Raw genomic sequence first — 115,343 nt, forward strand, 5'->3', positions numbered from 1 at the left:
GGAAACTGTCACCCCACCGACAAACACAGGCTTGAGCCTGGCGACCGGTGTCACGGCGCCGGTGCGGCCTACCTGAAAGTCGACCCCTTCGAGCAGAGTCATCTCTTCCTGGGCCGGAAACTTATAAGCGATGGCCCAGCGCGGTGCACGGGAGACAAATCCCAGTGTCTGCTGCGCTTCTATGCTGTTGACCTTGAATACCACACCATCGATTTCATAGGCCAAAGCACTGCGGCGCGCCATAATATCCCGGTAGTAGTCATCCACTTCGCTGAGGTCCTTGGCAAGGCGGATCTCACTGCTGACCGGCAATCCCCAGGTTTTAAGCTGCTGCAACTGCCCAAGATGGGTGTCCGCCAGCGGGAAGGATTCCGGCTCAACCACGCCCAATGCATAAGCGTAAAACGCCAGTGCCCGAGAGGCAGTGATCTTGGAGTCCAGCTGCCGCAAACTGCCGGCAGCGGCATTACGCGGATTGACAAACAGCTTGTCTCCCTTGACCCGGTTACGCTCGTTGAGCGCCTCGAAGGCCGCCTTGGGCATGAATACTTCACCGCGCACTTCCAACAGCGGCGGATAATCATCGCCCCTGAGTTTCAGCGGCACCGCCCGAATGGTACGAACGTTTTCGGTAATATCTTCACCGACCGCACCATCGCCACGGGTGGCAGCACGCTCCAGCACGCCATCGCGATAGAGGATACTGACCGCCAGCCCATCGAGCTTGGGCTCGCAGCAATAGCTGAACTCGCCTACTCTGTCAGTCACCCGTTTATGGAAGGCGGCAAAGTCTTCTTCACTGAAGGCGTTGTCCAGACTGAGCATAGGTTTAAGGTGAGTCACCTGTTCAAACTTGGCCAGCGCCAACCCACCGACTCTGAGGCTTGGCGAGTCGCTGCGTTGCAGCTCAGGGTGCTCGGCCTCCAGCATTCTGAGCCGCTGCATCAGGCGGTCATATTCGGCATCGGGAATGCTGGGGTTGTCATCCACATAGTAGCGAATGTTGTGCTCGTTAATGGTGCTTATCAGCTGATCAATTTCGTTTTCAATGGCTTGCATAAAAATTCCGCACAAAACAAAGGCCGCAGAGGCGGCCTTGGATAGAGAGACTCACACTGGCTCCCTGATGAATATCAGCCCTGAGCCCGAATACGGCCCAGGTAGGCTTGTTTGGTGTCCTGATGCCATGGCTGACGCTGGCCATCCAGCAGCTCGGCACCTAGGTCATCCGCCAATTGATGGGCGGAGTTGAGCATGATGGAAAAGTTCATCAGCGGATCGCCATGACAAGGCAAGGTCATAAACAGAACTATCCCTTGAGTGCTGAACTGCTCCATGTTGTCCGGGTCAAACACCCCGGGCTTAACCATGTTGGCCAGGGAAAACAGCACCCGACCTGTGCCGGCGTTGTCTTCATGGCGATGGAAAATGTTCATGTCACCAAACTTGAAGTTCAGCGCCAACAGGCAAGGCAGCAGCTCAGCGCCGCTGAGGCTCTCGCCCTCTTTGGCAACCACATGCAGTACCAAAACATCTGTGGGTTCAGGCAACTCATCGTGGCGCGACTCTTCCTTGGCCTGCTCGCGGGTCTGTTGTTCAGTGGCAAGTTGTGGCTCTGGCTGGCAGTTTTCCTGATGTTCGGCTTCGACTGTGGAATGGGCGTTGCCTGTCTGTGCATCGGCCCCCAGCCCCAACTCCATCTGCATTTCGGCCGTATCTTGGTCATCATCGAGATGCAACACAGGCTCCTGCCGTTGTGGTTTGCTGTTTACTCTGGGCTCAGGTTTGGCCCCGGATAGGGAAAACGCCTGTTCACTTTCGCTCTCATCTGCTTGAGGTGACTGAAAACCGGGTTTACGCAACTTACTGCTCTTAAGCTTGGGCGGCTTCTCATCCGGTGAGACTTTACGTACCCTCACCTCTCCAATTCCATCGGCATCGAAACCTTCACTGTCACGCCGAGCCTGGTCCTTATAGAAACCTGTCAGCGGATTTTCTTTAAGCGACTTGGGCTGTTGTTTGCGGATAGACCAGAAACCGTGAACCAGCACGGCAATAATGGCAATCGCGCCCAACACAGACAATACCAGTTGCAAATCTTCCATTGGTTACCTGTTTTCCTATGGTTATCCGGCGTCGGCCATAGCCACCGCTTCTTCAATATCGACTGCGACTATGCGAGAGACACCCGGCTCATGCATAGTGACACCTATCAGTTGATCAGCCATCTCCATGGTGAGTTTATTGTGGCTGATATAGATAAACTGTACGCTGTCCGACATCTCCTGCAAAAGACGGCAGAATCTGTCGACATTGGCGTCATCCAAAGGTGCATCGACCTCATCCAGCATACAAAAAGGCGCCGGGTTGAGTCTGAAAATCGCAAACACCAATGATAAAGCCGTCAGCGCCTTTTCTCCACCCGAAAGTAGATGAATTGTGCTGTTCTTCTTGCCCGGTGGCCGGGCCATGATGGTCACTCCGGTATCGAGTAAATCATCATCTGTCAGCGCCAGATAGGCACTGCCGCCACCAAATACCTTGGGAAACAACTCTCCCAGTCCGGCATTGACCTGCTCAAAAGTCGACTTAAAGCGACTGCGGGTCTCCTTGTCTATCTTACGGATAGCCTCTTCAAGACTGGCCAGCGCCTTGTTGAGATCTTCATCCTGGGCATCGAGATAAGCCTTACGCTCTTTTTGCTGCTCATACTCTTCAATGGCCGCCAGGTTAATGGCGCCGAGGCGACTTATCTTGCGCCTAACCGATTCCAGCTGGTCCTGCCAGGGCGCTATTTTTGCTTCATCCGGCAGGTTCGCCGCCACTTCATGCAGCTTGATCTGCTGCTCACTGAGCTGCGCCAATTGGCTGTTGGCCTGACCTTTCAATCCCTCGCGACGTAACTTTAACGTGCTGATTGTCTGAGTCAAGTGCTCCAGTTGTCCAAGCTGTTGTTTTTGCTTTAAAGCTGTACTATCCAACTGCTGTTGCCGCTCGGCAAGTTTGGCCCGGGTATGCTCAAGCTCCGCCTGCATCCCGTGCTGCTGCGCCAGCAATCCTTCCAGGCGTTGCTCAAGCGGTTGCAGCTCGGCGCTATCTGCATCCTGCTGCGGTTTATCCAGCAATTCCCTGCGCTTGTGCTCGGCCTGCTGCAACTGCTCGGTCAACTGTTTACGCCGCTGCGCTGCCAACGCCAAGGCGGTTTTCTGCTCCGCCAGAGTCCCGTTCAAGGTTTTTAACTGGCGCTCGAGTTCGCTCAAGCTGACTTTAAGGCTGTTTTTTTGCTGATTGGCCTCGTTGTGGCGCTCACTCAGCAATCGCTCCTGCCGCTGGCGCTCATAAAGAGTATCATCGGCAGCAAACTGACTCTCAATCAGCGTCTCCAGCTCAAACTGCTCCTGCTCGAGGCGCTCTTTCAGCTCAGCGATTTCCGCTTCTGTCTGCTGCCTTTGTTTGAACTCACGCGCCGCCTGCTCGGTGGCCGCCTCATAAGCCATCACCGCGCGGGTCAACGCCAGTTGCTGTTGCTGCAGCGCCTCGGACTTGAGCTGCTGAGCCCGCCTTAATTCGTTGAATCTATCCTGAGCCGCGGTGGTTTGCTGCTGCGCCTGCCGGTTTTCGCTTACAAGCTTATCGAGATCGGCCTGAATGTCGCCCTGCTCGGCGGTCAGCTTCACCAGTGACTGGCCATCCTCGGCGAGCGTCAGCTTTACATCATGTGCAAAAAGGTTGCCATCGCGGCAGAGGATCAGCTCACCCTCTGCCAGCCCCTGCTCGAGCATGTTGGATGCCTGCTGCGCCGACTGGGCCCAACGCACTCTGTTAAGCCAGGGACTTAAGTTGACGCCAGCGCTGACCGGCCCCCAACTCTGGCGATAAGTCTGAGCAAAACCTTGGCCATCAAATGGTTTGGAGTCAGGATAGACAGCGGCGCGCATCAAGGGGCCAAGCCAGGCCTCAACCACTTGCTCCCAACCGGCCTCAACCTGAATGTCCTGCCAAAGCTGAGTCAAGGCAGTTTGTGTTGCTTGCGTTGCTTGAGCGGCGCCTTCGAGCCACTGACTTATCAGCTCCAGGCGACCAGTTAGACCCGAGCGGCGCTGCACCAACTGCTGCTCGGCTTGTTTTGCCTGCTCCCACGCCTCCTGGGCCTTGGTCAACTCTGCGCCATGCCGTTCGACATCGGCTTTAGCTGCCGCCAATTGTGACTCACACAAGCTGACCTGCTGCTGAAGCTCAGCCGGGTTTGCCCTGTTATCGGCCTCAGGTTGCGGCAATCTTGCACTGAGCTTCTCAAGCTGCTCCGTGCGCTGGGCATGTTGCTGCTTAAGATGCTGCTCCCGGGTGGCGGCCAGCTCCTGTTGATGCTTGATATCTCTGACCGCAGTCGCCGCCTGTTGCAACTCGCCGGCAAGGCTTTCACTTTGTGAGAGTGCCGCTTCATACTGCTGACTCAGTTCAAACTGCTGCTCTTCCAGCTCTTCCTGGCGCGGCAAATGTTGCTGCAAACTGTCATCCAGGGTTTGCTCCTGTTGTTTGGCCTGAGCCAACTGTTCATTCAATGTGGCGATTTGCTGTTGCAGCGCACCCAATTCAGATGCCTGCTGTTTATCCCGCTCTTTGAGATACTTGAGCTGCTGCTCGATACGGGCAATTTCAGTGTTGTTGTGATAAAAATCGGCAACCTGGCGCTGCTCCTTTTCACTGAGTTCATCCTGAGCCAGCTTTTGCTGAGTCAGGCTCAACTCCAACTCTTGCTTCTGCGCCTGCTGCTGGGCCAGCTCAGTCTCCAGCCTTTCTATCTCGCTGTTTTGCGCCTCGGCCTGCTCATTGAGCTCCAAGAAACGCATCACCAAGAGTTCGGCATGCAAGCGCCGCTCACTTTGCTTGTATTCCCGATAACGTTTGGCGGCCTGGGCCTGAATCGTCAACTTATCCAGCTGTTTACCAAGCTCAGAGCGAATATCCCCCAGGCGCTCAAGGTTTTCACGGGTATGGCGAATCCGGTTTTCCGTGTCCTTACGCCGCTCTTTGTAACGGGAGATACCTGCGGCCTCTTCAATAAAGACCCTGAGTTCCTGCGGTTTACATTCTATCAAGCGGGAGATGGTGCCCTGGCCTATGATGGCGTAGCTGCGTGGTCCAAGGCCGGTGCCCATAAAGATATCCGTAATATCCTTGCGGCGGCATTTTTGACCGTTGAGAAAATAAAGGGCTTCGCCATCGCGGGAGACCTGGCGCTTAACGGAAATTTCACCGTAGTTGGCATACTGGCCGCCGATACGCCCAAGGGCGTTGTCGAATACCAGCTCAACGCCGGCGACAGAAACAGGCTTACGGGCACTGGAGCCGTTAAAGATAACATCGGCCATGGAGTCACCGCGCAGGTGTTTGGCCGAGCTTTCACCCAGCACCCAGCGCACGGCATCAATCACATTGGATTTACCACAGCCATTGGGGCCGATTATGGCCGTCAGCGGATTGAGAAAAGGGATTTTGGTAGCATCGACAAATGACTTGAAGCCAGCGAGTTTTATCTGTTTGAGTCTCATATTTGCCGTTGGATGTCAGTGCCGATTGTTTTTGTTTTGCGGGCCAATCCTGAAAGAAATTCAATAGCCTGATTGAAACGCCGCCGTCCTGGCCCAAGAAGCTGTATAAGCGCTGTCACTTTAGCAAAGCGGGCCGCATTTTGTAACGTTTTTTATTCCCTTGGCTGCGTTTTTCCCTTGTTTTCGTGGCCTTGGTTGCTCAAAATCGGCCTAAGTATTCTTTGTATTGAGAGTAAGTGGTACATGTCCGCATCTTCAAGACCCGCCAAGAGCGGCGTCAACTATTTTCTCCAAGGCTTTAGCCTGATCAAACAACCGGGCTTGCGCAGCTTTGTGTTTATTCCGCTGATGATCAACCTGCTGTTGTTTGCCGGGGTCATCTATTTTGCCATAGGCCAACTGGGGAATGTGTTTGCCTGGCTCGAAGGGCAACTGCCGGACTATCTCAGCTGGCTTAATGTGATCCTCTGGCCACTGGCGATTATCACCCTGCTGGTGCTGCTGTCGTTTATCTTCAGCTCTGTGATGAACTGGCTGGCAGCGCCATTTAACGGCCTGCTGGCCGAAAAGGTAGAGCAACTGTTGACCGGCAAGCCGCTCAATACCGGCGGCACCTTGGATTTAATCAAGGATCTGCCGCGGATCCTCGGCCGCGAATGGCAAAAGCTGGTGTATTACCTGCCGCGGGCCATACTGATCCTGCTGCTGTTTTTTATCCCGGTGATTGGTCAAACCGTTTTCCCTGTGGTCTGGTTTATCTTCAGTGCCTGGATGATGAGCATCCAATACTGTGACTACCCTTTCGATAACCACAAGGTGGCATTCAAAGAGATGAAGTTTGCCCTGAAAAATACCAAGGGCAGCAGTATGAGCTTCGGCGCCGCCGTCACCCTATTTTCCATGATCCCTATAGTCAACTTTATCGTGATGCCGGTTGCCATTTGCGGTGCTACCTCCATGTGGGTCGATAAGTATCGCGAAGCCTATCGCAATCCGGCCATAGCGCCAGATTAAGCGCCGTAAGGCCGATTGAGATACAAAAATGCCTGCAGTTGCAGGCATTTTTTGTTGCAGCGGAAAGCCCTGCCTTAACAGGCACGCAGAATTAAACTGCCGATGGAGTAACCCGCGCCGAAGGAGCTCAACAGGCCCAACTCCCCCGGTTTGAAGTCCTGGTGATATTTATGGAAAGCGATTACCGAACCGGCCGATGCGGTATTGGCGTATTGATCCAGCACCACGGGCGCCTTCAAAGGCTCAGGCGTTTCACCCAGGAGCTTTTTCACCACAAACTGGTTCATATTGATATTGGCCTGATGCAGCCAAAGGCGCTTGAACTGCTCCGGCGTGATACCAACTTCTTCGAGCTGTGCATCCAAATGCTGGTATATCATGGGCAACAGCTCCTTAAAGACCTTGCGCCCCTGTTGATGAAACAGCTTATCGGCCTCGCCGGAAGTAGCCGGATCACAACGGTTAAGGAAACCAAAGTTACTGCGGATATTGTTCGAATAATGGGTAAAGCAGCGGCTCGACAGAATCTCAAAGGCTTGCTGGGCGCGGCAAGTCGCAGCCGGCTCCAATACCAAGGCTGTAGCCACATCGCCAAAAATAAAGTGGCTATCGCGGTCACGATAATTGACCTGAGCCGAACATATCTCAGGATTGATGACCAACACACGTCTGGCGCTACCACTACGAATGGCATTGGCCGCTGTCACCAGCGCAAAAGTCGCCGAAGAACAGGCAACCTGCATATCAAAGCCATAACCCCGGGTACCGAGGGTTTGCTGAATTTCAATCGCCATCGCCGGATAAGCACGCTGAGTATAGGCACAGGCGACTATCACCAAATCAATGTCATCCGCCTTGAGGCCAGCGTTATCAAGGGCTTGCTTGGCCGCATACAAGCCCATTTCTGCCTGCAGTGACAGGCTGTCGCTGGCACGCTCTGGGATTAAGGGCATCATGACTTCAGGATCCAAAATTCCCTCTTTGACCATCACAAATCTGTGTTTAATGCCTGAAGCCTTCTCAATAAACTCACTCGATGAATAATTCAGCGCCGCCACATGGCCAAGATCTATCTGGGCGCTGTTCTCGGTATTGAACAGGTCAACATACTGATTGAAGCTGTCCACCAGTTCTTGATTGGTTATTCCTTCCGGAGGGGTAAACAGCCCGGTACCGGAAATGACAATCGCATCCTTCATAAACTACCTTCTTATTGTTTTGTGACCGGATCCGCCTGCAGCATCGTCTCAGTCGGACTCATGCGTGGCTTACTCAAGTCAATGACAACTGTTGCTGAGATCTTATCCTGGATGGCTTGCCTGTTGGCATCCCAAAAAATCTGCAAGAAACCCAGCAGTCCAGTGGCAAAGCCTGCGCCGTATCCCCCGTAACGGCCAAAGGCGTCCCATAGGGAAAGCTTACCACCTCCTAGGGCGATCACCCGCACCCGCATGATTTTTTTGCCCAAAGTCTGACCATCGAACCAGGCAGTGAACAAGGTAAAATAGAATGCCGCCCAGCCAAATCCAAGCCCGAGATCATTGAGCATCCCCTTGGCCCAAGCGAGCAAACTGTATTGTGCCTCTTCCTCCTGCTCGTCCTCTTCTGCTTCCAGTCTTGAATCATCCTCGGTAGGTGCCGGCTTGGCTTGTGCATCGGTCTTTGCATTGGCTTGTACGTTGGTTTGTGCATTGAGCGTCGCTACAGACTCGGTTTTCATTGAAGCCAACTGCGGCAGCAAGTCTGCATTTATCGCCGCAATATCGGCTGCAGCAAGCGGCAGGTCATCCAATGCACCTTGCAGCATGGTCTCGACCTGGGTGCGTGACAGCCCTGCCTCAGCCGCGGCATTGACCAGCAAACCCGCTTCATGTTGAGCGCAGGCCTTGTACTCACACAAACTTAAACGCAGTAGCTGCGGCGTCAAGGTCAGCAGTGTCTGCCCCTGAATTTCATTATCGCGACGCTCTTGCAGGCCGTTGACTTTTATCATCTGCGGCACCGCAGACCAAAGCAAAACCACCGCCATAAACAGGTACAAAAGCCCCTTGGCCCAAGTGGAGATCCTGTTGGCGTGATTGTGTATATAGTAAGCCAGCAGGCACACCAAAAGCACAAACAGCGGGCCGGCCTGTTCGGCCAGTACTGCTATCAACAAACCGTCTATCGTGATAGCCAGTGCCCTTTTCCAAGGTTTTGCCAAGGGGGTGTAGAGCAGCTCCGGCGCCACACTGAATGCGGCCGGCGTCACTATGTTGCGGGGATCTTTGCCCGGATACCGCTTAAAGCCGTCCAGTTCCCCGGCTCTATTCATCTTTGCCTCCTCGGCATTACCCGTGTGATCCAAGGCTATTCTCCTATTTGAAATAGAATGTTATTTTTTGGTTAACGTGGATTTGGCATTGAGATTAACATAAAGCGAAACAGGCTTACTCCGAAGTTACGAATAACAGAGATTCATGTAATAACTAAAAAGAATAAAGAAGAACAAAGATTCACTTCTCTTTGATCTCATGAGGATTATGCTTTAGGGATGCAATCAAAGGAGGCCAGCAAGCCATGAGCAAAATTTTCGAAGACAATTCCTACACAATTGGTAACACTCCACTGGTTCGTCTTAACCGCGTCAGCAACGGCAAGGTGCTGGCCAAGGTAGAAGCCCGCAACCCAAGCTTCAGTGTCAAATGCCGTATTGGTGCCAATATGATTTGGGACGCCGAGAAAAAAGGCCTGTTGACCAAAGACACAGAGCTGATTGAACCCACCTCGGGAAATACGGGTATTGCGCTGGCCTATGTTGCCGCGGCCAGAGGTTACAAGTTGACTCTGACCATGCCCAACACCATGAGTCTCGAACGCCGCAAGCTGCTCAAGGCTCTGGGCGCCAATCTGGTACTGACTGATGGTGCCAAGGGTATGAAAGGAGCCATCGAAAAGGCCGAGGAAATTCGTCAATCGGCGCCGGAAAAATATCTACTGCTGCAGCAGTTTGACAACCCGGCCAACCCTGAGATCCACGAAAAAACCACAGGCCCTGAGATCTGGAACGATACCGATGGTCAAATCGATGTATTTGTTGCCGGTGTTGGTACCGGCGGCACCATCACAGGGGTGAGCCGTTATATCAAGAATACCCAAGGCAAGGCAATCACTGCTGTGGCCGTTGAACCAGCCGACTCACCTGTAATCAGCCAGACTCTGGCGGGCCAACCTGTGCAGCCAGGTCCGCACAAGATCCAGGGTATAGGCGCCGGCTTTATTCCGGGCAACCTGGATCTGGAACTGATTGACAAGGTCGAACTGGTCACCAATGACGAAGCGATAGAGATGGCTCACAGGCTGATGAAAGAAGAAGGCATTTTAGTGGGTATCTCCTCCGGTGCCGCCGTCGTTGCCGCCAACCGCATCGCCGCTCTACCTGAATTTGCAGACAAGAATATTGTAGTGATCCTACCATCGGCCGCTGAGCGTTATCTGTCCTCAGCCCTGTTTGTCGGCCAATTCAGCGATCAGGAAAACGTGCAGTAAATAAGCATAAACCGCAACTTGAAAGCCCTGTCTAATGACGAGGGCTTTTTTATGCCAACGTCTCGTCCTGAAATCAAAAGGGGTAATAACCACATATTTGCCCTCTTGATCAAAGTTTTATGCAACTGGCCTGTACTTGGCTTGTGCTTTGCGCCATAAAGACTCTTTTTGAACCTTTCCCACGGCTAAGACAATGCCCTTTTTTAGTGAACCCGCCAAACTCAGTGCCTTCGAGGCCAAATTTGAAGCACAAAAAATCGCCTTCGCTCCAGTCAGTTTTCAGGTGACCCGCTGCCTGCTGCAGTTCGACATCCTCAAACATATAGATGCCGCCGGCGATGAAGGCATTAGCCTTGAGATACTCAAAGAAAAAACCGGGCTAACTGCATATGCCCTGGGCGTTTTGCTTGATATGGCACTTTCCATGGGGCTGCTTTGGCACAAGGGAGACAATTACATCCTCGACAAGACAGGCTGGTTTCTGCTGCATGATGATATGGCCGCCACCAATCTCAATTTTATCCACGACATTTGCTACCAAGGCCTGTTTCATCTGCAACAGGCGCTGGAGCAAGGCTCTCCCGAGGGACTGAAAGTATTCGGCGATTGGCCCACTATTTATCCAGCCCTGAGCCAGTTACCGACAGAGGCCAAACACAGCTGGTTCGCCTTCGACCACTATTATTCAGATCATGCCTTTGACAGCCTGATGCCGCGCATATTTGCCAAAGGGCCGACTCATTTGGTGGATATCGGCGGCAATACCGGCAAATGGGCCTTGAAATGTGCCGGCTACAACACCCAGTGCCGGGTAACCATAATGGATCTTGCTCCCCAGCTTAAGCTGGCCGCCGAGGCAGCAAAAGCCGCGGGTTTGAACGAGCGGATATCCGGTCTGGCGTGCGATCTGCTGGCCCCTGACGGCCCCTTTGTGACCGACGGCGATCTTTATTGGATGAGCCAATTCCTCGACTGTTTCAGCGAGGCACAAATCCTGGCCATCCTACAGGCTTGTGCCAAAGCCATGCCGGAGACAGCCGAGCTCTGCATTCTGGAAACCTTTTGGGACAGGCAGCCCAATGCCGCCTCCGCCTACTGTGTCAATGCCACCTCGCTCTACTTCACCGCCATGGCCAATGGCAACAGTCGTATGTATCACTCCAAGGTACTGCTGAAACTACTGCAACAGGCGGGTTTCTATGTCGATGAAGATATCGATGACATAGGGCTTGGGCATACTCTGCTGCGCTGCAAGCTTAAATAAATTTGAATCAATGAATAACTTAATTTCAATTTTATTAATCAAAGACCGATTTTAGACTAGGACCATCAAATTGGAATCTAGAGGTCACAGTATGAAACTCGTTGCCACTACCACTGAAGAACTCAGCACTCGCGAGTCCAAGTTTAGTAAAGCCGCTTTCAAGCGACTGCCAAGCCCTCTGGCCGGATTGGCGCTGGCTATCGCCAGCCTGGGTTGGGCCTGGGAAAGCGTATCAGCAGAATTTCCCGGCCTGGTATTGGGCGCGGCGGTTGCCGGCATATTACTGTCTCTGCTGACAGTCAAATTCATTCTGCATCCTGAATTACTGAATGAAGAACTGCGCCACCCTGTAGTCGGCAGTGTGCTGCCCACCTTTGCCATGGCACTGATGGTGATCTCCAAAGCCGTAGGGATCCATCTTCCTTTGTGTGGCTTCCTGATCTGGTTGACGGCTATCGCCATTCACTGCTGTTTACTGGCGGCCTTTGTACTGCATAGAGCAATGGACTTCAACCTGGAGCATATGGTGCCCAGTTGGTTCGTGCCCCCTATCGGCATGGTGGTGGCAGCCGTGACCTTTCCCGGCGCCGAAGCCGGCGAAGTAGGCGCCCAAATCGCTCACATCATTCTGATGTTCGGCTTGGTGAGTTACTTGGTGATGCTGCCTGTGATGCTCTATCGCTTGATCTTCTGTAATCCGGTCGCGGATGCAGCCAAGCCGACCATAGCGATTCTGGCAGCACCGGCCAGCCTGTCTCTGGCCGGCTATTTGACCCTGACTCCCGAGCCTGAGCTTTGGTTGGTCGCCCTGCTGCTGAGTCTGGCCCTGCTGATGACCCTGGTCATCTATCTGGCCTTCCTGCACTTACTGCGACTGCCATTCAGCCCAGGGTTTGCTGCCTACACCTTCCCCATGGTGATAGGAGCCACTGCTCTACTGAAAACAGCCGCCTGGTGCAACAGCCACCCCATGCTGCAATCGCTGCATCGGCCACTGGCGCTACTTGGAAATATTGAGCTTGTGATAGCCAGTGCTATCGTTGGCTTCGTCGCTATCAGTTACCTCAGACACTACCGCCCCTGGTCATCTGTATGATAAAACCGAGTTACATTAACACCAAAAGCGTGATACATGTCACGCTTTTGGCAAATTAACAGATCTTCAACGGCCAACAAATATTCACTCAAGTATCTAGACAAATAAAAATATCTCTTAAACAAAAAAACAAAAGAACACAAAAATAACAAAGAAAAAACAAAAAACAATCAAAAAACAATCAAAAAACAAACCCACAAAAAACAACAATAAAACACAACACGACATTGCCATCCAATTAAAAAAATAAACACCGTACGTTATATCTTTGTTGCCAACATAATTTTAATTGTTATTAATTCAAACAATTTATATCTGTTTCATCTATGTTGCACTTTTTATTTCTGCAAGGTTATATTCCTGATACATCCGTAAACATTTATTACTTAATTCGGGTGTGACAATAAAAAATCATACATAAGTATCAGGGAGATATAATGCAAGTTAATTCTAAATTAGCCAAAGCGGTGCGCTTTGCGTTAATTGGTGGTGTTGCAACTGCAGCCTATTCCGCACCAGCATTGTCGGCAGAACAAGAACAACAAACGGCAAATTCAGCCGTTGAGCGAATCTCTATCACAGGCTCACGTATCATTCGTGAAGGTGCCGTAGCGCCAACGCCAGTGACTGTAATCTCAGGTGAAGAACTCCTGTCTACCGGTGTGACCAACATAGGTGAAGCCCTCAACCAGTTGCCTGCTCTAGGTAACACTTATTCCCTTGCCAACTCTGGCCGTTACATTGGCACTGCCGGTGCCAACCTGTTGGATCTGCGTACCATGGGTACCGACAGAACCTTGGTGTTGGTAAACGGCAAACGTCATGTTGCCAGCTCAGCGGGAAGCTCTTCGGTTGACGTAAACACGATTCCAAGTGTCTGGGTCGAAAAAGTAGAAGTCATTACCGGCGGAGCATCGGCCATTTATGGTGCAGATGCGGTCACTGGGGTAGTTAACTTTATTCTGAAAAAAGATATTGTCGGCTTGGATATCTCAGCAATTAAAGGTCGGGCTGATGACAGTAACTTTGGTAAAGACAGAATTTCGCTTTCTTACGGCACAGATATTAATGATGGTCGCGGTAATATCGCCTTCGCTGCGGAATACAGCGCTCAGGATAGACTCAGAGCTTTCGATCGTGATCAGACCAGAACCTCATTTACCAGTCTGAAAAATACCGATAGACCCAAGGATGCTAACGGTAATTACATTGACTCCAACAATCCGTCTGATCCGGACAAGTATTTCCTGCCAAACGGCGGGCATTACAGGATCAGCAACGCCGGTACCTTCTTTTTGGATGGCTGGAAAACCTTCAATCCAGACGGGACCATAGGTGATGTCTACATAGGCCCAAAAGTCGACGGTAACTACTGTGTCGACTGCGACTTTACCAACTTGAGACAGTTTGAAGATCTGCAGCCCGAGTTCAAACGCTATAACCTCAACCTGAAAAGTAATTATCAGTTGAATGACGATATGAACCTCTACTTTGAGGCAAAATATGTCAACAGCCAGGCCAGTAATTATAGCCAACCTGCCTTCTTCTTTGGCAATAAGCTTAACTCAGTGAAGATTGACAACCCTTATCTGGATCCCAACCTGGTTGCTCTGATGAAGAACAACAAGGATACCGACGGTAACCCTCAACCACTGGATTCAATCGTCATCAACCGTTTCATGGCTGACCTGGGCCAACGCATAGAAGACGACACCCGTGAAACCCAGCGCTATGTGTTGGGCCTTGAAGGCGTCTTGGCCGACGATTGGGACTATGATCTGTACGCCACCTATGGTCAGACAGATCTGGAGCGGGTGAACAAAAACAACCTGATCTATGCCAACTACCAAAATGCCCTCGATGCCGTCATGCTCGACGGTAACATAGTTTGTCGCAGCGAAACCGCCCGCGCTGAAGGTTGTGTACCGGTCAACATTTTTGGTGCCGGTAATCCAAGCCAGGAAGCCATTGACTATATCAATACCACTTCTGTTGGCAATGCAGTGATTAAGCAAACTGTTTTGGGTGGCACCATCACCAATTCCGGGCTATTTGAATTACCAGCGGGCTATGTAGGCCTGTCTACCGGGGTTGAGTACCGCAAAGAAGAAAGTGAGACTAAAGAGCCTAAAAATGCCGGAGGGACATTCTTCAATGCCTTGGGCGAAGACAAAGGTGATTTCGATGTTAAGGAAGTATTTGCCGAGGTATCAATACCTCTGCTGGCCGACTTACCGCTGATCCGCCAGTTGGATATGGATCTGGCGGTCCGGTTCGCCGATTACAGCACCATAGGCAATGCGACCACCTGGAAAGCCGGTCTAAGCTGGGAAATCAACGATGAGCTGAGAATGCGCAGTACCTATGCAGAAGCCATTAGAGCTCCGAATATCAGCGAACTGTTCGGTGCACCGAGCCAAACATACTTCAGTGTTAAAGACAGTTGCCGTATCGATAACCTCAATACATTGGCTGATTCAGCCACCCGCCGTAAGAACTGTGCTGCAATGGGTGTACCTGCCGATTTCAATGATGAGTACGATGCCAAAAGGATAGAAGGCAAGAGCAGTGGTAACCGGGAACTGAAACCAGAAGAGTCCACCAGCTACACTGTTGGGCTTATCTACCAGCCTGAATTTATCGAAGGTCTATCTATGACACTCGATTACTGGAACATCAAGATCGACGATGCCATCAGTTCCATCGGCGCGCAAACCATAGTTGACCGCTGCCTGGATTCAACCAGTGGCATAAATAATCAGTACTGTGAATTGATCACCCGCGATCCTTCATCGCACCAGATAACGTTGATTCAAAGCCATGCGCTGAACGTGGCATCACTGGAAGCCGCTGGTGTTGACTTGGATCTGGCCTATAAGACTGATATTCTCGGCGGTGATTTCAGTGCCAACCTGATCGCGACCCACCTGATAAAACGTCGTAACTTCTCCTTCCAAGATGATCCCAGTGATTATGAAGAGTTGGCAGGTACTTTGGGATATGCCGATTGGCAGGCTAACCTGACTCTGAACTACAAGTATGAAAACTGGCTCAGCTACTGGCGTACCCGTTTCGTCAATGATGTCAGCTTGTACACAGATAAGGATCTGGCCCTTAATGCCAACCCAAGTTCCAACATGCAATACGACGATTACTTCATCAGTGATGTTGCTTTGGGTTATCAGTTTGATTCAGGCATAACCCTCAAGTTTGGTATCGATAATTTATTCGATAAGGACTTGCCTTATGGTTCAACCGGAACCAGTGCAGGATCAGCTGCGTACGATAACATCGGCCGCTTCTACTACACTAGTTTGAACTATTCCTTCTAAACGGATTAAACAGAACTTAAGCCCGTAAATAAGCGGCGCATTAGCGCCGCTTATTATTTGCTCACCTTAATTTCCCCACCAAAATGTTACCATAATGTTTAAATTGTGTTCTTCACTTAAATAAACTTTGTTTTGATAATATTTAAAAACACTTGGTTACATCTTTATTACAACAAAAAAACAGTCAATAAGCATTTAACCGCTTGTATTATTTGTATCTTAATGGTTACATTTTGTCGCCGAATTGTTTTATGTCGGCCCTAATAAATACAAAAAGACAAAATAAATATCATAAAAGGATATAAATGATGAATCTCAGTGTCAGCAAAGCTGTGCGCTTCGCCTTGTTTGGCGGCGCTGCAGCAGCCTCTCTTAGCTTACCCGCTGTTCAAGCCAACGAAAACGAACAACAACTGGAACGCATCGAAGTTACCGGCTCGCGCATTAAGCGTACCGACATGGAATCGGCACTGCCGGTGACGGTAATGAGTTCTGAAGACATAGCCAAAACCGGTCTGACAGATGTTTCTGCGGTACTGGCACAAATGCCATACAATACCGCGGGCAGCTTTATCAGTGACGCAGGTAGCTCTGCCAGTAACCACGCCAGCTCAGGCATGCGTGGCCTGGGTTCAAACCGTACCCTGACCCTGATCAATGGTCGCCGGATTGCACCATCAGCCACCTTCGGTGCCGATGCAACCAACCTAAACCTGATCCCCATGGACGCCATCGAGCGTATTGAAATTCTTCGTGACGGTGCATCAGCCATTTATGGTTCCGATGCCATTGGCGGTGTAATCAACATCATTCTGAAGAAGAATTATGATGGCCTCGGATTTGATCTGAAATTCGCCAACCCAACTCAGGGTGGCCGCGATGAAATGTCGGCATCGATGACCTTTGGTAACACCAGCGACAAGAGCAGCAGTCTGGTTATCATAGAGCACAAGAAGTTTGATCCTCTCAAAGGCGGCCAGCGTGAACATCTCACTGCCAACTGGGATAAAGCTTATGGTCGCAGCTCTCTGTATGCACCGGAAGGCACCTGGCGCCCAGTAGCTGCCCGCCCAGGCAAAAAAGAAGATGGAACCTTTGAGACGCCAAGCTACACTGGTGATTATGTTCCAGGTAAAGACTGCCCGGCCGATCAAATCGTTCAGAGTAAAGATGGTCCACGTTGTGGCTACAGCATGTTTGATGGTACCGATTACCTGCCGGATCAGACCAAAGACTCCTTGTTCAGCAACCTGACTTACAAGATCACTGATAACCTGGAGTGGTTCGGTCAGGCGATTGTGATGCGTGACAAGTCCACCACTTCCTCTACCGCGTTGTGGACCCCCAACCTGTACATAGCAGCCGACAACCCGCTGAACCCAACTTATGGCACGGCTAACGCCAGCGAAGTGCAGGCTTACCACCGTCTGACAGGCGTGGCCGATCGCAGCACGACGTTCAAGTCTGATGTTGTTGACGTGGTGACAGGGCTGAACCTGGAGCTGGATGCCGGTTCACTGAACTGGTACGTACAGTACTCAGATCAGCAGGTGGATATAAGCACAGACTCCTATGTGTTTGAAGACAACCTGCAGCAAGCCGTTGATGCCGGGCTGTACAATCCATTTGTTCTGGGCGGTAATGCCACTCAGGCAACCCTGGACAGCTTCCTGCACACAGCCACCCGTCAGGCCGATTCCAAGACCACAGCAACTGCCATTTCCTGGGCTGCGCTGGCTCCTATTGCACTGCCAGGCGGTGACATAGGTTATGCCGTAGGCGCCGAGTACCAAAAGATGGAATTCAGCGATCGCCGCGATGCGCAGCAAGCTGCCGGCAAAGTACTGGGTACTTACGGTGGCGACTCCGCCGGTGAACGTAACTACAAGGCTGCCTTCGTTGAGTTGGAACTGCCGGTCACCGACGATCTGAATGTTAAACTGGCCAGCCGTTATGACCAATACAGCCTGCCGGATGAAGGCCAGCTGTCCAGCTCTATCAACCTGCGTTATCAGTTATTGGATAACCTGGTCCTGCGCGCCTCTTACGGCCAGGGCTTCCGCGCTCCGTCACTGGATGATCTGCTGGGCGAAGCTGCTACCAGTTATGACCGAGTGATCGACACCAAAGGCTGTCAAATGCTGCCGCCTGACCAACGCGAAGGCGCCGATGTGTGTGAGTCCACTCAGTATCTGCGCAAGAGCTCTGGTAACCCTGAGCTGAAACCTGAAGAGTCTGATCAGTACGCCTTCGGTGCTGTGTGGAACATCACAGATGATATCTCTCTGGTTGTGGACTACTACAACATTGAGATCAGCAACCAGGTCAGCTATGTCGGTGCCCAGACTATCCTGGATCTGGAAGCCACTACAGGTCTCGGTGCCTACGATCCTAAATATGTCTATGTGAAGCGTGATACCGAAGGCAAGATTGAAGAGATTGGCGCCGGTTACATCAACATGGACGGGGTGCAAACCTCGGGTCTGGACGTCTCTTTCAGCTCGCGCTTCGAGCTGGGTAACTACGGCAGTCTGAAGTTTGCCCTGGACGGCACCTATGCACTGGAGTACACAGAGCAAGCCAGTCCGGTCGACCCACGTTACGACGTGCTGGGTACCAAGGGATATCCCGAGCTGCGTTTCAACTCCACCTTCAGCTATGAGTACGATGCCTTCAGCGCCTCGCTGATCGCCAAGTACATCGACTCCTATGCCGGTGAAACGCCGCAGCAGCAAGCTGCCAACATCGACAAGCAGGACTTCGGTTCCTTCACCACTTGGGATCTGGCCATGAACTATGACTTTGACCAGTTCGGTAAAGTCACAGTCGGTGCCCGTAACCTGTTCGATGCCATGCCTACGGTTAACTATGAGCTGTCCTACCCAGGTTATGACGCCGATACCCACAACATTATCGGCCGCGTAGTCTACGCGGGTTATCAGATCCGCTTCTGATAAGCGCTTTAATAGCCAAAAGCGCAGTCAATGACTGCGCTTTTTTATTTCATCCGCTACTAAACAATCAAGCCTGCTTCTTTACTCTGCCTTATCCGGCGCTACCGCCAAAACTTCCCGCGCCGTCAACCATACCTGACAGCCCAACATGGCCATGAGTGAAACCAGCAAGGCCGGGACCACAGGGTGAATATGAAGCGGCAAAGGCAAGGCCAGCCATTGCAGCATTCCATAACTCAGCAATCCGGAAATCATCGCGGCAAACACCGAGTTGCCAGTCAATGAAGGCCAGAATACCGCCGCCAATATCGGCCAGAGAAACACCGCCTGCAGTGCACCGAAAGCCGCCAAATTGAGCCAGACGATCATGGCCGGCGGCTCCAGCGCCCAGTAGCAGGCGAGCGCAGCAATCATCAACATGGCGATGCGGCTCAAACGCAGCTGGCTTTGCGCCGAGGTTTGTGGCCTGACCTTGACCCAGGCATCCCGCACCAGACTGACCGCTGCCTGCAGCAACATGGAGTCCACCGAGGACATCACGGCAGCAATGGGCGCCGCCAGCAGCACTCCGGCCAAAAGCGGCGAAAACAGTCCGGAGATCAAGGTCGGCATGATTTCATCCGGTACCTGCAAATCAGGATAAAGCGCCCGGCCCATCAATCCGATGAGATGCGGCAACAAGGTCATCAAGACACTGATAAGAGTGCCCCAAATAATCCCTTTCTTGAGCGCCTGGGTATTTTTAACCGCCAATAAACGCACCACAGTATGTGGCAGCCCCAAGGTGCCGAAACAGATAAGCACCCAAAACGACAGCATCATGGGCCAGCCCAGTTGCCCTTCATTGCCATGGGGCTGCAACAAGGCCGGATCTTCACTGGCCACCTTGGACATCAACTCTGTCATCCCCCCATGGCCAAGCAGGGTGAAAAACAGCAGCAAAAGCCCCAGCAGCATTACTATTCCCTGAAAGGCATCTGTGATGGTTACCGCCCGAAAACCACCGCTCAAGGTGTAAGCCAACACAGTCACCACAAACAGAGCCAGCCCCAGGCTGTAGTCGATACCGCTGACCCCGGCAAACAACCTGGCGCCACCGATAAACTGCACCGTTATCATGGCGATAAATCCAAGCACCAAGGAGCCCAGCGCCAACATGCTGACCCCTTTATGCTCGAAGCGAGCATCCAACCACTCAATCAAGGTGGCGTAAGGCGCCTTGGCCGCGAGGATCTTCGGCCCCAGCACCCCCAGGGTCAGCATGGCGACCGGCACCTGGATCAAGGCTAGCCACACCCAGCCCAAACCTATCTTGTAGGCGGCGCCCGGGCCACCGATAAAAGAGCTGGCACTGGTATAGGTTGCCACTAGCGTCAAGGCCAACATGGGGCCATTGAGAAAACGGCCACCGATAAAAAAGCGCGCCGCCTTATCCTGATAGAGGCTGGCCTTGTCTTGTCTGGCGGCAATAAAGCGGGTCAACACCAGGCTGAGCAACAGATAAACTAATACCGGGATAAGGGTGGTCACTCTTTATGCCCTCCTCGGCCAAACAGGTAGAAGAGCCCCAGAATGAAACATAAGGGAGTCAGGATACAGGACAGCCAAAACCATAAAGGCAGGCCGTAATAATCAGCTTGTGCTCCCCAGATCCCCATATCGGTCAACAGGGGCCCCAGAGCCCAAAACAGGGCATAAATCAGGGTAAGTATGATGGCCAGACGTGCCATGGATGGCATAACGGCTTCCTTGGATAGCCCCTTGCATTGGAGCGTGACAGCGAAAAGAAAGCCTTGATTCTAATCAACTCTTCCCTCGAGTGCCAAGGCATAGCGCAAGTTACACTTTGGTTGTGGGATAAAGTTATCACCCGGTTACCTGATGATATTCCGTTAACTTTTTACTGCATGCTTAATTAACCATGACAGGACTCACAGCCCTGAGCTTGCTCCCAAGCGGGTCACAACGGCCCCAAAATCAAGATCTGAATCAAACTTTGGTATGAGTTTGTGATGCCGCAGAAATAAGCCTTTACTGAAATAAACCTATGTTAGAAGCCCCTGCGTCGACGCAATGACATACAATTGTTAACCTGCTCGCAAAATTTAGCTTTTCCCCATGGGTAAAGGCCGATATCAGATGCTGAGAGCACGGCTCTGTGTTAATATTTTTGTGGTAAATTGGTAAGACCAATTTTAGGGTTGGATGCATAACGAGCGATTCTTTGAACAGACTTTCTCGGGGTAGCTAAAACCTCAACCTGGGCTCTGTAAGTAAAGAAGATGGAGATTACGGCAACATGGGAGATGTAAACATTTCCAGTTTGCAGCCATTCATCGCGAGCAACTGCACAGACTGGACTTTTATAACGTGTTACAAGCTTAGACTTGGGTCAAACACCAATCAAAAGCACAAACCTTGGTATATGACACTGGAAGATAACTCAAATTTAGGTGAATTATTTCAAGGAAATTTTAGACAAAAAAGGAGTGGCAAAGCGTAGTTTAATTTCATAATTTAGATTAATCAGCGGTTAAATTGATCTAAATCACGTAATTTAATTACATTTTGCTTATAGTTGACGAACTCGATGGCTCGTAAGCCATCACTATAGAATAAGCGATAAATGAACTTCATAACCTAAACCGGTGGCCAGCCACCAAATGAGCGAAAGAAGGCAGCTATGAACAACAGTCCTAGCCCATTTGATGCATCAACCCCTGCCAATACTGCGCAGAAGGTCGAGGATGCGGCCGTCGTCAAAATCGGCCGCGATACCCAGTCGACCCTGTTGCTGGCCATGACTGCGGGGGTGTTTATTGGCCTCGCGTTTATCTTCTATGTTGTCGCCACTGCCGGTGGCAGCGCCCTTCCCTACGGTCTCAACAAACTCATCGGTGGTCTGTGCTTCAGCCTCGGCTTAATGTTGGTGGTAGTACTGGGCGGCGAACTCTTCACCTCAACTGTATTAACCATTACTGCCAGAGCCAGCAAACGGGTCACCACTAAGGCCTTACTGCGCAACTGGGGGCTGGTCTATCTGGGCAACTTTATCGGCGCCATGCTACTGGTAGGCCTGATGATCACCGCCAAACACTATGATGCCGGCCACGGTTTGATAGGGCTTGGCTACATGAAGACCGCCCAGGCCAAACTGCACCATGACTTTTTCCAGGCCATCGCTCTCGGGATCATGTGTAACATCATGGTGTGTCTGGCGGTATGGATGGCCTATGCCGGTCGCTCAGTCACAGACAAATTGCTGGCCGTGGTGCTACCGGTTGCCATGTTTGTCGCCGCAGGCTTTGAGCACTGCATCGCCAACATGTTCCTTATTCCTATGGCCATTATCAGCAAAAATATGGCCGGCACTGAATTCTGGACAAGCGCCGGGGTCAGCCCCGAGCAGTTTGCCGATCTCACATGGAGCCAATTCGTGTTCCATAATCTGGTTCCCGTCACTCTGGGTAATATCGTGGGGGGAGCTTTATTTGTAGGGTTGACTTACTGGTTTGTGTATCGCCGTCCCTTGCTGGCCAAGCAAGGCAGCGAGGCCAGCAAGTAACTTTATCTCAACTAGAAGGTATGAGTACTATGACCGAGAAAACTGAGCTGTTTGCAAGCGCATGGGAAGGCTTTGTTCCCGGCGATTGGAAGACCGAAGTCAATGTACGTGACTTTATCCAGAAGAACTACACCCCCTATGAAGGTGATGAGTCTTTCCTGGCTGGCCCCACCACTGCGACCACAGCCCTGTGGGACAAAGTCATGGAAGGCATCAAGCAGGAAAACCGCACCCACGCTCCGGTCGACTTTGATACAGACAAAGTCTCTACCATAGATTCCCATGATGCCGGCTACATCAATCAGGAACTGGAAACCATTGTTGGTTTGCAGACTGATGCGCCACTCAAACGCGCCATGCTGCCCAACGGTGGTATCCGTATGGTTGAAGGCTCCTGCGCCGCCTATGATCGCGAGCTGGATCCTGAGATCAAATATGTCTACTCCGAACTGCGTAAGACCCATAACCAGGGCGTGTTCGATGTTTACACTCCGGAAATCCTCGCTTGCCGTAAGTCAGGTGTACTGACAGGTTTGCCCGATGCCTACGGTCGTGGCCGTATCATTGGTGACTACCGCCGCGTAGCCCTCTACGGTATCGACTACCTGATGAAGGACAAGGTTGCCCAGTTCACTTCACTGCAGGCTCAGATGGAAGCCGGTGAAGATCTAAGCAACGTTATCCAGTTGCGTGAAGAGATTGCCGAGCAGCACAGAGCCCTGGGCAAGATGAAGAAGATGGCAGCCAAATACGGTTATGACATCTCCGGCCCTGCCAAGAATGCCAAAGAAGCCATCCAGTGGACCTACTTCGGCTATCTGGCCGCGGTGAAGAGCCAAAACGGCGCTGCCATGTCTCTGGGCCGTACTTCAACCTTCATCGACGTTTATATCGAACGCGATCTGAAAAATGGCGTGCTCACCGAAGAGCAGGCTCAGGAAATGATCGACCATTTCGTGATGAAACTGCGTATGGTGCGCTTCCTGCGTACTCCTGAATACGATGAGCTGTTCTCCGGCGACCCAATCTGGGCTACCGAATCTATCGGTGGTATGGGTCTGGACGGTCGTCCACTGGTGAGCAAGACCAGCTTCCGCTTCCTGCACACCCTGTACAACATGGGCCCAAGCCCAGAGCCAAACATCACTGTGCTTTGGTCCGAGCAGCTGCCTCAGCCATTCAAAAAATACTGCGCCAAAGTGTCTATCGACACCAGCTCCATCCAGTATGAAAACGATGACCTGATGCGCCCTGACTTCGAGTCTGATGACTACGCCATCGCCTGCTGCGTGAGCCCCATGGTTGTGGGCAAGCACATGCAGTTCTTTGGTGCCCGTGCCAACCTGGCCAAGACCATGCTGTACGCCATCAACGGCGGTGTGGATGAAAAGCTGAAAATTCAGGTTGCTCCCAAGGCAGATCCTATCACAGACGAAGTGCTCAACTATGATGACGTCATGAGCCGCCTCGACGGTCTGATGGACTGGTTGGCAACTCAGTATGTCACTGCGCTGAACACCATCCACTACATGCACGACAAGTACTCTTACGAAGCCGCGCTGATGGCGCTGCACGACAGAGACGTACGTCGCACCATGGCCTGTGGTATCGCCGGTCTGTCTATTGCTGCCGACTCACTGTCTGCCATCAAGTATGCCAAGGTGAAACCGGTTCGCGATGAAAACGGTATTGCCGTAGACTTCGAAATCGAGGGTGATTATCCCAAGTTTGGTAACAACGACGCCCGCGTTGACGACATCGCCTGTATGCTGGTTGAAGGCTTTATGGCCAAAATTCGTGACAAGAAGATGTACCGCAACGCCATCCCAACCCAGTCAATCCTGACCATTACGTCCAACGTGGTGTATGGTAAGAAGACAGGTAACACTCCGGATGGTCGCCGCGCCGGTGCACCATTTGCCCCGGGTGCCAACCCAATGCACGGCCGTGACGAGAAAGGCGCTATCGCTTCACTGACTTCTGTGGCCAAGCTGCCCTTCGCTCACGCTCAGGACGGTATCTCTTACACCTTCTCCATTGTGCCCAATGCACTGGGTAAAGATGAAGATGCCCGCCGCACCAACCTGGCTGCGCTGATGGACGGTTACTTCGCCCACAAGCCAGGCCATGAAGGTGGTCAGCACCTGAACGTCAACGTGATGAACCGTGAAATGCTGGAAGATGCTGTCATCAACCCTGACAAGTATCCACAGCTGACCATACGCGTTTCAGGCTATGCAGTGCGCTTCAACTCACTGACCCCTGAGCAGCAGCAAGACGTGATTACCCGTACTTTCACCAAAGCACTATAATCCGCGTTTGAAACCAGGCTGCAGCGGCCGCCGCTGCAGCCATTCCAAGGAGAGCACATGACAGTAAAAGGACGGATCCACTCGGTGGAATCCTTTGGCACAGTAGATGGTCCCGGCATTCGCTTTATCGCCTTTATGCAGGGTTGCCTGATGCGCTGTAAATACTGTCACAATCGCGACACCTGGGATCTGGATGGCGGCAAGGAAGTGACTGTCGCGGAGCTGATGGAACAGATAGTCAGCTACCGACCTTTTTTGGAAGCCAGCGGTGGTGGTGTGACCGCCAGCGGTGGTGAAGCCGTGTTACAGGCTGAATTCGTTGCCGAGCTATTCAAGGCCTGTAAGGCCGAAGGCATACACACCTGTTTGGACACCAACGGCTTTGTCCGTAAATACACAGAGGTGATCGACCAGTTGCTGGACAACACAGATCTGGTGCTACTGGACATCAAGCAGATGGATGATGCCAAGCATATAGATCTCACCAAGGTCAGCAACCAGAGAACATTGCAGTTTGCGGAGTATCTGGCAAAACGAGGCCAGAAAACCTGGATCCGTTACGTGGTTGTCGGCGGCTATACAGACGATGAAGCCTCGGCCGAGAAACTGGCTGAATTTATCAAGCCAATGACCAATGTGGAAAAAGTGGAGTTACTGCCCTACCACGAACTGGGCAAACATAAGTGGGAAGCCATGGGTGAGCACTATGAACTTGACGGCGTATCGCCGCCGGATCGCGAAACCATGGAGCGAATAAAGGCTATATTTATTCAGAAAGGGATCAACGCCGGTTACTGATTCAGAGCTCTTCCCAAAAACCGGCATCAAGACGTTCAAAAGCCAATTTGAGGATCTGCGCCATATCCATATAGCAGGCCTTGGCCCCTAAAGGGCGACTGCTCACACCAAGCCCGGAAAGCTTGGCATTGAGTTGATTTCCCCAATCTAGCAAGGACAGCGGCAAGGGATGGCGAGCACGCCAACCCAGCCACAGATAGCCCTGCAAAGGCAGGCTGAGAAAGAATAGAAAGATAGCAATGGCCTGGGGCAGATAGTCCCAACCATAGAAATAGAGTGGCGCGGCAGCCGATAGCATGGCCAACACAGGCATCAACTGCAACGCCAACTGAGTGGCACGAATAACGCGAAACTCAGGAAAAAAGAAACCCAGTTGTCTGACCATGGGCCAGGTCTTCATATAACGATGACCTTCCCTCACGGTTTTGAGAAAGTTAAGGCTCAATCAAGGCACCTGAAACAAGCATAATATTGCTTTTACCTTAGCACAGTTCCCTATTCGGCCCCAACAACGGCTTGACGGCAGGAACGCAGTGAAACAGGTTACAGGCGAGTCCAGTTCACCCGTAACTTATTAATTAAAAACGGCGAAAGGTTTTTAACATGTCTAAAAAACTGGTATTGGTTCTAAATTGCGGCAGCTCTTCTTTGAAATTTGCAGTCATGGATGCACTCACGGGCGATGATCAGATCTCAGGTCTGGCCGAGTGCTTTGGTCTGGAAAACTCCCGCATCAAATGGAAACACAATGGCGAAAAGCATGAAGCCGCACTGGGCGCATTTACCGCGCACCGTGAAGCCGTGGAGTTTATTGTAAACCAGATTTTGGCTCCCCTGCCTGAACTGGCGTCACAAATCCTGGCAGTGGGTCACCGTATCGTGCATGGCGGCGAAAAATTCACCCGCTCGGTAATCATTGACGATCAGGTGATCAAAGGTATCGAAGACTGTGCCTCTCTGGCACCGCTGCACAACCCGGCGCACCTGATAGGCATTCGCGCCGCCATGGCCTCGTTCCCAAGCTTGCCTCAGGTTGCCGTGTTTGACACTGCCTTCCACCAGAGTATGCCTGAGCACGCCTTTGTCTATGCCCTGCCCTATAAGCTCTACCGTGAGCACGGCATTCGTCGTTACGGTATGCACGGCACCAGCCATCTGTTTGTCAGCCGTGAAGCTGCCAAGGTGCTGGGTAAAGAGTTGGCCGACACCAATGTAATCTGTGCTCATCTGGGCAACGGCGCTTCGGTCACGGCGGTTAAAGGCGGCAAGAGCATGGATACTTCCATGGGTCTGACACCACTGGAAGGCTTGGTGATGGGAACTCGCTGCGGCGATATCGACCCCTCCATCATCTATCATCTGGTGCACCAACTGGGTTACACCCTGGAAGAGGTCAACAACCTGCTGAACAAGCAGAGCGGCCTTTTGGGGATCAGCGAACTGACCAATGATTGCCGTGGTATCGAGGAAGGATATGCCGAAGGTCACAAAGGTGCGACACTGGCACTGGAAATCTTCTGCTATCGTCTGGCAAAATACATCGCCTCCTACACTGTGCCATTAGGCCGTCTGGATGCCGTGGTGTTTACCGGCGGCATAGGTGAAAACTCCGACATTATCCGCAAGAAAGTGCTGGAACTACTGTCCATCTTCAACTTCCAGGTCGATGATGAACGCAACCTGGCCGCCCGCTTCGGCAATGGCGGAATTATCACTAAAGATGAAGGCACTCTGGCCATGGTCATTCCCACCAATGAAGAGTGGGTCATCGCCGAAGACGCTATTAGTTTGATAGAAGAATAATATGACCAATCAGCCGCCTGGTTAGCCTGGCGGCTTTCATGTTTTTTGACTTTACAAGATTCACCGGAAAACCATCGACTCCGAAGAGGTTTTTATGTCCCGTAACATTATGTTGATCCCCATAGGCACAGGCGTCGGCCTGACGTCTATCAGCCTGGGGATGGTTCGCGCATTGGAACGCCACGGCGTTAAAGTGCAATTCTTTAAACCCATTTCCCAGTTGCGCCCGCAGGATCACGGCCCTGAGCGTTCAACCACCATCCTCAGCAAATCCCCAACGGTCAACCCGCTTGAGCCGTTTGAGATGATCCACGCCGAAGCACTGATCCGTGCCGATCAGACGGATGTGCTGATGGAGCAAATTATCGCCCGCGCCAGTGAAATTGCCGATAACACTGAAACCCTGATCATCGAAGGCCTGGTGCACACCCGTAGTCACCCGTTTGCCGATGATGTCAATTATGCCATTGCCAAGGCGCTCGACGCCGATGTGATTTTTGTCGCAACCCCAGGCAACGACAGCCCGACCGGGCTGATGAACCGCCTCGAAATCGCCTTTAACTCCTGGGGCGGTAACAAGAACAAGCGTCTTATCGGTGCCATCATCAACAAGATTGGCGCGCCGGTGGACGACGAAGGCCGTGCCCGTCCGGATCTGTCTGAGGTATTCGACCATCAAGGCGTTCAGCGCAGCGATACTGCCGGTATGTTCCAGTTGCCGGGCAAGAGCCCACTTAGGATCCTCGGCAGCGTACCTTATAACCTGGATCTGGTGTCCCCTCGAGCCTCAGATTTGGCCAAGCACCTGCGCGCCCGCATCATCAATGCCGGTGAGATGAACACTCGCCGTCTGCGCAAGGTAACCTTCTGTGCCCGCTCTATTCCCAACATGGTGCAGCACATCAAGACCGACTCGCTGCTGGTCACCTCTGGCGATCGCTCCGATGTTATCGTATCTGCCTGTCTGGCAGCCATGAACGGCGTCAAGATTGGTGCCTTGCTACTGAGCGGCGGTTATGAACCTGAACCCGAGATCATGGCTTTATGTGAACAGGCCTTTGAAACCGGCCTGCCTGTGTTCCTTATCGACACCAATACCTGGCAGACCTCACTCAATATTCAACGCTTTGACCACGAAGTACCTGTGGATGATGCAGTACGTATTGAACTGGTACAGGAATATGTTGCCGGTCATATAGATCAGAGCTGGATTGAAAGCGTCACAGAGAACTCGCCTCGCGAGCACCGCCTGTCGCCACCGGCTTTCCGCTACAAGCTTACCGAGCTGGCCCGCGCCGCCCGTAAGACTGTGGTACTGCCTGAAGGCGATGAGCCGCGCACCATCAAAGCCGCCGCCATCTGCGCCGAGCGCGGTATTGCCCGCTGCGTACTGCTAGGCAAACGCGACGAAATCCTGCGTATCGCAGCCCAGCAGGATGTCATTCTGGGAGAGGATGTCGAGATTATCGATCCCGATGAAGTGCGTGAGCGCTATGTCGAACCTATGCTGGATCTTCGCCGTCACAAGGGCCTGACCGAAGTAGTTGCCCGTGAGCAGTTGGAAGACAACATGGTGCTGGGCACTATGATGCTGGCCCAGAATGAAGTAGACGGTATCGTTTCCGGTGCGGTCAACACCACGGCCAACACCATTCGTCCGCCACTACAGCTGATTAAAACAGCACCCGGCTCCAGTCTGGTCTCTTCCATCTTCTTTATGCTGATGCCGGATCAAGTGCTGGTATATGGTGACTGCGCCATCAACCCGGATCCCAATGCCGAGCAGTTGGCCGATATCGCCATCCAATCGGCCGAGTCGGCCAAAGCCTTCGGCATTGAGCCCAGAGTGGCGATGATCAGCTACTCAACCGGTGACTCAGGTACAGGCTCGGATGTGGATAAGGTTCGTGAAGCCACCCGGATTGCCAAAGAGAAGCGTCCGGATCTGGTGATTGACGGCCCACTGCAATACGACGCCGCTGTCATGCCCAACGTGGCTCGCTCCAAGGCGCCGGATAGCCCGGTTGCCGGTAAGGCGACCGTGTTTGTGTTCCCGGATCTCAACACGGGTAACACCACTTATAAGGCCGTTCAACGAAGCGCCGATCTGATCAGCATAGGCCCTATGTTGCAAGGTATGCGTAAGCCGGTGAACGATCTGTCCCGCGGCGCCCTGGTGGATGATATTGTTTACACCATCGCCCTGACGGCCATTCAGGCTACTCAGAACGATTAACGGACTATAACCAACTCAAAAGCGTCTGCTACTGCAGGCGCTTTTTTTTGGGTTCATCGCGGATCTCCGGGGAATGCAGTTCTGACTTTCAACAAGAAGTATTCGGTATCCAGGTAGCCAAAGCCCATTCGCTTCAGCAATTTGATTTTGTTATTTAAACGGTATTATGGACTGACTGCGGCTTTTATCAGCAAAAGCTGTACAAAATCAACGCAAAGGATCCTTTACGCCAGTTATGATTCAGTCGGGAATGAGTCATCAGGAGAGAAACAGATAGGGGAAAGTGCCAAGCGTCAAAAATTAACCAGCGACAATTTAACGACGATATCAATCGCTTAGAAAGTATCTATCGAGTCTTCAACACACTTGTCCACAGATTCTGTGGATAAGAATCCGTGCGCTATCCTCTCTATATGCCACAGGATCGCCGATCCCGTCAAGCCCGAGGCAGCGGCTTGCGATCAATACTAAAAAAACCGATACTGTTTGGCACCAATCGCCAGGGTCAACACTATGAGATATTTACTTTTTCTTTGTCTGCTAGGCCTATTTGGCTGCAATGATGACCCGAATAAAGCCACCATAGATACGCCAGAGCAAGTCGCCCTGGGATTCTTTCAGGCCATCTATATAGATAAAGATGTCGAGAAGGCGAGCCTGTATGTCGACGACCCTATGAAGGAGGTGCTGCAAAGTTACTATATCGCCGCCTCTGTACAGCGCCATATGCTCAATCTACAGATGACAGATGTCACCCTGGAGATTGAAGAGATAGATATCGACTTCTTTCGCAAGTTTACCGATGACGTGACCATAGTGGTCAAATTTACCGGCCATAGAGGTGGTCGGCCCTGGGTCGATGACAGAACCATTCGCCTGCATAAACGGGGTCGGGGCTGGGTGATAGTGGAAATTCTCCCGGAAATTGGCAAGATCAACTCAGGTTCCCTGTAATAATTGTGCACTGACCCACGCAAGGGCCGAAGAGGTTTATCCCTCAAAGCCCGCCGTGCTACACTCACAGGCAATTTTCACTCAGCCTGATTACTATGAAACAACTGCTGGATTTCCTGCCGCTGGTCATCTTCTTTGCCGTTTATAAGTTTTACGATATCTACGTCGCCAGTGGCGCCCTGATAGCCGCAACGGCGCTGCAACTCGTGGTGACCTACCTGCTGTACCGCAAGCTTGAGAAAATGCATCTCATCACCTTTGCCATGGTGGCCGTATTCGGTACCCTGACCTTGGTGTTTCACGACGATACCTTTATCAAATGGAAAGTCACCATAGTCTATGCCTTGTTCGCCTTGGGTCTGGGTGTCAGCCAATTGCTGAATAAGCCTGTGCTCAAGGGCATGCTGGGGCAGGAACTCAAGGTTGCCGACAAGATATGGGCCCAAGTCACTTGGTACTGGGTCAGTTTCTTTATTGTCTGCGGCCTTATCAATATCTATGTCGCCTTCAGTCTGAGTCAGGAAACCTGGGTAAACTTCAAGGTCTTTGGCTTGACCGCAGTGACGCTGCTGAACACCATAGCAACCGTGGTTTATCTCTTTAAACACATCCCCGAAGAGCAACGCAAGGAACTCAAATAATGTGGTATATGATCTCATCCCAAGATGTTGAAAACAGCCTGGAAAAACGTCTTGCCGCTCGTCCGGCCCATCTACAGCGCCTGCAACTGCTGGCCGATGAAGGACGATTGATGCTGGCCGGTCCACATCCCGCCGTGGACAGTGAAAACCCGGGGGACGCCGGATTCAGCGGCTCTTTGGTAGTGGCCGAGTTTGAATCGCTGGAAGCCGCCCAGGCCTGGGCCAATGCCGATCCTTATGTTGCCGCCGGCGTTTATCTGAGTGTTATCGTTAAACCCTTCAAACGAGTGCTGCCCTGATGAAAATCGTTTCCTTCAACATCAACGGATTGAGAGCCCGTCTGCATCAGCTGCAACAGTTGATAGACAGCCACCAACCGGACATCATAGGGCTGCAGGAAACCAAGGTGCACGACGAAGCCTTCCCTCTGGCCGAAGTGGAAGCTATGGGTTATCAGGTACATTTCCACGGTGGCAAGGCCCACTATGGTGTGGCTCTGTTATCCAAACAAGCCCCCATTGAGGTTCAAAAAGGCTTTCCCACCGACGATGAAGATGCCCAGCGCCGGCTTATCGCCGGAAAGTTCATCCAGGACAACGGCCGGGTGCTGACAGTGATCAACGGTTACTTCCCCCAGGGGGAGAATATCAATCACGAGACCAAGTACCCGGCCAAGCGTAAGTTTTACGCCGACCTGATGCAGTATCTGCAAAACTCATTCAGCCCGGATCAGGATATTGCCATCATAGGGGATATCAATATCTCGCCGCTGGATCTGGATATCGGCATCGGCGACGCCAATGCCAAACGTTGGCTGAAGACGGGTAAATGCAGCTTCCAGCCGGAAGAGCGTGAATGGTTGCAAACCCTGCTGAATTGGGGCTTTGTGGATACCTTCCGCCAGTTGCATCCGCAGCGCAGCGAACGCTACTCCTGGTTTGATTATCGTAGCCGTGGCTTTGATGATAACCGCGGCCTGCGTATCGATGTGATCCTGGCAACCGAGTCGCTGGCAAGCCGCTTGAGTGAGGCCGATGTGGATTACGCGCTTCGCGGCATCGACAAGCCCTCGGATCACGCGCCTATCTGGAGCTGTTTTCGCTGACATTGTTGTGAGCGCTGATGACGCTCAGGACGCTTACCACAGCAAGCGGCACGCCTGAAGCAAAAAACAAAGCTCAGGAACCGCTATAACGCAAAACGCCGACATCTGATGATGCCGGCGTTTTTTATGTTAGCCGTTCAACTGGTTTTATACTGTGCCAACAGCCGGGTCAGAGAGGCAGAAGCCTGGGCCAGTTTTTGGCTCAGCTCTATCGCCCTTTCGCTGGCCTGGCGCATCTGCTCCGAGTGGCTGCGGATATCGCCAAGCTGCGAGCTGATCTCCCGGGCTGACACGCTTTGCTCTTCGGCCGAGGCAGCGATTTGGCTGCTGCGATCAAATACCGCATCCACTGAGCCACGCATCCCCTCAACATCCGTCCCCACTTGAATGATCGCCTGGCGGCTTTCGTCGGCCTGCGACACTATCGCCTCGGTCAACTGAGACAAATTACGGCTGCCCGCCTGCAACCCCTCTATCATACGTTGAATTTCCACTGTCGCTTCCTGGGTTCGCCCCGCCAGGGTCCGCACCTCATCGGCAACCACGGCAAAGCCGCGCCCCTGTTCACCGGCTCTGGCGGCCTCGATGGCGGCATTGAGCGCCAGCAGATTGGTCTGCTCGGAAATACCATCAATAGTGGTCACCACGGCACCAATCTCGGTGGCATCCCGCGACAGTTGCGATACCGAAGAGAAAGCCTCGGCAATCCGGCTCGACAACTCACCTATACTGGCAACTGTTTCTGCTATATGTCTGGCGCCCAAGCCCATCTGAGAGGCGTTGTCCCGGGTCTGGGAAGAGGTTTCGGCGGCGTTGTGGGACACTTCGGTAATGGCATTGCTCATCTGCTCCATCGCCGTGGCCACAGTATCGAGAAACTGCCACTGAATTTTGCCCATCTCATCACCGGCGGCGGCTTGCTCGGCAAATTCGGAAGCCGCCATCGACAAGGTTTCGGCATTGCTGCTGATGGCGGTGACCATTTCGCTCATGTTATCGGCGCAGCGGTCAATCTCGCGGGCTATCAGGCTAAAATCATCTGTGCCAAAGAAATTGAGCCTGAAGCTCAAATCGCCGTCAGCCAAGCGTTTGATCGCCATATACATATCCCATAGTCCGCCGCCAAGAGAGGTAGAGATCCAATAGCTGAGTTGAAACAGTGGCAACAGCCCGACAAAAGCCCACAGCAGCAACCAGTTTGCCCGACTGAGCATCTCTTGCTCCTGCAGTGTTAAGCTGTCACCGAGCCAGTAGTTACCATCTCGGCTACTGAGCATAACTTTTACCTCGGCGCGCGGTTCATTGCGGCTAAGACCTTGCTGCTGTAACCAAAGATCGCGCCCCTGCTTGGGCGCCAGCTGGAGCAGGGTCTCGGCTTTGGCTTGTAAACGCGCCTCAGCGCCCTGGGTTACACTGGCATCCAACTGCCACCAGTTGGCCAGTGCGATAGCGGCAGTTATTGCGGTAACCAGCGAACACACAAGCCAGAATTTACCGTTGAGACTGAACTTAATCAGCATGGCATCAACTTTTCTAAACTGGATCTGCTTCATCAGTGCTCCTCAGCGCGAAGCTAAAAGCCGGGACAGGATCCTGGCAGTATAATCTATTACTCCACCACCCTTTCGACCGGCAGAGGTTTTGTTTGAGTTTCACGACTGCGGCTGGTTTGGCAATAGCCCATGAGATCGGTCAAACGACTCATGGCATAACCGAATACGGCGCCAATCAGCAGCGGCGGCATAATAGCCGCAATATCCGCCGACATGGCAAAGGTGATGCAACAACCAATAAAGGCACCAGGAATAAAGTTAAGTTTACCGAAGCAGGCCTGCAGGCACATGGCACTGGTGGCTATACCGGTGAAGATCCAGCCAAATACCGGCGAGACAAAGAAGCTGCTGCCGCTGATGATAAGCCAGGCCCAGAATACTCCCGATGTATTGGTGCACCAGGCCTGAAGCAAACCGGCGAACCCACTGCGTCCTTGAGCAAAGAAAGTACTGCACCCCAGAAACCCTATCCAGGTGATCAGCCCAAAGGTGTCGGCAACCCCACACCAAACAGTGGCCAAGAGACCGGCAGATATTGCTGCATGCCAACGCTGTTGCATAGGAGTATCTCCCCAAAATGTAAACATTGGTTAAATTACCCCGTTTTTGATAACAAAAACCGGATCTACACCAAAAAAGGGCTTATTAATGCCGAGATCTGGCTCACTTTGCAAACATTTGGTAGTAAAAAAACAATAACGGAGTGAATTTTAGCCAAATAAAAACCCGGGCATGCCCGGGTCAGTTACAACAGGGATAGCCTCAATCGGCCAATAGCTGATCGGCAACAAAGGGGTTATTACGCCTTTCTTCACCAAAGCTCGACATAGGGCCGTGGCCGGGAATGAAATTGACCTGCTCGCCCAAAGGCCAGAGTTTGTAACGAATGGAGTCAATCAGCTGCTGATAGTTGGAGCCGGGAAAGTCAGTACGGCCTATAGAGCCACGGAAAAGGACATCTCCCACCCAGGCCAGGTTCTCTTCGCGGTCAAAGAAAATCACATGCCCTGGGGTATGCCCCGGACAGTGAAAAACCTGCAATGCCTGCTCTCCCAGGATAACCTCTGCACCATCTTCGAGATAGCGGTCAGCCTCGAAGGCGGCGCAGGCCGGGAAACCAAAGTTCTGGCTTTGGCGTGGCAGGTTCTCCAGCCAGAATTTATCGTCGATATGCGGGCCAATAATCTGCACGTCACACTCGGTGGCCAAAGCCTTGGCGGCACCAACATGATCTATGTGTCCGTGAGTCAAAAGAATATATTGCAACTGCAGGCCGTGCTGCGCCAGGGCATCCATGATGCGCTCATGGTTACCACCTGGATCTATCACAGCGGCTTTGCCACTCTTCTCACACCAGATGAGGCTGCAGTTCTGCTGGAAAGGGGTCACTGGGATGATCTGGTATTTCATTACACACACTCGCAGGCTGTTATCGTTCCATGATCGATAGATCGTCTCGGAGCATGATCCATCAACCCGGCAACAGAAAAATTGATCCCGGGCAGGAAAGCGCCAGATAGGCAACTTTTCTGGCGCCGGTTTGCAGCGCAGGGATTTTTGTATACAATTTTGAGCCATCCACCGTCAAGCCCAAGGCCCTACATGATAACAGACAGCCGTCTTGCTGGCATCCTGAGCCGCAAACACTTCTTCTCTCTGCCACTGGATTATCAGCATCCCACCAGGGAACAACTGCAAATTTTTGCCCGGGAGCTTATCGGCACCCAGGATAACGCCGCGACCTTGCCACTCTTGGTGTTTTTTCAAGGTGGCCCAGGCTTTGGTGCCGCCCGCCCCCTTGCCAATGGCGGCTGGATTAAAAGAGCACTCAAGGAGTATAGGGTACTCTTACTGGATCAGCGCGGTACAGGTCTTTCAAGCCCGCTCAGCTTCAAGACACTGGACGGCATGACGCCTGACGAGCAGGCTGAGCACCTGAGCCATTTTCGCGCCGACAATATCATCCGCGATGCCGAGGCGATTCGGGCACAACTGAGCCCTGATACTCCCTGGAGCATTCTCGGTCAGAGTTTCGGTGGTTTTTGCGTACTCAGATACCTGAGCGCCGCACCGCAAGGACTCAAGGAAGCCTATATTACCGGCGGTATCCCTTCCCTTGAGCGCACCGCAGCCGAAGTTTACCGGGCAACTTATCAGCGCTTGCTGGCCAAAAACCAGGATTTCTTTGCCCGTTTCAAGGATGCCAAAGCCTTGCTGGCCGAGCTCAGAGACTTTATCAATAACCATGATGCGCGCCTGGCTACAGGAGAGCGGCTGACCCAGGAAATGCTGCAACTTTTAGGGGTTAACTTAGGCATGGAGCAAGGGCCGGAGGCCGTCTACTATCTGCTGGAGCAAGCCTTGGTAGATACTCCAAGTGGCAAGGCGCTCAATCCTCTGTTTGAGGGGCAGTTCTGCCAAATGCTGGATTACAATACCAACCCGCTGTTTGCCATCATGCATGAGTCCATCTACTGCCAGCAGCAAGCCGCCAACTGGGCTGCCCACAGGGTGCGGGCCGAATATCCGGCTTTTGCCCCGGACGCCAAAGAGCTGCTTTTCAGTGGTGAGATGATTTATCCCTGGATGTTCGAACAGTTTGCCAACCTCAAGCCGCTGAAAGCCTGCGCCGAATTGCTGGCCGCCAAAGCCGATTGGCCTTCACTCTATGACTCGAACATTCTCGCCAATAACCGTGTACCTGTCGCCGCAGCCATCTACAGCGAAGATATGTATGTCGAGCAAGCCTACAGCCTGGAAACCGCCACCAAAGTGGGCAACCTCAAGTATTGGTTGACCTCTGAGTATGAGCACAATGGCATACGCATGGATGGTGAGCGGATCCTCGATAAGCTGATTGCGCTCAATCGCGGCCAGGCACTCAGATGAATTCAGCTTGGGTTAATTTAAAAAGCGCACACTGAACTTGGTTCCACATCCATTGACGCTTTGCTTAAACACTTGTTTTAGTATCGTCCCGGCCTGCCCTTTTGGCAGGCCTTTTTTATCCCCCAAAAAAAACCGCAGCCTAAGCTGCGGTGGAAAAAACGGACTGGGTCCAATCCAAAAAATACAGGGAGACTCGAACCGCCGACTTAGCGCTTCATTGCTGGATAGGTGAACTCATGGCACTGATTGCAATAAACCTTGCTCTCTTTGTGCTCCTGATGGCAGTAAGTACATGGCAAGTCCGTGCCATAGTGCAAACTGTCATGGGGGTTGGGTTCAACATCATGACCGGCGTTGGCCGGACGTGCTGTCTGCTTGGCAACATCTTCAGGAGTACCGTGGCAGGCTTCACAGGCTGTCGCATCGGGAATGGTCTTGCGCTTGGCATCACCATGGCAGGCGGCGCAATCAATACGACCATTTTCAGTCGTCATGATTTCTTTGTGGTAGTCCTTGATCTTCATTGCGTTGGCCGCTCCAGGCAGCAACAAGGCGCAGGCTACAAGAACAGTGGATATCATCTTCAACATCTTGGGCTTCCTGTTGCGGGGCAGTTGCCTGCCCCGCTCTTCTATCAGTAGTTGGCAATAAAGTCGTGTGACGCCTGAATATCAGGAGTGAAAGGGCGATCCTTGCTTACGAAAGGCACTTTTTGACGATAAGCTTCATACATAGCGCCTGTGGCTTTACCCTGTTTCAAGCTCTTATCGTGCATCTTGCGCAGATCGATAGCTTGAGTAGAGTGCAGCAGCTCCAGACCATAGATGGTGTTGGTGTTGTCAACAATCTGGACCAGATTGTCAGAAGCCAGTTTCAGGTTGGTGAAAGTGTCTTCGATATTACCGGCAATCTGAACACCATCGAATGAAACCGGGCTAGCCAGTTGCTTGTTACGCACCTGCATGTCAACGAAGGCTTTCTGGATAGCACCGAAAGCATGACCATTGTTTTCCGGACCGGCCAGGAAGCGGCTCAGACGGGTAAAGTGGGCATCAGACAGGTGGATAGTACGCATCACGCTGTTATGAGATACGTGAGTCAGGGCCGTGCTCAGGTTCTGTACCGCCAGGGCAACAGGTAGTGGCTCGAAGTTGGTGGTTGGGAACACACCGCCCTTGCCTTCAACCATGTACTTGGCTACTTGAGGGAACTGGCTGTAGTCCTTGGAAGCACCCAGTACCACGGCAGGGTTATCGTCTGAGTGGTTGATCTGAATATCGATCACTTCGCCCAGATCCACCAGAGCTTTCTTGGCGCTGGCCAGTGTGTAGGCTGTGGTACGGTAGCTAAGAGGATCCTGCAGCGGACGCTCATCATTCAGTTGCCACAGATAGCTTCCATCCAGCTGCGCCAGAATATCCTTGGTAGTTGCCTGAATATAAGGGAAAGGACGAATATCATTGGTTTGTGGCAGGAAAGGTGCCACGTTACCGTTCAAACCTTCAAGGCTCAGACCGAATACGGTTGGGGACACTTCCAGCAAGTGCTTGGCATCCTGATAGCCCTTCATCGCATAGGCTACAGCCACCGCGTTGTTGGACAGGATGGACAGAGCATCTTTACCCATAGGCTCCAGCAGAGGAACACCGGCATCGGCCATGGCTTCACGGCTACTGACACGCTTGCCCTTGTAGAACACTTCCCACTCACCAATCATCGCCAGACCGACGTGAGAGGCCAACAGGATGTCGGCTTCACCCACAGTACCCTGTGAAGGGATAACTGGAGTGATGCCCTTGTTCAAGTAAGCTTCGTAAAGGTCGGCAACCACAGGCTGAACCCCGGTTTGACCGGCCAGAATGGTATTGAGACGCACAGCCAGAGCAACACGGGTCAGACGCACAGGCATAGGCTCACCGACACCGGCGCTGTGAGCGCGCAGCGTGCTGTAGTTGAAGCTACGGGAAGCATCCATAACGGCAGCACTCAGCTTACCATTGGCATCAAACAGCTTGTGGTCTTTGTTCAGGCCCACACCTACAGTCAGACCATAAACCGGCTTACCCAGACGCGCAGCTTCCATCAACAACTCGTGCGCCTTAACCAGTTTGGTACGGGCCTGAGAGGCTACTTTGACTTTGGCACCATCGGCAATGGCCCAGGCTTGTTCCTGAGTCATATGCTTGCCATCCAGAACCACTTGTTCCATTGCCAGAGCACTGCCTGACATCAGACCCAGCGTCAGCGACGCCAGCATTAAAGATTTGTTCATCATCTTACTCCTTATTATTGAATTTGTTACGCTTGTTTCAGTGCAACCGGCTTGGCAGCAGCACAATTGCGGCCGGCGTTACGGCCGGTAACAATACCTTCAGCCACAGCACAGGCACCTAGGCGGCTGGCACCGTGAATACCGCCGGTGGATTCGCCGGCCGCATACAAGCCTGCAATCGGCTGGTTACTGACCAGATGCAGGACTTCAGAATTGGTATTAACCTTGACACCACCCATGCAGTAGTGAACTTTTGGCCACATACGCACTGCGTACCATGGGCCCTTGTCCAGGACTATGGCTTCCTGCATTGGACGACCAAACTCTTTGTCTTCACCGCTCTTGACCGCTTCGTTCCAACGGGCCACCTGCGCCTTGAGCTTGTCGGCCGGCATACCATAAGCCTTGGCCAGCTCATCCAGGGTGTCAGCCTTGGTGATCACCTTATACTTGATGCCCCAATCCAGAGTTTGGGCATTCTTGGCGCCTTCGGCATTGGTAAAGCCAATGGGGTACACAGGGTTGTTGTGCTCATCTCTGCGGGTCATGATGGCATCGGCACGCGCCTTACGATCGGCCAGCTCATTGAAGAAACGCTCACCGGTGCGCACATCCACCACTATGCCGTGAGGATAAGTGGCGATGGTATTGAACTGGGATGCAGTTCCAAAACCTTTCTCATCAGGTGATGCCCATGGGCCCAGTTGAATTTGATCCAGATGGATAGGGTTGGCACCCAGAAGCATCATCTGCTTCAGTGCTTCAGATGTCGCACCCGGATGGTTGGTTGAGTCCAGATCATTGTTCAGCTCAGGCAGCTGCATCATGCGATATTCAATATCCCGGCCAAAGCCACCGGTCGCCATGATCACCCCTTTGCGGGCACCTATGGTGCGTATCTTACCTGTCCGCTCCCGTGGGAAATAATAACCTTCACGAACCTCGACCCCGATCACGCGGCCTTCGTCATCTCGGATAAAAGATTCGAGCTTGGTTTGATTTTTCATGATCACGCCTTTGGCGCGGGCCGCCTTGACCAGCGGACGTATGATACCGGCACCGGAGCTTTCAACTGTCTGCAGTACCCGCTGCACACTGTGACCACCGAAATGCTGTACGAAAGGCTTCCACTTGACGCCGTAGTCAATCAGCCACTGGCATGATTCCGCCGTGCCGTTACATACCAGCTTGAGCATCTCAACATCATTCATGCCACGACCTGCGCGCAACATGTCGGCCACCATGGCATCAACTGAATCTTCAATACCGGCCTGCTTTTGCAACGGAGAACCGGCAACCGCCATGGCACCACCATTGATGGTTGAGTTGCCGCCAAAAACCGGCATCTTATCGATAACCATTACGCTGACGCCGGCTTCACGGGCCTGCAGGGCCGCTGCCATACCGGCAAAGCCACTGCCGACCACCAATACGTCTACCAGTTCATCAAAGGATTCCGGCGCCTGTTCGCGACACTGGGCCATGGCACCATTGCTGACAGCCATCCCCACCCCGGTCACTGCCAGAGCGGCGCCGCCTTTGAGCAACTGACGACGACTACTGTCTATTTTCTGTTTTTCTGTCATGTACTTATTTTCCTTTCATGCAGGGAAAGAACTTCAGTCAACCAGTTGCACTGGCCATGCCAACTAACCAAAAAGAGGTGCTCAGGGGGAGATTTATGATTACGGCCACAGAATCACGAAATATAAAGATCTACAATCACGAAACTTCGCGGTTTATTTGAAATATCAATGGAAAAACACTTTTATTACGAGTGTACCAGGCGGCTCTGCAGTAGCCTGCAGTTGGAAACCTCGCTTAAACACTACTTCGACTATGTACGTGACTCAGTGCCTCTCGACGGCCTATTCATTAACATTTATCGAAAAGAATTCAACGACATACAATTTATCGCCCAGGCCAACGAAACGCAGGCAAGCACGCTTGATGTCCAGGTTTCCCTCCCTGAGGGACTGGCCAAAACGCTGGAAGATCCCGATAGACCCAGGGTGAGGATTGTTAACGACATTGATCATGATCCCGTGACATCCCAGGTTGCCCCTAAGGTGATCCCCGGGATCCGCTCTCTAATCATTTTACGTATGTCGATGGAAGATACCCATTTGGGCATAGTAGGCTTTTACTCCAAGAGTGCCGGCACCTTCCGCCCCCGACACGCAGATATGCTGGCGCCGCAGATGAGTACCTTTGCCCTGATCACAGCCCTCAACCTCAGAGGTCGTAATCTGCTGCTGGAAAATCAGGCGCTGGCCAAACAAAACGTTAGCCTCAAACGTACGCTGGATGTGCAAAACGGTGTGGTCGGTGCCAACTCGGGGCTGAAACAGGTGATGCAACAAGTGCAATCCATCGCTCATCTCAACACCACGGTACTGATGCTGGGGGAAACCGGTTGCGGAAAAGAGGTGATTGCCAACGCCATTCATGAACTCTCGGCCAGGGCCGGCAAACCCTTTGTCAAAGTCAACTGCGGCGCCATTCCCGAGACCCTTATCGACTCAGAGCTGTTCGGTTATGAGAAAGGCGCCTTTACCGGCGCCGAATCGCGCAAGGCCGGTTATTTTGAACAGGCCAACGGCGGCACCATCTTCCTCGATGAGATTGGTGAACTGCCACTCTCGGCTCAGGTGAGACTGCTGCGGGTACTGCAAAACAGCACCATTACCCGGGTCGGTGGCCATGAACAGGTACACCTGAACATCAGAGTGATAGCGGCAACCCACAGGCACCTGCAAGCCATGGTGCATCAGGGGGATTTTCGTGAGGATCTCTGGTATCGGCTGGCGGTATTCCCGATAGACATCCCCTCTTTACGCCAGCGGCGTACAGATATCCCTCTGTTGGTGCAACATTTTATTGAACAGCTGAGCGCCCGATTCCAGTTGCTCAAACTACCCTGTATCCGCCCTGAGCAGTTGGCAATTCTCAGTCAGTACAATTGGCCCGGCAATGTCAGGGAGCTGATTAATGTGCTGGAGCGGGCCATCATTCAAAACCCGGCCGGACCACTGGACTTCAGTTTCCTGGCGCCGCAAACCGAAGCCGTGGCCACTGCCAGCGGCCAGACCATAGTGGTCGACCCCAGCCATGCGGGCAATCAACTGGTACCGCTGGAAACCATGACCCGTAAATACATAGAGCATGCCCTTAAAGTGACCGGCGGCAAGCTATACGGCCCCGGCGGTGCTGCCGAGCTGTTGGATATTAACCCCAATACTCTACGCAGCAAGATGAAAAAACTGGGGATCGTTTAGAAACAGGACATAGCAAACGACTCTGGAAAGGAGCAAGCTCATTCCGACGGGGAAAAATAACATAAAAGGCCGACAGTCATCACTTTCGGCCTTTTTATTGCACCTTGCTGCCGGGTCTTGCTGTTGCATCTTTTCGCATCGACAGGCTTAAAACCGCATATACCCGTGGCGTTAAAAAGCGTAGCGAAGAGAGAAGCTGTACTCCAGGCCATCGTTGGGTGCAGTGCCCCAACTCTTGTAGTGTGTCAGTTGCAGCTTGAGACTCAAGTCTTGTGCCAATGGGCCTGAAACAGCGGCAAACAATTGATGACCATAATCGTCGTCATAACCAAAAACAGCCGCATGCTCGTGGTCACGCCCCAAAGCGGCGGTGTAATCCAAGTTTAGTTTCCAACCTTTGGGGAACACGGGCAAATCGTAATAACTGTTGCCATTGAACACTACGCCGGATAACCCTGAGTAATCTTTATCGGTCAGATTGGACTGACTCACAGTATAGTGCCCCGCCAATCCCAGGTTGAAACGCAGCGCACCGCAGTCAAAATGCTGCTTCAAGCCGAGATAAAAATTGTCCTCGGTCAGGTGCTTATGGGTGCCGAGAAAGTTTTGCAACCACAGTGCGGTACGCTCTTCGTTGAGCCGATAATGCCAAACTGTCAAAGACTTGAAGGCGACTCGTTTATCAGCCACCCATTTACCGGGGTTTTCCACCTTGAGCAGCTGGTAAAAAGTATTGCGATCGTCACGGCTGAAATGACTGAGCGCGGCAAAGCTTTGGTTGAAAGCACCGGGATTATCATCACGGGTGGCGCTTGTAAACCCCAGATAACCGGCCTCTATTTGAGTCGATGCGCCAACATCAGTCGCCCCAAAACCGCCAAGTGCGGTAACGGCCAGCCCAACTAGTCTACTATTGAGTTTCATCATTTCCTTGTTCAATTAGTGTTTCCTTCACACCCTGGACTCATGTCCTTGATGGCATCTAGTTTCCCTTGTCCAATGCAATGGATAAGCTATTGAATAAAGTAAAAAAAGGCCACCCTAAGGTGGCCTATGCAGGGAAATACAGGGAGCCCCTTAGAAGAAGTAACGGATACCTACCGCATAGTTGTTGTCCTGCAGATCTTCCCAGGACTTGTCATCCATGCTGCTGAAGTCAATCTTGGCTTCGGCATACATCACAGTGTCACGGCTGTAACGGTAGTGCAGACCCAGAACTGCAAATTGGCGGGTCCAGTCACCTTGGATGGCGGTGTTGGCATCAGTATCCAGATCCTGATAGCTCAGCAGGAATGAAGGAACAAAGCCGTTGTCATACTGGTAAGCGACGATGAATTCACCACCGGTAGAATCGTACAAGTTGCCACCAACCAGTTCGTTTTGCTTACTCTTGTGAGCGTTGAAGCCAACGTACAGACCATCTGCTTCGCGGCCTGGAGCATACTGGTAGAAGCTGCCGTACTGGGCACCGATACCGACGATCTGGTTAGTATCATCAACGGCGACACCGGCCAGGTTGCCTTCAAAGTCACCACGGTTGAAACCGGCCAATACCTTGAACTTATCGGTTACATAGTAAGTCACGCTGGCACCATAGCTGGAGTCAAAGCTCAGCTCAGAGCCATCATTTAGCGCCGCGCCGTTTTCGTCAAACAGGGCAACGTCGTCATTTTGCTTGGAAGCATACTGAAGGGCGATATGCAGCTTGCCGAAGAAGGTGTTGCGATACTGGAAGGCAGCATCTGCACGACCAGCACCTGTCAGGCCGCCGTCACCAAAGGTGTATGCACCTACAGACCAGCCAGTGAAGGCATCCAGGATATCTGTGGTATAAGCCACATCATAGTATGCCCCCCACTGCTTACCGAAAGTCAGAGTACCCCACTTGTCGTGAGCCATACCCACATAACCCAAGCGGTTGAACAAGAAGTCACTGTTCTTCTCGGCACGCATCTGACCACCGCCCTGGCCTTGGGTGTAGATCAGGCCGTCATCACTGGTCACCATGTTAATGCCCCACTCAGTGTGGGCAAAGGCGCGCCAGCCGTTGCGTTCCTGGCGATCAAAACGGAAACCTACGCGAGAGAAATTATCGATAACAGATGTTTCATGACCATCATTAAAGGCGGCAAAACCCAGCCAACCTATCATGTTTACACTATTGGTCTGATCTTTATACAGTTCTACAGCTTGAGAAGCGCCACTCGCCAGCATAGCCGGGATCACAAGTGCCAGGATCTTCTTGTTCATATTCATTACCCTTTTATAAGTAAAACGCGTTTAATACGCTGATTTATTAGACATATTTCTATGTGTTACTCGAGGGCTGCAGTTTGCGTGCCAGCTGTAAAAAAGCCAATTCCAGCCCCTGGTTTCCTGCGCTGGATCGACAAACCGTGAAATATCGTGATTGGAAAGCGTTAAATGCCGTGGGAAGAATTAAATATCGTTGTAACAAGCGAACTGTTTCTGCAGCAAAAGGGATGCATGCGTATCGACAAGGGCTGAATCAATCACCTTGACAACAAAGATTAACAGATTGATTTTTAAACACTTAAGTTAAGATTGGTTAAAGTGATCGCGAATGCTTGATGTAACAGGAACCGATAAAAATGATCAATAAAACCGCCTTGAACAGAAAATAAAATTACTTTATTAAGATATTGATTTTGTAAAACTTTAAATATATTCAGCCAAGATTTGCAACCCAAGCCAACTCTATTGCATTATGGGGCAGTCAACCGCTGACACCTGGAGGGAATATGGAAAGCCTGCAACATCTGCCCGCCGAAATACTGCTGGGCATAGTCAATGAGAAACTAAGACTGCAATGCCCGGACAGAGATGCACTTTATTACGAGCTTGACCTGTCACCTGCCCAGCTCGAGCATAAGCTCAGTGCGCTGGGATACGAGTACCATGCCCTGTCCAACCAATACCGACGCTTGAAATAACCGCCCGTCCTCAAGAAGTTGCGAACTGGGCTTTGGTTTTGCTCTTGGTCGCTGAGCGATAGTTGCGCTTGCCGCTGCCCGTCTTGTTGCCAGTGCTCTTTTTGGTGCTTGTGCCCTTGGAGGCACCAGCCTTAGCAGCATAAGCGCCACTGCGACGTTTACGTCCTTTAAAGCCTGTACTTTTCACGCCACTCAAGGCCGTAGGCAGTTGTGCCTTGGCCTGCTCAATAAGCTCACCCAATTTAGCCGTCAAGGGCTGCATAAAGGCCTGATATTTAAGTTCACGGCGACAAATCGCATCCAGGCTACTTTCCCACAGCGCCGTCATATCCGGCGTGGTGGCCACTTCAGGCAGGCTTTGAATAAGCCCGCTGCCGGCCTCAGTTGCCAGAATACTCTTGCCCTGACGTTTCAAAAAGCCACGTTTAAACAAGAGTTCAATGATCCCGGCGCGGGTCGCTTCTGTCCCCAGACCATCGGTTTCCTTGAGAATTTTGCGGATCTCAGTGTCTTTCACATAGCGGCTTATTCCTGTCATCGCCGCCAGCAGTGTGGCGTCGGTAAAATGCTTGGGCGCCTGGGTCATCTTTTCCACTAGTTCACCCTTGAGGCAATCCAGCACCTGCCCCTGAGTCAACTCAGGTAAGCTGGTTTGAATATCTTCCGCTTCATCGTCGGCTTTTTGTTTGCCAAACAACTGTTTCCACCCCTGTTTTAATGGTTGTTTGGCCTTGGCCACGAAACAACCTCCAACAATGTCGATCACAACGCGGGTTTCAAGGTACTCATAATTAGGGTAAAACTGCGCCAAATACTGACGGGCGATCTGCAAATACACCTGACGCTCACGCTGTGATAAAACACCAAGGTTAGCCGTCTTTTCCGTAGGCACTATCGCGTGATGGGCGTCTACCTTGGCATCGTTCCAGGCCTTGGACTTAAGGGCGGGATTAGGCGCTTCACAGCCTTGCAACAGCTCTGCTGCCCCTTGGGTAATGGCATTCAAGACTGCCGGGGCCAGCTGTAACTGCGCCTTGGGCAGGTGGCGGCTATCGGAGCGCGGATAAGTGATCAATTTATGCCGTTCATACAGAGACTGCGCCGTATCCAGCACCTCTTTGGCGCTCATACCAAAACGTTTGGCGCAATCAATCTGTAGCGCTGACAGACTATAGAGCAAAGGCGGTGCCTGGTGTCTTTGCCTGCGCTCCAGCTCATCAACCCGGCCGGGTTGACCGGTGATCCTGCCTACCACATTCATCGCCAAACCGCGCGAAAGCACTCGCCCCTCCTCGTCCATCCAAGGTTGACAAGCCTCACTAGGCTGCCAGCGAGCGCTGAAACAGCTCCCCTCTTGGGTGCTAAGATGGGCCAGTACTTCATAAAAGGGTTTGGGCACAAAGGCAGCGATTTCCAGATCGCGCCGGACAACCAAACCAAGCACAGGAGTTTGCACCCGACCGACCGACAGCACGCCCTGATAGCCCACCTTGCGCCCCTGCAAGGTATAGGCACGGGTCATATTCATGCCGTAGAGCCAATCGGCTCGACTGCGCGCCAGTGCCGAAGTCGACAACGGCACAAACTCGCGGTTACTGCGCATCTGCCCCAAGGCGCGTTTTACCGCTTGCGGGTTGAGGTCGCTTATCAACAAGCGTTTGACCGCCGCCAGCTTATCGCCCTTGACCCCAAGATGGACAATCACTTCATCTACCAACAACTGCCCTTCCCGGTCCGGATCGCCGGCATTGACCAATTCACTGGCCTGCTTGACCAATTTACGCAAGACACTGAGTTGGCCGCGACTGCTGGCTTTGGGTTTAACCTGCCAATCGGACGGGACAATAGGCAGATGTTCCAACTGCCAGGACTTGTAGGCGGGATCGTAAGCATCCGGCTCAGCTTGCTCCAGCAGATGACCGATACACCAGGAAACACAATCACCGTTGCCAAGCTCGATATAGCCCTCATGTTTGCGATGGGGTTTAGGGAGCACCTCGGCGATGGCGCGCCCAAGGCTGGGCTTTTCGGCGATATAGAGGATCATCCACTGCGTCCTTTGACTGTCACTGGACAGTATTACTGGATAAAATTACAGTAATTTTAGCCAAGTCAGCTTTAGGCTGCAAATAATCCTTCTTATGCTTCCCTATGGTAACTCCGGAGCCGTAGTTCTTGGTTTGAAGCCGAGCTGTTTAACGCACTTTTGTTCCGATGTTTATTATCTGAATCCCCACTTCCCTAATCGCTATACCCTCTCGGACTAATTGAGAATTTCTATTTGTACTTAGTAGCGAATGCTATTATAGTATATCCATTAGAAAAATCTTATTGATGAAATTCTGATGCAAGTGGGAAAAACGCTATATGACTGAACAGACAACTGTAGCTGCGATGCCAGGTCTAAATGAAGCAGCTCCGCCTTTCACCGCAAAAACCACCCAGGGTACGCTTAGCCTGGAAGACTACAAAGGTAAATGGTTGGTTCTTTTCTCTCATCCGGCAGACTTTACCCCGGTATATACCACTGAATTTATGGCGTTTGCTCAGGCAAGTGCAGATTTTACAGCGCTTAATTGTGAACTGATGGGGCTGTCTATCGATGGTGTTCATGCGCACATCGCATGGGCTCGTAGCGTTAAAGATAACTTCGGTGTTGAAATTAACTTCCCGATTATTGCTGACCTAAATATGAAAATTGCTGGTGCTTACGGCATGGTTCAGCCAGGTGCGAGTAATACTTCTGCGGTTCATGCCACTTTTGTTATCGCCCCTGAAGGCGTGCTACGCGCAATGCTTTACTACCCAATGAGTAATGGCCGTTCAGTAGCAGAAATTCTACGTCTAGTTGAAGCGCTACAAACTAGCGATGCAAACGTATGTGCAACTCCAGAAAGCTGGATCCCAGGCAATGAAGTGATTGTTCCACCACCAGCAACCGCTCAAGAAGCCGAAGTACTTAAAGTTCAAGGTTATAACTAGGTTGACTGGTACTTCAGTAAAAAAACTGTAATCCGCAAACCATGCCTGTTGCTATGTAAACAGGAGCTATCCGGCCCACGTGACGTTAATCATCTTTTATGGAATCAAGGAGGAAATATGACTCCCGGCGTTTACGAATTTTTCGATCCGAAAACCTTTACCTACAGCTATGTAGTCGTAGATCCAAACAGCCAGCAATGTGCCGTTATCGATTCGGTACTAGACTACGACCCCGCTTCAGGCAGGACTTCATACGAAACAGCAGATAAGCTGATTGAGTTTGTAACGAAAAGTGGCTTAAAGGTTGAGTGGATTCTTGAAACTCATATTCATGCTGATCATCTCAGCGCAGCCCCCTATATCAAGCAGAAACTTGGGGGCGAACTGGGTATTGGTGACAAAATCACTGTGGTACAAGATACATTCGGCAAGCTATTTAATGCCGGTAGTGATTTCGCGATGGATGGCAGTCAGTTTGATCATTTGTTTGCCGATCAAGAGACTTTTACTCTTGGTAGTATTGAAGCACACGCAATTCATACTCCGGGCCACACTCCTGCCTGTATGGCTTATGTGATTGGTAACTGCGTATTTGTTGGCGACACCTTATTTATGCCCGATTACGGCACCGCCCGTTGCGATTTCCCCGGAGGAGATGCAGCAACCCTCTATCGCTCAATTCAGAAATTATTCGCTCTGCCTGATGAAACGCGTGTCTTTATGTGCCATGACTACAAAACACCAAATCGCGAAGAGTATCTGTTTGAAACTACGATTGGTGAGGAGCGCCTATACAATATTCACGTCAAACAGAATATTTCTGAGCAGCAATTTGTTGAGATGCGCAGAGCACGTGATTCCACACTGAATATGCCAACCCTGATTTTACCTTCGGTTCAGGTCAATATGCGTGCCGGAGAGTTACCACCGGAAGAAGATAATGGTGTGCACTATCTGAAAATACCATTGAATAAAGTCTGAAACGGAGTTGCTGTTATGCTGACACCAATCTATTTAACGGAATCAATTACCGTTTCACCACAAATTTTTCCCAGTGACATACCACGTCTGGCATCAATGGGGTTTAAGTCGATCATCAATAACCGTCCAGACGGAGAAGAAAATAATCAGCCCTTGAATAGAGAAATTGAACGACTGGCTAAAGAACATGGTATGACCTATTTTCACTTACCGGTTATTTCCGGAAATATTACTCAGGATCAGGGGAAGCAGTTTAGTCAGTTCTTTGTACACGCCCCTAAACCTATTTTTGCTTTCTGTCGCACAGGAACACGTTGCAGCGCACTCTGGTCGATGAGCTGCACGGAACTGGGTTCATTTGATCGGCGTATTGCCCAAGCTACCGAAATGGGTTTTGATCTTAGTTGGGTTAAGCAACCCGATTAACCGAATTCACACATTGCTTAGGATAGCCAAAGCATGAAAAATTCCTGGTTGAAATGGTTGCCGATATCATCTTGGTTGCCTGATTATTCGCGTCATGACGCCACAAAAGATAGCTTAGCTGCTATTATCGTGACTTTGATGCTTATCCCACAAAGCCTTGCATACGCGATGGTTGCTGGTCTGCCCCCCATTGTTGGTCTGTACGCCAGTATCCTGCCGCTGATCATTTATACAATGCTTGGCACCAGTAAAACACTGGCCGTGGGCCCGGTAGCGGTGATCTCGCTAATGACCGCAGAAGCCATTGCTCCGCTTTTTGAAACTGGTAGCCAGGGTTATATCACCGCCGCTGCAACCTTGGCATTTCTTTCCGGTATAGTGCTATTGCTAATGTCGGTACTAAGACTGGGATTTCTGACCACATTTTTAAGCCATCCGGTGCTTTCTGGCTTTATGACTGCTTCTGGTATTCTTATCTCTATTGGTCAGCTTAAACATATTTTTGGCGTGTCACTGCATGGGGAAAATGTGCTGCAGCGCTTGACCAATCTTATTCTTGCGTTACCCCAAACTAATCTCTATACCCTGATGATTGGGGCGTTCAGTTTGATTGCCCTTATCTATGCACGCAAAAGCCTCAAACCCAATTTGATCAAACTAGGACTTTCATCAGAACTGGCAAGTCATGCAATCAAACTGGCTCCAGTGATGGTGATGATATTGAGTATTGTGTTAGTGGCCCTGTTTGATCTGGACAAAAAAGGCGTCAGCGTAGTCGGCCAGATCCCAAGCGGTTTGCCTAGTTTTTCACTGCCATCGCTCGATCTCGCACTAATCGAAGACCTGCTTCCGGCTTCGATTCTGCTGAGTATTATCGGTTTCGTCGAGTCAGCTTCAGTTGGGCAAACATTAGCGGCGAAACGTCGCCAGAGAATTGAGCCAAATCAGGAGCTGATTGCCTTAAGTGGTGCCAACATCGCATCAGCTATTAATGGGGGATTCCCGGTTACAGGTGGTCTGTCGCGCTCAGTAGTCAATTATGATGCTGGCGCTGAAACGCCAATGGCGGGAACATTTACCGCAATTGGAATCGGCATTACCGTGCTTTATTTCACCCCGCTGTTTACCTATTTGCCACATGCGGTGTTAGCGGCAACCATTATCGTTGCTGTATCGGCACTGATTGATGTGAGAGCCATTATCCATACCTGGAAAAGTGCAAAGAGTGATGCTATCGCCATGTTTCTTACCATTATCGGTGTATTGGCATTTAATGTTGAGACTGGCGTATTAACGGGGCTGGCTACATCTCTAGCGCTATTTCTATGGCGCACCAGTCGGCCACATATTGCAGTGGTTGGTTTAATTGAGGGAAGCCAGCATTTTCGTAACATTCTTCGTTTTAATGTCATCCAAAGTAAAACGGTACTCAGCCTGCGGATTGACGAAAGCTTATATTTCGCCAATGCTCGTTATCTAGAAGATCAGATAATGGAACATTTGCAACAGTATCCTAAAACCCAACATCTGGTATTGATGTTATCCGGGGTGAACACAGTCGATACTAGTGCTCTGGAAAGCTTAACGTTAATTCACGACCGCCTGAAAGACTCCAATATTCAACTACACTTATCAGAAGTTAAAGGCCCGGTAATGGATGATATTCAAAAGTCGGACTTCTTTGAACACTTCAAAGGAAAATTTTATATTAGTCAGTATGAAGCAATAGTTGATCTGGATAGTTCGATAATTTAGAAAGAACTATAGACTTCTAATGTCAATCAATTAAGACAAATAACTTAACATGCTAACCGAAAGACTAAAAACCGGATGATCCCATGTCATCCGGTTTTTTAGGTTAATCTCAGATTAGCGCGGACAGGAAAGTAAAACGATTGGAGAGCTATTATTTAGTCGTTAAACAATTACCAACCCCAACGGTTCTCGATGTCGAATAGGCTTTGTTGAATAAAATATTTTCAACTGAAATTTATCGCAAATTCAACTCCGAAGTGCACAATTCGCTAAATTAAGCTACCTCGCGTAATTTATTAAATACCGCAACATGTTAACCTGCGAAAATAGCCCTGATTAAGCACTCTGTTATTTAAGCAACTGCCAGCCAAACTGGCCACCTTCGGATAAAGCTAAAACCAGTTACCCCCTTTACTGAGTCTGGCACGGAAACGGCGCCCCCTGGGGATTTAAGGTGGCACAGGGGCTCAGGATGTTAAGACCAAAGCAATTTGAACCGCCAATTCATCACTCCAAAAATAAACTATTTTGAATCATAGTGTTACGCACCTTTATTTTCTAGGATTGTACTCCTTTTTTGTACCTATTCCAATCAGAATATCACCTTAATTCGGCACTGAAGCTATCCACTAAAGGGCTTAAACATCAGCAGGCTAATACAAAGTGTTACGGGGATAAGACTTTAGTGGCATGGACAAAAAACACACAATAGATAGCATGATATTGCACTTTGGTTAATCATAAGGAGTTGATATGAAAAATATAAGTGTGGCAATGGCATTGGTTTCAGCTGTTGTGTTCTCTCAAACCACGTTAGCGAGCGACAATAGACTTTGCCTTACCAACGATACAGAGTTTGTAGCCAGTGGTTACTCCGTGCAGGATGGCATAGACGACCCAAACTTTGACCCAAGTATTGAGGTCCAGGTTACTTATTCAGGGAAGGTTTGTACATCATCGCAAAAGGAAGTGAGTACCCTATCAGTTCCAGTTCCAAACACTCCTATTGAAGGAGATAAAAGGACAATCGTGCAAACTCGTGGTGGGTGGGTATATACCTGGGAACAGCTCTATACCAGCAGTGGATGGCAGACTATTTTGTTTTCGCAACGCGAAATTGGTAGTGGCAATGGTAAACATGAAGCCCAACGTTAAGTAACAAGTTCTGGGCCGTTATAAGCCCAGTTTCTTACTTGTTTTTCCCTTTCTAAACAAGAACATTCAGTCCCTTATGAATGACGGTTCAGCTATCATTCGCTTTCCAAAAAACGTTATATTACTTGGATCGCGTTCCATATCTCTAGCCTATGTTGATGCCCAGACTGGCAAGGTTTTCCGATTGTTCAAACCCAAATATTATCATTTACTCTGAAGCCAAGAGACAAGTTAGATTGAAGTAGGAGACAGGACATTTTCATGGACCAAAATTTGATAACCCGCGGTCTTTGACTGTCTAATCCATCACCATGATTTCTGCAACTGCCGTGCTAAACTGCCGATTCGCATTGACATTCAGCGAGAAATATAATTTCATACCAATAATCCATCCAATTGTTTTTAAAGAAAAATGATAGAAGTAAAATGTTTTACGTTTTTTGCCACACAGAAGTTACGCACGTCGGATATAACAAAAATAGTGGAGGATAAACATTACCCAATCATAGAAATTGACGGTTTAGAGCTATCTCCAAGCATAAAATTCACATGTACCAACCCTAATATAAACGAGTTTGATGCTGATGATATGTTAGGAGGGTTCTTTTCGGATCGATTCGACTCTATCAATAATGAAATAATAGAATATGATGGCAATGTAATTATAAAATCCATTTTTGCCCTACAATTCGATGTTGATTGTCCTATATCACTACATGGCGACGAAATAACCTACAAAGAAGGAGAAAGAGATTACTCATATAAAGTATCACCTTCTTTCTGTAGAACAGACTTTCCACCATTAACCGATTCGATAGAGATTAAATCAGAAAAGAAACTCACAATAGAAGAAGCAGTTAAAGAATTGATAATGTAATGAATGGGTTAATGCGCTTATTACCGGGTAAAGACATCTGCAATGAGGTCGCCCTGAGTTTGAGCATCGATATAGGTACAAGTTAGAGTTGGTTTGATAAATTTCTTCTTAAAATTTACTGGGGTTTGGATTAACCTTTCTATCCGAGTCAACCTTTACGCCAAAATTTAATCAATTGATTTGGTTACAGTTTAAAACTTGGTCTAACTGTGTGGCGCCCTTTTCACTCAATCATACCTTAACACTTATTCTTGTTGCTTCATGGCGGCCAGGATTGGCCGTACAATCCCCGGGGAGTCTTAGCTAATCAGGTACTCGCCTGCGTGCAAAAATATCCAAAACAACGCCAGGTAAACTGGTTAATATGCAGGATAGAGAGACTGACAGGGGAATAAAGATGGCCGAAACAGCCAATGCACAGCAAAGCAAATCGCTGCGCCACAAGTCCCGCAGGCAAGGGCGGGAACGGGCGACTTATCGTCTGGCCGAAGAACTTGGCGGCCTGGAAACTCTCAGTGCCAGCTATCATCAGCAGAACTTTGGCCGCCACAGTCATGAAGGCTTCACCTTGGGAATCATAGACAGTGGTGCCCAGCGGTTTTTCCGAAGTGGCGGAGATCATGTTGCCCCCAAACACAGCATCATTCTGGTGAATGCAGATGAGGTGCATAACGGCCGTTCGGCAACAGAAAATGGCTGGTCGTATCGGGCACTTTACCCTACCCCTGAGCAGTTTGCCGAACTGGCACTGTGCAGCAAGCAACAGGTGCCCTGGTTTGCCGAGCCCGTGGTACAGGACCCTCTATTGGCGCACCTGATAGCCATCACCCATGAAGCGCTCAACTATTCGAGTAATCGCCTGCAACGGGAAAGCCTCTTGTACGAAACCCTCAGCCTGTTGATGCTGCGTCACGGTCGGCTGAAGCCCGCTGCTGCTGTCCAGGCAGGCCCCCTGCTGAATAGGGCCAGGCAGTTTCTGGAAGACAGTTGCAGCAGTAACATCTCGCTCCAGGAACTGGCCAGTCTGGTACAGCTGCCGCCTTTTGTGTTACTCAGGCAGTTCAGGGCACAATTTGGTTTAACCCCGCACCAATATCAGACTCAGGTAAGATTAATTCTGGCGCGAAAGTTGTTGCGGCTGGGCGCTTCACCGATCCAGGTGGCACAGGACTCAGGATTTTGCGACCAAAGCCATTTGAACCGTCAATTCAAACGGGCATTCGGCACCACTCCGGGCCAATTTGTTCAAACAGAAAAATCATCAAGATGGAGTCAAGATTGACCATTCACAATCAGCAATCATCATGCGTTCAGGAACTTAACCGGGGCCGCGAATTTTTACGGGGTACCCTGGCGGTAATGCCGCTGACTTTAGCTGTTATCCCCTGGGGAATATTGGCCGGCTCGCTGGCACTGGAAACCGGCCTCAGCGCCGTAGAGAGTCAAGCCATGAGCCTGTTTGTTTTCGCAGGCTCGGCGCAATTGGTCGCCCTCGGAATGATAAAGGCAGGTTCAGGCCTACTGGCCATTTTGGTTACCACGGCATTGATCACCTCGCGTCATCTGCTGTATGCCATGGCGATGCGTCCAGCCATCAGCCCCTTGCCACTGCGCTGGCGCCTGACACTGGGTTTTCTGCTCACGGATGAACTCTTTGCGGTGGCCAATCAAAGCAAGGAAAGTACCCTTAGGCCCTGGTACGCCCTGGGAGCTGGTTTGAGTTTTTATCTTGGCTGGAATCTGGCAACCCTGGCCGGAATTCTCGCCGGCAGCTCTATGGATAATCTCGGCTCTCTGGGACTGGATTTTGCCATCGCAGCCACCTTTATCGCTTTGGTGGTGCCGAGGATAGTCAATGTTGCCACCGCCTTATGTGTGCTCACGGCCATGTTGTTGAGCGTACTGTGTGAAGCACTGGCTATCCCGGGGGGCCTGCTGATCGCCGCCGTAACCGCCATGGCTGTGGGGTATATCTATCAAAGCCTCTTGGGCAGCAGTCCTGTTAAACCGGTTGAGACAACACAAGATAAAGGCGAGGAGCAGGCATGATTTGGTTAACCATACTGACAATGGCGCTGTTGGTGATACTCAGCCGTTATTTACTGCTTGAGCCCGGGCTGCCGATACGGCTTGGCAAGAAAACCCAGGCTTTCCTTGGCTTTTCGGCGCCGGCGGTATTAAGCGCCATCTTCGCCCCCATAGTGTTTCTGCGAGACGGCGAGTTGCAACTGAGCCTGAGCAATCCCTACCTCAGCTGTGCCCTGCTGGCTGCCTTACTTGCACTGCTGACCCGCAACACCCTGCTGACCACTATCGTCAGCATGGCGGTATTTTTCTGGATCTACTGAGGTCTCAGTCAATCACGGCTTTGGTGGCGGCCGCCCCCGACCAGGCCCGCAGCTTGTGGCCGGCAACGGCGTAATAAAGGATCATCCCATAGCAGGGAAGGAGGATCCCGTAGGCGCTTTGATGGGGCACACCCTGGTGCACCAAGGCGCCATAGAGCAATGGCAGCAAGGCGCCACCGGCTATGCCCATGATGAGCAGTGCCGAGGCCACAGCAGTCAGGCGGCCGAGCCCTTCCAGCGCCAGCGGCCAGACAGCGGGCCAGACCAAGGCGTTGGCAAAGCCAAGTAGCGCAAGGTAAAGCAAGGGATCCGGCAGCGGCATTATCCCCAAAGGTTCGAGCAAGAGACTCGACAGCTGCATGCTGGTTTCATCCCCAAGCATGATCCCCAAAGTAAACACCAACCCAGCCAGCGCCGAGCCCACCAAGGCACTGCGCTGACTCATTACTCTTGGGATCAAGAGTATGCCGAGCAAATAGCCAAGCACCATAAATCCCATGGTGTAGGAGGTCAGAATGCCAAATTCGGCCACTTTAAGATGCTGGCCATAGAGGCCTATGCTGTCACCGGCAATCACTTCGGCACCTATATACATAAAGAGAGTCAGTGCCCCGAGAATAGCCTGGGGATAGGCCAGAATGGCGCGCCAATCTGTTCTCGGTACCAAGCTGTCACAGCTTTTGGCCTGGCTGTCCTGTTCAAGTTGCAATTCGGGCAGAGGCGAAAATCGCACATACAGCAGCAACAGAGCCAAGACAACAGCCATCGCCAGGTAAGGCTGCACCAAGCGGGCAGACAGTTGCTCCAATGCCGCAGTGCGCTCAAGCTCACTGAGCTGTGCCAACGCTTCCGGCGTAAAGGCATCCATACCTGTCAGCACCCAGGCACTGAACACTAGAGGGACAATAAAACCGGCTCCCTTGTTGACCACACCCATACAGCTGATCCGCATGGCGGCGCTTTCTCGCGGACCAATGCAAACAATGTATGGATTGGCCGCAGTTTGCAGTATGGTAAGGCCGGTTCCCAGAACAAACAACGCCAGCAAAAACAGGCCAAAGGTGTGGCTCAGCGCCGCAGGGATAAACAGCAGTGCGCCACTCGCCATTACCCCAAGGCCAATCTGTAGCCCGGCACGGTAACCGAAACGGGTCAACAGCCCGGACATGGGCAAGGCCATCACGAAGTAAGCGATATAGAATACAAAGGCCACAAGATAAGCTTGCAGCTCATTGAGTTCACAGGCTATTTTCAGAAAAGGGATCAGTGCACCATTGAGCCAGGTTACGAAGCCGAATACAAAAAAGAGTATTCCAATCAGCACCATGGGCAGTAAAGTGCCGCCTCCTCTATTCAGGGTGTTATTGTCCATTGTCGGCATCTCCTCTTGTTATTGTTATTCTCTGTCAATGATTATCCAGCTGCTGCCAAGGACAGATGCCCCATGAAGCTGCTTATTTTTCAAACGCTTTTGCTGCGAACTTCGGCGCCCGCTGCAAGCCTGCCGCCTTGCCAGCGCTTTGACTGATACAGGGCATCGTCAAGCAGCAGCAAGTCAGCCCGCATGCCTTCGGCCAACATGCCTCTGTCATTCAGCCCGGCAAAAGCGGCTGGAGTACTGCTGGCCATGGCAACGGCCTGCTCCAGCGGGATCCCCAGCACCTTGACGGCATAGCGAACTGCCGTTGTCATATCCAATACTGAGCCGGCCAAAGAGCCGTTGAGATCCCTGAGCTCAGTACCGCGGCGCACAACTTTACCGCCGAAAAATTCAAACTCCTGCTCTTCAGAGCCCACAGGCGACATGGCATCAGTCACCAGCATCAAACGTCGACTCCCCTTGGCACGCCAGGCGATAGTGGCGCTGACCGGGTGCAGATGATGACCGTCGAGAATAATGCCGCAAAATGCCCTTGGGTCACTGAGCGCCGTACCCACCATGCCGGGGGCACGCGACTCCAGCTGTGACATGCCGTTATAAAGATGGGTAAAGCCGCTGGCTCCGGCATCCAGCGCCGCCATCACGTTTTCGGCGTTGGCATTGGAATGCCCCAACGACACTCTGACACCGAGCGCCACCAGGCGGCGAACATCTTCAGGCCCTACCCTCTCGGGAGCCAGAGTCACCACACAAACACCCAGTTGGGACACAGCCTCGGCGTAGAGCGCCAACTCAATATCACCAAGCTCCCTTAAGCGGGCTTCACTGTGGCAACCCTTACGCTCCAGTGACAGATGCGGCCCCTCAAAATGGATCCCGGCTATGCCGTCAAGACCGGCTTCCCTGGCACTGATGGCCGCCCCAAGTGCCGCTTGCATTACCCTGATATCGTCGCTGATAAGCGTCGGCAACATGCTGGTGGTGCCGAAACGGCCATGGGCGTCCAACATCAGCTTAAGCGTCTCAACGCTGGGCTGCCGGTTGAACATGCGGCCACCACCACCGTTGACCTGAGTGTCGACAAAACCGGGAACCAGAAGGCCTGCATAGTGAGTTGCCGCCTCACCTTCCTTGGGCGCCTTGGCAATGGTATGAATACGGCCATCGACTATCCGCAGCCAAACCCCATTACTGCGGCTCATTTGCGGCCCGATCAGGGCACCATCGGCACCAATCCAGAACGGGGCCTTGTCAGTGTTGCTGTTCATGCCAACCTCCGGTCAACAGGGTATCCATATCCGCTACCTGCTCGTTGGCGCACACGCTATTGCTCTGTTCCACTTTAGTCGCCAGCGCCTTTCCCAGCATGGCGGCGCCACGAACGCCACTGGCGGCGCCGAATTGAGCGGCGCAAAACTCGGGCAACTGCACCCCATTGAACATATGCCTGGCGGTAGCCTGCGGCAGCGCCGCCAAAATTTCCGGCACTTCGCTCAAGCCGCCGCCGAAGACAAAGATGTCCGGATCCAGACTGAGGATCTGCCCGGCCAACACACTGCCCAGGGCATCCAGATAAGCATCGAAACTGCGTTTGGCTATGGCATCACCGGCGCGCAGCGCCGCCAGCCAAGCGTATGTATCACCCTCGCCGCCAAACTCCCGGTAGATACGACCAAGGCCAGTGCCAGAAACATAGGTTTCGGCGCAGCCTTTGAGGCCACAGCCGCAATCGTAAAGCGGCAAGCCATGGCGCAGCAGCACGCTGGCCGCCATGCCCTGATGGCCGAACTCGCCGGCCAGACAGTGGGCGCCGGTGATAAGCCGCCCTTCGATACAGATCCCGCCGCCAAGCCCGGTACCGAGTATGAGCCCAAGAACTCTGGCATGATCTTTCCCGGCTCCCAGTAAGGCTTCGGACAGGGCGAAACAACGGCAATCATTGCCAAGAGCCACAGGACGCGACAACAAGGCGCCCAGATCTTCGGCCACTTTACGCTGATTGAGGCAAGGTACATTGCTGGAGACCACAGTGCCATCGGCGCGGATCACCCCGGGCAGGGCTATCCCCACAGTGCCCGGGATGCCGGACTCGGCCGGCCAGCGCCTGTCGGCCTCGCTTATCTGCAAGGCGAGTGAGGCCAGAAAGCTCTGATAATCGTCACCCTGAGTCGCAATGCGCCATTTATCCAACAAACGCAATTGTGGACTGAACACCGCCAGTTCTATCTTGGTACCACCGATATCCACACCGTAGTACATGGCTCAATCCTCTGTGTTATCCAGGTTGCCGGGCCGAGTATAAACCGCAAGCGAATGCAGCTTCACCCCCTGCACCACTCTATTGACCTGGCCGCTGGGACAGGGATTATCCGGTGACACCCCAAGCTCCAACGCCTTGTAAAATGCAAGTAGCTGACAGTAAACAATAAAGGGCAGTATCAACCAAGCCTCTTCCAAACTGGCCTGACCATCTTGGGCCAGAGCCTCTTCACTCAGATAACAGATATCCAGCGCCCGCTTATCGGCGCGCAGCTCTGACAGAAGATCCAGATCGTAGGCTCTGGCATAGGGCTCAGAGCTGCCGAGCAGCACTATCTGGGTATCTTCATTCACCAGTGACTTGGGGCCGTGACGAAACCCCAGCGGACTCTCAAAACTGCTGATCACTATACCGGCCGTCAGTTCAAGGTACTTGAGCGCCGCCTCCTGAGCCGCCGCCTTGAGCGGCCCGGCGCCGAGGAACACTATCCGCTTGCAGCAATGGGCCGCGGTTTGCTGCACCCCAGCGAGCCGGGTTTCGAGCAGTTGCTCCGTCAGTGTCAGCACCCTGGATAGTGGTTTGTCTTCCTCAGCAAACAGCAGCAGGGTCGCCAGATACATACAACTGAAGCTGCTGGTCATGGCAAAGCTGCGATCGTGGCTTTCCTGGGGCATCAACCACAAACAAGCCTTGTGACTGTGTTCGGCCGCATAGCTGGCCAAAGCTCCCTCAGGGTTACAGGTCAGCAGCAGATGACTGACATCTGTCAGCAACTCATCGGCCAACGCCAGCACAGCCAGGGATTCAGGGCTGTTTCCAGAGCGGCCATAGGAGACGATCAGAGTCGGCTGCAATGGGTTGAGATGCAGCCTGGGGTGAGAAACAATATCCGTGCTGGACAAGGCTTCCACCCTCTGGCCCGGCAATCTGAGTTGCCGCTGTAAAAAGGCTGCCAACGCCTCGCCGATATAAGCCGAAGTACCCGCGCCGGTGAGAATAATCCGCAGATTGTCCTTGGCCAGCAAGGGATTGAGAAAAGCGCTGAGCTGCGCTTCCCTATGTTTGAAATCGGCCTGTAATTCGCGCCAGAGTGTCGGCTGCTGGGCTATCTCGGTCGCCGTCCATTTACCGCTCTCCGGCGCTTGCCAAAGCGGGTTGGCGGCAGATTTTGGATACAAGTGGGTCTTTGATAGGTCACTGACTTGCATTGATTTATCCTTCGATGGCAGCAGGCTGACAGGCGCTGGCATAACGGTTAAGCACCAGGCCGATATGATGGAGTACCAGCTCAATCGCCGTGGCAGGCAGCTCGCCTCTGACCACGGCCGGATAGGCCAGCGGCAGATATTGGCTGATAAGAGGTTCGGGAATGGGGTTTGCCAGATTGGCCAGCAGCTTGTCTATGGTCAGTGACAATTCGGGCCAGTAGTAGCGGATCCTGTCACTGTAACTGAATCCCAGTTGCCAATCCCGCAGCGCAGGATCTGTATAGAACGACTGCCAGTATTTGGGCTCAGACAACATCTTCTGCTCACACAGGGCTCTAAGCCCTGAGCGTTTCGCCGCCGGCACCAGCAAGGCCTCTATATGATCCAGGGCAAACAGCCCCTCGCGCAGGGCAAAAGTCAACTGCGGCCCCACTTTGAGAATGGCAAAATGGCCGGCCACCAACTGGGCGTAATGCTCCGGCAGCTGATAATCTGTGGAGTGGGCTTCAAACACCAGGTTGGGCTGCTCACGAATAAAGCGGCTCTGCTCTTTGGTGAGCGTATCATCATACTGATGTACCCCGGCATTGCCGAACTCCACCCCTGGCTGCACCACCAGCGCAATCACCCGCTGCCAAACCTCCTCCCCAAGCCCTTCGGCGGCAAAGGCCTGTTTGTGGGCGCTAATGGTGTGTTTCATCGCCGCGACCGGGGTGATCTGCAGCCCCTCCTCCAGCGAACTGACACCACCGGGAGCGGGTACTTCAGTGCCTATCACATAACAGAGCTGTTGCCCCGGCGCCTTGGCCGCTTCTGCGGCGCGGCACAGTCTGGCGGCGCGCGCGGCAATCACCTCATCGGCAAGGGGCGTGTGTTCCTGATGACAAGCCATGCTGGCATCCAGATGAATTTTACAAAACCCCGCCTCGACATAGGTCCGCACCATGGTTTCGGCCTCGGCCATCGCCTGCTCGGCAGTCAGGTGTTTCCAGGCCACCGGCCCCAAGTGATCGCCGCCGAACAGCAACTGCGCTTCGGCAACACCTTCACTTTGGGCCAGGATCTTCACAAAGGCGATAAAATCGGCGGGGGTCATGCCTGTATAGCCGCCGTGCTGATTGACCTGGTTGGCCGTAGCCTCAATCAGCAAGGGCGCCCGTTGCCGCGCCGCATGACGCAGAGCGGCGCGCAGTACCAGCGGCTGGGCCGAACAGACGGAATAAATCCCCGCCTGCTGCCCGGCCTTGTTGGCCTCAATAATGGATTTGAGTGCAGACATGCTTACCTCAACCTACAATGCCAAGCGGTTTGGCGCTCTGCCACACGCCACGGGTAAAGTCGGGGAAGTCCTTGGAGTTACCGCGATCGGCCACTGAAGCCGCCGACAGAGGCTGCACCGCCGACCAGGCCGCACCGTCATACACATCCTGATCCAGCGGCTCGCCGTTACGCAGGCAGTAGATCATCCGCCAGCACATTAAAAAGTCCATGCCGCCATGACCGCCATTCTTTTCGGCCGCCTCGCCCATCTGCAACCACAGCGGATGATCATACTTGGCATACCACTGGGTCATATCCTCGTCCCAATGGTGGAAGCTGCCACTGCCGCCCTGCTCCAGCGCTATGCGGTTGGGAAAACCGGCAAACACCCCATTGGTACCCTGAATCAGGTTATGGCGGCTGTAAGGACGCGGCGTTGTGGTGTCGTGTTGCACCATGATGGTTCGGCCTTTAACCGTCTTGATAAGACTGGTATTGATATCGCCGCAGATATAGTTGAGCTTGTTGCGGGCATGGTCGGCGGGGAATTCACGCTTGGCATAGGCTGCGCGCCCAAGCGACGGAGAGCTCATGGAAGTGAGATAGTCGAACCTATCGCCGCGGTTGATATTCATGTACTGGGACACAGGCCCCAAGCCATGGGTAGGATACAGGTTACCGTCAATCAAGGCGTGATACTTGGTGCGCCAGGAGCCCGTCTTGCGATCTATCTCCTTCATCTGCCAGCGCAGCTCGTGAATATAAGCGGCTTCACCGTGCAGCAGTTCGCCGAACAGCCCCTGGCGTACCATGTTGAGCACCATCAGCTCGTCGCGACCGTAGCAGACGTTTTCCATCATCATGCAGTTGCGCTGGGTTTGCTCGGCTGTGTCCACCAGATCCCAGAGCTGCTCCATGGTGATCCCCATAGGCACTTCAACAAAGGCGTGTTTGCCGGCCAGCATAGCCTCTTTGGCCATGGGGTGGTGCCATTCCCAAGGTGTGGCAATGACCACTATGTCCACATCCTGGCGTGCCAACAATTCACGATAGGCGTGTTTGCCCTGGGAATAATAACCGGGCTGGGCCAAGCCTGCGTCACTCATTACCTTCTTGGCACGTTCTATGACCAGGGGATCGGTATCGCAGATAGCTGTTACCCTGGCACCTTCTATGTTGTTGAAATGGTGAATGAACCCCACACCTCGCTCACCGACGCCGATTAGCCCCACCCGCACTTCGGCCATTTTCGGAACCACCAGCCCCATGACAGAGCGGCCACTGGCCTTGGGTGCCAGTGCAGATGAACCGGCATTGGCGGCGCAGCCAGCCAGCGCCGAGGCAGCAGCTGTGGCCACTGAAGCTTTCAGAAAGGAACGACGATCAAAACCAGACATAACTTCTCCCCTTGTTATTTGTTTTTATCTATCAGGTGCAGCTGCACCCCTTGCTTGGTGAGTTCTTCCACATAGCGCTCGGGAATGCCGCTGTCGGTCACCAGTTGCTGGATCTGCCGACTGGCACAAATGACATGAAACGCCTGTTGGTCGAATTTGGATGAATCGGTAACTACTATGATCTCGCTGGCAATCTCACACATCATGCGGTTGAGACTGGCTTCCTTCTCAAAATGGGTGGTGAGACCTGCCTTGAGATCAAAACCATCCACCCCGAGGATCAGCTTGTTGAAGTTGTAATCCCTGAGGCTCTTCTCGGCGATGGAACCATAGAAAGACATCGACTTCTTACGCAGCAAGCCGCCGGTGAGCATCACCTCAACGTCGTCGGAACGCGCCAGCTCTGTGGCTATGTTAAGGCCGTTGGTCATCACAATAAGATCTTGATGTTCAAGGAGGTTGGCCGCGACTTGCTGGGTAGTGGTGCCCGAGTCCAGCAACAGGCGGTCGCCATCATTAACCAAAGAGGCCGCCACCTTGCCCAGCTCCTGCTTCAGTGCCGAGTAGCAGTGGCCCTTCTCTTTCAGTGACAGTTCACGAATAAGGTCGGAGTTGACCATGGCGCCGCCACGGGAGCGCACCAACAACTGCTTTTGATCCAATACCGCCAGATCCGAGCGTATGGTGACTTCCGAGACCCCGAAGCGATTTGCCAGCTCGGTGACCGACACCTTTCCCTGTTGTTGGGTCAGCCGGACTATCTCCTGCTGCCTCTCAATAGTGTTGAGATTATTCACTGCACTCTTCCTGTTTTGTTTGTTGCGCTCTGGAGCAGGTGACCCTGCACTAACTTTCGAAAGCTTTCAATCTACTAGCAACATCGTCGAATTATAATAACAATTCTTATACCACAACGACTTAAGCCAAAACCAACAACAAATTTTCACTTTCAACTAGCTAAACTATGCATCAAACCGAAAACAATTAAAAGACATTTTACATTTTTTCATTGATCAAACAGAGTTTTTAACGCTATAAATAAGCAATCGAAAGCATTCCGCTGTTTCCAATGCTTTCGTTAAACAACAAAAGCGAAAGGCATTAAGCCTGATAAAAACAAACAGCGGGGAACCCATGAAGCTCTTAGCCACCCAACCTGCCCTAATTGCCCTGGCAGTTGCCAGTGCGCTGGCAACACAGCCGGTTACGGCCAATGACGAGTCCGACAAGAAAACAAGGCTCAAACACAACAAAACTCAGCTCAACAGCAGGATGCCGAGCTGGAAAGGATCCAGGTAACGGGTATCCGCTCAGCCATTAAGGAGTCGCTGTTTCTGAAACAGAATGCCACCGCAGTGGTGGATCTTGTGGTGGCCGATGACATAGGCAAGTTTCCGGATGAAAACCTGGCCGAAGCACTACAACGTATTCCCGGGGTGACCATTACCCGCAACGGCGGCGAGGGACAGAACATACTGATCCGCGGCCTGGGGGACGGCTACAACATTACCACCCTCAATGGCCGCAAACTGGCGTCGGACAACGCCGGGCGGGACTTCAACTTTGACACCATAGCCTCGGAGCTGGTCAATGTGCTGGCGGTTTACAAGTCTCCCGAAGCGCGGCTCACCGAGGGAGGCATAGGGGCAATTGTGGATATTCAGACCCGCAAGCCTTTGGATTTGGACGGTTTTACCCTGCAGGCCTCGGCCAAGGGTATCTATGAGTCGCGCACCGAAGACCTGCACCCGCACGCATCTCTCATCATAGGCGACAAGTCCGATGACGACAGTTTCGGCGCTCTGTTTTCCGCCGTTTACTCCAAGAAAACCCTCAGGGCCGACACCTATTCCGCCGATGGTTTTTTCGATGAAGAGGAAGGCTGGGGTGTCGACAGCGCCGGGGTGCCGGTAGACACCAACGGCAATGGTGTGATTGATGAAGGCGAAATCTACGCCTCCAAAATACCCAGTTACATGTACTATGCCAACGCCCAGGACGTACGCGAACGCATCGGTGGCACCCTGGCGCTGCAATGGCGGCCTCTGGATAATCTAGATGTCAATTTCGACGCCCTCTACTCTCGCTACAATACCGATGGACACAAATACCAGATAGGGTTTGTCAACTACGACGAGGAGTGGACACCGGGTACCCCGCTGTTCAGCGATGCGCAGTTCGATGAGCTGGGGCGAGTGGTTTCCATGCGTCAGCAGGGCGACAACACTATGGTGGAGCTGCTTAACCTGAGCACACCGCGCAAGACAGACACCTACCAACTGGCACTGAATACGGCGCTGTTTATCACCCCCAATTGGTCGGTCACCGCCGATCTTGCCTACTCGGCCGCCAAGAACAAGAACAAGGGCGACAATCGCTTCATCGTCGCCCGCGGCTTTGTCGACAGCATAGATATCGACTACACCAATGGTCAGATGCTGCCGGATGTGGTGATAGGCCCGGGACTCACCAGCGAGCAGACCTATGGTGCCCACTACAGCCTAAACAGTGGCACAGGCGTGGATGACAAGGTAACGGATCTTAAGCTGATGACCCAGTATTTGCCGGAAAGCGGCTTTATCAGCAAGCTGGATGCTGGGATAAACTATGTCAAACAGGTCAAGAGCCAGAATGAGTTCAGATCGAAAAACCCCAGCCAATTCAGTCGCGGCGGCTACTATCTAACCCGCGACGGTTATGCTTTTGACGGCTCGGGAGTCTTCACTCAAGGCGAGTTTGAGCTGTTCCAAATTCCGGGCAATGTGTTTGTGCCCGCCAACTTCGATAACTTCCTCGACGGCGAAAACAGCATCTCACCGGATCCCTGGCCCAGCTTTGACTATGACAAGTTGCTGGAATACTACCGCTCCATCAACAGCGATGCCGCCAATGAGGCCATAGTAGCCAGTGCCAATCAGGCCGGTACTTATGAGGTAAGCGAGGCTGTGACCTCGGCCTATGTGCAGATAACTATTGAAGAGCTGCTGTTCGATCTGCCCTATATGCTCAATCTGGGGGTCAGGGCCAGTCGCACCCAAGTCGATTCCGAAGGCTTTGGCTATGACTTGAGCAAGGTAGTGCTGGATGATGCCGGTCAGCCGCTCAACGATGACTGGCGCACTGTCAGCCCGGTAAACTACAGCGACAGCTATACCAACATATTGCCAAGCCTCAACTTCAAGCTGAACCTGCAGGACGATCTGCTGCTGCGTATCTCGGCCGCCGAAGTATTGAGCCGCCCGTCACTCTACTCGCTCAGAGTCTGGGCCGCGCCCAACTTCACCAGTCAGGAACAGGGCTTGCCAACTCTGGTGCGCGGTAATCCCGGAGTTGAACCCGAGCAGGCCAAACAGGCGGATCTGGCGCTGGAGTGGTATTACGGCGACAGCAGTTCATTGAGCGGCGCCCTGTTCATCAAGGATATCGACTCCTTTATCTCTGATGAAAAGACCCCCATGGAGGTCGATGGCAACCGTTACCTGGTAAGCCAGCCGGTTTCCGGACAGTACGGTGCCAAAGTGCAGGGCTTTGAAATTGCCTGGCAACAATCCCTCGAACAGTGGTTGCCTGAGCCGTTCAACGGCTTTGGCTGGCAGCTTAACTACACCTATGTGGACAGCAGTTATGACGATCCTGAGCTGAAAGCCAAGGATCTGCCCTTCAAGGGGATGTCCGAGAACTCCTACAATGCCGTGCTCTACTATGAGCAGTATGGTTTGCAGGCGCGCCTTGCCTATAACTGGCGCAGCAAGTTCCTGGTGGATCCGGATGCCTGGGGCGGCCCGGCCTGGATAGACGACTACGGCCAGTTGGATGCCAGCATCAGCTACGACATCACAGACAACTTGACCCTGTTCAGTGAAGCCTCCAACCTGACCAACAACCGCTACTCCGGTTACATCAAGCGCGAAGATCAGGTGAATTATCTGGAACGCTTCGGAACCCAGATAGCCGTAGGTATTCGCGGCCGCTTCTAAACGGAACCAAGACGGATCCCCAAGAGTAACCATCTGACTGACTCAAGCTGCACTAAACACAAAGTGAGTATAAAGTAGTTCCAAATACAGAAAGCCACCTGATTCAGGTGGCTTCTCTACTTAAGTCTCGAGTACCTTTATTGAAGATAGCGGTCGGATGAAATCTCTGTGCTCCAAGCGCTGGATAAATCAGAGACTGGATAAATCTGACTAGACAAACGGGTCGAGCCATTCTCAATATCTCCACAGCAGCATCTCACATGGGGGCGAAAGACATCTGCTCATCAAGCACAGCTTGATAGATGGCTGTAGCGCGAAGCCGCTTGGCTGCGAGCTGAGGGGCACACACTGCGCCAGCCGCTTTGGGCTGCATCTCGCTGGAAACGAGATAAACAAAAAAGCCCTAGCATTTAGCTAGGGCTCTTTTGTTACTGCTTTGTCTTCACTCATTTCTTTGATAAAGAGTAAAAAGTGAAGACCAAAGTGGCGTCTGGCGATGGCCAGCTTCGAGCAAGCTCTACGCATTCGTCTGTCGCATCAAACTGAGTTTGATAAACACGACAACCTCACCCTACTCCACATGGGATTGTGCCTCACTGCGTTCGGACTCTGTATCTTCCCCATGTGAGAGTGGACATATCAAAATACTATTAAAACGAAAAATCCCCAACACAAAGTGCTGGGGATTTATCGTTACTGTTTTGTCTTCACTCATTTCTTTGATAAAGAGTAAAAAGTGAAAACCAAAGTGGCGTCTGGCGATGACCTACTCTCACATGGGGAGACCCCACACTACCATCGGCGCGATTGCGTTTCACTTCTGAGTTCGGGATGGGATCAGGTGGGACCACAATGCTATTGTCACCAGACATATTCTTACTGGTTAATTGTCCGTCTGACGGTATTGTTTCCTCGCTACGCTGCTCATGTACTTCAGTACACTGCGCGGCTCGCTCGTCACGGCTTTGTCAGCCAAACAATTACCTGCGTCATTAACCTTTGTTCTTCAATTCAGAAAGCTGTTGCTTTGAAATATGGTGGTCGCTACTGGGATCGAACCAGTGACCCCCTCCTTGTAAGGGAGGTGCTCTCCCGGCTGAGCTAAGCGACCGGTATTCTTGGCTGTGCTCTTTTCAGAGCCTGAGTTCAAACTTCAATCAAGTATCTAACTTCTTCAAGTCCGTAAAACCCATCTGGGTTGTATGGTTAAGCCTCTCGAGTCATTAGTACAGGTTAGCTCAACGCCTCGCAACGCTTACACACCCTGCCTATCAACGTCCTGGTCTCGAACGGCTCTTCAGAGGTCTCTAGGACCTAGGGATGACTCATCTTGGGGCTCGCTTCCCGCTTAGATGCTTTCAGCGGTTATCGATTCCGAACGTAGCTACCGGGCAATGCCATTGGCATGACAACCCGAACACCAGCGGTTCGTCCACTCCGGTCCTCTCGTACTAGGAGCAGCTCCCCTCAATCATCCAACGCCCACGGCAGATAGGGACCGAACTGTCTCACGACGTTCTGAACCCAGCTCGCGTACCACTTTAAATGGCGAACAGCCATACCCTTGGGACCGACTTCAGCCCCAGGATGTGATGAGCCGACATCGAGGTGCCAAACACCGCCGTCGATATGAACTCTTGGGCGGTATCAGCCTGTTATCCCCGGAGTACCTTTTATCCGTTGAGCGATGGCCCTTCCATTCAGAACCACCGGATCACTATGACCTGCTTTCGCATCTGCTCGACGTGTCTGTCTCGCAGTTAAGCTGGCTTATGCCATTGCACTAACCGTACGATGTCCGACCGTACTTAGCCAACCTTCGTGCTCCTCCGTTACTCTTTGGGAGGAGACCGCCCCAGTCAAACTACCCACCAGGCACTGTCCCTAATCCCGATAAGGGACCAAGGTTAGAACATCAACACTACAAGGGTGGTATTTCAAGGTTGACTCCAACAAGACTGGCGTCTCATCTTCATAGTCTCCCACCTATCCTACACATGTAGGGTCAATGTTCAGTGCCAAGCTATAGTAAAGGTTCACGGGGTCTTTCCGTCTAGCCGCGGGTATACGGCATCTTCACCGCAATTTCAACTTCACTGAGTCTCGGCTGGAGACAGCGTGGCCATCATTACGCCATTCGTGCAGGTCGGAACTTACCCGACAAGGAATTTCGCTACCTTAGGACCGTTATAGTTACGGCCGCCGTTTACCGGGGCTTCGATCATGAGCTTCTCCGAAGATAACCCAATCAATTAACCTTCCGGCACCGGGCAGGCGTCACACCGTATACGTCATCTTGCGATTTTGCACAGTGCTGTGTTTTTGATAAACAGTTGCAGCCACCTGGTATCTGCGACTGCCAGCAGCTTACGACGCGAGGTCTTCACCGCCGGCAGCGTACCTTCTCCCGAAGTTACGGTACCATTTTGCCTAGTTCCTTCAGCCGAGTTCTCTCAAGCGCCTTGGTATTCTCTACCCGACCACCTGTGTCGGTTTGGGGTACGATTCCTGCTAACCTGAAGCTTAGAAGATTTTCCTGGAAGCATGGCATCAACCACTTCATCCCCTTGGGGACTCGTCATCAGCTCTCAGTGTATGTGTGCCCGGATTTGCCTAAGCACACCACCTACTACCTTAAACGCGGACAACCAACGCCGCGCTGGCCTAGCCTTCTCCGTCTCTCCATCGCAGTTAGCAGAAGTACGGGAATATTAACCCGTTTCCCATCGACTACGCCTTTCAGCCTCGCCTTAGGGGTCGACTCACCCTGCCCCGATTAACGTTGGACAGGAACCCTTGGTCTTTCGGCGAGGGGGTTTTTCACCCCCTTTATCGTTACTCATGTCAGCATTCGCACTTCTGATACCTCCAGCGGGGGTTACCCCTTCGCCTTCAACGGCTTACAGAACGCTCCTCTACCGCATCAGCGCATCCCTCATACGACTTAAACACCCCGTTGCATCTTTCGACTCAACGTGTTGGGTGCTTGGGCGTCATTCACAAAGTGAATCACGCCAGCAAATCGCATCAGGTGATGCGCTGATACCCGTAGCTTCGGTGAATTGCTTAGCCCCGTTACATCTTCCGCGCAGGCCGACTCGACTAGTGAGCTATTACGCTTTCTTTAAATGATGGCTGCTTCTAAGCCAACATCCTAGCTGTCTAAGCCTTCCCACATCGTTTCCCACTTAGCAATTACTTTGGGACCTTAGCTGACGGTCTGGGTTGTTTCCCTTTTGACGACGGACGTTAGCACCCGCCGTCTGTCTCCCGGATAGCACTCTTTGGTATTCGGAGTTTGCAAAGGGTTGGTAAGTCGGGATGACCCCCTAGCCTTAACAGTGCTCTACCCCCAAAGGTGTTCGTCCGAGGCGCTACCTAAATAGCTTTCGAGGAGAACCAGATATCTCCCGGTTTGATTGGCCTTTCACCCCCAGCCACAAGTCATCCGCTAATTTTTCAACATTAGTCGGTTCGGTCCTCCAGTTGATGTTACTCAACCTTCAACCTGCCCATGGCTAGATCACCGGGTTTCGGGTCTACACCTAGCAACTAAACGCGCAGTTAACACTCGGTTTCCCTACGGCTCCGCTATTCGCTTAACCTCGCTACTAAATGTAAGTCGCTGACCCATTATACAAAAGGTACGCAGTCACGGTCTCAAGGACCGCTTCCACTGCTTGTACGTATACGGTTTCAGGTTCTATTTCACTCCCCTCACAGGGGTTCTTTTCGCCTTTCCCTCACGGTACTGGTTCACTATCGGTCAGTCAGGAGTATTTAGCCTTGGAGGATGGTCCCCCCATATTCAGACAACATGTCACGTGTGCCGCCTTACTCGATTTCATCTCTGGTTAGTTTACGTGTACGGGGCTATCACCCTGTGCCGCTGTGCTTTCCAACACATTCCACTAACACCCCAAAGACTTAAGGGCTAATCCCCGTTCGCTCGCCGCTACTTGGGGAATCTCGGTTGATTTCTTTTCCTGAGGGTACTTAGATGTTTCAGTTCCCCTCGTTCGCCTCAATACGCTATGTATTCACGTATTGATGACAGCTTATGCTGCCGGGTTTCCCCATTCGGACATCGCTGGCTCAAATGCTTGTTACTAGCTCACCAACGCTTTTCGCAAGTTACTACGTCCTTCATCGCCTCTGACTGCCAAGGCATCCACCGTATACGCTTGGTCGCTTAACCATACAACCCGGATGAGTTTTCATCGGATTGTATTGCAACCAGCTTAGGTTTACTTGTCTCACTTCCGGGTTAAGGAAGTGGACTCGCCTTGAAGAATTTCCAAAACACTTGATTGAAGTGTTTGAGAACTCAATTTTGTATTCATCAATTCCAACTTCTAAGAGTCGTCTTGATGTCTACTATCAGCTTTCCAAATTGTTAAAGAGCAACCTCCATGGAAGGAGGGAGTGTCGAAAATTGTATGGAACAATTTCGACCGGGCTTAAAAAAGCCAAAGATAAATACTGACTTATCTTTGGCGTCTCTCGTCCTTTGTAGAGTGACGGTTCCAGCACTTCCAAGGGAAGTGGTGGAGCTATGCGGGATCGAACCGCAGACCTCCTGCGTGCAAGGCAGGCGCTCTCCCAGCTGAGCTATAGCCCCGTATTTGATTCCTTCGCCAACTAAACCGAAACCGGTTTAACACAAACAGCGGAAGAATTGGTGGGTCTGAGTAGACTCGAACTACCGACCTCTCGCTTATCAGGCGAACGCTCTAACCACCTGAGCTACAGACCCCCATGCTCTACTTCTTTTATCAAGCAATCTGTGTGAACACTCAACAAACACCAATTATCGCTTAGGTAAGGAGGTGATCCAGCCCCAGGTTCCCCTAGGGCTACCTTGTTACGACTTCACCCCAGTCATGAACCACACCGTGGTAAACGCCCTCCCGAAGGTTAAGCTATCTACTTCTGGTGCAGCCCACTCCCATGGTGTGACGGGCGGTGTGTACAAGGCCCGGGAACGTATTCACCGTGGCATTCTGATCCACGATTACTAGCGATTCCGACTTCATGGAGTCGAGTTGCAGACTCCAATCCGGACTACGACCGGCTTTATGAGATTAGCTCCACCTCGCGGCTTCGCAACCCTCTGTACCGACCATTGTAGCACGTGTGTAGCCCTACTCGTAAGGGCCATGATGACTTGACGTCGTCCCCACCTTCCTCCGGTTTATCACCGGCAGTCTCCCTAAAGTTCCCGGCATTACCCGCTGGCAAGTAAGGATAGGGGTTGCGCTCGTTGCGGGACTTAACCCAACATTTCACAACACGAGCTGACGACAGCCATGCAGCACCTGTCTCTCAGTTCCCGAAGGCACACCTGCGTCTCCGCTGGCTTCTGAGGATGTCAAGAGTAGGTAAGGTTCTTCGCGTTGCATCGAATTAAACCACATGCTCCACCGCTTGTGCGGGCCCCCGTCAATTCATTTGAGTTTTAACCTTGCGGCCGTACTCCCCAGGCGGTCTACTTAATGCGTTAGCTTGAGAGCCCAGTGTTCAAGACACCAAACTCCGAGTAGACATCGTTTACGGCGTGGACTACCAGGGTATCTAATCCTGTTTGCTCCCCACGCTTTCGTGCCTGAGCGTCAGTCTTTGTCCAGGGGGCCGCCTTCGCCACCGGTATTCCTCCAGATCTCTACGCATTTCACCGCTACACCTGGAATTCTACCCCCCTCTACAAGACTCTAGTTTGCCAGTTCGAAATGCGGTTCCCAGGTTGAGCCCGGGGCTTTCACATCTCGCTTAACAAACCGCCTGCGCACGCTTTACGCCCAGTAATTCCGATTAACGCTCGCACCCTCCGTATTACCGCGGCTGCTGGCACGGAGTTAGCCGGTGCTTCTTCTGCGAGTAACGTCACAGCTAGCAGGTATTAACTACTAACCTTTCCTCCTCGCTGAAAGTGCTTTACAACCCGAAGGCCTTCTTCACACACGCGGCATGGCTGCATCAGGGTTTCCCCCATTGTGCAATATTCCCCACTGCTGCCTCCCGTAGGAGTCTGGGCCGTGTCTCAGTCCCAGTGTGGCTGATCATCCTCTCAGACCAGCTAGGGATCGTCGCCTAGGTGAGCCATTACCTCACCTACTAGCTAATCCCACCTGGGCTTATCCATCAGCGCAAGGACCTAAGTTCCCCTGCTTTCCCCCGTAGGGCGTATGCGGTATTAGCAGTCGTTTCCAACTGTTATCCCCCACAAATGGGCAAATTCCCAGGCATTACTCACCCGTCCGCCGCTCGTCATCTTCAAAAGCAAGCTTTTGAAATGTTACCGCTCGACTTGCATGTGTTAGGCCTGCCGCCAGCGTTCAATCTGAGCCATGATCAAACTCTTCAATTAAAGTTTTGGTTGATTCCGAAGAATCGACTCAATGAATTCTGTTCGTATGAACACTCTTCATCGAGTTAAATCGTTTTGTCGATTTCTCAATGCCTGTGAGTGTCCACACAGATTGCTTGATATATTGTTAAAGAGCAAAAGAAGCCAGCCAAGCATTTCAACTTAAAGCATTCGATGCTTGAATCTTTGACTTCCAGACCCTGTCGCGGGTCAGTGGTTGCGCATTATAGGGAGCCTGAATTTTTGCGCAACCCCTAAAAGGCGATTTTTCTTATCAAAGCCTTCGAGTGATTACTATTACACCAAGAAGTCCGATAATCCGCCAAATTAGGCCAGTGATGCCAGATATTTAGGTACATCGGCAATGCTATCCAGTACTACGCTCGCCTCATCCATGGCTTCCTGAGTCACCTCTTTGCCACTTCTGACCAGGATCCGCACCGGGATCCCCGCCGCTTTGGCGGCGCGCATATCATCAGCCTTGTCACCAACCATTACACTGGCGGCAAGATCCAGCTTAAGAAAACTGGCAGCACTGTTGATCATTCCTGCCTTGGGTTTACGGCAGTCACAATCCTGCTTGTATTCACCTATGCCCTTCTCCGGATGGTGCGGGCAGTAATAGATACCATCGAGATCCACGCCCTTGTCGGCAAAGTTCCAATCCATCCATTCAGTCAGGCTGGCAAACTGCTCTTCAGTGTAGAGCCCACGGGCAATCCCCGACTGATTGGTCACCACCACCAGCTTATAGCCTTGTTGCTTCAACGCCAGGCAAGCATCGAAGACGCCTTCGATATATTCAAAATCATCTATTTGATGTACATAGCCGTGATCGACATTGATTACACCATCTCTATCCAAAAAAACCGCTCGGTTCACTGTTTGCCTCCCAGAAAGCGAATGGCGATATTATTCCACTCATTGCGGCAAAATGCACTGTGAGAACAGGCTTATGTTGTGAGCTTGACGGCAGAGGATAAGAAAACCCGGGCATTGGAGCCCGGGATAAGTGCCTCGCCCGGATGTCTGATGCTCGGGAGCACGCCCGCAGGGAGGCATCAGACTTCCGGGCTCAGCATGACCATTCAAACGGGTCGTAGTCTGCGAGCACTCTGGCATATTCAGGACTCAGACCATCGGTGGAGAAGTAATACCCCTTGCCATCGTTGCCTATGTCATAGCGTATGTCGTCATATTCCGGCATCGCCAGCAACTGTTGTCGCAGCGCTTGCTGCGCTTCGACATCCAGGCTATAAGGGGGATACCCCAAAACCGAAGCCTCAAGCACAGCGGTATGGCGACAACTGGCTTCGCGGATCTGCTGCGCCAGGGTCGCGGCAACCTCGCCGCGTTGCAGTGCCAACCAACGGTTGGCATAGCTGTCGACCATGTAACGGTCTGAATAGAAAAAGTGTTCTCCCTCTGATACACGCATCTTCAGATCCCTGTGTTCAGGCGCCAGGATCAAACGGATATACTCTTGTACCGCATCCACAGCCTTCTCTGTGTCATCCCCTGCCACAGCCAACAGCTGCGGCAGGGAAACCAGACGTCCGTGCTGGCTGAACAACCGGATAAAGTCCACCAGTTCCAGCATGCTTTATCCCGGCAACAAGCCACGGGCCTCCAGCGCATCGGCGGCATAACCCAGGCCGAATTTTTCCAGGGTTGATCTCAGCGGTGCCCCGGTTTGCCTGTCCCAACCAAAATCGTCATAGAACATATCCAACGCCTTTTGAATATCGTCCCTGTCCATCTTGATGGTGCCTTCATCGCCGAAGGCTTTGTCGGGATCCAGGTCGTAAACCCAATCACTGAGCACATCGTGCTCATTGCGCATATTGATCTCATTCATTTGAATGATGGTCAGCGCCCGGTGCAAATGCAGTACCCGCTCGGCCATAAAGTCGAGCTCAGTCTCAGTCACTTCTTTACCTGTGACCAAAGAGAACATCTGGGATTCTATGGTGCTGTCTCCGCGATAGTTACGATTCTTGTCCGGCGAAGCCAGCAAGGGGAACATCCAGTTACAGAGAGTCAATGAGTCGTGCAGCACATTTTTCACCAAAGACCACTTGGCGAACTTAACCTTGGCCGGGTTTATTGGGGTATACCATTTCACCTTATCAAAGGCCCCTTCGCCCCAGAATTCGGCGGCTATGGTTTCTATCATATCCTGAGGCAAGCCACAGTTAACAATATTGATATGGGAGTGACACTGAGCATCGCGGTTGAACACCATGTTGATCAGGGTGCCCACCTGCCCTGCGGTCTCACTGGCATGGTGCACAGCGGCGTTGGTCTTCTTATTGAAAATTTTCACCGAGGATTCTTTGTGGATATCCCAATAACCGAGATCCGGATTACGTCCATCCAGTTTCCAGCGCTCAATGAGATCCGACATGCCATCGGCCATATGGGCAATTTCCCCTTCGCGATAGGCGATACGGCGGTAAAAATCGATAAGAAACGCCGGATCTTTCTTGTCCCACAGATCCCATGGGATGCTGTCAAACTCCTCTTTAGGCAACAGATATTGGAACATATCGTGTTTTTTGAGGTACTTGAACAGGTGCGAAATCAGACCATAGTTACACCAGATGCCGTAATCGTCGATCAAGTTACCACCCAGCGCACCTGTCATAGCATGTTCTTCCGAGCCCTTCTTGGTATCCATCAGATACTGAGGCGCCAGGAATCCCATGCAGACGTTGGAGATATGTTCGCTCTTGCGACCATATTTCTGTTTCAGCTCAGGCACCTTTAGTTCACAGAAGCAGCGAATGGGGCAGGCATGGCAGCCACCGGTACGCTTCATCCATTTGTTGGCGTACTCTTCACCGAAGTACATCTCGGCCATTGAGGTACGGAAGCCTACCTTGTTACGTTCATTCCAAGGCACCTCGCCCAGCTCAATCTGCTGATCCGATTGCCCCCATTTAAGTCCGGGACGCGCCTTCCAGCGGCTAATACCATTGGAATATTCGGCCCAGGACTGCGGAGTAGAAGGCACAACCCCTTGGTTATTGGCGCCTATAATTCCCAGAATATGGTCATCGAGCCGACGCATGTTAGTGTTATCGGCGGCAATGGCCACAGCCCCTGTACCTATGATGCCTATCCCTTTGAAGTTCTTTGACCCTAGTACAGCTCCATGGCCTCCGGCAGAATGTCCACCCTGAGTCATAATCACTGACAAGGGCACCTGATTCTCCCCCGCCTGGCCTATGGCAGCCACCTGGGCATTGGGGCCCATCATTTCGGCTATCATGGCGTGGGTATCAAAAATCCCCTTACCCCAGAGCGCGGCGGCTGATTCCAATGTAACTTTACCGTCTTCAACTCTGAGCCATACCGGTGCAGCGGCGCGACCTTCAATGGCGATGGCATCAAATCCAGCATATTTCATTGCCGGTGAAAAGTGACCACCGAAATGTCCATCAGAAATCAGATGATCTTTAATCACTGGGCTGCGGGAAGTAATAGTAGTACGACCAGTACAAATCACCCCGGAACCGGTTAATGGTCCGGCGGAGAATACAATAATATTTTCAGGGTCTGTGGCCTTAATATTATCTTTATGGCCATCCCAAAGAATCTTATAGCCTATCCCCATACCACCAATATAATCATGATACTTATCGGTTGACTCTGTTGTAATATCACCGGTTGTTAAATTAACTCTTAATACTTTACCGGCCCATCCACCAAGTTTATCTGTCATTTTCTATTACCTCATTAACCGATCAGGCCAGTATATTTTTCATATTGTTCGAGTGCAGCTTCCGCCTGTTCCCAGGTATAAAACTTAATCGCACCGGTTGGACAAACCTGGGCGCAAGCCGGTTCGCCCTGACACAGATCACACTTCACGGCTTTCATTTTGCTACGCACAACTTTGATCACTTGTTGCGGACATTTATCGGCACAATAACCACAGCCGACACAGCGCTTTTCATCTATCACTTTAGCGCCGGTTTCCGGATGAGTTGAAATAGCCTGCTGCGGACAGACCTCTGTACAAACCTCACAATGGCGACAAGTGGCCGGCACCACAGTGCGGTCGCCGCATTCCCCCCGCTGTTCTGTGTAATTGAACTGCACGCCATGAGGCCCATAGTTCATGTTGTGTTCGACTTTGACCCTTGCCAGGGTTGGGCTGCAATCGCCTTCATGGTTCCAGCCACAGGCGATTTCACAGCGACGGCAACTGACGCAGATAACCGGATTAACCACCATCAATCCACCGGGTAACACCTCAACCTTTTCATCGCTGTCGTTGTCGCTGCCACAACCGGTAAGAAAGCTGATAAGCGTTCCACCATAGACAGTGCCTACGGCAGCTCCCATACTCCCTTTCAGCATTCCTCGTCTGGTAATCATATTGCGTTCCTTAATTAGTTTAAGAAATATTATTTAAATATGCATACACCAAAAACCCGACGACTCATGCTAATTAAATCCAGACATTTTTTCCCAATCTGAGTCACATTTACTCACAGGCAAGTCAGTCAATCTCATTATCTAAAACCACAATCAAATATTAAAATTACAATCTTCTAAAAATAGAAAAACACAATTTAGACTGAACCTGCGCTTATCAGTTATAGCTGGAACATATTGACGATGGTCACAGACAAATTATTCAAATCAAATAGATTAAGCCTCGCATACATTCCTAATTAGAAATCCCGACAGAATCTAAAAACTTAAAGGAATGGGAAATGATGAAATTCAAGCCTAAAAACGCCTGGTGGAAACTATCTCCACTGGTGGTTTGCTTATTGGCTGCATGTTCCGATGGCGATGACGGCCAAGTGGGTCCTCCGGGCGAAGTGGGGATCAATATTGCCAAAGCCAAATCACTGCAGGCCAATATCGAAGCCGTCACCATAGATGAGCAAACCCGGGTTTCGGTCGACTTTTTCTTAAGCGACTCCAACGGTGTTGCCGTAACAGGGCTGGAACAACTGGAACAGGTTTCAGCCTTGGCCATGGGCATAGCCAAATTGGGCAGCGCTCAGCCCATGTACGGCGATTCAAAGCCGGTGGAGGGACGCTATGAAATAAGCCGCGCCCCCCAATGGATAAGCTATATCAATAAACTGGTTGAGCCGGGAACAGGGGCAACAGCAAAGGCCGCAGCACAGTGGCAAGCCGGGATTGAGAGTGACTGTAAACTCGATTGTCTGCAAAGCTTAGGCCAGGGGCGTTACCGTTATCAATTCAGCAAGGCACTCAATCAATACCCAAGCTTTGAAGGGCTAGATACCCAGTATGAGAGTGATAAGACTCACAGGGTCTATCTTGAACTCAAACCCGCTGCCGACAGTTCCCCGAGCAGTATGCTGATCAACAGTGTCTATGACTTTATTCCTGCAACCGGCCAAGCCGCCGCAGCCGAAGACAGCCGGGTACTGATGGATCAGCAGCAAGCATGTTATCGCTGCCACGGCAGTGACAGGGATAACAGTGAGGCGCGTTTGTTAATGCACGGCAGTAAGCGTTTTGCCTTTGAAGGCTGTGTTATGTGTCACACCAGCTATTCAGGCGACCCTGAAACCGGCTCGGCGCTTGATATGGCGACCCTGACTCACAAAATTCACCAGGCCGATTATAAGGTCGTTGGCTATCGAGGCCATGAATATGACTACAGCCAGTTGCACTATCCAGGTGATATCAACGACTGTAAGAGCTGTCATATTCCCGATGCGGCGCCGCAAGCCAACCAATACTTTATTCCCGGCAGTAACAGCTGCCTGAGCTGTCACAGTAAAGATGCCCCGGATGACTGGAATGGCAGTGCCAGTGCTTTATTCCACGATAGAGAACTCTTCCCCAGAGGATGGCAACAGAGTTGCTCAGGCTGCCATCCGGATGCCAGCAATCCAGAAGGCGCAGGTAAAATCCACTTGAGCCTTGGCAAGACAAGTAAACTCATCAAACAGGAGTATGCCTTTACGATCTCCGCTGCCGCTATCGATGGCGACAAGCTGAATATCGGCCTGGATTATCGAAGTCAAGGACGGCTGCCGACTGATGATCCGGCTATTGAGTCTTTGTGGCTGACCGTCAGTGGCGATCCCGAGCCGCTTAATCGTCCGCTCAACAATGGTCAGCACAAGATTTGGAATTTGGCCAAACCTGGGGACGACGTCACCCTTGCCATGCAGGGGCACAGTCTCAGCGCCGCCATAGGCCCGCTTCAGATAGCGGACTTCGGTGAGCTGGACAAGACTCGGGTTCGGGCGAAACTGCTTGTCTGCGCCGATCCCAATACAGGCTTTGCGGTGGCTTGCGATACCAACTCTACCCGCATCGAGGTGATTGCCGAGAACGCATTGTCGCTCACCGGCGCTCCGGCGAGCAGCAAAGCCATTGCTGATGAAACCGCTTGCCAGCGCTGTCATGACAGCGATATGCAGCAGCGGGTTGTCAGCGCTCATACGCTGGCCAGTCATTTCCAGCCAGCTAATGACAGTTGTGGCAGTTGTCATGCGCCTCAAGGTGCCACGGCCCTGACTGATAAGAGCTGCAACGACTGCCACAACAATGGCACCAATATGTACCTGAATGCCGGGCTGAAACATACTCCGGGCATGGATCAAGTAAAAGCGGTCCGTACCCTGAATAACAGTCTGAATTACAGGGAAATGGTGCATTCGCTGCACAGTGGTACCCGTACTGTAGCCGGTATGGGTGGCGATAGAGAGGCGGCCACTTATCCCAAGCCAGCCAATGATTGCCGCGCCTGCCATAGCAAGGGTCAACTTACACTGGAAGGCCTGAGCCAAAGCGCCTCCGTGTTGGTCGCCACTCCCGGCGCCACCGAGAAAGGCCAGTTGGCTGAATACTCGCCAACGGTTGCAGCCTGTGGTGGCTGCCATATCCAGGTGGATAAATGGGCCAGCCATGCCGAAGCCTTCGGTGGCGTTTTCCAAAAAGATGCCAGTGGTGGACCTGTGTATCAGAGCGGCAGTGAAAGCTGCGCCATCTGTCATGCCGAGGGACGTAATAACGGTGTCGACAAGGTACACGGCCTCAAGGATTGAGCCACATTGTCTTATCGGACAAAACGGCGCTTAGGCGCCGTTTTTGTATGCTGTTTTTATCAATTCAGGAGCTCAAACCTGCCAATCCGACATAGCTGCGATGTTTGCACCAACTTAGCACTGCTCTGCTCGAAATCCACCATCACCTTGAACAACGCAGAAACAGGACCCCCTAGTGGTTTCCCTTTATTTATCTGAATATTCGCTGTAGTCTTAATCGGATCAAAACCGAATAACGTATACAAAGACGGGATCTATGAGCCGAACTACGCCCATCGTTCATAAAACGCGCACTCAGGTTGTGGTCGAAGTGTTGCGGGAAAAAATTCTTTCAGGGGAAATCGCAGCCGGTGAACCGTTGCGTCAGAGCGCCCTGGCAGAAGAGATGAATGTCAGCCGGATTCCGGTCAGGGAAGCCCTTTTGCAACTGGAAGCCGAGGGTTTGGTCAAGTTTGAAGCTCATAAAGGCGCCACGGCTACCGAACTATCGGTTGAACAAGTCAGCGAGTTATTTGAACTCAGAGCACTGATTGAAACTGATCTCCTTGCCAAAGCCATTCCAAACCTGCAGGATGAAGATCTGCGTCAGGCCGAAGCCGTACTGGACAAACTGGAATCCGCCTTTAAACAGGATAATGCCGTGGGCAGTTGGAGCGAACTCAACACAGAGTTCCACACAAGTTTGTACCGCGCCGCCAACCGTCCCCATACCATGGAAGTCGTACATGGTCTGAACACCAACTGTGATCGCTATATACGCTTACAGTTGTTGCTGACAGGCGGGATCCCTCGAGCCGAACAGGATCACAGGGATCTACTGCAATTATGTCGGCAAAAGAAAATAGATGAGGCCGTGGTCCTGTTAAGGGCCCACATACTGCACGCTGCCAATGCCATTCAGGAATTGGTAGCCCAACAGGTGAGCTGAAAAATCACGACCCTTTCCAAGCAATAGCGCTTTAGTTGTCCAAAAGACAGATCTGGCTTCTGTCTTTTTATTTTGAGAGTAAATTCAATGCAGTACGCCACTATTACCGGCTGGGGAAAGTGCGTTCCCCCTGCCGTACTGACCAATCATGATCTGGCTACCTTTATCGATACCTCCGATGAATGGATTAAACCCAGAACAGGGATTAGCCAGCGTCATATCAGCCACGTCAACACTTCTGAATTGGCTACAGTCGCTGCCCAGCATGCGCTGGCCGCCGCCGGCATAGAAGGTAGCGAACTGGACATGATTATCCTGGCCACCGCCAGCCCGGACACTCTGATCCCCAACATAGCCTCGACCGTACAGGCCAATGTAGGCGCAACCTGTGCCGCCTTTGACATTAACGCCGCCTGCAGTGGCTTTCTCTACGGCGTAGGCCTTGCAACCGCCCAGATAAAGAGTGGTCAATGCAAAAAAGTACTGGTTATCGGTGCCGAGCGTCTCAGCTTTTATCTCGACTGGTCAAGAAGAGAAACTGCAGTACTATTCGGTGATGGTGCTGGTGCTGTAGTACTGGAAGCGACAGACAGCCCATGTGGCGTACTGGGCTATGAGCTCAATAATGACCCAGACGGTCGTGACATTCTGAAGGCCAGTTTCGGTACGGGTATGGACAGATTTGTCGCCGAGTCGCTGGACTTCTACATTCAGTTTGACGGTCAGGAGATTTTCAAACGTGCCATCAACGGCATGGGTAAACTCAGCGCCCAAGTATTGGACAAATGTGGCTTGGACAAGGAAGAAGTCGATTGGGTAATCCCCCATCAGGCCAACGAGAGGATCATCGACACTCTGGTGCACAGAATGAAGATCCCCAAAGAGAAAGCCTTCGTCAATATAGCCAACTATGGCAACACCTCGGCCGCGACTATTCCCATCGCCATCTGTGATGCGTTGGAAAAAGGCATGATCAAGCCAGGACAACACATTCTGTCCTGTGCCTTCGGCGCTGGCCTCACCAGCGCGGCCTTGCTGCTGAAATGGGGTGATAGAGTCACACCGCTGAAACAGAGTGATGCCGAGCTGCCGCCATGCGAGCAGACAGGTATTGAACTGGTAAAACGCGCAGTAGACTATTTCTGCCATCGCGATAAGGCTTAAACGAATTAAGCAGAACCCCAAACAAAAATGCCGTTCATGGAAAGTGAACGGCATTTTCGTTTTTAGATGCCATACTTGGCCAGGAATAAGATGTCCTGTAGCTACAAAAAGTTACCTTGACGAATATAGCCTAAAACGCTTACCGGAATACACTAACTCAATTGTGCCGCTTTCTACAAAAGAGAAGGCCTCGAGGACTTATTCGCACCTTCTCTTAGGTCAGTTCTTGGCCCTACTTGAGCGGTTTGCTTATCCGGATGACTACCCGGCGGTTACGGACCCGTTCATCACTGGAGTCATTGGATGCCACATGCCGCCGTTCGCCGTGTCCTTCGGTATGGATCCTGTCTCCCGGGATCCCCCTTGCGACAAAAAAATCTTTAACTGAGTCAGCTCTCTGTTGTGACACCTTCTGGTTAATACTGCGACCGCCATAACTATCGGTATAGGCATCAATCAGTACCAGCTCCACTTCAGGATCGTAGGCCAGATATTCCTGCACCCGCGCCAGTTGCGCCTTGGAATAACGGGTCAACTCAGTCCCCCCCATCTCGTAGGTAAGCACGGTAAAAGCGATATCATCGAAACTGTAAGGCAGTAGATTGGCCAAACACTGTTTGAACTGGCGGTATTTCTGGGCAAAGTTGGCCGCGGAAAGACCGACCGCCACCTTGTTGCTTTGGTTGTACCAATCGCTGTAGTAAAAAGTGGGTTCCATGCCGCGGTCCAGCTCTGCCAGCATGGACCAGGCGGCCTTTTTCGGTACTTCACCATTGAAATATTTCTGGTAGCTCAGCTCGGTAATCGCCTTGGACGTCACTCCAGGACGCCAGGCCGGTGCTTTGCTCATCAAGCGGGCATGGGTCACGGCATCGGGCTTTTGCCACATATCCAGAGTAAATTGCAAATTCAGATCTTTTCCCGCATGACTGGAAAATACGGCTTTACCGTAGGCGGGAATATCGTGCTCCAGGCTACAACCTAGAGGCGTGTTTTGCGCCACGCGCCAATGAGAGTCGTCGAGCGACGCCACATAGTGCCTGAGATCCGCCATCGCCGACAGCGGCAGACAAAGAGTCGACAGCAGAAACAGTTTACGCCACATAGAAATCTCTCTTTTCACACACCATGTTGTCTCTATCGGCAAAGAAATTCATTCCTTTAGCCTATAAAAACAACAATCGAACATGACACCCTGTTGATGTTTTAGCATAATAGCCGCTTCGTTATTTTCCAGGGGAAATGCATGACTCAGCCAAGCCTAGCCAACCAACTCAAGCACAGATTCAGGGGTTATTTCCCTGTGGTGATCGACGTAGAGACTGCTGGCTTTAATGCGCAGACAGACGCGCTGCTGGAGATTGCGGTCACCCTGCTGAAGATGGATGCAGAGGGTAATCTGGGCATAGACAGAACCCTGCACTTCCATATAGAACCTTTTGAAGGCGCCAATCTCGAGCCGGAGGCGCTGGCATTCAACGGCATAGATCCCAACAACCCTCTCAGGGGAGCCGTCAGCGAGAAAGAAGCTTTTCTGGAGATATTCAAGGCGGTGAAGAAGGCACAAAAGGCGGCCGATTGCCACAGATCTATTATAGTGGCTCACAATGCCGCCTTCGATCACGGCTTTGTCAGCAAAGCAATCGAGCGCAATGATATCAAGCGCTCGCCGTTTCATCCCTTTGCGACTTTTGACACCGCCACTCTGGCCGGTTTGGCCATAGGCCATACAGTACTGGCCAAGGCCTGCACCTTGGCCGGGATCCCCTTTGACAACAAAGAAGCCCATTCGGCGCTTTATGACACAGAGCGCACTGCCGAGCTATTCTGCTACATAGTGAACCGCTGGAAAGCCCTTGGCGGCTGGCCTTTACCTGCCACTGCCGAAACCGACACCCCACCAGAGGCTATCTAAACCGGCTCAGACATATAAGCCGACTCAAACTGGGGGATTTCCTGGCCTTAAGCCAAACTATTTGAGCGTTTGGCTTAAAGGTGCATCAGCAACCACCGACCAGAAACCAAAGACACTCCGGCTCAAAACCAAGGTCTTGAGCCTCGAGTTTAAAGCCCGGTGCGACTGTCTAGTTTCAAAGCTTTAATCAAATCGAACACTTCATGGATTTCTTTAAACACTTGCTCTATGTCTGCGCTGAGATCCAGCGGCTTGAGTAGATCCAGTTGTGGCTCAAAATAGCTGTGCTGACAGGCTATTTTGACAAACAATCGCCCCTGTTTGAAACAAGCTTCCAGCTCACCTTGATAAAATCCTGATAGTGACAACAAACGTTCCATGGTCGCGGTATTAAGCACATATCTGGCTTCGAGCTGATCGTCACTGTAGACCTCAAATCTACGCTCAAAGTCCGGGTCTTCCAACCTCACCCTCGAGAGTTTGCTTCTGAACTGGGCCAAGCCATTGCCCATAAAACCTTTATCGCGGCGCACCTGGATGGTAGCGGAAAATGTCTTCGGCAGCTCAAACTCTATCACTATGCCATCGAACAGCGTCTTATATTGGGGACCATTATCATTCTTGCCTGTGCGTTCGAGCAACGTCAGTTCCCTAAGCAGAAAAGGCACATTAAGATACTTGCCTCTGACCGAGTTTTGAAAATAACCTTTGTCATAGGAGGGAAAGAGACCATAGTCTTTATAGCTTTCCAGTTCAGGCAATCCCGGAGGATTGAACGCAAAGCTTTTACCGAAATAACCCAGCAGTAAAGGATAGATCTCCTCAACTATCTGGGTACGTAGTTCACCTATCTCACTGCCTGCCCAGATATTGGCCAACACCACCACCCCCAAAGATACCACGGCGCCACCAAAACCAATGAAGAACACCCCATCTTCGAAATCCAGCATGAAAGCGCCGTAGAAACTCATGGCAAAAAACAGCAAAAATGCCGGAATGCCGATAAAGGTGAGAGGCGCAACTATCTTTCTACGCTCTCTATACCTGGCAGCGGCTGCCTCTCGCACCGACTCATAACGTCGGCACTTGGGGGCAATCTGTTTCCCGTAATATTGGCCGAAGGCCAGCTTGTCCTGCTCCGGGATCTCCAACTCCATTGAATTCATCCTGTGTTCTTTATTTTTGCCATTTTTCCGGGTCACCCCGCGACTATCCGAGAGATAGTCTCTCAGCCTCAGACCAAGCAGTTGCAAAATGCACAACGAACACTAAGACTGACATTTCCCCTTTTACCGCAGCATTTCACCCAATGTCACCTTTACTCCGGTAACCCGGCCCAGAGTACAAAAACGCTGTCGGATAAAACTATTCTTACGTAGGGCTTTAAAGAGACAAAAATCCGATGACTCTTGTCATCGGATAATAATTATTTCGATAAAATTGCCGGTATTACAGCTTTCCTTTTCAACAAGGAGCCACTGCAGGTTTTATACCACAACAACAAACTTGTCTCGCTGTGCCGACAGAACTCAGGCAGCGATCCGCTGTTTCAGTTCTGACCAGGCGTTATCCACCAGACGGTAATCGGCATCTTCCAGCTCTTTGGCTGCCAGTTTCAGGCATTGCTGCATCCGCTCATTCAAGGCATCCGGCCCTTGCTCTGACTCGTTTTCCAGCTCGGCCAGCACCACGGCAAAATGCCCCTGCAGGTAACCGCTGGCAAACAGGGCATCATCGTCACCGCCGGCCACTATCTCGCCAATCCACTGCTCCAATGCCTGTTCGTACTTCTCTAACATGCTCTACTCCGCTAAGTCTGGGTTGGCCACCTGATACATCACGTAATCCCGGTAACCTGTCACAATTCGATAATAGCCACTAAGTTCGCTATCCAATTTCTGGTCGCCACTATCCACGATAAGCGGCCTGCCTTCAAGTGCTTTTAGTTTGCTTTTGGTGGCAAGGATGATGATATTTTCCTTGCCAATGCGCCGGATAAGCTCGGGCGACAACTGTTGATTGCCACGACCAAGAATGTGCCCTTGGCCGCCTATCAGGGTAATGACCAACTTAACCTTTTGATTTTCAGTGGCACTCAATAACTGCGCCGCATTAAGATCCGAGGCCAGCAGGGTCTTATTCTGCACCAGATCCACCCCGAGCAGGGTGTTGTCGAGCCCCAGCTCCTCCATTACGGCCGCCACTGTACTGCCGGAGCCCATGATATAGAGCTCATCTTCCATATCGCCTACCACCTCGGCGGCAATATCCGCCAGCACCAGTTCATCCACCTCGCGGCCGCCCATCTTCACCGCCTGGATATATCGCGGCTCGGCAGGCACTGTCATTTCACCATAACGCCGCGCCCTGACAAGGCCTTGGCGGAAGGCCTCTTCGTCTATGTCCATCACATCGGCGCTCATCAGGCTCACCAGGGCGCCTTCCAGCAGTTGCTTCAATACCAGCCCGGATGCATGGGGAGTAATGCCATAAACCCCCGAATGAATTTTGACCCCGGCCGGTACACCAAGCACCGGGAAGTGCTCACCGACAACTCCATAGATATCCCTTGCCGTGCCATCGCCGCCGGCAAACAGCAGCAAGTCCAGCTCCTGCGCCATCAAGGCCTTGGCGGCAGCTTGGGTATCACTGCGACTGGTATCCGTCGCCGCTTGGTAACACACCTTTGTGCGAAAACCCAGCTTTTGCGCCAGGTCGGCGCCCATGTTACCCGAGGCGGTATAGATTTGCAGGCACTCGGCAAAAGGCGCTATCACAGCCAAGGCCTGTTCCATTCGCAGTCCGGCCTTGGGGGTGGCGCCAAGGCTAAGCGCCTCTTTTGCCACACCGTCGCTGCCCTTGAGGGCCACACTGCCTCCAAGCCCGGCCAGCGGATTAATGATAAGGCCCAGTCGAAACATTTTACTCATAACTCTCTCCGGCAAATGATGCTCTGCTCTTGTAACAAATCATCAGGCGTCAATGGGGTCACTTTGTGATTGACGCCTGGAGTCGCTACCCGGAATAGCCAGCACGGCCAACATGGACAGCAAGGCGCACGCGGCGGCAAACACCCAACACCAGAAGGCGCCGCTGCCATCGCCCCAAATCAGGCCGCAGATCCAGGTGCCCAAAGCGCCGCCGACGCCAAAGCTCAAACTGGCGTATAGTGCCTGGCCCTTGCTGCGGTGACTGATATCAAAATTACGGTGAACAAACTGGATGGATGCAGCATGGGTCAAACCGAAGGTAAAGGCATGCAGCAGTTGGCTGAGCCCCAAAAGCAACATGCTTTCGGCGCCAAAAGCCACCAGCAGCCAACGCAGCGCCGTCATGCCTATACTCACCAGCAGCAGCGTCTTGACCCCATAGCGACCGAGTAACCTGGGCGCTATCATAAACATGAAGATTTCCGCCATTGCCCCGAGAGCCACAAAAATACCGGCGCTGGCCTCTGTGTAACCCACCTGCTTGAGATAAAGCACGAAAAAGCCGTAGAAAGGCCCGGCGCTAGCTTGAAGCAACATGGCAGACAGTAAAAACCACAGCAGCGGCCGCCCAAGTTTGAGTGCCGGTTTATCCTGCCCGGCTCCCGCCGAAGCCCGATTCGATGGCAAGGGTAAGGCACTGCCCAGTAACCCAAGAAACAGACTCAGCCCCACATAGAGCAGTACCTCGGGGCCAAACTCCTTGATGGCCCAGCCGGTGCCCACCACCAGCACGATATAGCCGACACTGCCGAAACTGCGAATGAGGCCATACTTGTTGGCTTCAGTACCCAGGGTTTCCAAGGTGATCACCTCAAGCTGCGCCAGAATCGCATTCCAGAAGAAGGTATAGAGGGCCAGACTCAGCGCCAGATAGAGAAAGCCACCATGATAAAAGAAACTCAGATAGGTCAAGGCGGCGGCAAAGGCGCCGAGCTTGATAAGCTCAGAGCGCATACCGGTGCGATCCGCCACTAGCGCCCAGACATTGGGCGCGACTATGCGGGTTGCCATGAGTATGGCCAGCAGAAAGCCTATTTCGGCGGCGTCGAAGCCACGGTTGTCAAAAAATACCCCCAGATAGGGCACCATGACACCGAGTATGCCAAAGAAGAAAAAATAGCAGGCAGAAAGCCAGGCGAGCTGTCCCCCTGCGGGAAACAGTCCGCGCATTTATCGCATTCCAAGTACAGGTGTAAGGCTGCTGACATCCTGGTTTTGGGCCCGATGACGCAGCAAGTGATCCATCAAGACTATCGCCAACATGGCTTCGGCAATGGGCACGGCTCGGATCCCGACACAGGGGTCATGCCGCCCCTTGGTCACCACTTCGGCCTCTGTGCCCTGCACTGTCATGCTCTTGCCTGGCACGCTGATACTGGACGTGGGTTTCAGCGCCATATGGGCCACTATGGGTTGCCCGGAAGAGATACCCCCGAGCACGCCGCCGGCATGGTTACTGTCAAACCCGGCAGGCGACATCAGATCTCTGTGCTCTGAGCCCTTTTGGTTGACGACGGCAAAGCCATCACCGATTTCAATGCCCTTGACCGCATTGATCCCCATCAGCGCATGGGCAATATCGGCATCGAGACGGTCAAATACCGGCTCGCCAAGACCGACCGGCACATTGGTGGCCACCACACTGACCTTGGCACCGATGGAATCACCGGACTTTTTCAGCTCGCGCATATAGTCATCCAGCGCTTCCAGCTTGGAGGCATCGGGGAAGAAAAAGGGGTTCTGTTCCACCTGGGCCATATCCAGAGTGTCGGCGCAAATAGGCCCAAGCTGGGAGAGATAACCCTGGATCTCAATGCCGTGTACCGCCTTGAGGTATTTCTTCGCCACGGCCCCTGCCGCCACCCGCATGGCAGTTTCCCGCGCCGAGGAGCGGCCACCGCCGCGATAATCACGCAAGCCATATTTTTGCTGATAGGTATAGTCGGCATGTCCGGGACGGAACAAATCTTTGATATTGGAGTAGTCCTGGCTACGCTGATCGGTATTTTCAATCAACAGACCAATGGAGGTGCCTGTGGTCTTGCCCTCAAACACGCCGGAGAGAATACGCACCTGATCCGGCTCGCGCCTGGCAGTGGTATAACGGGAAGTCCCCGGACGGCGACGGTCAAGATCCTGCTGCATATCGGCTTCGGTCAACTCAAGCCCTGGCGGACAGCCATCGATAATGCAGCCCAGTGCAAGCCCATGGCTTTCACCAAAAGTGGTGACGACAAAGTTCTGACCTATGCTGTTTCCCGACATCCGCTTAATTTCCCCCTGGAGATAAAATGACCGAGCATAGAGGTTCGGCTATCCGAACCTCGGCTTTACTGGCCCATTGGCTAATGGGCCGCTTTATTATTCACTGTCTTTATAGATGGCGAACAGTGATTGATTTTCAACTAACTGATCTTTTGTCAGCACAAACACCCCATCGCCGCCATGTTCAAAGCTGACCCAGGTGAAAGGCACATCGGGGAAAAGCTCAATCAAATGCACCATGGAGTTGCCCACTTCAACCACCAGGATACCGTCATCTGTGAGGTAATCGGCGGCATTGGCCAAAATGCGCTTGGTGATATCCAGGCCATCGCGACCGGACGCCAAACCAATTTCCGGCTCATGGCGATACTCATCCGGCATATCGGCAATATCTTCGGCATCGACATAAGGTGGGTTGGACACAATCAGATCGTACTGCGGCGCTCGTGGCACTGCGCTGAAAAGGTTGGACTGCATGGGAAACACCCTGTCCATCACGCCGAGCGACTCAACGTTTATCTGCGCCACTTCCAGTGCATCCTCACTGATATCCAGCGCATCGACCTCAGCCTCTTCAAACTGATAGGCACAGGCGATGGCGATGCAGCCGCTGCCGGTGCAGAGATCGAGGATCCGTCTTACCGGCTTGTTGTACAGCCAGGGACCGAATCCGTTTTGGATCATTTCGGCAATCGGTGAGCGAGGCACAAGCACCCTTTCATCCACATAGAAGTCCAGCCCGGCAAAACGGGCGGTGTTGGTCAGATAAGGCACGGGTAAACGCTCGCGTACCCGGCGAATGATAAGCTCAACTATCTTGTGTTTTTCGCTGCTGGTGAGATTGGCGTGAATCACCTGCTGACCAATGTCATCGGGCAGATGCAGGGCGTGAAATACCAGGGAAACCGCTTCGTCCCACGCGTTATCTGTACCATGACCATAATAAACATTGGCGTCATTAAAACGGCTGACGGCCCAGCGCAACATGTCGCCTACCGTCCGCAATTCGGTGACGGCTTCATCCACAAAGATCTTATCCAAAATCTGACTCCGGCTTTATTCTTATTCCGCAACCATTGTAACTGAAGTCTGTTCAGAAGAAACAGGATTCAATAAAATAGCCTGATGAACGAAGAAAACGACAAAGAAGGCCTGGCGGAATTTCAGGCACTGGTATCCGGGATCACCCCGCTCGACCAGGATAAGCGCCATTTCCGCCCGCCGAGCAAAACCAAAAAACAACTGGCTGAAAAAGAAGTTCAGATCCAGGCGGATAGTTATTTTTCAGACGTTTACCAGCCATTATTGCCAGTAAACGGCCCTATGCGTTGGTGTCGGGACGATGTGGACGCCATGGAAGTCAAACGTCTGCGTAGAGGCGATTATGTGCCTGACTTTCTTTTGGATCTGCATGGTTACCGCCAAACCGAAGCCAAGCTGGAACTGGCGGCCTTGATCCAGGCCTGTATCCGTGAACACAGCCCTTGCTGTAGTGTCATGCACGGCTACGGCACCGGCATTCTCAAACAGCAGTTACCCATGTGGCTGGCGCAGCACCCCAAGGTCAAAGCCTTTCATCAGGCCCCCAAAGAATGGGGCGGCGATGCAGCGCTGTTGATACTGATAGATATTGGCGAACATCCCCACAGACGCTAACCGCAGTTGAGCTGCCCCTTTAAATACTTAGCACTATAAATACGAAGAACCCGGTCATTGCCGGGTTGCTTGTTTTGCTGGTACTTTGTCCAAGGATCACCTTTTTAATAACGTAAGGCGCTTGAATTCAGGTTAATTGCAGCCCTGAAGGCAGCTTTAATCTGGAACCACTAGGCGATATTGTGCGGTCCTTGTTGCCACATTACACTTGCCTGCTGTCCATGCACATCAATAAGTGCCACTGACGAAGTCGCAAATAACGGCGGCTCAATACCGGCCACCAATTCACTGACCATATAACCCAATAATGGCATGTGACCTATCACCAACACTTTGTCTGCCTTAAATTGTTCGGCGTAGGCCTTCACCAGGCTGGCAGCCATTTCCGGGTCAGCCGATGGTACCAATTCATCCAATACCATCCATTTACGCGGTTCTGGAAAGTGTTTTCCCAGCTCCTGCCAGGTCTGCTGCGCTCTGAGGTAAGGGCTCACCAACACCAGATCAAAGGCAGAGACTGAATCATTCAGCCAGTTGCTCATCTGTGTCGTATGGAGGCGTCCGGCATCAGTCAGTATTCGCTCCCGATCCGAGGGTGCGTCGAAACTGGCCTCACCATGGCGCATTAGAAAAAGCTGCATACATCACTCACTACAGAAAAAAGTTCTTATGGTTCTTTGTCAATTGTAGCCCTTTATAGCGCGGCAACAAACCGCACAGCTCTCAATCTTTAGTCGAAAAATCCAAGAGATATTTGCCAAAAAAGCGCAAGGCTATCAATATATAACAATCTGTCTATACGGGAGTTATCCCTTGAGCACATGCCAGTCTGTCATTTCCAGCCCCAATGACCACCGCAGCTATCGTCATCTGACTCTGACCAACGGCCTGCGGGTGCTGCTGGTGCAAGATATGCATTCTGCCCAGGCCGCCGCATCCATGGCGGTTAATGTCGGCCACTTCGATGATCCCCAATCCCGCCCCGGAATGGCGCATTTTCTTGAACACATGTTGTTCTTGGGAACCGCCAAGTTTCCCGAGGCCGGAGGCTATCACAGTTTTATCAACCAACATGGTGGCAGCAATAATGCCTGGACGGGTACTGAGCACACCAACTTCTTCTTTGCCATAGATCCCTTGGTATTTGCCGAGGCGCTGGACAGATTCAGCCAGTTCTTTATTGCGCCGCTGTTCAATCAGGAATTGGTTGAAAGAGAAAGACACGCCATAGAATCTGAGTTCAGTCTCAAGCAGAAAGACGATATCCGCCGTATCTATCAGGTATTGAAAGAGACGGTTAATCCGGGACACCCTTTTTGCAAATTTTCCGTCGGGAATCTACAAACGCTGGGCGGAGACGAGCAACAGCTCAGGGAAGAACTGCTTGCCTTCTACAACAGCCATTACAGCGCCAACCTGATGACCCTGTGTCTGGTGGCTCCGATGGCAATTGATGAGCTGGAGCAGTATGCCAGACGCTATTTCTCGTTAATAAAAAATCATGACCTGCAAAAATCCTATCCCGAAGTGCCACTGTTCTCCTGTGAGCAACTGCAAAAGCAGATCCACATAGTGCCGCTTAAAGAGCAAAAGCGCCTGACCCTGAGCTTTGCCCTGCCCGCTATCGATCGCTTCTATCGCAGTAAACCACTGACCTTTATCAGTCACCTACTAGGAAGCGAGAGCCACGGCAGCCTGTTTTCCAAACTCAAGGACGCCGGCCTTATCAACGGACTATCTGCCGGTGGTGGCATCAACGGCTACAACTTCAAGGAATACAGCATCAGTATTCAGCTGACCGACAAAGGTTTGAACCAAACCGACAGGGTGGTTGCAGCCTGCTTCGGTTATATCAAACTCATTGCCGATAAGGGATTGGAAGATTGGCGCTATCAGGAAAGAGCCAATCTACTCAAACTGGCATTTCGCTACCAGGAACAGATAAAAGCACTGGATCTGGCCAGTCACCTAAGCATCAATATGCAGCACTATCAGGTTGAAGATACCGTCTATGGCGACTATCGCATGGATGGCCTGGATGTCGCTGAAGCCAGGGCACTGATGAGCCTGATGACTCCGGATAATATGCGCCTGCAACTGGTGGCCCAGGATCTGGATACCGAACAACAGGCGGCCTGGTATCACACCCCGTATCAAATTAAGCCCATAGAAGACGCCAGGCTGGCACTGTGGCGCAGCGCCGAGGCTGAAACCGGAATGGAGCTGCCAAAACCCAATCCTTTCATCGTTGAAGACGCCATAGCCCGAAGTGAACCCAGTCGGCATCCTGAGCCGGTGATTGTCGCCGAAGGCGCCGGTTATCGTATCTGGCACAAGAAAGATGATGAATTCAATGTCCCCAAGGGGCATCTGTATCTGTCTCTCGATTCGGATCAGGCCAGCCCCACTCCAAGACATGCCGCCTTGACCCGGCTGTATGTGGAAATGCTGCTCGATCATCTGACCGAACACACCTACCAGGCGGAAGTGGCTGGCCTCAGCTACAACATCTACCCCCATCAAGGCGGGCTGACCCTACATTTAACCGGTTTTACCGGCAATCAGGAAACCCTGCTGTCGCTGCTGATAAATAAGGCCCGGGAGCGCAGTTTTACCCAAGAGAGATTCAACCTTATCAAACGCCAGTTGCTACGCAGTTGGTATAACCATGCCCAGGCGAAACCCATCTCCCAGCTGTTCACAAGCTTGACGGTAACCCTGCAAAAACGCAGTTATGAACCACTGCGGATGGCAGAGTTATTGGAAGATATCACCCTGGACGATCTGCACGACCATGTGAGCGCCTTTTATGAAAAAATCTATCTGGAAGGCCTGGTCTATGGTGACTGGCTGGAGCAAGAAGCCCAGTCTCTTGGTAAACGACTCAGCCATATTCTATCGCTGGTTTCCAAGCCCAGCCGTGAATCGGCAAGGGAATTGGTCAACCTTCAGGGTAAAGGCACCGTACTCAGGGAGCTGAACATAGCCCACCCGGACAGCGCCATCATAGTCTATTACCAATCCGTGTTTGCCACTCCGGAGAAAATGGCGTTGTTCAGCCTTTTGAATCACACCATGTCATCGACCTTCTTCCACGAGCTGCGAACCCAAAGGCAACTCGGTTATATGGTGGGCACTGGTTATCTGCCGCTGAACCGCCACCCGGGAATGATCTTCTATGTACAGTCACCGACCGCTGGGCCGCTGCAGTTATTGCAAGCCATAGATGAGTTTATCGCCGACTTTAATTACGCCGTGATGCAGATAACCAATGAACAGTGGGAAAGCACCAAGCAGGGATTGATCAACCAAGTCATGGAACATGACGCCAACCTCAAGACCCGCGGTCAACGTTATTGGGTCAGCATAGGCAATAAGGATTACCACTTTAATCAGCGCGAACTGGTGGTAGCACAAATCAAGCGCCAAACCCGGGCCGGGCTGATTAAGTTTATGATGGATAAAATGCGTACCAAACACAGTGACCGTCTGGTGCTGTTCAGCACAGGAGAGCAACACAGACACCTGGAACGCCTGCAAGCCGGCTCTTTGATCACTGATTTACGTGCCTTCAAACAGCAGGCTGAGCAGTTTAACCTTTAATCTCTGGGCTGCACTTGCTTAAACGGGGATTTTTTCATCCCCAATCGGTATCGCAGATTATCCCAAGAGTAAGTAAATCAGCAGCTGGAAACAAAAGGTATTATATTCAATATCAGCACAGCGTGCTTTTTAGCTGTCATTACAGTTCAATCTACCAACAGTAACATTGAACAAATTTGAGGTAAGCTTATGTGATAGAAAGGTTTAATTTTGACAATCAGGTAACTTTCTGAAAGAGTTATCACTCACGATACTGGCATCACTCATTATAAAATTTACTAAATTTATGCCTAATTTCCTGCTCTACCTCACAATGCTCTGGTGTTTGGTTATCGCCTTTGTCCCGGCTACAGTTGCAGCACTTCCTCTGATTGATACTCCCGCTCCGATCCTTCTAAAAGCAGAAACATACGGCGTTCCTGAAGGGCTCTCACAAAGCACAGTCACATCGATAACCGAGGATTCGGATGGTTATATCTGGATAGGTACTCTCAATGGTCTTAACCGTTTCGATGGCAAGGAGTTCAAACAATATTTCGCCAATGACGGGACTGGTCTGAGAAGTTCATTCATCCAAAGTTTATACTCACACAAAGACCTTCTTTTAGTTGGCACCAACCATGGTCTCTATACCTATAATAAGGAAAAAAACACTTTTGTACCCATAAGCAGTATGAACAGTGCAGTTTGGTCTCTCCAACGAATGGAAGATTCAATATTAGTTGGTCTCAACGACAAAATAGCTAAAGTAGATCAGATAACTACTACAACCCCTAAAATCACATTATTGCAATCAGAAAATTTTCTTAATGTAAAACAGATTATCTCCTACAAAAATCTTTATATAACGCGCAATCACGATGGTTCTGTCTATCAGACAAATAAAGATTCGCAAGCAAGTAAATTAATATCAAAAGAGTCAATATCAATCAGCCAAGGAACGGAATGCATTTACATTTTAAAAGAAGATGGTATACACAGATGGAAAGATAATAAACTAAAAAAAATATCCACAGAAAACTACAATAGTATATTCAGTTTGAAAAATGATTTATATGCCTTAAGAAACAACAAGGTATTTAATATTTCTTCTAAAGGAGAAGAAAAGCTTCTAGGTCTAATCAAGGATGTATCACTCTCTACGTCAATGAGCTTTATTTATGCCGAAAAAAGCCGAATTTACATTCCATCTCTTAATAAAGGTTTTTCTACGATAGATATTAAAAGTCAACTCGCTTCAACTCTTGCCAGTAATACCCAAAGCGTCTGGAATATACAAAAAAACCAACAAAAAAACCTCTTGATATCAGATGATACACAGGTTCTTAAACTGCTGAATGAAGACCTAAACGTTATCTTATCCGTTGATACCGGACTAAAAGGCCCCAAAACAGCAGGACTTGTAAATGACACAATTTTCTATGGTTCTCTAGATGGATTATATGCTATAAATGTCTATACTGGAACACGGTATCAAATAATTGACAGCCCTATAGTCGCATTAGCTGTCAATAAAGATGAAACCCGGATTGCAATAAGTACAGCAAACTCTCTAATATATGAAGTTGATGTAAAAACACTAGGTATCGTCAGCCAATATGAAATAAGTGAGAAGCCATCAATATTCAACATCGCTTACGAAAGCAACCAACTTTATATCGCAACTCAAGTTGGCGTATTTACTGCCAGTAACACTACAGGCATCAAACATATTTTTAGTGATGAGATCACTTACAGCATTGCACCAACAAATTCAGGCACATATTTAGGCACTGGAACAGGCCTAAAGTTCTACGATAAAGCCACAAAGAAAATATCAAAAACGTATATCTCCAACAGTCCCATTTACTCAATCGCAACTGATTCAGATGGTAATTACATTGCAACATCTATCAGAAAAATAATAATAGGAATCTCTGGTGAAACATATCTTTTAAATGAAGACTTTGGCAGTCAATATGAATACAACACACAAAGTGCAGCCACTTGGAAAAGTGGCTTTTTACTAGGTGGAATTTCAGGGCTAACTATTGTTTCACCAAAAGACATCATTAATTTTAAAAATAGTCATAAACCCAAAGCCAACCTCAATGAGCTATTGATATTTAATATCCCCCAAGTCGTCGACAATAGTAAACTATCCTCAGTTCTTTCGCTATCAAATAAGATCAAACTAAAATACTCCGATTACCCCTTCACTATTAGGTTCAATAGCCCGAAGTATTCTCATATCAAACTCGAGTACGAGTACCGACTACTGGGGCTTTCTGACGACTGGATCAGCTCCAAAGGCATTAATTCTGCAACCTATACCAATCTTTCTCCCGGGAGCTACATCTTTCAGCTCAGAGCAATAGACCCCATCACAGGTAAAAAAGGCCAAAATACCGAACTCCAAGTAGAAATAACCCCTCCCTGGTGGCTTTCACCTATTGCCAAAACTCTCTATGTATTGGCAATACTGCTAATACTGACGGCTCTCACCAAAGCCGTACTGCGCAAGAGAGAGATCCAGCGCCAAATAGCCTTGAGTGAAGAGCGGTTAAAGCTCTCTCTCTGGGGGAGCGGTGATGAGATGTGGGACTGGGATATTGAAACCGGTCAAATATACCGCTCCAATATCTGGGGCTCACTCGAGTTTCCCCGCGACGGGCAGCGATCCGGCCACCATGGTGAAGAGAGCAATATTCACCCTCAAGATAGAGAGCGGGTAAGAGAAGCACTCAATAAACACTTTTACGGTGAAACAGATCATTTCGAAGCAACCTACAGGGTTAAAAGCAAAAACGGTGAATGGCTGTGGATCCTCGACAGAGCCAAAATTGTTGAGCGGGATGAGCATGACAATGCCCTACGTATGACGGGAACCATCAAAAACATCAACAGTTTCAAGACAGCAGAAGAGCAGCTGCGCCTATTCGAGCGGGCGATAGAGAATATCTCGGAAGGCATGTTTATCCTGGATGCCGACTTCCATTATGTTGAAGTCAACGAAGCCTGCTGTGAACTAACCCAACATAGCCGCAACCAATTGCTGGGCACAACGCTGCAATTCAGCCGTTATCCAGATAATTACAATCAACAGATAAAACAGTTACTGCAGCAGTACGGTCGCTGGAGCAACGATATAGAAGCCATTAAGGGCGACGGTTCAGAGTTCCTGATGGAGCTCACCATAGATGCGATTTACGATGAGCAAGGGATCCTGACCCATTATGTTGGGGTGTTTTCCGATATCTCCCGTCGTAAACAGCAGGAAGAAGAGCTGCGCAAGCTCACCAATAATGATCTCCTGACCGGTCTTCCCAACCGCTCCAACCTGCAAGTCACTCTAGGCAACCTGGTGAAAAAAGATCATCACCACACTCTGATGGTGCTTGATCTGGATAATTTCAAAAAGATCAATGACTCCCTTGGTCATCAGATAGGTGATGAGCTTTTGATCCTAGTCGCAGAAAGGCTGCAGCAATCTATACCCGGACACACTAATCTTTATCGCCTCGGTGGAGATGAATTTGCCATTCTGGTGGACAAGAATCCGGACATAGGTTCCAGCGCTGTGATAGCCAACCGCGTCATAGACGCCTTCAGTCAAGCCTTTGAACTGGTAGGAGAACAACTGGTTGTCGGTGTCAGCATAGGCATAGTGCTTTATCCCGAAGACGAGCAAAATGAGCAGGCACTGCTGAGAAAGGCCGATATTGCCATGTACCATGCCAAGTCTGCCGGTGGTAACCGCTATCAGTTCTACTCTGAATCCTTGAACCGCAATGCAATCCGGCAGTTGGAGGTAGAAAATCTCATCCGCGAAGGCCTGAAAGACGATCTGTTTGAGGTCTATTACCAGCCAAAAATCAATCTGCGCAGCGGTTTGGTGTCTGGTATGGAGGCCTTGGTTCGTTTGAATCACCCTCAGCATGGATTAATCCCACCCAATGACTTTATTCCGCTAGCAGAGGAAAATGGCCTGATTATTGAAATAGGTGACCTTGTTATGCGCAAGGCCTGCTTTGCCGCCCAGCAGTGGCGTGAGCAGGGATTGTTTGATGGTCGGGTGGCTGTCAATTTGTCGTCGCGACAATTCGCGCTACCCGATCTGCAGCAAAGAATCGCGTCAATTTTACGCCTGACCCGTCTGCCAGCGGCTAATCTGGAACTGGAAATCACTGAAGGGACTGTTATCAAGCATCCGGAAAAAGCCATTAAAGTCATGCAACAACTGGCTAAAATGGGAGTCTGTCTGGCACTCGATGACTTTGGCACCGGCTATTCGTCCCTGTCGTATCTGAAGCGATTTCCCATTCACAGCTTAAAAATAGATAAAGCCTTTGTCGACGATATCGATAAGTCTGACAGAGACCTAAAGATGGTCGACTCCATCATCACCATAGCCCACAATATGGGGCTTTCCGTTGTGGGCGAAGGCGTGGAAGACCCCTCACAACTCAGTATTTTAAAAGCATTAAACTGTGAAGAAATACAAGGATTTATTTATAGCAAGGCGGTTCCTGAGGCTGAGTTTTCTGAATATCTGAAACAAAATATGCCTGAATTATCAAGCAAGAAGAACACAATCTAGCAACCAAAGCTAAACCATATAAAAACCAAAAAACCGTCAAAGCAGAACCAATTTAAATCTAAAATAACATTTCTGGCATGACTCCTGCTTTATCTCTCTCAGCGTCAAGAAGTTAACCGCTGACTGTTACCACTACCCTGAGAGAGATAAGATAATGATTAAATTTATAGTTGCTACCGCCGCCGTTGTTACCAGTTCACTGGCTTTTGCTGCTGCGCCTAATGTAAAGTTCAAGCCAATTGAGCTGGCTGCAGCGCCTAATGTAAAGTTCAAGCCTGTCGAGCTGGCCGCTGCTCCTAATGTGAAGTTCAAGCCTGTTGATCTGGCCGCAGCCCCTAACGTGAAGTTCAAGCCTATCGAGCTGGCTGCCGCGCCTAATGTGAAGTTCAAACCTATCGAGTTAGCCGCTGCCCCTAACGTGAAGTTCAAGCCTGTTGAGCTGGCCGCTGCCCCTAACGTGAAGTTCAAGCCTGTCGAGCTGGCCGCTGCCCCTAATGTGAAGTTCAAGCCTATCGAGCTGGCTGCCGCGCCTAATGTGAAGTTCAAGCCTGTCGAGCTGGCTGCCGCGCCTAATGTGAAGTTCAAACCTATCGAGCTGGCCGCTGCCCCTAACGTGAAGTTCAAGCCTGTCGAGCTGGCTGCCGCGCCTAATGTCAAATTTATATACGCCTGAGCCCGAGCCTTGGAGGACTAATTATGATCATATCAATCAAAAAGTTATTGGGTCTGACCAAACCAGAGCGTAAACGGGTGAAACTGCCAGAGGGTCTGTGCCACCTGGAAGTGGTTCCAGCCAGAGGCTGGTGGAACTGATGAAACAGCGAAAAAATAAGGGAGCATTTATGCTCCCTTTTGCTGTGATTTGGAATCAATAGAGGATTCTAGAAAGAACGCTTGCTATCGCCGGGCCGAGTGTTTTTGCGGTACGCCAATTGCCTATGTGCATTAAATAACAACATGGCAGCGGGTCCCAGCAACAACCCGGCAGCTACCCAACGTTTAACCCCCATCCCCGCCTTGAAGGCTGAATGTCCCAGAGTGTAAGCGGAGACGCCCAAAGTCCCCGCCAAAGCCATCGCGCCTGCCAGTATCAGTGTCAACTTGCCTCACCTCACTTGTTGCAGCGCATCCCTTCACTGTCCAAAAGAAAGCCGGAATACTACCCCAGAAGCGCTCAAAATAACAGCAAAAGGTCAGTAGTTCGCCACCCGAGTCTGGCAAAAAAATGGTTCGACAAAAAATAGCCTGACAACCAATCTCCTGACGCTACTCCAGCCTTAACAGCTCACCACAGGACTTTTGCAGCAGACTGCGACAACGCCACAGGCCAAGCAGTGCCACCAACAAGGCGCCACAGAGGGGAGCCAACAGCCACCATTGCCAATGAGGGCTGACTCTGAGTTCAAACACCTGAGTTTTCAAAAGCCAAAGCGCAAACTCCGCCACTGTGACCGCCAGAATGCCCGCCACGGCACCTAGCAGTGCAAACTCCAACGCCGTGGCAAGCTTAAGCAAGCTTCCCGGCGCACCAAAGGTGCGTAAAACCGCCAGCTCTCGTTGGCGACTGGCCATGCCGGCTTCGGTCTGCGCTATCATCACCAGAGCACTGGCCAATACCACCAGCACCAATACCAGCGTCAGCGCCAAAGATACCTGGGCGACTATCTCTTTGAGCTGAGCCACCATAGCCCCCACATCTATGATGGAGACAGTGGGGAAGTTGCGGATAATTTCAAGCACAACGGCCTTTTGGCCATCATCCAGATGAAAACTGGCCATGGAGGTATAAGCAAAGGGGGCCAAGGCTTCCTGACTGAAAATCATAAAGAAGTTGGGTTGCAGAGTTTCCCACTGCACAGAACGGATACTGGCCACTTTGACAGTCAGCGTTTGGTTATCGATAACAAAACTCAGGCTATCTCCGACAGTAATTCCCAAACGCTCGGCCACCCCGGACTCCACCGACACGTCATCGGTTTGCCGATTAAAATGCCCCTCAAGGATCTCATTGTTGGGCGGCAAGGTGTTTCGCCAGGTGAGATTCAGTTCCCTTGAAATCCCAAGGCGCCCTCTCTGCCCCTGTTCCTGCTCTTCGGCAGTAATCACCTCCTCACCATTGATAGCGCTAAGTCGGCCACGGATAACAGGGTAGATATCTGTGGCAGCAATCTGGCGCTGAGCCATAAAGTCCGCCAGCGGCTCTACTTCATCCGGGGCTATGTTAACCAGGAAATAGTTCGGCGCATCCTCAGGCAACTGCTTCTGCCATTCGCTGAGCAAGTCCTGACGCAACGCCATTATAGTCAGCAATAACACCAAGGCGCTGGAAAAGCCCACCAGTTGTACAGCGTTTTGTCTGGCGCGGCGCCGAAGGCCCGCCAGTGCGAGCGACAAGGGGTTGGTCGTGCGCATGCCAACACTCTGCCCCAGGCGGATTAACAAAAAACCCATCAGGCTGAGCAGCACCCCGAGCAACACCACGCTGGCCACCACTGTCAGGGTCAAAGGCAAAGAGCGCGAGTAGAGCCAGCCGAGTAATCCCATGGCCGCCAAACTCAGCAGCAGATGCAACCACATGCCCAGACGTATTCCTTCGAGCTGGCGTTGCAACACCCTGAGCGGCGGAATAGCCAGCAGCCGCATCAGCGGATAGGCACTGAACATAAAGGCGCTGATAAACCCTGTAGCCAGCCCCAAGAGAAGCGGTCTGAGCATAGGCGGAGAATAGGCGGCAATTTCCGCGGGTAAGGCTCGGCTGATGAGATAATCCAGCACCAGGCCACCGAAGATCCCCAAGATCACTCCAAGAAAAGTCACCAGCAGCAGATGCAGACCGAACAATAAACGGATTTGTCTTGCACTGGCGCCAAAGGTTTTCAGCATGGCAACCACATCATAGTGACGCTGGCAATAACGCTGGGCGGCAATGCCGATGGCGGCACAGGCAAGGGCTATCCCCAGCAAGCTTGCCAGCAGCAAGAATCGCTCCGCCCGCTGCACCGCCCCGGCAATCGGCGAATCGCCGGATTGTACATCAACCCAACGTTGGCTACTGGTCAGCAGTGGCTTGGCGTATTCTTCAAAACGGCTCAGCGCCTGGTTGTTCCCGACAAACTGATAAAGATATGTCACCCGGCTGCCGGGTTGAATGACCCCGGTTGCCGCCACATCATCAAGGCGCATCAACACCAATGGGGAAGAAGCAAATGGATTGAAACCGGCATCGGGCAGCCTGTCTATCTCCTTGGCCAATGCCATCTGGGCGTTACCCAGCTCAACACTCTTGGGATACCCCAGCAGGCTCCCAAGACGCATTTCAAACCACAGTTCACCTGGCTGCGGCAAGGTACTGGTTTCCCCTTGACGCAAGACAATTTTGCCCTTGAGCGGATAGGCATTATCAACCGCCCTGACAGTGACCAATTGAAAGGCATCACCGCTGTAAACCATAGAGTTGAACTGCAAACTATGCGATTGCTTCAGCCCTAACGCGTTGGCCTGCTGCAGTATGCCTGCATCTATGGGGACGGGTGAATTAATGATTCGGTCGGCGGCAATAAACTTGGCCGCCTGGCCATTGATGGCGAGCTGCAATCTGTCACTGACCCGGGCCAGACCGGTGACAGACAACACCGCCAGAGTCAAGGCCAGCACAATCAATACCAACTGCCCTTGCTTGAGTTCGCGGCGAAACAGGCGCCATGCCAGCGTCCATTCCATCAGCGCCCCTCCTCTGCCGTTACCGATGCCGCCGACACCTGGCTCTCTGTCTTGGCCTCATGCAAACCGGCCTCTTCCGGCGGGGTTTGCTGCCCCTGTTCATACAATCGCCCTTCGTGCATCTCTAACTGGCGCTCACAGCGACTGGCCAATTGCATATCGTGGGTCACCAGAATCAAGGTGGTCGAACTCTCGCGATTGAGCTCAAACAACATGTCGGCAACCTTGTCGGCGTTGTGTTTATCCAGGTTGCCCGTGGGTTCATCGGCAAACAGCACCTTGGGTTCGCTGATAAAGGCTCTGGCGATAGCAACCCGCTGCTGCTCACCGCCGGAAAGCTGTTTCGGGTAATGATTGAGCCTGTGCCCGAGGCCAACTCGCTCCAGCATGGCTTTGGCCCGCTCTCTGGCATCCTTGATACCCGCAAGTTCAGCCGGCAGCATGACATTTTCCAGAGCGTTGAGGGTATCAACCAACATAAAAGACTGAAAAATAAAGCTGACTTTCTGCTTACGCAGCGCAGCCTTCTGCTCTTCATTCAGCCCGGCCAGGGCACTGCCATCGAGCCAAATCTCACCGGACGAGGGGGTATCCAATGCCGCCAGCAGGCCCAGCAGGGTTGATTTGCCTGAACCTGATGGCCCAAGAATGGCCACACTCTGGCCCGGCTTGACATCCAAATTGATGCCACTCAGGATAGTCAGGTCACCTTCCTGGGTAGTGACAGTTTTTACGAGATGGGAAACCTTAATGGCACTGTTATTCAAAATTGCTTCCTTATGCTTGCGTCCGCTGGCATTGATACCAGTCATATTCTTGTTCTCTGCGCTGCCCGTCAAGGCCGCTGATATACTGATCCTGGGGGATAGCCTGGGAGCCAGTTACGGCATGGCCGAGAAACAGGGTTGGGTCGAAGGGCTGAGACAAGCCTTACCCGAGCATAACATTGTTAATGCCTCTGTCAGCGGCGAAACCACGGCCGGTGGCCTTAGAAGATTGCCTCAATTACTGGAGTCGGTAAAACCCTCGCTGCTATTAGTGGAGCTTGGCGGCAATGATGGTCTGAGAGGCTTTTTGCCAACGGAGCTGAAAAAAAATCTTACAAAAATCATTGCACTGGCCCGTCAATCCGGCGCCAAGGTGCTGCTTTCCGAAGTCATGGTGCCACCAAACTACGGCCCCAGATATGCCAACGCCTTCAGCGCCGTTTATAGTGACCTGGCCAAGCAGCCCAACGTCACCCTAATGCCCTTCTTTATGACAGAGATAGCCCCCTTCCCCGAGTTGATGCAGGCCGATGGGCTGCACCCGAACGAAAAGGCCCAGCCCAAGATCACCGCCTTTGTGCTGCCCTGGGTTGAATCGGCAATCGAAGCCATCAAAGCCCCAGCCACAGATGCATCTGCGCCGGCAACAGGCGGATAAGACTATCGCCGGACATAATAGCAGCCGGACATAATAGCCGCAGGACGACATAGCTAAAAACGACTAAAGGCTGCACCTGAATACCCTCACCTTGTGCCCCATCAGTTCACTTTCTTCCAGCGGCAGCATTCCCAACTTGAGGGCTATCGCTTCCGAGCCCAGGTTGCCATCCATGATCAGGGCTATCAACTCATCCACGGCGCAAATCGCTTTTATTTCTGGCAATGCATGGCTGGCGGCTTCATAACCCAGTCCCTGGCCCCAGTATTCAGGCAGATACCTGTATCCCAACTCAACCTTACCTAACTCCGGCAGGAACTTGGGGCCGCAAAAACCTATCACCTTGCCATCGGCCTTATGCTCAACTGCCCAGCGACCATAGCCATACTTGCGGTAGTCGGCAAAAATGACCTTTTCAAGCACCTGACCGGCCTCTTCAACATCCTTCAATGGCTCACCAGGGATATACCTCAGCACTTCGGGAATACTGTTCATGGCAAACAAGGCCTGCTGATCACCATCTCGGAACTGTCTCAAAATTAATCTGGGGCTTTCGGTAATCAAGATTAATGACTCCTTTAATTCAGCTTGTTGCCTTAAGGTTGGCTAAAGTTTATTAATGTTTAATAAATCATAACCATAGATTACACTAGGGCGGGCGCGATAAGTCTATAGCCGATCGGATTGAAAGTTGTTTTGTCGCAATGAGAGTGCAGTGCAACCCGGCTAGTATGCCCATACCAGCGTGATAACATGAAACAAGGAAAGCATATGTCCCTGCAAAAAGTCTATATTCCCCTGGCCACCCGTACCAGCCAGTACATCATGGCTGAAATACTGATGACAGATGCGCTGCTCAGTCACTATGCCAGTTACGAAAACTGCTACCGCGAGATCAGCAAGTTGGTATTCCAGTTGGCAGAAAAGGAAGATCTGCACAACATTCATGTGATCGCCAATGACAAACTGCCTGTGGTGCGTTTTCACACCGAGGCCTACTGCTTCCAAACTGCCGAACAGATCCTGTTCTTTTACAACCCAGCCTACCATGAAGCCCAGAATCTTTTCTTCCAGCCGGACTACAAGGCCCGCAAGTTAAGACTGCTGTTTTTGGCTACAGGTAAGGATATTCGCGCTAACGCCGCCAACTTCCACAACCGGGTCAACGCCGTATTGAATGGGGTATTGGACAACCTACCGGAGCAGGAGTTAAAGGTCAAAGTCCGCGATCACCAGCACATGGCCTACGATCTCTTCGCCCGTGCCAAGGGTGAGAAAAAAACCTATGGCTACAAACTAAGAGATATCTATCAGCGCTACAAGTCACGCAGGTGCAAACTGCCGGAAGATCACAGCTCATTGGCCTATGTCACCGTCAGTCTGCCGTTGAGCCGCCGCCTGAAGCAGAGCGTACTGGAAGAGGAGCATACCGAGGACTTCAGCCCTCTGTACCAGTTCCTTGAGGACAAGTTCCGCAGCGCGGCGGCCGGCAAGCAATTGCACCGCACCGCCATGGTAGCTAATGGCTTGATGCCTTTGGTTCGCAACAGTAAGTTCGAGAAGGTGGAAAGCACTGCCGAAGCCCAGATGATAGGCTTTGATCCTGCGGCAACCGACACTCAGTTTGTCAGCCATTGGGATGGAGGTAACTTGGTGGAATCGGTGCACTTTTTGCTGGTCGCCGGTAAAGAGGATTATACAGAGCCTGGTTATGGCCGCTATATGAACCAGGTGGAAGCGGCTTTGAAAGACTTTGCCGAAGCCATAGGTTTGGATCCGGAGCGCCATGAACTGGTGTTAAGATTCCATCAGCACATCAGTTACAAGCGTTAAGACTCAAAAAAGCCGGGCTAGTTTTGACAATGCAGCTCAGCCCGGCTTTTACCTTGTTATTATAGGTGTGCTATGAATGAGTCCCCTGGGCTCGGCTATTTCCGCCCCGTGACCACATTGATTCTGGCCACATCCACCAGATCGCTCACCTGATACTTGTCGAACAGCTCCAACAAGGCATCGCTGCCCTGCTCCAGTTTCAACATCATCTCTTCTTCATAAAGCGGCACCAGGCTATAAAAATTGATGCACTTGTCCCGGTCAATCTCCAAGGTGTGGAAAGCGTCATCAAGTAGCAGCGACGGCAGAACTATCATGCCATTTTGACGGGTATTTTCGGCAAAGGGTTCGGCAGGATCACCATTGGGTATTGTGTGTCCCCAGCCCAGCCAGCTGTCGTATTTATGCGGAAAGCGCGCCAAAAACTTAAGCTGTCTTACAGGCCAGTACCACTTTTCATCGCTGAAGGCTTCCTGACTTATCTGCCAGTACGCCGGCAAGGTGATCATCAGCTCCATAAACCTGGGAATATCCGCCTCTTCGGGGGTACTCATAGGCAAGTCACTCATGCCGGAAGTCACCAGAGTATGGAAAGGTCGCTCGTCTGTCGGTGCCACATAATGCACATCAATATGCACAGTATCCGAGATAACTTCATGAAAGACCCAGGTGACTTCACCAATATGGCGCTCAATATGTTCGCTTATCTGGACGATACACTCTTCCCCCATAGGCGATTGCCACTCCTTTTCACCATCCGTGTATCTGAAAATGGGATCACCGGAAAGGCTGTATTCTTGTTCATCCTTACTCATGCCAACTCCTTTTGATTCTGACGCATGAGGTTTTATCACTGCCGGCGAACTAAATCCAGAATAAATGATGAAAAACAAATGGTTGTTAAAATAGTGTTTATATATGGCGATAACATCTCAATCTGTTATCTGTCGCTACTTGCATTATTTGACGCTAATTTGGCCGGATTTCACATTGTCAGTCGGGAAATGAACCGGGATCTTGTTAACGGAATAATAACAATAATCAGGAGAGATTATGTTCAACAAGAAAAACCCCCTGACTTTGGCGTTGCTGGCAGCCGGGTTAACCCTGGGACTCATTGCCTGCTCGGATGACGACAATACGTCTCAAACCACTGAACCGCCGGTCGTGACGCCACCGCCGCTAACCAGCCCCTTCCCCGAAGGCGCCATCATGGTTGAAGCCGGAGACAATTTGACAACCCGAATTCAGGAAGCTCTGATCAACGCCCAGAGTGGCGCTGTAATCGTGTTGCCAAAGGGCCGATTTGAGATAGATGCCACCTTGTTGTTTGACGGCGATGTCGACGGTGACGGCAGCTATGCCAGCAATGTCACTGTCATGGGCTATGGCCGCGATGAAACCATTCTCGACTTTGCCAATGCCAACGCCGGTGACGGTATCTTTGTACAAAATGCCCTCAATATCACCATCAAGGATCTGTCGGTCTATGAAGCCAAAAACAACGGCATCAAGCTGAAAAATACCAATGGCATCATACTGCGCAATGTCTCCGCCGTGTGGGAAGGTGAGCTGGATCAAGGCAATGGCGCCTACGGCCTTTACCCGGTGGAATGCGAGAATATTTTGATTGAAGACAGCTATGTCCGCGGCAGCGCCGATGCCGGTATCTATGTGGGCCAGTCTGAGTACATAGTCGTCAGGCGCAATATCGCCAAGGAAAACGTCGCCGGTATCGAAGTGGAAAACTCGCGCTTTGCCGATGTCTATGACAATGAGGCCATGGGCAATACCGGTGGTATTCTGGTGTTCGACCTTCCCATTGGCAACCACAAGTACGGCTCCAGCGTACGGGTATTCAACAACAAGGTTTATGACAACAATACCCACAACTTCGCCAACGCCTCTGCCAACCCGGCCGGAGTGCATATTGTTCCTCCCGGCACCGGGGTGATCATACTCTCCACCAACGATGTGGAAGTGTTCAACAACCAGATCAGCAACCACGATACCCTGGCGGTCACAGTCTCCAGCTTCTTTATCGCCGAGCCGGATGTCTCCGCCTTTGCCGCCAGCTATGCCCAGCCGGGTCAGGCCATTGAAGATGGCTGGCGCGCCACACCACGCAACATCTATATCCATGACAACCAGATAAGCGGTTTTGCCACCAAGCCCAACGGTTATCTTATCGAGGATATCATCAAGGCCTACATCTACAGCCATGGCCGCTTCCCGGGGATCCTCTACGATGGCCTGGGTGAACTGCTCGCCAACAATGGTACCGGCGCCTATCTCGGCTTTGGTGAACTCCCCTTCAACCCTGACGGCAGTGAAAATGTCTGTGCCAGCAACAATGGAGATGTCAGTATTGGCCAGCTCTACGGCAACAGCAATACCGATGTCAGCATTCCCGATGTCATGTATGAAGCCAAGCAGCAGCAACTGTTGCAATGCTCTTTGGTCAGCCTACCTGCGCATACCGTCACTTTCGGCGAACAGATCTTCGGCTGCGGCGTGGATGATGATACCGAAGGTTGTGACGGTGGCGTGCTGGTCGGCGGTGGCGGTACTATAGGAGAAGGTGAAGGCGGCCTTGAAGGCGATGGCGACCTGTCGCTGTGCAGCGCTCAAGGCTCTGGTGTGAACTGGGATGCTCTGACGGGTGCCAATTGCAGCAGCCTGGCACAGTACCGCCTGTTTGCCGACGCCTCTATGCCGGTGGCCATGCCAAACAGTGGCGGGATCCCTTACAAACTCAACACGCCGCTGTTTACCGACTATGCCAGTAAGTATCGCTATGTGTTTGTGCCGGAGGGGAAACAAGCCAACTACAGCAGCAATGAGGCCTTTGACTTCCCGGTAGGCACAGTACTGGTGAAAACATTTGCCCTGCCCACCGATACTGCAACCAGAGGCGTGGACAATGAAACTATGATTGAAACCCGGTTGTTGATCCACAGAGAGTCGGGCTGGACCGCCCTGCCCTATGTCTGGAATGCCGAGCAAACAGATGCCACTTTGGCCAAGGCCGGTGCCATTCAAGGCAAGAGCGTGGTGCACAAGGGGCAAACCCTGAACTTTGACTATGTTGTCCCGTCAATGAATCAGTGCAAGCAGTGTCATCAGTTCAAGGCCGACAGCGCCAGTCAGGCGGTGTTTATGCCGATTGGTCCCAAGGCCCGCCATCTGAACCGTGACTACCCCTACCAGGATGGCAGCGCCAACCAACTGCTTCATTGGCAAAGTGCGGGTATTCTCAGCGGCCTGCCAACCCTTACCAGCGTCGACAAGGTACCAGCCTATGTGGATGGTGATGAAGCCACTTTGACTCAACTCAGTGACAGCGAGCTGATGCAAACTGCCAAGGGCTACCTGGATATCAACTGCGCCCACTGCCACAGACCCGAAGGTAATGCCTCCAATACCGGGCTGAAACTGGAATACCAGCGCAGCTATGATGAAGACAACGGCTTCAGCCACGGCACCTGTAAATCGCCTGTAGCCTATGGCGGCGGCACTCTGGGCTATGATGTGGTACCGGGTAATCCGGCCGAGTCCATCATGCATTTCCGGATGCAGAGCAATGAGCCGGGCGACAGAATGCCCGAAATTGGCCGTAGCCTCAGCCACGAGGAAGGAGTCGCGCTGATAAGCGAATGGATTAAACGTTTACCAGCGGCCAACTGCTCCAACTGAAGCTGAAGTCAAGCTTGCGTATAAAAAGTAAATCATAGATCCGTACGCACCTGGAAATGCAAACGGCTGTTAAGTCATTGATTCGTTACCAAGTAACAAATACTAACGACTCCAGCCGTTTTTCTGTCGAACCTTTGTCAAAGCTTTGAAGTCGCAATCATAAATATGAGCGCTGCCTTCCAGCTAGCGCACCTGATGCCTTATCTCAAAAGAGCTATGCTCGGCTTGATATTATTGCCAAGTATGACAGGGCTCATTGGCAATGCCGGTCTCAAGCAAACTTGTCGATCAAAGTATGGCTAACCTGACCTCTTGAGCCTACTCAAAACAACCGCAAGCTGACTGATAAACAGACGGGTTATGAGCCAGCAAGCTCTCAAAAAACAACTTAAGCACTATGGTTTTAGGTTAACCAAACAGAAACCTTGACCCAATGCTGACAGCCAATTACTCATCCCCTTGTTTGAGCTGTACCAGGTATCAATTGGAAGGTTTGAATAACAAAAACAAGCTGCTGAAGCGAATAGACTATGGCTAGCGGGATACCGCATACCTCTTTTGGGAAAGTCAGAGTGGCGTTTGAAAGTCAGAGTGGCGTTCGCAGGAGATCAGTGATGAACCAAAAAAATAAAGCCCCATACGGGGCTTTATTTAGCTGGCATAGCATTAGAGTGAAACGTTATGGATCCGCGCTTTCTCTTTTATGTATGACAGATAGCTGGTGGCGCTACGTGCTGTCTTGGAGTCTTTTGAGGCCAATTCAGCACGGCGGTATGCCGACTTATAGTCTTTCAGGTTCAGGTAGGCCAGAGCCAGCTCAAACTGAGCTTCGCCAGGATTTTCCAATCCGGCATCCAGCGCTTGCTTGAGTACTGGAATCGCTTCCTTGAACTGCTGATCCAAAGCCAGCAAACGACCTTGTTTCAGGTACAGCTTGCCATCGTTACCGGCAGCTGCTGCTTGACCATAATAAGCCGCGGCCTTCTTCAACTCCTTGGCGTTGTGGAAGAAACCGGCCAACATAGACAGGTTTTTCTCACTTTTTTCGATAAGCCCTTGCTTCATGTGCTTCTCGAAAATCACTGCGCCGCGATAAGCCGAACCTTTGGACGCCAACAGTTGCGACAAACGAGTGATGTTATCAGCAGTTTCCAGGAAACCGTTCTGATAGGCCAAATCGTATGTCACTGTAGCCTTGTCGAAGTCCTCAGTCAGCAGATAGAGCTGAGCCAACTGAACCCAAAGACGCTTATCGTCCTGAAACAGGGGCACCATAGTTTCCAGAACACCAACCGCTTTCTTGTACTGCTTGAGGTTGAAGTAAGCCTGGAACTTAAGCTGGTAAAGGTTCTTATCAGGCTTTTCCGCCAGTGACAAACCTTTATCCGCTGTTTTCAGCACATTTGGATAGTCTTTCAGTTCAGTATAGGCAATACCGATACGACGGTAGACCACAGGATCTTGCTTACAGGAGAAATCCATCCACTTGTTATAGTAGGTGATAGCTTCTTTAAACTTCTTCTCCTGCAGCAGTAGATCCGCATACAACTTCAGAGTTGCACTGTGGTCGGTTCCACCGAGGATATCTGCCTCTACTGCCTGCTTCAGGTACTTGATGGAAGTGCCCATCTGACCTTTTTCAGCGTAGAAGTTACCCAGCATACGGGCGATATAAGCCTTGTCGAAGTCATTACGGGCGTTGGCTTCAAGCAATACGGCGATTGCTTCGTCCAGATTACCGTCCTGATAGGCTTCAAAGGATCTCTGCACCTTTTTGGCAGCAGTTTGACCCACAGCCTTGGCCTGACGTTGGTCAATAGGACATTTCTCAGCGGCCTGGGCGATTGGCGCCATAAGCACTGCACTGCCTGACAAAGTCAACAGCATGGCTGCAGCAAGCTTATTCACTTTTTGCATCTTATCTGTCTCCTTGATTCAGGGTGAAGTCCAGCTGAACTGTCATACCGGGTTGCTTCATCGGCTTACCGTCAACAATCTTCGGCTTGTACTTCCACTTCTTCAGTGCGCGAACCGCTTCACGATCAAAGATCCTTCTTGGTTCCGCCTGGATAACTTCAACATCATCAACACCACCGAGTTCGTTGATGGTAAAGCGCAGTTGTACCCAACCTTCTTTACCGTCACGCGCCGCAGCAATGGGATACTGAGGTTCAATCCGCACGATAGGTGTTGCATCACCGTCGCGGGTCATCATGTTGCCCAGCTTAAAGCCTGTGCTTGGACCGCCTGCTTCTACTCCACCCATATTGAATGCCATATTGGTATCAATATCAGAAGAGCTATCCGGTGGCGTTTCCGCTGGCTTCGGTGGCTGCTCTGGTGGTGGGGGTGGCTTAGGTGTCACCCTTGGTTTCTTCTGTGCCTTCGAATCCTGCTTGTCCATTGTGATCTCGATAACTGGCGTTTCGGTTGAGGTGTCGCCACGTTGCGCGCCACCTCCGACCAGGAATGCCATAAACCAGAACAGACCAAAAGTCACAGCAGCACCAATAATGATAGATACTAGTGCTCTTAACATATCAGTCGTTCCCCGCAGATACCGAGACCTTATCAATACCAGCAGCCTTCACCTGATCCAGTACTTTAACAACCAAGCCGTGTTGGGCTTCTTTGTCTGCCTGGATCAGAACGGCGGCTTCTGGCGCCTCTGCCAACATACGTTCTACGTTAGCAGTTACTCGTTCAATATCAACCTGACGGTTTTCCATCATAATCACGCCTGTTTTACTGACGCCGATAAAGATGTTCGCCGAAGGTTTTGAAGTCGCTGTGGACGCCTTGGGTTTGTTGTAGTCCAAACCGGATGGCTTCACAAACGAGGTGGTCACAATGAAGAAGATCAGCATGATGAACACGATGTCGAGCATCGGGGTCATATCGATCTGTGCTTCCTCTTCTACACTGGAATGCTTCTTACGTGCCATGTTCAATCTCTCTCTAGTGGTGTGGCAGGCTGTCTTTCAGCTTTTCCAAGCTGATTTTCATCTTGGCGTCCAAACGAGTGCTGAAGAACACCCCGGACAATGCCGCGACCATACCAGCCATAGTCGGCATAGTGGCCATAGAAATACCAGCTGCCATCAGACGAGCATTACTCGTCCCCTGAACTGCCATAACATCGAACACTGAAATCATACCTGTCACAGTACCCAGCAGACCTATCATAGGACAGATGGCTACCAATGTTTTGATGATCAGCATACGTGCATTCATATCTTGCTTCGCTTGGGATACCCAAGCTTCACGGATACGGTGTGCATACCAGGAGGTGGTTTCCTCCCTGGCATTCCATGCAGTAATGATCTCTTTATGATTCTTAGGTGATACCCAGTTCAGATACCAGAATCTTTCAAGCATCAATACCCACATGAGAAACAGCACCGCCGCTACAAGCCAGAGGACATCGCCTCCGGAGGCCATGAAGCCCCTGACGGAATCCCAAATGTCCATCAGGTATAGCATCATTAGTCAGCCCTCTTCTCTGCGTGTTCAGCAATAATACCGGCACTTTGCTCTTCAAGGATTTGAACAATAGATTTACTGCGAGCCACAACGATAGCATGACACAGCATCAGTGGCAGAGCCGCAATCAGACCCTGTACTGTAGTTACCAGTGCCATAGAGATACCACCGGCCATCAGTTTTGGATCGCCAGTACCGAACAGCTGGATGCTCTGGAAGGTTGCAATCATACCGGTTACGGTACCCAGCAGACCCATCATAGGAGCGATAGCCGCCAATACTTTGATGATAGAGATACGTGTTTCCAGCGCTGGCGTTTCTTTCAGGATGGCTTCATCCAGTTTCAACTCCAGAGTCTCAACGTCAACATCTTTATTCTCTTGGTACACTTTCAGTACACGGCCCAGAGCGTTGTTACCTGGATTGGCAACATTCTTGGCCTGAGACTTAACGCGAGCACCGATAACAGTCAGAGTAACCAGACGCTCCAGCGAGATCAGCAGACCCAGAGCCAGCAAGGCAATGATGATGTAACCAATGGTACCACCGGCCTCAATACGATCTTGGAAGCTGGCCTTCTGAGTGAAGATATTCAGCAGAGTACCGCGGGCAGGGTCTACATACAGCTTGGCTGTACCTGAAGTGGCTTTTTCGAAGTCAGCGATAGGCTTAACCTGATAACCTTCCGGCTGCTGAGACAGCTCCTGGATCAGACCCAGCTCGTGATTCAGAACCACATACTTATTATCAGCCAACAGGTTAAAGGCACCGACACGATAGATGGTGGTGTTGTTCACGTTACCATCAATGTCAGTTACTGAACCTTCAAACTTAACCACTTTGCCAGATTCGGCCATTTCGAAAAGTTGCTCTTCCCAGAAGCGCTCCAGTTCTTCAATCTTAGGTAGTTGCTTACGGGCACCCAGGTCCTGAACGAACTTGTCACGTCCTGGATACTGGGCACTGACGTTGGAGTTGATCAGCTTACCGGCGAAATCGCCTGCTTCGCCTTTAACCACACCAAACATTTCACCCAAGTCACCCTGAGCGGTTTTCAGATCTTCTTCGAGTTGAGCAATTTTACGCTCGTTGTCGAGGAAGGCCTGGTTCAGGTCTTTACCGCGTTGAGTTTCAGCAGCCAGCGCATCTTTTTCACGCTTCAGCAGGGCAGCCTTGTCGCCACGCTCGGCTTGGAACTCTTGTTCACGCTTAGCATTAATTTTGCCTTGAGCGGCACGTTCAACTTTAACTTGCTGCAGCAGTTGATCAATCGTCTTAGGCGCCTCTGCGGCACTGGCCATACCGGCAGACAGTGAGAAACTGGCAGCAACGACGGCGGTAGTGATTAGCTTTTTCATTATTGTGCAGCCTCCGCAGCTGGAATTGGTAGTGCGAACAGATCCAGAGCCCCTTGTTTACGGGCGATACGAATACCCTTGGTGATGTCACGCAGATAGCTGTCATCCAGCTTATCCCAACCCTTGGTTTCAGAGTTGTACATCCAGGCAGTCTTCTGGTCCAGGCTCTGAGCGTACAGAGCTACGCGGCCCAAGCGGA

General features: G+C 51.5%; 86 protein-coding genes, 3 tRNA genes and 3 rRNA genes (2 of these 92 running past the window's edge). 39 read left to right on the forward strand and 53 right to left on the reverse strand.

Going from position 1 to position 115,343, the window contains the following annotated elements; genetic code table 11:
* The 3 genes from ligA to WKR14_RS12570 form a co-directional block, all read right to left on the reverse strand.
* On the reverse strand, positions 1 to 1,059 hold the 5' portion of the coding sequence (ligA, locus tag WKR14_RS12560; RefSeq protein ID WP_101056106.1) for an NAD-dependent DNA ligase LigA. The gene continues 948 nt to the left of window position 1, outside the view; 1,059 of the gene's 2,007 nt are visible here — the first part of the coding sequence; its start codon is at positions 1,057 to 1,059; the stop codon falls past the left edge of the window.
* A 74-nt stretch (positions 1,060 to 1,133) separates the two neighbouring features.
* Complete coding sequence (gene zipA, locus WKR14_RS12565; protein ID WP_101056107.1) at positions 1,134 to 2,105, reverse strand: cell division protein ZipA; 972 nt, start codon at positions 2,103 to 2,105, stop codon at positions 1,134 to 1,136.
* Positions 2,106 to 2,126: 21 nt separating this feature from the next.
* Complete coding sequence (locus WKR14_RS12570; protein WP_339086364.1) at positions 2,127 to 5,552, reverse strand: chromosome segregation protein SMC; 3,426 nt, start codon at positions 5,550 to 5,552, stop codon at positions 2,127 to 2,129.
* 243 nt (positions 5,553 to 5,795) lie between these two features.
* Here WKR14_RS12570 and cysZ point away from each other — a divergent pair, with 243 nt between their 5' ends.
* Positions 5,796 to 6,566, forward strand: coding sequence for a sulfate transporter CysZ (cysZ, locus tag WKR14_RS12575; RefSeq protein WP_071475941.1), 771 nt, complete (start codon positions 5,796 to 5,798; stop codon positions 6,564 to 6,566).
* A gap of 74 nt (positions 6,567 to 6,640) precedes the next feature.
* Here the strand turns inward: cysZ and WKR14_RS12580 are convergent, their stop codons facing one another.
* On the reverse strand, positions 6,641 to 7,765 hold the full coding sequence (locus WKR14_RS12580; RefSeq protein WP_335917712.1) for a beta-ketoacyl-ACP synthase III: 1,125 nt from the start codon (positions 7,763 to 7,765) through the stop codon (positions 6,641 to 6,643).
* An 11-nt stretch (positions 7,766 to 7,776) separates the two neighbouring features.
* A complete protein-coding gene (locus tag WKR14_RS12585; protein WP_335923378.1) occupies positions 7,777 to 8,880 on the reverse strand; it encodes an RDD family protein in 1,104 nt (367 codons plus the stop codon).
* Between the two features lie 245 nt (positions 8,881 to 9,125).
* Between WKR14_RS12585 and cysK the strand changes: the two genes are divergently transcribed.
* The 5 genes from cysK to WKR14_RS12610 all read left to right on the forward strand — a co-directional run bounded on the left by cysK (position 9,126) and on the right by WKR14_RS12610 (position 18,740).
* Positions 9,126 to 10,094 carry a cysteine synthase A gene (gene cysK, locus WKR14_RS12590; RefSeq protein WP_165565241.1) on the forward strand — a complete coding sequence of 323 codons (969 nt, stop codon included), beginning with the start codon at positions 9,126 to 9,128 and terminating at the stop codon, positions 10,092 to 10,094.
* 193 nt (positions 10,095 to 10,287) lie between these two features.
* On the forward strand, positions 10,288 to 11,358 hold the full coding sequence (locus WKR14_RS12595; RefSeq protein ID WP_234556514.1) for a methyltransferase: 1,071 nt from the start codon (positions 10,288 to 10,290) through the stop codon (positions 11,356 to 11,358).
* A gap of 91 nt (positions 11,359 to 11,449) precedes the next feature.
* Entirely contained in the window at positions 11,450 to 12,454 is a 1,005-nt protein-coding gene (locus WKR14_RS12600; protein ID WP_101056121.1) for a TDT family transporter, read from the forward strand.
* Between the two features lie 437 nt (positions 12,455 to 12,891).
* Positions 12,892 to 15,786: a TonB-dependent receptor domain-containing protein gene (locus tag WKR14_RS12605; protein WP_248952016.1), complete on the forward strand. Its 2,895-nt coding sequence runs from the start codon at positions 12,892 to 12,894 to the stop codon at positions 15,784 to 15,786.
* Positions 15,787 to 16,091: 305 nt separating this feature from the next.
* A complete protein-coding gene (locus WKR14_RS12610; protein ID WP_234555561.1) occupies positions 16,092 to 18,740 on the forward strand; it encodes a TonB-dependent receptor plug domain-containing protein in 2,649 nt (882 codons plus the stop codon).
* 81 nt (positions 18,741 to 18,821) lie between these two features.
* On the opposite strand, the gene panF is transcribed toward WKR14_RS12610, so the two are convergent.
* Both panF and WKR14_RS12620 read right to left on the reverse strand, forming a co-directional pair.
* Complete coding sequence (gene panF, locus WKR14_RS12615; protein WP_101056125.1) at positions 18,822 to 20,270, reverse strand: sodium/pantothenate symporter; 1,449 nt, start codon at positions 20,268 to 20,270, stop codon at positions 18,822 to 18,824.
* A complete protein-coding gene (locus WKR14_RS12620) occupies positions 20,267 to 20,479 on the reverse strand; it encodes a DUF997 family protein (RefSeq protein ID WP_101056127.1) in 213 nt (70 codons plus the stop codon). The genes panF and WKR14_RS12620 overlap by 4 nt, the downstream gene beginning before the upstream one ends.
* A gap of 944 nt (positions 20,480 to 21,423) precedes the next feature.
* Between WKR14_RS12620 and focA the strand changes: the two genes are divergently transcribed.
* Genes focA through pflA form a run of 3 tightly spaced genes read left to right on the forward strand, consistent with a single transcriptional unit; the run spans position 21,424 to position 25,415 of the window.
* Positions 21,424 to 22,305, forward strand: coding sequence for a formate transporter FocA (gene focA / locus WKR14_RS12625; RefSeq protein ID WP_025889524.1), 882 nt, complete (start codon positions 21,424 to 21,426; stop codon positions 22,303 to 22,305).
* Between the two features lie 29 nt (positions 22,306 to 22,334).
* Positions 22,335 to 24,617 carry a formate C-acetyltransferase gene (gene pflB, locus WKR14_RS12630; protein ID WP_165565247.1) on the forward strand — a complete coding sequence of 761 codons (2,283 nt, stop codon included), beginning with the start codon at positions 22,335 to 22,337 and terminating at the stop codon, positions 24,615 to 24,617.
* A 57-nt stretch (positions 24,618 to 24,674) separates the two neighbouring features.
* Positions 24,675 to 25,415 carry a pyruvate formate lyase 1-activating protein gene (pflA, locus tag WKR14_RS12635; RefSeq protein WP_101056129.1) on the forward strand — a complete coding sequence of 247 codons (741 nt, stop codon included), beginning with the start codon at positions 24,675 to 24,677 and terminating at the stop codon, positions 25,413 to 25,415.
* Between the two features lies 1 nt (position 25,416).
* Here pflA and yfbV read toward each other — a convergent pair whose 3' ends face one another.
* Positions 25,417 to 25,860 (reverse strand): terminus macrodomain insulation protein YfbV, encoded by a 444-nt coding sequence (gene yfbV / locus WKR14_RS12640; protein WP_028779375.1) that lies wholly within the window; start codon positions 25,858 to 25,860, stop codon positions 25,417 to 25,419.
* Between the two features lie 158 nt (positions 25,861 to 26,018).
* Here yfbV and ackA point away from each other — a divergent pair, with 158 nt between their 5' ends.
* The 6 genes from ackA (at position 26,019) to xthA (ending at position 32,154) form a co-directional block, all read left to right on the forward strand.
* Positions 26,019 to 27,218 (forward strand): acetate kinase, encoded by a 1,200-nt coding sequence (gene ackA / locus WKR14_RS12645; protein WP_025011777.1) that lies wholly within the window; start codon positions 26,019 to 26,021, stop codon positions 27,216 to 27,218.
* A gap of 94 nt (positions 27,219 to 27,312) precedes the next feature.
* Complete coding sequence (gene pta / locus WKR14_RS12650; RefSeq protein ID WP_101056130.1) at positions 27,313 to 29,454, forward strand: phosphate acetyltransferase; 2,142 nt, start codon at positions 27,313 to 27,315, stop codon at positions 29,452 to 29,454.
* A gap of 513 nt (positions 29,455 to 29,967) precedes the next feature.
* Positions 29,968 to 30,408: a hypothetical protein gene (locus tag WKR14_RS12655; RefSeq protein WP_101056132.1), complete on the forward strand. Its 441-nt coding sequence runs from the start codon at positions 29,968 to 29,970 to the stop codon at positions 30,406 to 30,408.
* Positions 30,409 to 30,503: 95 nt separating this feature from the next.
* On the forward strand, positions 30,504 to 31,049 hold the full coding sequence (locus WKR14_RS12660; RefSeq protein WP_101056134.1) for a septation protein A: 546 nt from the start codon (positions 30,504 to 30,506) through the stop codon (positions 31,047 to 31,049).
* Positions 31,049 to 31,348, forward strand: a complete 300-nt coding sequence (locus WKR14_RS12665; RefSeq protein ID WP_025011774.1) for a YciI family protein — start codon at positions 31,049 to 31,051, stop codon at positions 31,346 to 31,348. The genes WKR14_RS12660 and WKR14_RS12665 overlap by 1 nt, the downstream gene beginning before the upstream one ends.
* On the forward strand, positions 31,348 to 32,154 hold the full coding sequence (gene xthA / locus WKR14_RS12670; protein ID WP_101056135.1) for an exodeoxyribonuclease III: 807 nt from the start codon (positions 31,348 to 31,350) through the stop codon (positions 32,152 to 32,154). The genes WKR14_RS12665 and xthA overlap by 1 nt, the downstream gene beginning before the upstream one ends.
* Before the next feature lie 137 nt (positions 32,155 to 32,291).
* On the opposite strand, the gene WKR14_RS12675 is transcribed toward xthA, so the two are convergent.
* The 3 genes from WKR14_RS12675 to WKR14_RS12685 all read right to left on the reverse strand — a co-directional run bounded on the left by WKR14_RS12675 (position 32,292) and on the right by WKR14_RS12685 (position 35,117).
* Entirely contained in the window at positions 32,292 to 33,707 is a 1,416-nt protein-coding gene (locus WKR14_RS12675) for a methyl-accepting chemotaxis protein (protein ID WP_101056137.1), read from the reverse strand.
* Between the two features lie 56 nt (positions 33,708 to 33,763).
* Positions 33,764 to 34,267 carry a DUF1097 domain-containing protein gene (locus tag WKR14_RS12680; RefSeq protein ID WP_101056139.1) on the reverse strand — a complete coding sequence of 168 codons (504 nt, stop codon included), beginning with the start codon at positions 34,265 to 34,267 and terminating at the stop codon, positions 33,764 to 33,766.
* Positions 34,268 to 34,469: 202 nt separating this feature from the next.
* Positions 34,470 to 35,117, reverse strand: coding sequence for an MBL fold metallo-hydrolase (locus WKR14_RS12685; RefSeq protein WP_165565249.1), 648 nt, complete (start codon positions 35,115 to 35,117; stop codon positions 34,470 to 34,472).
* A gap of 192 nt (positions 35,118 to 35,309) precedes the next feature.
* On the opposite strand from WKR14_RS12685, the gene WKR14_RS12690 reads away from it, so the two are divergent.
* A complete protein-coding gene (locus WKR14_RS12690; protein ID WP_339086380.1) occupies positions 35,310 to 36,596 on the forward strand; it encodes an alpha/beta fold hydrolase in 1,287 nt (428 codons plus the stop codon).
* Positions 36,597 to 36,802: 206 nt separating this feature from the next.
* Here the strand turns inward: WKR14_RS12690 and WKR14_RS12695 are convergent, their stop codons facing one another.
* Genes WKR14_RS12695 through WKR14_RS12705 form a run of 3 tightly spaced genes read right to left on the reverse strand, consistent with a single transcriptional unit; the run spans position 36,803 to position 40,454 of the window.
* Positions 36,803 to 37,186 (reverse strand): cytochrome c3 family protein, encoded by a 384-nt coding sequence (locus WKR14_RS12695; RefSeq protein ID WP_101056144.1) that lies wholly within the window; start codon positions 37,184 to 37,186, stop codon positions 36,803 to 36,805.
* 44 nt (positions 37,187 to 37,230) lie between these two features.
* Positions 37,231 to 38,868, reverse strand: a complete 1,638-nt coding sequence (locus WKR14_RS12700; RefSeq protein WP_101056146.1) for an HAL/PAL/TAL family ammonia-lyase — start codon at positions 38,866 to 38,868, stop codon at positions 37,231 to 37,233.
* A 26-nt stretch (positions 38,869 to 38,894) separates the two neighbouring features.
* On the reverse strand, positions 38,895 to 40,454 hold the full coding sequence (locus WKR14_RS12705) for a flavocytochrome c (RefSeq protein ID WP_339086382.1): 1,560 nt from the start codon (positions 40,452 to 40,454) through the stop codon (positions 38,895 to 38,897).
* Positions 40,455 to 40,622: 168 nt separating this feature from the next.
* Here WKR14_RS12705 and WKR14_RS12710 point away from each other — a divergent pair, with 168 nt between their 5' ends.
* The gene (locus WKR14_RS12710) at positions 40,623 to 42,146 is read left to right on the forward strand and encodes a sigma-54-dependent Fis family transcriptional regulator (protein WP_165565253.1); all 1,524 of its coding nucleotides are present in this window, start codon (positions 40,623 to 40,625) and stop codon (positions 42,144 to 42,146) included.
* Between the two features lie 171 nt (positions 42,147 to 42,317).
* Here WKR14_RS12710 and WKR14_RS12715 read toward each other — a convergent pair whose 3' ends face one another.
* Positions 42,318 to 43,085 carry a hypothetical protein gene (locus WKR14_RS12715; RefSeq protein ID WP_339086385.1) on the reverse strand — a complete coding sequence of 256 codons (768 nt, stop codon included), beginning with the start codon at positions 43,083 to 43,085 and terminating at the stop codon, positions 42,318 to 42,320.
* A 138-nt stretch (positions 43,086 to 43,223) separates the two neighbouring features.
* Complete coding sequence (locus tag WKR14_RS12720; protein ID WP_071475950.1) at positions 43,224 to 44,396, reverse strand: porin; 1,173 nt, start codon at positions 44,394 to 44,396, stop codon at positions 43,224 to 43,226.
* A gap of 512 nt (positions 44,397 to 44,908) precedes the next feature.
* On the opposite strand from WKR14_RS12720, the gene WKR14_RS12725 reads away from it, so the two are divergent.
* Positions 44,909 to 45,100, forward strand: coding sequence for a DUF4250 domain-containing protein (locus WKR14_RS12725; protein WP_025010503.1), 192 nt, complete (start codon positions 44,909 to 44,911; stop codon positions 45,098 to 45,100).
* A gap of 10 nt (positions 45,101 to 45,110) precedes the next feature.
* On the opposite strand, the gene WKR14_RS12730 is transcribed toward WKR14_RS12725, so the two are convergent.
* Positions 45,111 to 47,147: a DNA topoisomerase III gene (locus WKR14_RS12730; protein ID WP_226565742.1), complete on the reverse strand. Its 2,037-nt coding sequence runs from the start codon at positions 47,145 to 47,147 to the stop codon at positions 45,111 to 45,113.
* Between the two features lie 320 nt (positions 47,148 to 47,467).
* Between WKR14_RS12730 and WKR14_RS12735 the strand changes: the two genes are divergently transcribed.
* The 9 genes from WKR14_RS12735 (at position 47,468) to WKR14_RS12775 (ending at position 55,624) form a co-directional block, all read left to right on the forward strand.
* Positions 47,468 to 48,082 carry a peroxiredoxin gene (locus tag WKR14_RS12735; protein ID WP_224868283.1) on the forward strand — a complete coding sequence of 205 codons (615 nt, stop codon included), beginning with the start codon at positions 47,468 to 47,470 and terminating at the stop codon, positions 48,080 to 48,082.
* A 117-nt stretch (positions 48,083 to 48,199) separates the two neighbouring features.
* A complete protein-coding gene (locus WKR14_RS12740) occupies positions 48,200 to 49,063 on the forward strand; it encodes an MBL fold metallo-hydrolase (protein ID WP_101056158.1) in 864 nt (287 codons plus the stop codon).
* A gap of 15 nt (positions 49,064 to 49,078) precedes the next feature.
* Positions 49,079 to 49,489, forward strand: a complete 411-nt coding sequence (locus WKR14_RS12745) for a TIGR01244 family sulfur transferase (protein WP_101056160.1) — start codon at positions 49,079 to 49,081, stop codon at positions 49,487 to 49,489.
* 33 nt (positions 49,490 to 49,522) lie between these two features.
* Complete coding sequence (locus WKR14_RS12750) at positions 49,523 to 51,244, forward strand: SulP family inorganic anion transporter (RefSeq protein WP_101056161.1); 1,722 nt, start codon at positions 49,523 to 49,525, stop codon at positions 51,242 to 51,244.
* Positions 51,245 to 51,997: 753 nt separating this feature from the next.
* Positions 51,998 to 52,399, forward strand: a complete 402-nt coding sequence (locus WKR14_RS12755; protein WP_101056163.1) for a hypothetical protein — start codon at positions 51,998 to 52,000, stop codon at positions 52,397 to 52,399.
* A gap of 412 nt (positions 52,400 to 52,811) precedes the next feature.
* On the forward strand, positions 52,812 to 53,276 hold the full coding sequence (locus tag WKR14_RS12760) for a hypothetical protein (RefSeq protein WP_165565258.1): 465 nt from the start codon (positions 52,812 to 52,814) through the stop codon (positions 53,274 to 53,276).
* A 397-nt stretch (positions 53,277 to 53,673) separates the two neighbouring features.
* Entirely contained in the window at positions 53,674 to 54,558 is an 885-nt protein-coding gene (locus WKR14_RS12765; RefSeq protein ID WP_234556859.1) for an AraC family transcriptional regulator, read from the forward strand.
* Positions 54,555 to 55,325 (forward strand): AzlC family ABC transporter permease, encoded by a 771-nt coding sequence (locus WKR14_RS12770; RefSeq protein ID WP_264186603.1) that lies wholly within the window; start codon positions 54,555 to 54,557, stop codon positions 55,323 to 55,325. The genes WKR14_RS12765 and WKR14_RS12770 overlap by 4 nt, the downstream gene beginning before the upstream one ends.
* The gene (locus tag WKR14_RS12775; RefSeq protein WP_025009838.1) at positions 55,322 to 55,624 is read left to right on the forward strand and encodes an AzlD domain-containing protein; all 303 of its coding nucleotides are present in this window, start codon (positions 55,322 to 55,324) and stop codon (positions 55,622 to 55,624) included. The genes WKR14_RS12770 and WKR14_RS12775 overlap by 4 nt, the downstream gene beginning before the upstream one ends.
* Positions 55,625 to 55,628: 4 nt before the next feature.
* Here the strand turns inward: WKR14_RS12775 and WKR14_RS12780 are convergent, their stop codons facing one another.
* The 7 genes from WKR14_RS12780 to agaR form a co-directional block, all read right to left on the reverse strand.
* Positions 55,629 to 56,996, reverse strand: coding sequence for an MFS transporter (locus WKR14_RS12780; protein WP_096141323.1), 1,368 nt, complete (start codon positions 56,994 to 56,996; stop codon positions 55,629 to 55,631).
* 89 nt (positions 56,997 to 57,085) lie between these two features.
* Entirely contained in the window at positions 57,086 to 58,273 is a 1,188-nt protein-coding gene (nagA, locus tag WKR14_RS12785) for an N-acetylglucosamine-6-phosphate deacetylase (RefSeq protein WP_339086393.1), read from the reverse strand.
* Positions 58,257 to 59,264 (reverse strand): ROK family protein, encoded by a 1,008-nt coding sequence (locus WKR14_RS12790; RefSeq protein ID WP_335923372.1) that lies wholly within the window; start codon positions 59,262 to 59,264, stop codon positions 58,257 to 58,259. Before WKR14_RS12790 ends, nagA begins: the two co-directional genes overlap by 17 nt.
* Before the next feature lie 3 nt (positions 59,265 to 59,267).
* Positions 59,268 to 60,473: an SIS domain-containing protein gene (locus WKR14_RS12795; protein WP_339086395.1), complete on the reverse strand. Its 1,206-nt coding sequence runs from the start codon at positions 60,471 to 60,473 to the stop codon at positions 59,268 to 59,270.
* Positions 60,474 to 60,477: 4 nt separating this feature from the next.
* Positions 60,478 to 61,752 carry a class II D-tagatose-bisphosphate aldolase, non-catalytic subunit gene (locus tag WKR14_RS12800; protein ID WP_101056176.1) on the reverse strand — a complete coding sequence of 425 codons (1,275 nt, stop codon included), beginning with the start codon at positions 61,750 to 61,752 and terminating at the stop codon, positions 60,478 to 60,480.
* Positions 61,753 to 61,759: 7 nt separating this feature from the next.
* Positions 61,760 to 63,130, reverse strand: coding sequence for a Gfo/Idh/MocA family protein (locus tag WKR14_RS12805; RefSeq protein WP_144218360.1), 1,371 nt, complete (start codon positions 63,128 to 63,130; stop codon positions 61,760 to 61,762).
* A gap of 14 nt (positions 63,131 to 63,144) precedes the next feature.
* Positions 63,145 to 63,927: a transcriptional repressor AgaR gene (gene agaR / locus WKR14_RS12810; RefSeq protein WP_025009833.1), complete on the reverse strand. Its 783-nt coding sequence runs from the start codon at positions 63,925 to 63,927 to the stop codon at positions 63,145 to 63,147.
* Between the two features lie 537 nt (positions 63,928 to 64,464).
* Here agaR and WKR14_RS12815 point away from each other — a divergent pair.
* Positions 64,465 to 67,107, forward strand: coding sequence for a TonB-dependent receptor (locus tag WKR14_RS12815; RefSeq protein ID WP_339087750.1), 2,643 nt, complete (start codon positions 64,465 to 64,467; stop codon positions 67,105 to 67,107).
* Positions 67,108 to 67,860: 753 nt separating this feature from the next.
* Here WKR14_RS12815 and rrf read toward each other — a convergent pair.
* The 10 genes from rrf to WKR14_RS12865 form a co-directional block, all read right to left on the reverse strand.
* Positions 67,861 to 67,976: ribosomal RNA gene (gene rrf / locus WKR14_RS12820) — 5S ribosomal RNA — on the reverse strand.
* 166 nt (positions 67,977 to 68,142) lie between these two features.
* Positions 68,143 to 68,218: transfer RNA gene (locus tag WKR14_RS12825), tRNA-Val, on the reverse strand.
* A 91-nt stretch (positions 68,219 to 68,309) separates the two neighbouring features.
* Positions 68,310 to 71,305: ribosomal RNA gene (locus WKR14_RS12830) — 23S ribosomal RNA — on the reverse strand.
* Positions 71,306 to 71,652: 347 nt separating this feature from the next.
* Positions 71,653 to 71,728, reverse strand: a tRNA-Ala gene (locus WKR14_RS12835).
* A 58-nt stretch (positions 71,729 to 71,786) separates the two neighbouring features.
* Positions 71,787 to 71,863: transfer RNA gene (locus WKR14_RS12840), tRNA-Ile, on the reverse strand.
* A gap of 66 nt (positions 71,864 to 71,929) precedes the next feature.
* Positions 71,930 to 73,474: ribosomal RNA gene (locus tag WKR14_RS12845) — 16S ribosomal RNA — on the reverse strand.
* The 16S, 23S and 5S rRNA genes sit together here with 3 tRNA genes alongside, the layout of an rRNA operon.
* 327 nt (positions 73,475 to 73,801) lie before the next feature.
* Positions 73,802 to 74,356, reverse strand: a complete 555-nt coding sequence (gene gmhB, locus WKR14_RS12850) for a D-glycero-beta-D-manno-heptose 1,7-bisphosphate 7-phosphatase (RefSeq protein ID WP_096142695.1) — start codon at positions 74,354 to 74,356, stop codon at positions 73,802 to 73,804.
* Positions 74,357 to 74,549: 193 nt separating this feature from the next.
* Positions 74,550 to 75,074 (reverse strand): hypothetical protein, encoded by a 525-nt coding sequence (locus WKR14_RS12855; RefSeq protein ID WP_071237957.1) that lies wholly within the window; start codon positions 75,072 to 75,074, stop codon positions 74,550 to 74,552.
* A gap of 3 nt (positions 75,075 to 75,077) precedes the next feature.
* Positions 75,078 to 77,201: an aldehyde ferredoxin oxidoreductase gene (locus WKR14_RS12860; RefSeq protein WP_101053458.1), complete on the reverse strand. Its 2,124-nt coding sequence runs from the start codon at positions 77,199 to 77,201 to the stop codon at positions 75,078 to 75,080.
* Positions 77,202 to 77,215: 14 nt separating this feature from the next.
* A complete protein-coding gene (locus WKR14_RS12865; protein WP_039035623.1) occupies positions 77,216 to 77,860 on the reverse strand; it encodes a 4Fe-4S dicluster domain-containing protein in 645 nt (214 codons plus the stop codon).
* A gap of 341 nt (positions 77,861 to 78,201) precedes the next feature.
* On the opposite strand from WKR14_RS12865, the gene WKR14_RS12870 reads away from it, so the two are divergent.
* The 3 genes from WKR14_RS12870 (at position 78,202) to WKR14_RS12880 (ending at position 82,621) form a co-directional block, all read left to right on the forward strand.
* Positions 78,202 to 80,529, forward strand: a complete 2,328-nt coding sequence (locus WKR14_RS12870) for a multiheme c-type cytochrome (RefSeq protein ID WP_101053456.1) — start codon at positions 78,202 to 78,204, stop codon at positions 80,527 to 80,529.
* Between the two features lie 256 nt (positions 80,530 to 80,785).
* Positions 80,786 to 81,457 carry a GntR family transcriptional regulator gene (locus tag WKR14_RS12875; RefSeq protein ID WP_101053454.1) on the forward strand — a complete coding sequence of 224 codons (672 nt, stop codon included), beginning with the start codon at positions 80,786 to 80,788 and terminating at the stop codon, positions 81,455 to 81,457.
* Between the two features lie 87 nt (positions 81,458 to 81,544).
* The gene (locus WKR14_RS12880; protein WP_101053452.1) at positions 81,545 to 82,621 is read left to right on the forward strand and encodes a ketoacyl-ACP synthase III; all 1,077 of its coding nucleotides are present in this window, start codon (positions 81,545 to 81,547) and stop codon (positions 82,619 to 82,621) included.
* A gap of 232 nt (positions 82,622 to 82,853) precedes the next feature.
* Here WKR14_RS12880 and WKR14_RS12885 read toward each other — a convergent pair whose 3' ends face one another.
* On the reverse strand, positions 82,854 to 83,726 hold the full coding sequence (locus tag WKR14_RS12885) for a flagellar protein MotY (protein ID WP_224866409.1): 873 nt from the start codon (positions 83,724 to 83,726) through the stop codon (positions 82,854 to 82,856).
* A gap of 141 nt (positions 83,727 to 83,867) precedes the next feature.
* Here WKR14_RS12885 and rnt point away from each other — a divergent pair, with 141 nt between their 5' ends.
* The gene (rnt, locus tag WKR14_RS12890) at positions 83,868 to 84,536 is read left to right on the forward strand and encodes a ribonuclease T (RefSeq protein ID WP_101053447.1); all 669 of its coding nucleotides are present in this window, start codon (positions 83,868 to 83,870) and stop codon (positions 84,534 to 84,536) included.
* Between the two features lie 149 nt (positions 84,537 to 84,685).
* On the opposite strand, the gene WKR14_RS12895 is transcribed toward rnt, so the two are convergent.
* From WKR14_RS12895 to prmB, 6 genes are all read right to left on the reverse strand, one after another.
* Positions 84,686 to 85,702, reverse strand: a complete 1,017-nt coding sequence (locus WKR14_RS12895; protein WP_339086403.1) for a DUF3137 domain-containing protein — start codon at positions 85,700 to 85,702, stop codon at positions 84,686 to 84,688.
* A 363-nt stretch (positions 85,703 to 86,065) separates the two neighbouring features.
* Positions 86,066 to 86,335: a YfcL family protein gene (locus WKR14_RS12900; protein WP_025010460.1), complete on the reverse strand. Its 270-nt coding sequence runs from the start codon at positions 86,333 to 86,335 to the stop codon at positions 86,066 to 86,068.
* 3 nt (positions 86,336 to 86,338) lie between these two features.
* Positions 86,339 to 87,466 carry an ATP-NAD kinase family protein gene (locus tag WKR14_RS12905; RefSeq protein ID WP_339086405.1) on the reverse strand — a complete coding sequence of 376 codons (1,128 nt, stop codon included), beginning with the start codon at positions 87,464 to 87,466 and terminating at the stop codon, positions 86,339 to 86,341.
* A 42-nt stretch (positions 87,467 to 87,508) separates the two neighbouring features.
* Positions 87,509 to 88,696 (reverse strand): MFS transporter, encoded by a 1,188-nt coding sequence (locus WKR14_RS12910; protein WP_208144837.1) that lies wholly within the window; start codon positions 88,694 to 88,696, stop codon positions 87,509 to 87,511.
* A complete protein-coding gene (aroC, locus tag WKR14_RS12915) occupies positions 88,697 to 89,791 on the reverse strand; it encodes a chorismate synthase (RefSeq protein WP_226564105.1) in 1,095 nt (364 codons plus the stop codon).
* 96 nt (positions 89,792 to 89,887) lie between these two features.
* On the reverse strand, positions 89,888 to 90,832 hold the full coding sequence (gene prmB / locus WKR14_RS12920) for a 50S ribosomal protein L3 N(5)-glutamine methyltransferase (protein WP_101053439.1): 945 nt from the start codon (positions 90,830 to 90,832) through the stop codon (positions 89,888 to 89,890).
* An 84-nt stretch (positions 90,833 to 90,916) separates the two neighbouring features.
* Here prmB and smrB point away from each other — a divergent pair, with 84 nt between their 5' ends.
* Positions 90,917 to 91,447 carry an endonuclease SmrB gene (gene smrB, locus WKR14_RS12925; protein WP_039035610.1) on the forward strand — a complete coding sequence of 177 codons (531 nt, stop codon included), beginning with the start codon at positions 90,917 to 90,919 and terminating at the stop codon, positions 91,445 to 91,447.
* Positions 91,448 to 91,617: 170 nt separating this feature from the next.
* Here the strand turns inward: smrB and sixA are convergent, their stop codons facing one another.
* On the reverse strand, positions 91,618 to 92,088 hold the full coding sequence (gene sixA / locus WKR14_RS12930) for a phosphohistidine phosphatase SixA (RefSeq protein WP_224866406.1): 471 nt from the start codon (positions 92,086 to 92,088) through the stop codon (positions 91,618 to 91,620).
* A gap of 172 nt (positions 92,089 to 92,260) precedes the next feature.
* Between sixA and WKR14_RS12935 the strand changes: the two genes are divergently transcribed.
* The 3 genes from WKR14_RS12935 to WKR14_RS12945 all read left to right on the forward strand — a co-directional run bounded on the left by WKR14_RS12935 (position 92,261) and on the right by WKR14_RS12945 (position 100,302).
* Positions 92,261 to 95,050: an insulinase family protein gene (locus tag WKR14_RS12935; RefSeq protein ID WP_339086409.1), complete on the forward strand. Its 2,790-nt coding sequence runs from the start codon at positions 92,261 to 92,263 to the stop codon at positions 95,048 to 95,050.
* Between the two features lie 286 nt (positions 95,051 to 95,336).
* Positions 95,337 to 99,629 carry an EAL domain-containing protein gene (locus tag WKR14_RS12940; protein ID WP_339086411.1) on the forward strand — a complete coding sequence of 1,431 codons (4,293 nt, stop codon included), beginning with the start codon at positions 95,337 to 95,339 and terminating at the stop codon, positions 99,627 to 99,629.
* Between the two features lie 154 nt (positions 99,630 to 99,783).
* Positions 99,784 to 100,302: a hypothetical protein gene (locus tag WKR14_RS12945; protein WP_339086413.1), complete on the forward strand. Its 519-nt coding sequence runs from the start codon at positions 99,784 to 99,786 to the stop codon at positions 100,300 to 100,302.
* Positions 100,303 to 100,510: 208 nt separating this feature from the next.
* Here WKR14_RS12945 and WKR14_RS12950 read toward each other — a convergent pair whose 3' ends face one another.
* The 3 genes from WKR14_RS12950 to WKR14_RS12960 form a co-directional block, all read right to left on the reverse strand.
* Positions 100,511 to 100,729, reverse strand: coding sequence for a hypothetical protein (locus tag WKR14_RS12950; RefSeq protein ID WP_224866402.1), 219 nt, complete (start codon positions 100,727 to 100,729; stop codon positions 100,511 to 100,513).
* 166 nt (positions 100,730 to 100,895) lie between these two features.
* Positions 100,896 to 103,349 (reverse strand): ABC transporter permease, encoded by a 2,454-nt coding sequence (locus WKR14_RS12955; RefSeq protein ID WP_286996621.1) that lies wholly within the window; start codon positions 103,347 to 103,349, stop codon positions 100,896 to 100,898.
* Positions 103,349 to 104,161, reverse strand: coding sequence for an ABC transporter ATP-binding protein (locus tag WKR14_RS12960; protein WP_224866400.1), 813 nt, complete (start codon positions 104,159 to 104,161; stop codon positions 103,349 to 103,351). Before WKR14_RS12960 ends, WKR14_RS12955 begins: the two co-directional genes overlap by 1 nt.
* On the opposite strand from WKR14_RS12960, the gene WKR14_RS12965 reads away from it, so the two are divergent.
* Positions 104,100 to 104,774, forward strand: a complete 675-nt coding sequence (locus WKR14_RS12965) for an arylesterase (protein ID WP_101053466.1) — start codon at positions 104,100 to 104,102, stop codon at positions 104,772 to 104,774. The genes WKR14_RS12960 and WKR14_RS12965 overlap by 62 nt on opposite strands.
* Positions 104,775 to 104,837: 63 nt before the next feature.
* Here the strand turns inward: WKR14_RS12965 and WKR14_RS12970 are convergent, their stop codons facing one another.
* Entirely contained in the window at positions 104,838 to 105,338 is a 501-nt protein-coding gene (locus tag WKR14_RS12970; RefSeq protein ID WP_286996622.1) for a GNAT family N-acetyltransferase, read from the reverse strand.
* A gap of 207 nt (positions 105,339 to 105,545) precedes the next feature.
* Between WKR14_RS12970 and WKR14_RS12975 the strand changes: the two genes are divergently transcribed.
* Positions 105,546 to 106,607, forward strand: a complete 1,062-nt coding sequence (locus WKR14_RS12975) for a DUF3083 family protein (RefSeq protein ID WP_159353249.1) — start codon at positions 105,546 to 105,548, stop codon at positions 106,605 to 106,607.
* Positions 106,608 to 106,702: 95 nt separating this feature from the next.
* Here WKR14_RS12975 and WKR14_RS12980 read toward each other — a convergent pair whose 3' ends face one another.
* Positions 106,703 to 107,422, reverse strand: a complete 720-nt coding sequence (locus WKR14_RS12980) for a suppressor of fused domain protein (RefSeq protein WP_286996623.1) — start codon at positions 107,420 to 107,422, stop codon at positions 106,703 to 106,705.
* Positions 107,423 to 107,660: 238 nt separating this feature from the next.
* Between WKR14_RS12980 and WKR14_RS12985 the strand changes: the two genes are divergently transcribed.
* Positions 107,661 to 110,303, forward strand: coding sequence for an SO2930 family diheme c-type cytochrome (locus WKR14_RS12985; RefSeq protein ID WP_339086417.1), 2,643 nt, complete (start codon positions 107,661 to 107,663; stop codon positions 110,301 to 110,303).
* A 666-nt stretch (positions 110,304 to 110,969) separates the two neighbouring features.
* On the opposite strand, the gene WKR14_RS12990 is transcribed toward WKR14_RS12985, so the two are convergent.
* The 6 genes in view from WKR14_RS12990 to WKR14_RS13015 are tightly spaced (at most 13 nt apart) and all read right to left on the reverse strand, a layout consistent with a single transcriptional unit that may run on beyond the window.
* Positions 110,970 to 112,220: a tetratricopeptide repeat protein gene (locus WKR14_RS12990; protein WP_101053416.1), complete on the reverse strand. Its 1,251-nt coding sequence runs from the start codon at positions 112,218 to 112,220 to the stop codon at positions 110,970 to 110,972.
* A 1-nt stretch (position 112,221) separates the two neighbouring features.
* Positions 112,222 to 112,842, reverse strand: coding sequence for an energy transducer TonB (locus WKR14_RS12995; RefSeq protein WP_039035600.1), 621 nt, complete (start codon positions 112,840 to 112,842; stop codon positions 112,222 to 112,224).
* Between the two features lies 1 nt (position 112,843).
* Positions 112,844 to 113,248, reverse strand: a complete 405-nt coding sequence (locus tag WKR14_RS13000; RefSeq protein ID WP_025011238.1) for an ExbD/TolR family protein — start codon at positions 113,246 to 113,248, stop codon at positions 112,844 to 112,846.
* 13 nt (positions 113,249 to 113,261) lie between these two features.
* The gene (locus WKR14_RS13005; RefSeq protein WP_082014355.1) at positions 113,262 to 113,789 is read right to left on the reverse strand and encodes a MotA/TolQ/ExbB proton channel family protein; all 528 of its coding nucleotides are present in this window, start codon (positions 113,787 to 113,789) and stop codon (positions 113,262 to 113,264) included.
* Complete coding sequence (locus WKR14_RS13010; protein WP_039035599.1) at positions 113,789 to 115,144, reverse strand: MotA/TolQ/ExbB proton channel family protein; 1,356 nt, start codon at positions 115,142 to 115,144, stop codon at positions 113,789 to 113,791. Before WKR14_RS13010 ends, WKR14_RS13005 begins: the two co-directional genes overlap by 1 nt.
* Positions 115,144 to 115,343, reverse strand: the 3' end of a protein-coding gene (locus WKR14_RS13015) for a DUF3450 domain-containing protein (RefSeq protein WP_039035598.1). Its footprint extends 583 nt past the window's final position; 200 of the gene's 783 nt are visible here — the last part of the coding sequence; the start codon falls outside the window, past its right edge; its stop codon occupies positions 115,144 to 115,146. Before WKR14_RS13015 ends, WKR14_RS13010 begins: the two co-directional genes overlap by 1 nt.

It is taken from the genome of Shewanella chilikensis, from assembly GCF_037953065.1.
GTDB classification, from domain to species: domain Bacteria; phylum Pseudomonadota; class Gammaproteobacteria; order Enterobacterales; family Shewanellaceae; genus Shewanella; species Shewanella chilikensis.

Coding starts and splice junctions, on each gene's coding strand:
- pflB (WP_165565247.1), top strand. CDS start 22,335: ATGACCGAGAAAACTGAGCTGTTTGCAAGCGCATGGGAAGGCTTTGTT.
- WKR14_RS12900 (WP_025010460.1), bottom strand. CDS start 86,335: ATGTTAGAGAAGTACGAACAGGCATTGGAGCAGTGGATTGGCGAGATA.
- WKR14_RS12960 (WP_224866400.1), bottom strand. CDS start 104,161: ATGACTGGTATCAATGCCAGCGGACGCAAGCATAAGGAAGCAATTTTG.
- WKR14_RS12980 (WP_286996623.1), bottom strand. CDS start 107,422: ATGAGTAAGGATGAACAAGAATACAGCCTTTCCGGTGATCCCATTTTC.
- WKR14_RS12940 (WP_339086411.1), top strand. CDS start 95,337: ATGCCTAATTTCCTGCTCTACCTCACAATGCTCTGGTGTTTGGTTATC.
- focA (WP_025889524.1), top strand. CDS start 21,424: ATGAACAACAGTCCTAGCCCATTTGATGCATCAACCCCTGCCAATACT.
- WKR14_RS12790 (WP_335923372.1), bottom strand. CDS start 59,264: ATGTACTACGGTGTGGATATCGGTGGTACCAAGATAGAACTGGCGGTG.
- pflA (WP_101056129.1), top strand. CDS start 24,675: ATGACAGTAAAAGGACGGATCCACTCGGTGGAATCCTTTGGCACAGTA.
- WKR14_RS12965 (WP_101053466.1), top strand. CDS start 104,100: ATGGCACTGTTATTCAAAATTGCTTCCTTATGCTTGCGTCCGCTGGCA.
- WKR14_RS12695 (WP_101056144.1), bottom strand. CDS start 37,186: ATGTTGAAGATGATATCCACTGTTCTTGTAGCCTGCGCCTTGTTGCTG.
- WKR14_RS12990 (WP_101053416.1), bottom strand. CDS start 112,220: ATGCAAAAAGTGAATAAGCTTGCTGCAGCCATGCTGTTGACTTTGTCA.
- WKR14_RS12735 (WP_224868283.1), top strand. CDS start 47,468: ATGACTGAACAGACAACTGTAGCTGCGATGCCAGGTCTAAATGAAGCA.
- WKR14_RS12675 (WP_101056137.1), bottom strand. CDS start 33,707: ATGAAGCAGATCCAGTTTAGAAAAGTTGATGCCATGCTGATTAAGTTC.
- WKR14_RS12885 (WP_224866409.1), bottom strand. CDS start 83,726: ATGTGGCGTAAACTGTTTCTGCTGTCGACTCTTTGTCTGCCGCTGTCG.
- smrB (WP_039035610.1), top strand. CDS start 90,917: ATGAACGAAGAAAACGACAAAGAAGGCCTGGCGGAATTTCAGGCACTG.
- WKR14_RS12795 (WP_339086395.1), bottom strand. CDS start 60,473: ATGCAAGTCAGTGACCTATCAAAGACCCACTTGTATCCAAAATCTGCC.
- WKR14_RS12660 (WP_101056134.1), top strand. CDS start 30,504: ATGAAACAACTGCTGGATTTCCTGCCGCTGGTCATCTTCTTTGCCGTT.
- WKR14_RS12745 (WP_101056160.1), top strand. CDS start 49,079: ATGCTGACACCAATCTATTTAACGGAATCAATTACCGTTTCACCACAA.
- nagA (WP_339086393.1), bottom strand. CDS start 58,273: ATGAACAGCAACACTGACAAGGCCCCGTTCTGGATTGGTGCCGATGGT.
- WKR14_RS12725 (WP_025010503.1), top strand. CDS start 44,909: ATGGAAAGCCTGCAACATCTGCCCGCCGAAATACTGCTGGGCATAGTC.
- aroC (WP_226564105.1), bottom strand. CDS start 89,791: ATGTCGGGAAACAGCATAGGTCAGAACTTTGTCGTCACCACTTTTGGT.
- WKR14_RS13010 (WP_039035599.1), bottom strand. CDS start 115,144: ATGAAAAAGCTAATCACTACCGCCGTCGTTGCTGCCAGTTTCTCACTG.
- pta (WP_101056130.1), top strand. CDS start 27,313: ATGTCCCGTAACATTATGTTGATCCCCATAGGCACAGGCGTCGGCCTG.
- WKR14_RS12995 (WP_039035600.1), bottom strand. CDS start 112,842: ATGTTAAGAGCACTAGTATCTATCATTATTGGTGCTGCTGTGACTTTT.
- WKR14_RS12750 (WP_101056161.1), top strand. CDS start 49,523: ATGAAAAATTCCTGGTTGAAATGGTTGCCGATATCATCTTGGTTGCCT.
- WKR14_RS12740 (WP_101056158.1), top strand. CDS start 48,200: ATGACTCCCGGCGTTTACGAATTTTTCGATCCGAAAACCTTTACCTAC.
- rnt (WP_101053447.1), top strand. CDS start 83,868: ATGACTCAGCCAAGCCTAGCCAACCAACTCAAGCACAGATTCAGGGGT.
- WKR14_RS12690 (WP_339086380.1), top strand. CDS start 35,310: ATGATAACAGACAGCCGTCTTGCTGGCATCCTGAGCCGCAAACACTTC.
- WKR14_RS12855 (WP_071237957.1), bottom strand. CDS start 75,074: ATGCTGGAACTGGTGGACTTTATCCGGTTGTTCAGCCAGCACGGACGT.
- WKR14_RS12600 (WP_101056121.1), top strand. CDS start 11,450: ATGAAACTCGTTGCCACTACCACTGAAGAACTCAGCACTCGCGAGTCC.
- WKR14_RS12655 (WP_101056132.1), top strand. CDS start 29,968: ATGAGATATTTACTTTTTCTTTGTCTGCTAGGCCTATTTGGCTGCAAT.
- WKR14_RS12945 (WP_339086413.1), top strand. CDS start 99,784: ATGATTAAATTTATAGTTGCTACCGCCGCCGTTGTTACCAGTTCACTG.
- sixA (WP_224866406.1), bottom strand. CDS start 92,088: ATGCAGCTTTTTCTAATGCGCCATGGTGAGGCCAGTTTCGACGCACCC.
- WKR14_RS12710 (WP_165565253.1), top strand. CDS start 40,623: ATGGAAAAACACTTTTATTACGAGTGTACCAGGCGGCTCTGCAGTAGC.
- WKR14_RS12805 (WP_144218360.1), bottom strand. CDS start 63,130: ATGTCTGGTTTTGATCGTCGTTCCTTTCTGAAAGCTTCAGTGGCCACA.
- WKR14_RS12755 (WP_101056163.1), top strand. CDS start 51,998: ATGAAAAATATAAGTGTGGCAATGGCATTGGTTTCAGCTGTTGTGTTC.
- WKR14_RS12985 (WP_339086417.1), top strand. CDS start 107,661: ATGTTCAACAAGAAAAACCCCCTGACTTTGGCGTTGCTGGCAGCCGGG.
- WKR14_RS12665 (WP_025011774.1), top strand. CDS start 31,049: ATGTGGTATATGATCTCATCCCAAGATGTTGAAAACAGCCTGGAAAAA.
- WKR14_RS12620 (WP_101056127.1), bottom strand. CDS start 20,479: ATGCCATCCATGGCACGTCTGGCCATCATACTTACCCTGATTTATGCC.
- xthA (WP_101056135.1), top strand. CDS start 31,348: ATGAAAATCGTTTCCTTCAACATCAACGGATTGAGAGCCCGTCTGCAT.
- WKR14_RS12730 (WP_226565742.1), bottom strand. CDS start 47,147: ATGATCCTCTATATCGCCGAAAAGCCCAGCCTTGGGCGCGCCATCGCC.
- WKR14_RS12780 (WP_096141323.1), bottom strand. CDS start 56,996: ATGGACAATAACACCCTGAATAGAGGAGGCGGCACTTTACTGCCCATG.
- cysZ (WP_071475941.1), top strand. CDS start 5,796: ATGTCCGCATCTTCAAGACCCGCCAAGAGCGGCGTCAACTATTTTCTC.
- WKR14_RS12760 (WP_165565258.1), top strand. CDS start 52,812: ATGATAGAAGTAAAATGTTTTACGTTTTTTGCCACACAGAAGTTACGC.
- WKR14_RS12910 (WP_208144837.1), bottom strand. CDS start 88,696: ATGCGCGGACTGTTTCCCGCAGGGGGACAGCTCGCCTGGCTTTCTGCC.
- WKR14_RS12800 (WP_101056176.1), bottom strand. CDS start 61,752: ATGTCTGCACTCAAATCCATTATTGAGGCCAACAAGGCCGGGCAGCAG.
- WKR14_RS12720 (WP_071475950.1), bottom strand. CDS start 44,396: ATGAACAAGAAGATCCTGGCACTTGTGATCCCGGCTATGCTGGCGAGT.
- WKR14_RS12685 (WP_165565249.1), bottom strand. CDS start 35,117: ATGAAATACCAGATCATCCCAGTGACCCCTTTCCAGCAGAACTGCAGC.
- WKR14_RS12905 (WP_339086405.1), bottom strand. CDS start 87,466: ATGAGTAAAATGTTTCGACTGGGCCTTATCATTAATCCGCTGGCCGGG.
- WKR14_RS12585 (WP_335923378.1), bottom strand. CDS start 8,880: ATGAATAGAGCCGGGGAACTGGACGGCTTTAAGCGGTATCCGGGCAAA.
- zipA (WP_101056107.1), bottom strand. CDS start 2,105: ATGGAAGATTTGCAACTGGTATTGTCTGTGTTGGGCGCGATTGCCATT.
- WKR14_RS12955 (WP_286996621.1), bottom strand. CDS start 103,349: ATGGAATGGACGCTGGCATGGCGCCTGTTTCGCCGCGAACTCAAGCAA.
- WKR14_RS12595 (WP_234556514.1), top strand. CDS start 10,288: ATGCCCTTTTTTAGTGAACCCGCCAAACTCAGTGCCTTCGAGGCCAAA.
- WKR14_RS13000 (WP_025011238.1), bottom strand. CDS start 113,248: ATGGCACGTAAGAAGCATTCCAGTGTAGAAGAGGAAGCACAGATCGAT.
- WKR14_RS12610 (WP_234555561.1), top strand. CDS start 16,092: ATGATGAATCTCAGTGTCAGCAAAGCTGTGCGCTTCGCCTTGTTTGGC.
- ackA (WP_025011777.1), top strand. CDS start 26,019: ATGTCTAAAAAACTGGTATTGGTTCTAAATTGCGGCAGCTCTTCTTTG.
- WKR14_RS12765 (WP_234556859.1), top strand. CDS start 53,674: ATGGCCGAAACAGCCAATGCACAGCAAAGCAAATCGCTGCGCCACAAG.
- WKR14_RS12680 (WP_101056139.1), bottom strand. CDS start 34,267: ATGCAACAGCGTTGGCATGCAGCAATATCTGCCGGTCTCTTGGCCACT.
- WKR14_RS13005 (WP_082014355.1), bottom strand. CDS start 113,789: ATGATGCTATACCTGATGGACATTTGGGATTCCGTCAGGGGCTTCATG.
- WKR14_RS12580 (WP_335917712.1), bottom strand. CDS start 7,765: ATGAAGGATGCGATTGTCATTTCCGGTACCGGGCTGTTTACCCCTCCG.
- WKR14_RS12570 (WP_339086364.1), bottom strand. CDS start 5,552: ATGAGACTCAAACAGATAAAACTCGCTGGCTTCAAGTCATTTGTCGAT.
- WKR14_RS12705 (WP_339086382.1), bottom strand. CDS start 40,454: ATGACAGAAAAACAGAAAATAGACAGTAGTCGTCGTCAGTTGCTCAAA.
- WKR14_RS12880 (WP_101053452.1), top strand. CDS start 81,545: ATGCAGTACGCCACTATTACCGGCTGGGGAAAGTGCGTTCCCCCTGCC.
- WKR14_RS12895 (WP_339086403.1), bottom strand. CDS start 85,702: ATGAATTCAATGGAGTTGGAGATCCCGGAGCAGGACAAGCTGGCCTTC.
- WKR14_RS12875 (WP_101053454.1), top strand. CDS start 80,786: ATGAGCCGAACTACGCCCATCGTTCATAAAACGCGCACTCAGGTTGTG.
- WKR14_RS12605 (WP_248952016.1), top strand. CDS start 12,892: ATGCAAGTTAATTCTAAATTAGCCAAAGCGGTGCGCTTTGCGTTAATT.
- WKR14_RS12700 (WP_101056146.1), bottom strand. CDS start 38,868: ATGAACAAATCTTTAATGCTGGCGTCGCTGACGCTGGGTCTGATGTCA.
- cysK (WP_165565241.1), top strand. CDS start 9,126: ATGAGCAAAATTTTCGAAGACAATTCCTACACAATTGGTAACACTCCA.
- WKR14_RS12860 (WP_101053458.1), bottom strand. CDS start 77,201: ATGACAGATAAACTTGGTGGATGGGCCGGTAAAGTATTAAGAGTTAAT.
- WKR14_RS12870 (WP_101053456.1), top strand. CDS start 78,202: ATGATGAAATTCAAGCCTAAAAACGCCTGGTGGAAACTATCTCCACTG.
- WKR14_RS12975 (WP_159353249.1), top strand. CDS start 105,546: ATGTCCCTGCAAAAAGTCTATATTCCCCTGGCCACCCGTACCAGCCAG.
- WKR14_RS12865 (WP_039035623.1), bottom strand. CDS start 77,860: ATGATTACCAGACGAGGAATGCTGAAAGGGAGTATGGGAGCTGCCGTA.
- WKR14_RS12775 (WP_025009838.1), top strand. CDS start 55,322: ATGATTTGGTTAACCATACTGACAATGGCGCTGTTGGTGATACTCAGC.